This window comes from Aeromonas intestinalis (assembly GCF_054052485.1).
The window spans coordinates 171,533-256,497 of sequence record NZ_JBSTYK010000007.1 but is presented as its reverse complement, the minus strand read 5'-3'; the positions used below and the strand labels follow the sequence as shown (position 1 = coordinate 256,497).

Genomic DNA, 84,965 nt, shown 5'->3' with positions numbered 1-84,965 from the left:
AACAATTCGGACGCGGGGTGGAGCAGCTCGGTAGCTCGTCGGGCTCATAACCCGAAGGTCGTCGGTTCAAATCCGGCCCCCGCAACCAACTCTTTGCCGGCATGGCAGGGGCGCAAGTCTCTGGGATGCTGCAACGACATCCACTGCTACTGCTCGGCAGTGTGATGGTGAAAACGTCTGGCAACGGACAACAATTCGGACGCGGGGTGGAGCAGCTCGGTAGCTCGTCGGGCTCATAACCCGAAGGTCGTCGGTTCAAATCCGGCCCCCGCAACCAACTTTCTATCTTCTCTTTCCCCCTTATCATTTCCCCTGACTATCCCCCTGATCTTGAACATTAATCTTCAAGAGACTGGTCGTTTCTGCCGTTTGTTCGGTATCATCCTGACTTCTGTCCATGGATGAGGCTTCCCCTTATGTTGCAACCCTTTCGTTATCTCCCTCCCAAGATAGAGCTGCAAGAGACCACCCTGCCCGAGGTGATGGCGAGTCAGGCCCCCATCAAGCTGCTGCTGATCGCCGAACCCGAGCGGGCGCGCCTGCTGGCCGAGCCTGCCTTTGCCGCGGTGGCGGCCCAGATCAGCCTGGGTCAGAAGGCGCCCTATCGCCTGACTGATCAAGCCGGCTTGCAACTGGTGATCTTCCTCGATGCCGCCCCGCCGCGGGATCATCGTCTCTACAAGCAGGTGCGCGACTGGGTGGCACCTCTGGCAAGTCTCAACACCGATCAACTGGCGCTGCACCTTGCCGGTTTTGACGATGAACATCGGGCACAACTGGCGGAGCTGGTGATCGCCGCCCTGCTCGCGGCCAATGTGGCACTGCCGACCCACAAGCAGCAAACCCATGCCCCGGTGAGTTACCAGCAACTGCTGGTATCGCCCGGCTGCGCCCTGGATCTGGCACGGATCCTGGCAGAGGCCGAGGGCAACGCGCTGGCGCGCCACCTCGCCGTGCTGCCCGCCTCGGACTTGACCCCCAAACACTATCGCGCCCTGGCCCGGGAGCTCGCCAAGGCAGAAGGCTGGCAGTGGCAGGAATATGATGAAGCGGAGCTGACTCGCCTCGGTGCCGGCGCCTTCCTGGCGGTGGCCAGGGGCTCGGCAGATGGCCAGGCTGCCATCGTGAAGCTCATCTACTGCCCGGCCAGTGCCGAGCGCCGCCTCGCCCTGGTGGGCAAGGGGATCTGCCATGATTCCGGCGGCTATAACCTGAAAGTCGGCGGCAGCATGTATGGCATGCACCTGGACATGGGGGGCAGCGCGGTGGCGCTCGGCACCCTGCTTGCCATCAGCCGTGCCAGGCTGCCCTATGAGGTGCATTGCTGGCTCGCCATCAGTGAAAACCATATAGGCCCGCTGGCCTACAAGCCTGGCGAAGTCGTCACTGCCATCGATGGAACCACCATCGAGGTGGTGGACACCGATGCCGAGGGGCGCATGGTGCTGGCCGATACCCTGGCCATGGCGGTTGGGGACAAGCCGGACTTGCTCATCGACTACGCCACCCTGACCGGTGCCTGCAAGCGGGCCCTTGGCAGCCATTACAGCGGTGCTTTTACCAATCGCCCCGCCTGGCTTGGCGAACTGATCAGCCTGGGTCAGCAAAGTGGCGAGCGGATCTGGCCCTTCCCGCTGGATGAGGATTATGACGACAACCTCGAGAGTGAATGGGCGGATCTGTTGCAGTGCGCCCCCGGTAGCTCGCCGGATCATATCGATGCCGCCCGCTTCCTCAGCCGTTTTGTAGGGGCACAGACGCCCTGGCTGCATCTGGACTTGAGCGGTTTTCGCAGCAAGGGGGGCAATGGCGTGGTCAGCAGCGAGGTGACGGGGTTCGGTGTCCGGCTGACTCTGGATCTGCTCGCGAGCCCGCTGCGTTGATCAACATGGGATGCGGGGGCGCCGTGCCCCCTTTGGATACAAGCAAAGAGCCAAGCATTGAGGACAAGCGTGAAACAACCAAGTTATGACTGGGTATTGTTCGATCTGGACGAAACCCTGCTGGATTTCCCGGTGACCGAAGCCCTGGAGCGGACCCTGCAGATCTACGGAGTGGTGCCCAGCCCCGCCAAGATGGCGGAATATCAGGGGCTGAACCACAGACTCTGGCAGCAGTACAACAGTGGCGAGATAGACGCGACCCACCTGCAGCAGACCCGTTTCGCCCTGTTTGCCGAACAGGTGAATGTGGCCCCCATGGCCATGAACGAGACCTTCCTGCAGCAGATCATCGCTCTCAGCATCCCCCTCGACGGGGTGACGGAGACCCTGGCGACGCTGCAGGGACGGGTACGGATGGGGATCATCACCAATGGCTTCAGCCTGCCCCAGCGGGGTCGTCTCGACAAGCTTGGGTGGGGCGACAGGTTCGAGACATTGGTCATCTCCGATGAGGTGAAGGTGACCAAACCGGCTCCCGCCATCTTCCAGCTCGCTCTCGAGCGGATGGGGCGACCGAATCCTGCCCGAGTACTGATGGTGGGGGACAACCCCAAGACCGATATCGCCGGTGCCGCGGCCCAGGGGCTCGCCACCTGCTGGTATAACCCCGCGCGTCAGGATGCCTCCTGTGAGCCGACCCATGAAATCCATCACTTCGCTCACCTCGGTGCCATCGTATTGGGGCAGTGAGGCGGCGAGTGTATGAGAAAAGGTGCCATGATGGCGCTGGTATAAAAAAGGCAGCCCGAAGGCTGCCTTTTTGCATGAATGAGCGGCCCTAGCGAGCCAGACGGCCCAGCAGCCAGGCCTCCAGCAGGGCCACCCCTGGGGCCAGCACGGATTCGTCGAAGTCAAAGGCCGGATGGTGGTGGGGGGCTGCCAGGTTGGCACCGAGGATGAGGTAGGCCGCCTGTCCGCCATTGCGTTGCACCCGTTCGATGAGAAAACCCGCATCTTCACTCGCCCCGAAACGGCGGCTGTGGATGGTCTTGAACGACAAGGCGTTGGCCAGCGGGACTATCTCCTCGAGCAGGGCGGGGCTGTTCTCGATGCCGATGGCTTCGCCCTGCTTGCGAATGAGGTAGGTGGTTCCCTGCATGGCGGCGGCGCCCGCCACGATCTGCTGCACCTGGCTGAACATGTAGTCATTGAGCGCAGGTGTCGCGCCGCGGGTTTCTCCCTGCAACAGGGCGTGGCCCGGGATCACGTTGCGACCGCTGCCGGCGTGGAGCTGGCCGATGTTGATGCGGGTCATGCCATCGCGATGGCGGGGAATGCCGAGCATGGCCGTGGTGGCCATGCAGGCCGCCGCCAGCGCATTGCAGCCGGCGTTGGGCTCAAGCCCCGCGTGGGCGGCGCGCCCCATCAGCTCCACATCGAACTTGGTGGAGCAGAGGAAATCGGTGGGATTGACCACCAGTTCGCCACTCTCGGCATGAATGCCGATGTGCAGGGCCAGCAGGGCATCCACATCATCGAGCTGCCCACCGGCGGCCAGGGCCTTTCCACCGCGGCACCCCTCCTCGGCGGGCTGGAAGAACAGCTTGATCCGGCCATTGAGTGTCTCGGCCAGGCTTTTTATCCGCTCGGCCAGCACCAGACCGATGGCGGTGTGGCCGTCGTGGGCACAGGCGTGCATCCAGCCCGGGTTGCACGATTGCCACTCCCCCTGGCTCGGGCCATGACCGGGATCCTGCTGCTCCTCCACTTCCACGGCATCGATGTCGAAGCGAAACCCCAGGGTGGGGCCGGGTCGGCCGCTGTCCCAGAGTCCCATCACCCCGGTGATCTCCTCGATACGAGCCAGCCAGTCGGGGTCGGCACCCTGACGAAGGGCTCGCGCCTTCTGGGCGGGTACGTCGATTTCCCGGCCCATGATGAGGTTGCTGGCCAGCAGCTGGTCGCCCAGCATGACGGAAAAACCGAGTTCAGAGAGGTGACGGGCGATGAGAGAGCTGGTTCGAAATTCACACCAGGCCGCTTCGGGCAAACGATGAAGGTCACGGCGCCAGCGGCGCAGAGCATCCTGAGTCATGGTACATCCTGCATGTCGAGTCCAGTGGACATTGTGAAGGGCAGGAGGGGCGGAGTAAATCCCGGTGACGGAATGCAACGAGGGGAGCCTGTGGCTCCCCTCGTGGGTAGTCTGGATGCTTGTGATTGAAAAATGGACGGCGATTGTCGATAAACATCGACTCCCATTCATATTTCACTCCAGATCATCAAAAGTGCAATCTTCTGTTCAACTAACCAGCACCCCGGAGATGCTGGTTCGCAACAGCAGGTCTGCGCTGGCTGATTGACCGACTCAGAGCTGACCCAGGGAGGGCAGAGAGACGGCAACCAGAGTGAAAAATACGGTAAAAACGGCGGTAACAACGAACTCAGTCATCATTTGTCTCCCTTGGTTGATGAGTAGTGGGACCAAGATACCATATCGGGGCGATAAAACAATGAAGATTGTGTTTTTTGCGGTCTTTTTGTGTCGCACAGGCTGAGGTTGGTATTTTTATGTTTTTATGGGTTTTTTTTGAACCGCTGGTCTCTTGCTGGAGTGAGATATGGCTGTGTAATTTTATTTATCCAATAAAAACAATTGATTGTGTGTTTTTGTCGTAATTTTTATCAAGGGTTTTCGTGGGGCTCATTTGGTTTTCATCAAGTTTTCATCGGCAATATTGCCACTGGCTGAGCCATAAACTGTCATCCAGGTGATGTTGAGGTGTCTGGGCCACCTTTTTCTACCCATCAGCAAGTTATCTGTCAGAGAATGTCATAACGCCTGTCAGGAGAAGGGGATTACCCCGGTTGAGGGAGAGGCATCTTTCAATTTGGCGGGTGATTTACCCTGAAGGGGGCGGATCTGGCGTGCGTACATGCCTGTAATGATGCTTTGACATGGCATTACCGCGTCATCTCCGGGCTTGTCAGTGGATCCTGTTGCCTGATGAGCAGATCGTCATGGTGTCCAGGCTGGCAACAGGGAGAGCAAGGGGTGAAGGCGCCAAGGCGCTAGTCAGTTCCCGCCATGGCCAGCAGCTGCTTATTGACCCAGGCGGTGGCGTTCAGATAGAGGTAACTGACCTTCTCCTCGCTCAAGCCAAGGCGGGCCGTGCTGGCCATGATCCGCTGCCAGTCCGCATTCTCGTAATCCTCGCAAAAGCTGAGATAAAACCCCAGGTCTCCCTGGCGAGCCAGCAGGGCGGCGCGGACTGCATCGGTGAGGGGGATGGAGGCAATCAGCTGTTCCAGTGGTTGTCCCATGAGCACATCCTGCAAGGAGAGCAGGCCGGTGAGAAAGGCCTGCTGCGCCTGCAGGGCGGGTGCATGGGTATGGGCGAGCAATTCACAGAAGCGGGCCCGGATCAGAGACATCTGATAGAGCTCGGCGCTCTTGTCATGACCCGCACTGGTGGCGGCGACCAGGGTCACGAAGCGTTTTAGCTGGGCGTGGCCGAGGTGGCTGGCCGCCTGGCGAAAGGAGGTCACGGGGGGGGTGGCCTCAGGATTCAGGTTGTTGACGTAATGGAGCAGTTTGAGTGAGAGAGAGGCATCCTGGTCGAGCAGCTGTTCTATGTGGTTCAGATCCGGGCTGCTCTGGTTGACCTCTTGCAGCAATTGCACCACGACCAGCTGATCCGGCGGCAGCGTGGCCTGCTGTACCAGTTGCGGGCGGCTGAAGAAGAACCCCTGAAACAGGGCGACGCCCAGCGCCTTCATCCGTTCGAACTCTTCCTCGTCTTCCACCTTCTCGGCGAGATAGGTGAGGGGCATGTGGCGATGGGATTCTATGAACGACGCTATCGTCGCCAGTGGCGTGGCGCGCAAGTCGAACTTGATGATGTGGACATAGGGCAGGAAGCGCTCCCAGGCCGGCGAGAGGGTGAAGTCATCGAGCGCCAGCCGATAGCCCAGTTGATGCAACTGAACCACCTTGGCCAGCAGGGCATCATCGGGAATGGCATCTTCCAGGATCTCGATCACCACCTTGCCCTGGGGCAGGCACTCGGCCAGCCCATCCAGCAACAAGGAGTGGGGGAAGTTGATAAAACAGGGGTGGCCGCCGAGCAACTGATCGATGTTCTGGTGCAGAAACTGCTCGACGACCAGTCTGGCCGTCGCCTGCTGGGACGAAATATGGGGAAACACATTATCCAGGCTGTCGCGAAACAGCAGCTCATAGGCGTGGGTATTGAGATCACGGTCCAGAATGGGCTGCCTTGCAACATAGGAATACATATTTCTCTCCAGCATGGGCTCTGGCTAGATTCTATGGGCAAGCGGATCACTATGCCAGCGCCAAGCCGTGCCAAGGGACAGCAACTGGCAGAGTGATCGGCGAAAAACTCCTTGTCAGAAGAGATAGTTGAGTTGCAGACCGGCCAGCCAGGCATCCCCTTCCGAGGTGCCCTGGAAGGTGGAGGTCGTCTGGGGCACGCCGGGTTTGAGCTGCATGGTCTCGCTGACATCGACCTTCTTGCCATCGAGCAGGGTCAGGCCGAGATCCAGAGAGAGGTTTTTGTCGAGCTGATACCCGACGCCCGCGCTGTACCAGATCCGGTCAGAATCGGGAATGGAGATGGTGCGTCGATCGGCGGGCACCGGGCTGCGGTCATAGGCGATGCCGGAGCGCAGCTGCCACTTGGGATCCAGTCGATAGGTGAGGCCCAGGGCATAGCGCCAGCTGTCTTGCCAGTGCTCGTCCTTGATGTGCATGGTGCCATAGTGATCGAGCCCGGCCTCCAGTGACACGAACTTGCTCCAGTTGGTCCAGTTGATGCTTGAATGCAGCGCCAGTGCGGGGGTCAACTGATGGAACAGGGCCAGCTCGGCAGTGGCGGGCAGGGGCAGGTCCAGGCTGCCGGTATCGGTGAAGGTGCGCCCTTGCAGATCGGTGCCGACGGCGTCACCGGAGAGGGTCAGGTTGACGTCGTGACGGTAGGAGAGGCCGACACGGGTCGAGGACGAGAGCTCGAGCAGTGTCCCCAGATTCCAGCCCATGGCCCAGCCATCGCCCTTGAGGTGCTTGGCAATCTTGTTGTTCGATGGGAAGGTGCCGCCCACTTCCCCTTCGCCATGAATGGCGGAGAGCCCCGCGCCGACAGACCAGATCGGGTTGATGCGATAGGCCAGAGACGCCCCCAGATCCACCGTCTTGATATCGGAAACATTGCCGAAATGGCCGGCGTTGTAGCTGTCCGGCATCTGGACGCCGAGGCCGTAATAGGAGGTGGCCGCCAGCCCCAGCCGCCATTGATCGTTCAGGGGAATGATGAGGTAGGCATTGGGTACCCAGGCGTCCCCAGCGATGTCATGGGCTCCCGCGTCCAGGTTCACCGGTCCCGTGGCGGTCGGCACCCGGGTGGTGCCCTCGATGTTGACGTCGGGATGGATGTAGATGACGCCGCCGGAGAAGGCGGTGCGATCGAAGCGGGTCATGGCAGCTGCGTTGCGCGACAGCACGCTGGCGTTGTCGGCGATGGCGGCTTCACCGGCAAAGGCGCGGCCCATCCCGGTGGCAGACTGCTCTGCCAGCTGGAAACCGGCGGCCTGGACCTGGGCTGATGCCATCAGCAGGGCGAGAAGAGAGAGCTTCATGTTCGGGTGCATTGCTAGTCCTTGGGTGAACTTGGTGTTCATTCTGTTTTTTGGTTGGGGGCAGGATTTTATATGGTATGACCAGCAAGGCAACGGGGATGGAGGGCGTGGCGGCAAAACGGGATTAAATGCTGAGGGAACGGGGGGTAACAGCTTGATAAAAAACGAAAAGCGTACAGCTGTTTGCTACAGCTGTACGCTCAATCGTGATCCCGGTACAAAAAAAGAGCGCCCGCAGGCGCTCTTCTGGAAATCCTGAAATCAGAATTTCATGTTGAACTGGGCAGAGGCCAGGAAGGCGTTGCCGTGGGAGGTTCCCTGCCAGCGCAGTGTGTCGGCGTGAGTACGCATCCCTTCGTTCACGTCCACTTCCTTGCCATCCAGATAAGCCATGCCGAAGTCGATGCTCATGTCTTGATCGATGTGGTAGGTGGCACCGGCGCTGTACCAGACGCGATCAGAGTCAGGAATGCTCAGGCTGCGGTATTCCGGCTCGATAGGGCTGTTGTCGTAGGCAAAGCCGATACGGGCTTCCCAGGCCGGGTTGACGTACCAGGTGCCGCCGATGGCGTAACGCATGGCGTCCTTGAACTTCTCGTCTTTTTGCAGGCAGACACCGCCAGCACAGGCGTTGCTGGTCGCCTTGAGCTCCTGGAAGGCGCTCCAGTCGGTCCAGTTGACGGAGTAGTGCACCGCGAATTGCTGGTTCAGACGGTGGTAGCCGGCGAATTCAGCCTGGGCTGGCAGATCCAGCTTCAGGTTGCCATCGACCACACGGTTGCCGGAGGTGGCACCCTGGAAGTCGCCATCAAAGCTCAGGTCTACCTGGGAGCGGTAGGTCAGCGCCAGACGGTTGCTGTCGTTGATCTCGTACAGGGTACCGACGTTCCAGCCAAAGCCCCAGGTATCACCCTTGAGGTGGGCCAGGCGGGTGTCAGCCTTGGCGCCAGGAATGGCGGCGGCCAGCGCACCGGCGTAGCGGTTCAGCTCGGCTTCTGCATAGACGGCGTTGATACCGGCACCGATGCTGAAGTTGGAGTTGATGCGATAGGCGATGTTGGGGTTGATGTTGAAGGTCAACAGTTCGGTATCACCGGCACCGGCACCCGCGGCATAGGTCTTGGAGTATTCGGTGGAGAGACCGTAGTTGGAGAACATGCCAATCCCCCAGGCCCACTGGTCATTCAGGGGCTGGATGAAGTAGGCCGCCGGTACGAAAGCATCCGGCGCGATATCGCTCTCGCTGGCCGGTACGGCACCGGCAAGTTTGCCGTCGACATCCACATCGGGCTTGATATAGGTGCCGGATACGGACACTGCCATCTTGTCGAAGGTGGTCATGGCGGCCGGGTTGCGGGCCAGTACGGATGCGTTATCCGCAACGGCTGCTTCCCCGGCGTAGGCGCGACCCAGACCGGAGGCCGAGTGCTCGTTCAGCTGGAAGGCAGCCGCAAAGGTCTGGGTGCTGGCCAGGGTGACGGCCGCGGCGATCAGGCTTTTCTTGAAAAAGGCAGTAGTCATAGTGTTCTCTCTTGTAAGCAGATTTTATGTCGATATCACGGCTCTTTGTCCGCTATAAACGACAAGATCTGTTGTTATTTAAGCTTCTTCCCATTCACTTCTGGCGTGATTCTATGGATCTGGTAGGAGGTAAGAAATCAGACCAGTGACAGCAGAATACATAAAAGTTTCCATTGTGTTAATCATTTGTTTTAACTCGGCGTTTTATTAGTCAGATTTATCCATTATTGGGTAATAAATGGCCAATGCGGTTTCGTTTGTATCACTCAAATAAATTCGTGGTTTTGTGACTTCACGCGGGAAATGGGCGGGGAATTGCGGTGATGTGGAGAGGAACAGGCAGACAAAGGGCTTGTCTGCCTGTGGAGCTGACATCCCCAGGGGGGCGTCAGTCTGGGTTAAGTTCTGTTAAATCGACCAGTGCAGCCGGGACTCCAGTTGCTTGGCGACCGGGGCCAGGGGTTCCTGCATGTCGCCTATCAGCACCATGTTGGCGCCCTTGAGAGGCATGATCTCCCCTTTGAGCTGACCATCCTCAAAGTCAGGCTGGAGGCTGAGGGGTACATGTTTGGGCACCAGGAACAGGGTGACAGGCCCCATCTTGCCCTGGATCACCATGTGCAGCGCCGGCCCCTGGTAAAAGGCGCAGTGATTCACATAGGTCACCTTCATCCCTTGCATGTCCATCAGGGTGGCGCCGTATTTCTCCATCTTGGCGTTGATGGTCTGCAGGCTGACCTTCTCATCCACGCCCTTGATGAAGGGTTCTTCCCCGTAGACATGGGCCATGGCCACCTGTGCGAGGGAGAGTTCGGCCGGGGCCGGGGTGGGCCAGCTCAGCCAGCGGGTGCTCATGCCAAGCAGGAATGCCACTGAGGCCGCCATGGCGAGACTGCGCCACTGAGGGCGTGCCACGGGTTGCGGCAGGGGAACCACGATTTCATCATCGGCTTCCATCGCCTGGCGTAGCAGGATGCGCTCGGCCAGGCCGGGCGGTACCTCCACCTCGAGGGCACGATGCAGATGCCGATCCAGCTGCTTCATCTCATCCAGGTGTTTGCGATTGGCCGGGGAGCCCTGGGCCGCGGCGAGGAACACAGGATCGGTGTCCGTCGGATGGGCAGTGGCCCGGCGGCGAAACTCAAGCTCATCCATTGTTGTGTCCTCTCTGTTGTGCTGCTGACTCCATGGCCTCTTTTATCTGGTTGCGAGCCCGAAACAGCCGGGTCATGACGGTGTTCTTGTTCAGGCCCAGCTGCTCGGCGATCTCCTCGCCGCTGAACCCCCCCAGCACCTGCAATAGCAGGGGCTCCTGATATTCGGCGGGCAGCCGGGCGATATGACGCCTGAGCCACTCGTTTTCCATCTCCTGCTCGTTGTGCAGGTTGCCCGGATCGCTCTGGGGATGATCGTCGAGATCCACCAGATCGAACTGCTTGCGCTCAAAGCGCCTGGCGTTTTCCCGCCGCAATATGGTGATGAGCCAGGCCTTGGCGGCCTTGTCGTCGATCAGGGTGTCGATCGCCTTCCAGGCGCGCAGGAAGGTCTCTTGCACCAGGTCTTCGGCGACCTGCGGATCCCGGCACAGCCAGTAGGCATAGCGGTAGATGTCTGCGTGCAGGGCATGGACCAGAGCTTCATATTTGGTTTGTTTATCTGCCATACCTCCATAGACCGGTGTGGTCGAGGGATCCTTTCCTGCCCCCGCACTTTTTTTTCTGAAAAAACCAAACGCCATTGCTGGACTTCCTTTTATCTGAGGTGGCTTGCTGTGCATTCACTCATGAATACACGCCAGTTTCCTGAGGAGATAGGCTATCGCAAAAGTTTCTCTGGTGCACAATCCCTTGGCGAGCGCGGACCAGTGCAGCTGGACCGGCGTGCGGGAAACATCGGCAAAACAGGCCCTGTCCAGTGCATCGAGCAAGGGACCGATGACGGGATCCCGATGACAGGGCAGGCTGGACAGATGCAGGAACTCTTTTCCCCAACGCAGTTCCCCCCAACCGAGCAGTGCCCACCTGGCCGAGTCCGGCTCTTGCCGGGCCAGCGCCCTTTGCAGGCGCCAGAACGCCAGCCAGCGCGTCCCATGCTGGCACAAGCCGCGCAGCAGCAGCGCCCCCAGTACCCAGAGCAGGCTCTCCCCAGCAGGCGTGAGGGGGAGGCTTGCTTCCTCATCCATCGAGCCTTCGAATATCAGCGTCCTGGGCGGCAGGCTTGCATGGTCGATGCGTCCGCTCAGGGTATTGAACCAGGGCAGCTCCACGGCGGGCAGCACATAGCGGCCGGGCGCCTCGGCAATCAGAGCCTGGCGCCATTGATGCTCACTGCGCAGGGCCCCCTTGGCAAGGAAGCGCTCCTGCTGTTGCTCCCCATCTGGCCTCATCGTGAGGCCTGCTGGCAAGGGGGCCTGAGGCGGCAGCCTCATGCGGCTGCCATCCCCGCCCTCCATGACCAGAGTCAGGGTGCGGATCACCGGCTCGCCGGTCCGGGCGCCCGCTGCCGGAGTGAACTGCTCGGTCAGCACCAGGCTGCTGGCCACCGGTTCCACCGGCGCCTTGTCGATCTTGATGAGGCGGGTGGCGGCCCTGGCGGAGAGGGCTTCGCTGCCACCGTATGACTGGGGCAGGCGTCCCTGGAAGCGGGGAGACTCGACAGGGTGCAGTCCCGCCTCTTTGGCCTGCAGCAGCCACTTGCGGGTCAGTCTGCCTGGCATGCCCGGGCTGGCGGGAGATTCCCACTGATCGTTGCCGAGGCGGCGAATGATGAAGTCCTCACCGACCGGTTCGCCGAGATTGGGGGCCTCCAGGTTGGCAGGCAGCCAGAGGCTGAGCTCATAGATGAAGGGCTGGCCGGGGTAGAGCGGCCCCTGGTGCGGGACGCTGGCGATCAGTTCAATGGGGGAGGTGGCGGGCCTCGCCTGTGAGTCCGGCGGCGGGCGACTGGTGAGCGGCAATGCGGGGGTTTGCTCGGCCCCCACCGTCAGAGGCGGGATCTGGTTTGCGTCACTCGCGACCCGGTGCAGGGGGATCTGCCAGCGGGTCAGGCGGGTGACCGGGGTGCTGACGCGGCTGATGCTGACCCGGCCCACGGCGAACTGGCGCAGCAGCGGGGTGAGCTTGAGCTCATCACTGCCCCGCTCGCCATCGGCCTCGATGACAAGCAGCCAGCTCCCCTCGCTCTGCCCTGGCAGCAACTGTGCCCGGGGAGGGGCGGCCTGCACCGGCATGGCGAATAAAACGAGCAACGTGGCGAGTCGCAAGAAGGGGGACAGGGGCCCGATGCCGGGTCTGAGCCATGAGAGGCGGGAGGCTGGCGTTGTCACCAGGGCTCCTCCACCTTGAGCAGGGGACGGCGCTGCGCCTCCTTTCGAAGCCGCTGCTCCAGCAAGATAACGGGGGGCGCAGGGGGGCGGGGGCGCTCCGGAGTGGCATCCTGCTCCCTGGTTTGCTCGGGAGTGCCGGCCTGGGAACGGGAAGCCGCCTGGGAGGATTGGGGGCGCAGCAGGGCCAGATTATGGATCGCGTCCTCATTGCGGGGATCCAGCGCCAGGGCGGCCAGGTAGGCCTGTTCGGCGCCGCTAAGGTTGCCCAGCTGCACCAGGGCATTGCCCCGGTTGTAGTGGGCTGTGGCACTGCTGGCACGGCCATAGGCCTTCGCCGCGCGCTCATAGTCCCCCGCTCTGTACCAGGCATTGCCCTGCCAGATGGGATCCTCGAAGGTACGGGCGGCAGTCAGATAATCCCCGTGCTGATAAGCCTGCCAGGCTTCCCCCTCCTGCATCGACAGCGGCGGGGAGGCGGCGGGGAGCGCTGGTTTGGCGTACAGCGAGGGGGGGCTGGTCAGACCCAGCCCCAGGCCCAGCAAGAGCAGCCAGGCCGAACCGACGCGGGCCAGCAGCGCCAGCGGCAGCAGGGGGATCAGCAGCCAGGGGCCGAGATCCCGGGATTGTCCCTCACTCGGGGTCTGGGTCATGGGCAGGGGCGTAAAGCGCGGGGTGCCTGCCTGCAACCACTGCAGCGAGCCGCCGAGCTGGCTGGCAAGCCGGGTCATGGCATCCACATCGGGGGGAGGGAGGACGCGCCCGAGACGCAGGTTCAGCCCGGGTTCGCTGGCCGGAGGCAAGGGAGTGGCCTGGCCCCCGTTGGCCAGCAGGATATCGAGGCGGGGGCTGGCAGAGTCATGGCAGAAGAGACTGCCCTGGCAGGGCCACTGGGCGGCGATGTGATCCATTTGGCGGGGAGATAGCCCGTCGGTGATGAGCAGGAGCCGCGCCTGCTGGCCGGCGGGGATCTGGGCGAGCGCCAGGGCGACGGCCCGCTCAGGGGCGCTGCCTTGCAGCGGCATGATGGACGGGCGAAGGTCCGGCAGCAACAGAGCGATGGCGTCATGGTCACGGCTCGGGGGCATGGCGAGGTAGGCATCGGCGGCATACAGAATGAGGGCGACCGGGTGCTGTCCACTCTGGGCCAGCATCTCTTGCAGCATCAACCTCACCCGGGTCGCCCGATCCGGCGCCAGATCCTGGGCCAGCATGGAATCGGAGAGATCCAGCAGCCAGATGTCGGTGGCAGGCTGGGTAACCGGTTGGCTCTGTTGGCGCAGGGCGGGGCCGGCGAGGGCCAGGATCAACGGCAGACAGGCCAGCCAGAGCCAGGGGCGAGAGCGGCCTTGCCGCGGCAGCAGATAGGCCGCCATGGCGGGGGCGAGCAGCGCGGCCTGATGGCGACGCCGCCAACCCTGCCAGAGCCAGGGCAGCAGTGCCAGCAGCCAGAGCGGGCGCAGCAGGATCAGCTCCATCACGGCACTCCTTTCATCTGGCTAGTCATGGGCGGCTCTCCGTGATTGTCGTGAGGGCCAGCGAAGGCGAGCGGGCCACATCAGCATCAACAGGGCCAGCGCCAGCGGCCAGGGGTAGAGCTCCTGGCTCGGGCGATAGAGAAGACGGGGGCGGGCGATGGGCTCCAGGCTGTCGATGGCCTGGTTGATGTCCGAAAGATCGCTCTGGGAGCGGGCCCGAAAATAGCGGCCATGGCCGAGTTCGGCCAACTGCCTCAGCAGGGGCTCATCCAGCTCGGCGCTGGGATCCTGGCTCCCCGGGGACTGGACATCGGCGAAGGTGCCGGGATCGGCCCCCACCCCAAGGGTGTAGAAGCGAATGTTTGCGGCGCTGGCGTGCTTGGCCTCGGTCAGGGGATCCGCATTGCCTGCGGTGTTGCGGCCATCGGTCACCAGTATGAGGGCGGTGGATCGACCGGGCTCGGCATGCTGGCGGGCCAGCTGTATGGCCTCCCCGAGGGCGGTGGTACGCCCCACCAGATCAAAGTCGAGCTCCCGGGAGAGGGTCAGCAGAGCCTGGGTATCCTGGGTCAGGGGGGAGAGCAGATAAGCGTGATCCGCAAACACCACCAGGGCGATGCGATCCCCTTCCCGGCTGCGGATGAGGGCCTGGATCTGCGTTTTCACGGCACTGAGCCTATCGCGCTGCTCACCGTCGTCGAGCATGTCCTGGGTGCGCATGCTGTCCGAGAGATCCACCGCCAGGATGAGATCCCGGCTGGTCTGGTAATGGATGAGGGGCTCCTCCTGCCACTGGGGGCGGCACAGGGCCAGCACCAGGGCGCACCAGCACAGGGTCATGCGCCAGAGGGGTTGTCCCGCCTGGGGTTGCAGCAGGGGAAAACCGTCGTGGGAAAGGCCGCGCCGGCCGGGGAGCAGCGGCGGCAACCCGAAGCGCACCAGCAAGGGCAGCACCAGGGCGAGGGCGAACCAGGGCCAGGCGAGGATCATGGGGCTGGCCTGCGAGGGGCGCGCGCCAGGAAGGGGATCCGGGGCGCACTGACGCAGCGCCGACCCCAGCGCAGGTAAGCGCGGCGCAGTTGGGCACGCTGCTCTGCGTCGGGCTCCCCCTGACCATAGAGCCACAGTGGCCACTCCCTGGCGAAGGCATGGAAGTGACTGCCTCCCCGCTCATCCAGCCAGCGGAGCCAGGCGTCTCCCTGCAATGTACGTGCCTCGGGCCAGCGGGCCAGGGCTGCCGCTCGCAGGGTGGTTTGCAGGCGGGGAACAAGGTCCGGGCCCTGCCACGCCAGCTGGCGAGCCCAGCGGCGCTGGCGCCAGCTCGTCTTGCCAAGTAGCGTGATCAGGCAGATGGCCAGCAGGATGATCACCAACCAGCCGAGCGCCGGCAGGCGGGGATCCGCAGGGCTGGTCAGGGCGGCCCCGGGATGGATGTCCCGCAGCTGGGCCTGGATCTCGGCGAGTCGCTCCGTGGGCGCGCTGGAGGGGGAACCCTCGGGGACAATCAGATCAGACGGCATCCACCCTCCTGCCACTGGTGCTGCAGGGGTTTGCCGTTGTCGAGACGATAGAGGCGCTGCACCAGAGGTAGCAACTGCTGTTGCTCTGACTCTGCGATACCTTCTGCTGCCGCTTGGTATTTCAACCTGAAAGATGCGCTATTTCCATCGAGCCAGCCGCTATGTCTGCCTGTCTGCACCGCCAACCGTCCCGCCTCTGGCAGGGTCGCCTCCAGGGGATCCCGGATCTGCCAGTAGTGAATGTCATGTCTTTGGCCAAGGCGCTGCAACTGCTGGCGCAGGGCGGGATCGCAGGGTTGGTGATCCCCGATGAGGGTGAGTCTGGCCCCCTGGGGCAGGGCTTGTCTGGCGAGGATCTGGGCGAGGGACTGGGGGCAGGGCGCGCGATCCAGCCCCAGCGCGTACTGGTGGCAGAGGGTTTGCAGCAAGGGTAGGAGCGAGCCGCGCTGGACGGTGATCTGGCTCTGCGCACCCTGGCAGATCAGGGTGTTGGCCTGTTTTTCCCCCTGCCAGAGCAGGGCGGCGGCGAGCTCGCAACCCAGGCGGGCCTTGAGCTGTGGCCCCGAGCCGAAATACATGGCTGGGGAGAGATCCAGCAGCAGCCAGTGAGCCTGCTCCTGCTCCTCCCCATAGAGACGGGTATAGGGGCGGCCGAGGCGAGCGGTCACCCGCCAGTCGATGTGGCGCACCTCGTCCCCCGCTTGATAGGCGCGCAGTTCGCGAAAACTCAAACCCGGCATCCGCCCGAGCCGGCCCTGCTTCGCCTGATGGACACGGGCCCGGGGGCCTGTTCTTGCCCAGAGCCGGATGGCCAGCAAGCGATCCAGCGGCAGGGCGATATCCGGATGCTGGCGGGGATCGGTATCGGCGATCAGGGACATGCGTGCCCCCCTTGTCGATGCTCCGGTGTGAGAGCGGGGCTCAGGGGCACGGTATGGTGTCCAGCAGGAGTGCGATCAGCGCCTCGTTGTCGAGGTTGTCGGCCAGCGCCTGATAACTCGGGATGAGGCGATGGCGCAGCACGGCGGGGGCGAGCTGCTGGATATCCTCCGGCAGCACGAAGTCGCGCCCGGCGAGCCAGGCCCGTGCCCGGGCCGCCCGAGCGAGACCAATGCTGGCCCTGGGGCTGGCGCCGACCGTGATGAGGGGCGCGAGCTCGGGGCAGAGTCCGCTGCCTGGGCGGGTGGCGCAGACCAGCTGCACCAGGTAGTGCTCGAGGCGCCCCTGCATCTGAACATTCAACACCTCGGTGCGGGCGCGTTGCAGATCGGCCTGGCTCAGGGTCAGGGGCGGGGAGGCGACCTGCTCGCCCCTGGCATTGAGCTGCAGGATGGCGAGCTCCACGGCGGGGCTCGGGTACTCCACCATGAGTTTGAGCAGGAAGCGATCGAGCTGGGCCTCCGGCAGGGGATAGGTCCCTTCCTGTTCTATGGGGTTCTGGGTCGCGGCCACCGTAAAGAGTGGCGGCAGGCGCCAGCTCTTCTTGCCGACCGTGATCTGGTGCTCTGCCATGGCCTCCAGCAGGGCGGATTGTACCTTGGCGGGCGCCCGGTTGATCTCGTCTGCCAGCACCAGATGGTTGAACAGGGGGCCGGGCTGGAACACGAAGCTCGCATCCTGGGGGTGAAACACCTCGCTGCCGGTGAGATCGGCGGGCAACAAGTCCGGGGTGAACTGGATGCGGGCAAAGCGTCCCTCCACGGCGCCGGCCAGCGCCTTGACGGCCCGGGTCTTGGCAAGGCCAGGGGCGCCTTCGATCAACACATGTCCTTCACATAACAGGGCGATCAGGAGCCCCTCGATGAGGGGGCCCTGACCCAGGATCTGGCTGCCAAGATAGTCGCTTAGTTGTCTGAACCCGGTCGCTGTCATGAGATGAAGCCGTTGTTTTAATAGAAGTTGCTCTTTTTATACCCCAGATGCCCGACGAGGGCGAGGGAGGGGGCCGAGATGGCGACAATTTAGTTTCAATCAGGCGTATGAAAGTTGTGATTGGATTGTTAAGATGTGGCGCAATGAGGTCAGACCTCTACCCTTCAACCCAAGGAGCCAGGATGAAACAGCCATTGAAACTGACGACGCGCCAGGGCGAACGGATTGCCGTCGTGGCGGGTCTGCGCACCCCCTTTGCCAAGCAGGCAACCGCCTTTCACGGGGTGCCTGCGGTGGATCTCGGCAAGCTGGTGGTGAGCGAGCTGCTCGCCCGTACCGACCTCGATCCCATGCTCATCGATCAGCTGGTATTCGGCCAGGTGGTGCAGATGCCGGAGGCGCCGAACATCGCCCGCGAGATCGTGCTCGGCACCGGCATGAGCGTCAGTACCGATGCCTATAGCGTGTCGCGCGCCTGCGCCACCAGTTTCCAGGCGGTGGCCAACGTGGCCGAGTCCATCGTAGCTGGCAGCGTCGACATCGCCATCGCCGGCGGTGCCGACTCCTCCTCCGTGCTGCCCATCGGGGTGAGCAAGACCCTGGCACGGGCCCTGGTGGATTTGAACAAGGCCCGAAACCTCCAGCAGCGTTTTAACATCCTGCGCAGGCTGCGTATCAAGGATCTGATGCCGGTGCCGCCGGCGGTGGCCGAGTATTCCACCGGTCTCTCCATGGGCCAGACTGCCGAGCAGATGGCCAAGAGCCACGGCATCAGCCGCGAGGCCCAGGACGCCCTGGCGCACCGCTCCCATACCCTGGCGGCGCAGGCGTGGGCCGAGGGCAAATTGAGCGACGAGGTGTTCACCGCCCACGTGCCCCCCTACAAATCGCCCCTTGAGCGGGACAACAACATCCGCGAGAGCTCTGACCTGGCAAGCTACGCCAAGCTCAAACCCGTGTTCGACCGGCTGCATGGCTCCGTCACCGCCGCCAACGCCACCCCGCTCACCGATGGCGCCGCCGCCGTGCTTCTGATGCGCGAGGGACGGGCGAAGGAGCTGGGGCTGGAGCCGCTCGGTTATATCCGCAGCTTCGCCTTCTCCGCCATCGATGTGTGGCAGGACATGCTGATGGGCCCCTCCTACGCCACCCCGCTGGCACTGGACCGCGCCGGCATCACCCTCGGCGATCTGACCCTGATCGACATGCACGAGGCGTTCGCCGCCCAGACCCTGGCCAACCTCAAGATGTTTGCCAGCGCCGAATTCGCCCGGGACAAGCTGGGTCGTGACAGCGCCATCGGCGAGGTGGACATGGACAAGTTCAACGTGCTCGGCGGCTCCCTGGCCTATGGCCATCCCTTCGCCGCGACCGGGGCACGCATGATCACCCAGACCCTCAACGAACTGCGTCGTCGGGGTGGGGGCCTTGCCCTCAACACCGCCTGCGCCGCGGGCGGACTGGGGGCAGCCATGGTGCTGGAGGTGGAATAATGGAGACGAACAAGATGAGTACCAATACCTTCGCGCTGGCCGTTCGCAAGGACGGCATCGGCATCCTGACCATGGATGTGCCCGGCGAGAGCATGAATACCCTCAAGGCCTCATTTGCGGGCGAGATCCGGGACTTGTTGGCCGAGGTGAAGGCGAACAAGGATCTGATCGGCCTGGTGGTGGTCTCCGGCAAGAAGGACTCCTTCATCGCGGGGGCCGACATCAGCATGCTGGCGGCCTGCACCAGCGCCAGCGACGCCCAGCAGCTGGCCCGGGAAGGGCAGCAGGTGTTCGCCGAGATCGAGGCCCTCGGCATCCCGGTGATCGCCGCCATTCACGGCCCCTGCCTCGGCGGCGGGCTGGAGCTGGCCCTGGCCTGCCACGGCCGGGTCATCACGGATCACGGCAAGACGGTGCTGGGCCTGCCGGAAGTGCAGCTCGGCCTGCTGCCGGGCTCCGGCGGTACCCAGCGCCTGCCACGCCTCATCGGGGTGGCCAAGGCACTGGATCTCATCCTGACCGGTAAGCAGGTGCGCGCCAAGCAGGCCAAGAAGCTCGGCCTGGTGGATGATGTGGTGCCCCCTTCCATCCTGCTGGAGGCCGCCGTCAAACTGGCCAAGAAGGGCAAGCCGCGCCATGCCCTCAAACGGGATCTGCAGGGCAAGTTGCTGGAAACCAACGCCCTGGGTCGCAAGGTGTTGTTCGATCAGGCCCGCAAGGGGGTGATGAGCAAGACCCGTGGCAACTACCCGGCGCCCGAGCGGATCCTCGAGGTGGTGCGCATCGGCGTGGAGGAGGGGATGCAGGCCGGCCTCACCGCTGAGGCTCGCCACTTCGGCGAGCTGGTGATGACGCCTGAATCTGCCTCTTTGCGCTCCCTTTTCTTCGCCACCACCGAGATGAAGAAGGAGGTGGCCTACCAGGGGGCTGCACCGCGCAAGGTCAGCCAGGCTGCCGTGCTTGGTGGAGGCCTGATGGGGGGTGGTATCGCGTTTGTTACCGCCACCAAGGCCGGGGTGCCGGTGCGGATCAAGGACGTGAATAGTGCAGGCATCGGCAATGCCATGCGTTACAGCTACGATCTGCTGTCCAAGAAGCTAAAACGTCGTCAGATCTTGCGTAGCGATCTGGAAAAGCAGATGAATATGCTGTCCGGCACCCTAGATTATTCGGGCTTCCACCGGGTCGACATGGTGGTGGAGGCGGTGTTTGAAGATCTCGCCTTGAAGCACCAGATGGTGCAGGACGTGGAGCGGGAGTGCGGCGAACAGACCGTGTTTGCCTCGAACACTTCTTCCCTGCCCATCCACCAGATTGCGGCCAACGCCGCCCATCCGGAGCGTGTGGTGGGCCTGCACTACTTCAGCCCGGTGGACAAGATGCCGCTGGCCGAGATCATCCCCCACGCCGGTACCAGCCCGGAGACGGTGGCTACTACCCTGGCCTTCGCCCGCGCCCAGGGCAAGACGCCCATCGTGGTCAAGGACGAGGCCGGTTTCTACGTGAACCGCATCCTCGCGCCCTACATGAACGAGGCGGCCCGGCTGGTGCTGGAAGGGGAACCGGTGGAGGTGCTGGACGGCGCCCTGCTTGACTTCGGCTTCCCGGTCGGCCCCATCCAGCTGTTGGATGAGGTGGGCATCGACGTGGGGGCCAAGATCTCCCCCATCCTCGAAAAAGAGCTCGGCGGCGAGCAGTTCCAGGCGCCGGCGGCGTTTGACAAGCTGCTGCAAAACGAGCGCAAGGGGCGCAAGAACGGCAAGGGCTTCTACCTCTATGGCAAGGCCGCGCCGCGCAACAAGCTCACCGGCAAGGAGGGCAAGAAGACGGTGGATGACAGCGTCTACGCCGTGCTCGGAGTGTCGGTCTCTCCCAAGCTGGCCCGCCAGGAAATGGCAGAGCGCTGCGTGCTGATGATGCTCAACGAAGCGGCCATGGCCCTGGATGCCGGCGTGGTGGCCTCGGCCCGTGACGGCGACATCGGCGCCATCTTCGGCATCGGCTTCCCGCCGTTCCTGGGCGGCCCCTTCCGCTACATGGATAGCCTCGGCATCCCTCATCTGGTGGAGCGTCTCGAGCACTATCAGAAGCGCCACGGGGATCGCTTCGCCCCCTGCGCACGCCTCAAGGCGATGGTGGCGGAGCAGCAGAGCTTCTATTGATGTGAAGGCACTGCATTTGTCATGAGCAAGAGGCGGCCCCAGGGCCGCCTCTTTCATCTGGTGCTATCCCGCCGGCGTCGGCTATGGTTCAGCGAGGGGCCATTGCGGATGGAAAAGGGGGTAAATTATTGATCTGGCGCAAACCAGCCCCCTATTTATTACTTTGGTGGCATAGGCGTTGGGGGCCGCTTGAGTTCAAATAGTCCCATCGGAGCGGGAACATACCCGCAACCAAGAGGGACACCCATTTTCACTGGATGAAGGACACATTATGAGTCTGCTTGAACAAACCATCTGGAACATATTGGGATACGGGGCCATGCCTTTTATCTTCCTGAGCGGATTTGTAGCCGTCGCCGTGACCTGCTGCGTGCTGCTCAACCTCTTCGGGGTCAAGTCCGCCGAGAAATGATCCAGTCCGGTTCATACCGCCAAATGCCAGCCTTCGGGCTGGCATTTGTTTTTCTCATCTTTTAAGCACTTATCTGCGCCCTCCTGGGCAAATCTTCGGCCTGGCGGTCGAACCCTGCGCCAATATTGAGTACACTGGCGCGCAGTTTTTCGGCGCGTATTCCACTTCAAGGTATTCAAGGTTTCTATGGCTCTCAAGGCAACCGTATTCAAGGCGCAACTCAGTCTGTCCGACATGGACCGCCATCAGTATCAGGATTTCTCCCTCACCCTGGCCCGTCACCCCTCCGAGACCGACGAGCGCATGATGATCCGCCTGGCGGCCTTCGCCTGGCACGCCGCCGAGCGGCTGGAGTTCACCAAGGGGTTGTCGGCGGACGACGAGCCAGAACTCTGGCTGAAGAACTATTCCGATGAGATTGAACTCTGGATCGAGCTGGGCCAGCCCGATGAGAAACGGCTCAAGAAAGCCTGCAATCGCTCCCGCCAGGTGGTGCTCTACCTCTACGGTGGCCGTGGTACCAGCGTCTGGTGGAAGCAGAATCAGGGCAAGCTCAGCCAGCATGACAACCTGAGCATCATCGAACTCTCCGACAGCCAGACCCTGCCGCTCACCGCCATGGTGGAGCGCACCATGGCGCTGACCTGCACCATCTCGGACGGTCAGCTCTGGGTGAGCAACGGCCAGCAGGAAGTGACCCTCGACCCCATTGTGCTGATGGGCAAACCCGCCCGGGAGATCTAGGCCGTTCCATGTTCGCGACCCTGCTCGATATCGTCATTCCGGTGTTTGCCGTGGTGGGCCTCGGAGCCCTCTATGGCCGGTTGCGTGGGGGAGCCGAGCTCGGCTACATCAATCGCGCCAACATCGAACTCTTCTCCCCGGCGCTGGTGTTCTCGGCGCTGGTGAAATACCCCCTGGCGCTCGGGGATCATCTGCCCCTCATCGCCGCCGGCAGCCTGGTGATCCTGCTGCCCGGCCTGCTGCTCTCCCTGCTGAGGCCCAGGGAGATGGAGCGGGCGGCGCTGATCCTGCCCGCCATGTTCCGCAACACGGGCAATCTCGGCATCCCTCTGATGGTGCTGGCGTTTGGCGAGCAACAGCTCGGCGCCATCGTGATCCTGTTCGTGCTCTCCAACCTGCTGCACTTCTCGGTGGGGATCTTCCTGCTCTCGGCCAACGTCTCTCGCTGGCTCTGGCTGCGCAGCCCCATGCTGTGGGCGGCGCTGGCGGGATTGCTGGTGGCCAATCTGCAGATCTCGCTGCCGGCCTATGTGGTGACCAGCGCCTCCCTGCTGGGGCAGCTGTCGGTGCCGCTGATGCTGTTTGCCCTCGGCATCCGGTTGCTGGAAGGGGAACTTGAACACCTGGGACTGGCGCTCAAATGCAACCTGCTCTATCTGCTGGCCGGGGGCCTGTCGCTCTGGTTCGTGGTCTGGCTGTTGCCGCTGGATCCGGCGTGGATCCCGTTGTTGACCCTGTCGGTGGCGCTGCCCCCTGCGGTGCTCAACTACATGCTGTGCGAGCAGTACCAGTGTCAGCCCGAGAAGGTGGCCAGCATAGTGCTCGGCGGCAACGCGCTCTCGGTGCTGGTGATCCCGCTGGCGGTCTGGCTGGCGCTGCATCTGGGTGGCTGACGCCCAATTCTGAGAGCATCGAAAATGGAAAAGGCCCACCATCCGGTGGGCCTTTTTCATGGCCGGGCGCTCCTAACGGAGTATCAACCCTGCACGTTGCTCAGTACCAGCTTGCCATCCTTGACCGGAATGGTGTTGCCGGGTTTTTGTTCCATCCGCACCACCCCTTCCTGGCCGGCGAGACGATAGGTCACGTCGTAACCCAGGGTGCGGGTGCTGCTGTCTTGTACTGTCTTGCAGCGCTGCTCGGTGGTGGTGTAGGTATCACCGGCCTGCATGTTGCCCTGCACCTGGTTGCCTGCGTAGCCACCGGCCACGGCTCCCGCTGCGGTGGCGACCTTCTTGCCGCTGCCGCCACCGAACTGGTGGCCGACGACGCCACCCAGGGCTGCACCGACCACGGTCCCCAGGATCTTGTGCTCATCCTGCACCGGCTTGCGGTGGGTGACGGTGACGTTGCGGCACTCCTGACGCGGGGTCTTGATGGTTTCGGTCACCGGCTTGCTGGCCAGCACCTCTGCAAACTGGGGCTCGGATGAGAAGAGGGATCCGCTGGCTGCCGCCGACAATGCCAACGCAGCGGCAATCCCGATCCCGACACCTGCCAACATGGATTTGTTCATCTCTTTACTCCTGTCTACTGTGATTGCCCGCTCTCTGGGCTTGTGGACATTCTTGTCATTTTGTCTCTCCCGCTCAAGCAAAGGAGCCCCTGTCTGCGACAGGGGCTGACTGCGCAAAAAATGACCGCATCAAAAAGGCGTCTGTGTTTGGCGACAAAACGGGGCAGGGCCTTCGCCGAAGGCAACCTACTACGTTTTGCTAATATCTGGGACCCGGCCCCCTTGATACCCTTTGCCAAGAACCGCAACGTCGCCACCGGCATGAGGCCAGGGCGCGTTCCCGGCACGGCTTTGTACCCGACAAGGAAGGATCCGATGACGAGCCAGAACATCTATGAGACAGGTCTTGATAAAAATGGCGCCAACTTCGAGGCGCTCACCCCTTTAAGCTTCCTCGGGCGGGCGGCGCGGGTCTATCCCGACTACCCGGCGCTGATCCATGGCGCATTGCGCCAGAGCTGGGGAGAGACCGAACGGCGCTGTCGCCGTCTCGCCTCGGCCTTGCGCCAGCGTGGCATCGGCGAGGGGGACACGGTATCCATCGTCGCTCCCAATGTGCCCGCCATGTTCGAGGCCCACTTCGGGGTGCCCATGAGCGGCGCCGTGCTCAATACCATCAATACCCGCCTCGATGCCGAGTCCATCGCCTTCATCCTCCAGCATGCCCAGAGCAAGGTGGTGCTGGTGGATAGAGAGTTTGGCGCCCTGGTCCGCCAGGCACTGACCCTGGTTGAACACAAGCCACTGGTCATCGCCATCGACGATCCCCTCTATCGGGACGGGGAGCTGACAGGGGATCTCGACTACGAGGCCCTGCTCGCCAGCGGTGATGAACAGGCGCCCGGTTGGCTGCCCAGCGACGAGTGGCAGGCCATCTCCCTCAACTACACCTCCGGCACCACCGGCAACCCCAAGGGGGTGGTCTATCACCACCGTGGCGCCCACCTCAACGCCGTCAACAACGTGCTCTCCTGGGAGCTGCCCAAGCATCCCGTCTACCTGTGGACCCTGCCCATGTTCCACTGCAACGGCTGGTGCTTCCCCTGGACCCTGGCGGCCACCGCCGGGGTGAGCGTCTGCCTGCGCCACGTGCAGGCCAAACCTATCTTCGAGGCCATGCACGAGCACAAGGTGAGCCACTTCTGCGGCGCGCCCATCGTGCTGAACATGCTCAACAACGCGGATCCGGCCCTCAAGGTGGGGCTCACCCATCCCATCAAGGCGATGACTGCCGGGGCGGCACCACCGGCCACCGTGATTGCCGGCATGGAGGCCATGGGCATTGCCGTCACCCACGTTTACGGGCTGACCGAGACCTATGGCCCCTGCGTGGTGTGCGAGCCCCAGCGACATTGGGAGGGAATGGATGCAACGGCCCTCTCTCGTCTCAAGGCGCGTCAGGGGGTGACCTCACCCCTGCAGGGGGAGATGATCGTGGCCAACCCCGTCAGTGGCGAGCCTGTGCCCCAGGATGGCAAGGCCCTGGGGGAGATCTTCCTGCGCGGCAACGTGGTGATGCGGGGCTATCTCAAGAATGCGGCCGCCAGCGAGGAGGCGATGGCACAGGGGTGGTTCCGAAGCGGGGATCTCGCGGTCTGGCACCCGGATGGCTATGTGGAGATCAAGGACAGATCCAAGGACATCATCATCTCGGGTGGGGAGAACATCTCCAGCCTGGAGGTGGAGGATGTGCTCTATCGCCACCCGGACGTGGAGGAGGCGGCGGTGATCGCCATGCCGGACGAGAAGTGGGGGGAGGTGCCCTGTGCCTTCGTCAAACTCAAAGAGGGCAGGGAGCTCAGCCAGGCGGAGTTGATTGCGTTCTGCCGCGAGCAGATGGCTCATTTCAAGGCGCCCAAGCGGATCATCTTCACCCCGATCCCCAAGACCTCCACCGGCAAGGTGCAAAAATTCATGCTGCGCAAGCAACTGGTGTGATGGGCAATGCTGGCAATAAAAAAACGGGCGCTGGCCCGTTTTTTTATTGGTTTAACGCAGGGAAACGCGCGGCAACCCTCAGCGTGGGTGACTCGTTCCCTTCAGCCGTTTGCCGATGGACTCGGCAATCCCGGTGAGGAAGTAATAGAGCCCCCCTTCCTCCGTGGCCTTGGTGTACTCGGTGATGGGCTCAATCATGCCGCTTCTGAACTTGGCGATGGCCTCTTCATCGTCTGCCGCGTCGATATAATCTCCCACTACCTCGAAGCCCTGTTCGAGCAGTTGCTCCTTCTCGGACAAGAAGGAAGGGGAGGACATCAGCAGGAAGGTGACGCTGGCCGCATCCTGCTCCTGGCGAAAGAACTGGTATTTGCTCATAGGACCTATGGCGCTGGGGGGATGGCGCCATTATCGAGGTCGCATGGCCTGCTGGGCACCCCCCATCTGCGGCGTCAAAAGACACTGTTGTGCAGGCCGGTTTCAGCTAGCGCTTGGTGGCTCCCTTCTTGCCAAACAGCCTGGGAGCGTGAAGCAATATGGTCTTGAAGAGGCCTATGGTGCCCGGCCCGCCATAGGGGCGGCTGGGGTCGGCGAGGTTGAGCCGATGCTCGTGGGCCGCGGTGTTGGCATCCTGGGCCAATATGGGTTCGCCTATGACCTCGAAGCCCTGATCGAGCAAGGAGGCCTTCTCCACAAGGAAGTTGTCCGCCCCCATGTCGAGCAGGGCAAAGGCGGCGGGGGCATCCGGGGTGGCAAACACCTGAAATTTGCTCATACGGTCCTGCAAAAAATGAGGGAATGTGGGCCATTATCGCGACGCATCCCGCGGGAGGCGACTCCCTGAACGGGGGCTTGGCTGTGTTGGATTATGCCGAGGAAGGGTGGCGCCGAGGGCTTGCTGCTGTGAGCGGAACTGCGCTGATTCGTAATGGGGTGGACTGCTATCTGACGTAGTTTTGGTGGAATGAATCGCTATCTATTTCACTTTTTATGGCGCATTAGAAAAGCAACGGGCCATTAGGCCCGTTGCTTATGTTCTGGCGTGTTATTTGTTGTGCCGCTCATAGAGCCGCTGCACCACGTCCTTGAGCCCCAGTCCCTCGTTTTGCAGCAAGACGGCCAGGTGGTAGAGCAGATCTGCGGACTCGTTGATTAGCTCTTCCCTGTCCTTGGCCATGGCAGCCAGCGCCACCTCGACCCCTTCTTCACCCACCTTCTGGGCGATGCGCTTGGTGCCCCGGCCATAGAGGCTGGCGGTGTAGCTGGTGGCGGGATCGGCGCCTTTGCGCGCCGCCAGGATCTGCTCGAGTTCGGCGAGGAAGCCGAGCGGCGGCACCGGGTGGGCGTCGAAACAGGAGGGGGTACCCAGGTGGCAGGTGGGGCCGACCGGCTCGGCGGCGACCAGCAGGGAGTCCTGATCGCAGTCGGTGCTGATGGCGACGAGTCTGAGCACGTGACCCGAACTCTCGCCCTTGGTCCAGAGGCGTTGCTTGCTGCGACTAAAAAAAGTGACCTGACCGGTTTCCTGGGTCTTGGCCAGGGCTTCCTTGGTCATGAAGCCCTGCATCAGTACCTGACCGCTTGCGGCGTGCTGGACGATGGCGGGGATCATGCCCTCGCACTTGGCCCAGTCCAGGCGTTCGATCAGCGGGATATCGTTGTTTACGGCTTGATTATTCACGGATGGCGACTCCTTCGTTTTTCAGCCAGCGTTTCAATTCGGGAATGGGGATAAGACCCTTGTGGAACACGGACGCCGCCAGGGCGCCATCCACGTCGGCCAGGGTGAAGGCATCGCGAAAGTGTTTCATGGTGCCGGCGCCGCCGGAGGCAATCAGCGGCACCTTGCACAGGGCCCGCACCAGTTTGAGCTGCTCGAGATCATAGCCCTGGCGCATGCCATCCTGATTCATCACGTTCAGCACTATCTCGCCTGCGCCGCGCTTTTGCACCTCCCTGACCCACTCCATGGTGGTCCAGGGGGTGGTACGGGTGCGACTCTCGTCGCCGGTGAACTGCTTGACCTGATACTCACCGGTTTCGGCGTCGAAGTAGGAGTCGATGCCCACCACCACGCATTGCACGCCGAAGCGCTCCGCCAGCGCCGTGATGAGGGTCGGATCCGCCAGGGCCGGGGAGTTGATGGAGACCTTGTCGGCGCCAAACTCCAGGATCTGGCGGGCGTCCTCCACGCTCTTGATGCCGCCGGCGACACAGAAGGGGATGTCGATGACCTCCGCCACCCGGCTCACCCAGCTCTTGTCCACCACGCGGGCATCGCTCGAGGCGGTGATGTCATAGAACACCAGCTCGTCGGCCCCTTGTTCGGCGTAACGGCGGGCCAACTCGACGATGCCCCCCATTACCTCGTGATTGCGAAACTGTACGCCCTTGACCACGACACCATCTTTGACGTCGAGACAGGGAATAATGCGTCTTGCCAGCATCAGTTGTCCCCTCTTGTCGTCTCGGATGCCGCTTGCGGCTGATCTGCCCAGCAGGCGATGGCGCCCGCCACATCGAACTTGCCCTCAAGCAGTGCGCGGCCGAGGATGATGCCCTTGACGCCCAAGCCTTTGAGGGCCTCGATATCAGCAAGACCGCCGATGCCGCCGGAGGCCTGGAAGGCCACGGTGGGGAAACGGGCGCACAAGTCCCGATAGAGCTCGACGTTGCTGCCGGACAGGGTCCCGTCACGGCTGATGTCGGTGCAGAGCACGTGCCTGAGGCCCGCGGGGAGGAAGCGCTCGATGAGCGCCTCTATGGTGACGCCGCTGTTCTCCTGCCAGCCCGCTACCGCTATCTGGCGCTGGCCGTCGCTGTCTATGTTCACGTCCAGCGCCAGCACGATGCGCTCCGGACCGTATTTTTCCATCCAGCTCGCTACCAGCTCCGGGGACTTGACCGCGGTGGAGCCGATCACCACCCGGTTGGCACCGGCGGCCAGCAAGTCTGCCACGTCCTGTTCGCTGCGCACCCCGCCGCCCACCTGCACCGGGGCGCCGGTGGCGGCGAGCAACCGGGTGATGAGGGCAAGTTGGCGCGCCTTGGCGTCCTTGGCGCCGTCCAGATCCACCAGGTGCAACTGCGCCGCCCCCTGGGCCACATAGTCATCAAAGCGTGCCTGGGGCGCGTCGCTGTACGCCGTCTTCTGGCCGTAGTCCCCCTGATAGAGGCGCACTACCTGACCGTTAATCAAATCAATGGCTGGAATAATCATTCGCGGTTCCTTGCCTTATAAGTCCAGAAAGTTTTGCAGCAGGCGGGCACCGGCCGGGCCGGAGCGCTCCGGATGGAATTGGGCGCCAAAGAAGTTGTCCCGCCCCACGATGGCGGTGAAGGGACTGCCGTAGTCGCAGGTAGCGAGCGTGGCATCCGTCACCTCCAGGGCGTAGGAGTGGACGAAGTAGAAGTAGCTGCCGCTCGGGATGCCCTTGAGCAGCGGGTGCGTCTCGTCGTGCGCTATCTGGTTCCAGCCCATGTGGGGCAGGCGCAGATTGCCCACCTCCATCAGCCGGATCCTGCCGGGGACTATGCCAAGGCCCTCGATAAGCGCACTACTGTTGTCATCCTCGCCGGTCATGGTCTCCTCGGAGGCCTCGGCCAGCATCTGCATGCCGAGGCAAAAGCCGAGCAGCGGCTGCTTGGCATTGCGAATCAGCGGCACCAGACCCCGTTCGTTGAGGTTCTTCATGGCGGCGACGGCGGTGCCGACGCCGGGCAGGATCAGCTTGTCGGCCTGCTCGATGTCGGCGGCTTCGCGGGAGACCTGCGGCTGCACGCCGAGGCGCTCGAATGCCATCCGCACCGACGCCAGGTTGGCGCAGCCGGTGTCGATAATGACAAGGTTCTGTGCGCTCATCACAACACCCCCTTGTTGCCGACAAAGATGGGCAGTTCGCCCAAGACAAGATTTTGCTTGGCCATCACAACACTCCCTTGCTGGAGGGGAGTTCGCTCCCCTCGACCCGGATGGCCTGGCGCAGGGCGCGGCCGAAGCCCTTGAACAGGGCTTCCACCTGGTGGTGGGTGTTGCCGCTGCCGACCTTCATCTGCAAGGTGATGGCCATGGCGTCCGACAAGGATCGGAAGAAGTGGGGCACCATCTCGGTGGCCATCTCGCCGACGCTGTCGCGGCCAAAGCCGCTCGGGCAGTCGAACACGAAGTAGGGGCGGCCGCTCAAATCCAGCGCCGTGGCCACGTCCAGTTCGGTGAGGGAGGGCGCCGCGTCGCTCTGGCGCGGACGGCCGTCGATCACCGCCTGCACCTCGTCCATGGCGAGCACGAAGCCGAAGCGGCCGATGCCGCGCTTGTCACCGAGCGCCTGGCGCAGGGCCTGACCCAGGGCCAGCCCCACGTCTTCCACCGTGTGGTGATCGTCGATGTGCAGATCGCCGCTGACTTTCAGCTTCAACCTGAAACCGGCGTGGGTCGCTATCTGATCCAGCATGTGATCGAAGAAACCGATGCCGGTGACGATCTGGTTGCCACCGCTCTTGTCGAGATCCACCGCCACCTGGATGCGGGTCTCCTTGGTGTAGCGCTCCACCTCGGCGATGCGTCCCCGGGAGAGCAGCTGATCACGGATGGCGAGCCAGCCGTGATCTTGCGGGTGATAGCGAATGCCGCGGATGCCCATGTTCTCGGCGAGCTGGAGATCGGTCTGGCGATCCCCAATCACGAAGGAGTTGGCAAAGTCGACGCGACCGGAGGCGAGGTACTCCTTCACCAGGCCGAGGTGAGGCTTGCGGCAGCTGCAACCGTCGGTGGGGAAGTGGGGACAGATCAGCACCTGTTCCCACTGCACGCCCTGGGATTCGAACAGGTGCATCATCAGGTCGTGGGGGGGCTGGAAGTTCTCAAGGGGCAGGCTGGCAGTGCCGAGCCCATCCTGGTTGGTAACCATCACCAGCACGTAGCCGGCGGCCTGCAATTCGCGCAGCACAGGGATCACCATGGGCTCGAAGCGCAGCTTGGCGAGGCTGTCCACCTGCTTGTCGGTCACCGGCTCTTCGATCAGGGTGCCGTCACGGTCGATAAACAAAAACGGGGTCTTCATCTGTTACGTCCTTATACGTTGGCGGCGGGCTGGTTGCTGGCCGTCAGGCTGGCGTCCTTTGGCAGGGTGCGCAGCACGGCCAGTACGGCGTCCATCTCTCCCTGATAACCGATGGTGATGCGAATGCTGTTGTCGAGCCCGGGTTTGCTGGAAAAATCCCGCAGGATGATGCCGGCGGCCTTCATGGCGGCAAAGACGGCGGCGCCATCCTTGAAACGCACCAGCACGAAGTTGCCCTTGTCCTCGAAGATCTCCTGCACGCAGGGCAGGCGGCCGAGCTCGGCCTTGATGAGGGCTTTTTGCCTGTTGAGCTCCAGTACCCGCTCGTGCATCAGTTCCAGCCCGATGGAGGAAAGCGCCTGGCTCGCTATCTGGGCGATGGGGTCGGGAATGGGGTAGGGGGCGATCACCTTGGCCAGCATGGCGATGACTTCCGGATTGCCGAGGGTGAAGCCGCAGCGGATCCCGGCGAGCGCAAAGGCCTTGGAGAGGGTGCGGGTCACCACCAGATTCGGGAAGCGGGCGAGGAGGTCCACCACCGAAGCCTCGGGGCAGAATTCGATATAGGCCTCGTCCACCACTATGATGGCGCGATCCTGGGCCTTCTCCAGCAGCTTGACGAGTCCCTTGCGGCCCACCAGATCCCCGGTGGGGTTGTTGGGGGAGCAGAGGAACACCAGTTTCACGTCAGAGAGGCGATCCTGGATGGCGGGCCAGTCCGGCTGGCGGCTGGCGGTCAGGGGTTGCTCGACGATGCCGACCCCGCAGGTCTCGGCGCTGATGGCGTACATGCCGTAGGTGGGCGGGCAGATGAGGATCTGATCTTCACCGGCCTCGCAGAAGGTACGAATGAGCAGCTCGATGGCCTCGTCGGCGCCGCGGCTCACCAGTACCTGATCCGGATTGACCCCCGCATAGGCGGCATAGCTGTTGACGACCTCCGCGGGCTGACACTCGGGGTAGCGATTGAGGCGGCTGCCCTCGATGGTGAAGGGATAGGCCAGGGGCGCCTCGTTGGCGTTGAGCCAGACGTGGCCCTTGCCGCCGATGCGGCGGGCAGACTGATAAGGGGTGAGGGCCCGCACCACGCGGCGAGCCAGATTGGCGATGCTCATGACAAATCCTTCTGCAGTGCTGTGAGTCTCAGGGTGACGGTGCTGTCTGGGCGGGCAGCGAGGCCCGCTGGGGCTGTCATCTTCATGACTGCCCCTGCTGCAGGGCCTTCAGCCTCAGGGTAACGGCATTCTTGTGGGCATCGAGCCCTTCCGCCTCGGCGATGCGCTCGACGATGGGGCCGAGCCCCTTGATCCCCTCCGCGCTCAGCTCCTGCACCGTGTAGCGGCGCTGGTAGTCGGCGAGCCCCAGGCTCGAGCAGGTGCGGGCATAGCCGTAGGTGGGCAGGGTGTGGTTGGTGCCGCTGGCGTAATCTCCCACGGATTCCGGCGTCCATTGGCCGAGGAAGATGGAGCCGGCATTTTCCAGCCTGTCCAGAAGATCCCGCGGCGCCTCGGTCTGTACGATGAGGTGCTCGGGGGCATAGGCGTTGGAGATGGTGCAGGCCTCGTCCACATCGTCGCACAGGATCACCAGGCTGGCGCCGAGGGCCTTGGCCGCGATGTCGCGGCGGCTGAGCCTGGCCAGCTGGGCCTTGATCTCGCCGCTGATGGCATCGGCCAGACGGGGCGAGGTGGTGACCAGCACCACCTGGCTGTCCGGGCCGTGCTCGGCCTGGGAGAGCAGGTCGGAGGCCACGAAGGCGGGGTTGGCGCTGTCGTCGGCGATGACCAGCACCTCGGAGGGGCCGGCCGGCATGTCGATGGCGGCACCGCGCCAGTCCCGGGAGACCTGGCCCTTGGCCTCGGTGACATAGGCGTTGCCCGGGCCGAAGATCTTGTCCACTTTCGGGATGGATTCGGTGCCATAGGCCATGGCGGCGATGGCCTGGGCACCGCCGATGGCAAACACCTGCTTGACGCCGCAGGCGCGGGCGGCGAACAGGATCTCGTCGCTGGCGGGAGACGGGGTGCAGAGCACCACGTCCCGGCAACCGGCTATCGCAGCCGGAATGGCCAGCATCATCACGGTGGAGGGGAGCGGCGCACTGCCCCCCGGCACATAGAGGCCGACCCGGCCGATGGGCTGGCTGCGCAGCTCACAGACGACGCCGGGCTGGGTCTCTACCCGCACAATCTGCTGCTTCTGGGCGCTGTGGAAGGTACGAATGTTGTTGATGGCAGCGTTGATGGCATCTTTGATGTCAGCGCCGAGGCGCGCGCAGGCGGCATCCGTCTCGGCCTCGCTCACTCGCAACTGCTCGCGGGGCGCACGTTCGAAACGCTGGCTGAGTTCACGCAGGGCGGCATCTCCCCGGCTGCGGACGGAGGCGATGATGTCTTGCACCACGGCACCGATATCCGCCTCGTCGCCAAGGGCGGGCCGGGTCAGTACGTCGGCTTGCTGGGCGGGGGAGAGGGTCTTCCAGATCAGGGTCTGCATGGCGCTCTCCTTATTCCATCATCTTCTCGATGGGCAGCACCAGGATGGAGCTGGCACCCAGGGCCTTGAGCTGTTCCATGGTTTCCCAGAACAGGGTTTCGCTGGAGACGACGTGCAGGGCCACCTGGTTGGTGTCACCGGCGAGCTGCATGATGGTAGGGCGCTCGGCGCCGGGCAGCAGGGAGGTGATGGCATCGAGTTTCTCTTTCGGGGCGTGCAGCATGATGTACTTGCTTTCGCGCGCCTGCTGCATGCCCTGGATGCGGGGCAGCAGCTTGTCGATGATCTTCTGCTTGGCCTCGTTCAAGGGATTGGGGGCCTGCACCAGCACCGCCTTGGAGCGGTAGATGACTTCCACTTCACGCAGACCGTTGGCCTCCAGGGTCGCGCCGGTGGAGACCAGATCGCAGATGGCGTCAGCCAATCCTGCGCGGGGGGCGACTTCCACCGAGCCTCCCAGCATCACGCTCTTGAAGCCAAGGCCCTGCTCGTCGAAGAAGCGTTTGAGCAGGCCGGGGTAGGAGGTGGCGATGCGCTTGCCGGCAAGGCTCGCCGGGCCCTGATATTCCACGTCATCGGGGACGGCCAGCGACAGGCGGCAGCCGCCGAAATCGAGCTGTTTGAGCACCTTGACTGCCGAGGGCTGGCCCTGGGCGGCGCGGATGAGCTGCACCTCTTCCAGCACGTTCTCGCCGATGATGCCAAGGTCGACCACCCCTTCCATCACCAACCCGGGGATGTCGTCATCGCGCACCCGCAGGATGTCGATGGGCATGTTCTCGACATGGGCGATGAGGCGCTGTTCCCGCAGGTTGATCTTGAGGCCGCAGCTCTTGAAGAGGGCCTGGGAGTCCTGGCTCAGGCGACCGGACTTTTGCATGGCGATGCGCAGACGTTGTGTTTCCATTGCTCGATTTCCTTCTAGTCAAAAACGAAAAAACCCTCGGAAGTGTGTGCTTCCGAGGGTTTATGAATCTTGCGGTCCTTTTGGAAGTCACCAGTTAAGTGTCTTCCAGCAGTCAACCTCCTGAAAGACTATTCGGGATGATGATGGTGGTGATGAGTCTTCAGTTGGCTGAACTTCATGTATTGAATCCTTTACAAAAAAGATGTCGTAAATGACGCCCGATTTACATTACCGACCTTGACGGAAATTGCAACCCGAGAATGTGACTTGATGAATTAAAATCAAGAAAGTGATTTATCGGTCGATATCCAATCAATCAACCCAGTCGGAGTCGTCCCATGCCAAGCCAGGATCTGCTGTTCCCCATCTTGCCGCGCGCACCGGCGGCCCCGAGCCCCGATGACATCAAGCGGGAGGTGACCGAGATAAGCCAGAAACACAAGCTGCGCAAGACCAGCGCCGATGGAGGGGCGGGCGGTGACAGCCGCTCGGAGCAGGCTCCCCATTCCCAGGGAAGTCGTAATCAGAAGGCATCGAAAGATGACGATCACAAGCCCGATCCCGAGCACAAGATTGATATCTTCGTCTGATCCTGTTACGCCGACCGCAGGCCCGGGTTGGTGGTGTAGAGGGGCGGGGCCAGATTTAGCGATCCCGCTTTGCCTTCAGGTTTGGCATAATGCCCGCTTTTGCGCGGGACTCCCCTTTGACCATACAGACCCTGTTCAAGCCTGACGGCCCGTTGGCCCGTCATATCGATGGCTTCAAGGCCCGTGCGCCCCAGCTGGAGATGGCACAAGCGGTGGCCAGTGCCATCGACAGTGGCGGCCGTCTGCTGGTGGAGGCGGGAACGGGGACCGGCAAGACTTACGCCTACCTGGTGCCGGCGCTGGAATCCGGCAAGCGGGTGGTGATCAGCACCGGCTCCAAGAACCTGCAGGAGCAGCTGTTCTACCGGGATCTGCCCACCATCACCGAGGCGCTCGCCTATACCCCGCCGGTGGCCCTGCTCAAGGGACGCAGCAATTATCTCTGCATCGAGCGGATGAACCGCCTGCTCAGCGAATCCCACCTGCAAAAGCCTGAAGTATTGAGCGATCTGGTCAAGGTGAAATCCTGGTCTACCGCCACCCTGACTGGCGATGTGGGGGATATTCCGGAGCTGCAGGAGAACGCCGAGATCCTCCCCCAGGTCACCAGTACCAACGACAACTGCCTCGGCCGTGACTGCCCCTATTATGACGACTGCCACCTGGTGGTGGCCCGCCGTAGGGCCATGGAAGCCCAGGTGGTGGTGATCAACCATCACCTCTTCTTCGCCGATATGGCGGTGAAAGACACAGGATTCGGCGAGCTGGTGCCAGAGGCCCAGGTCTATGTGTTCGACGAGGCGCACCAGTTGCCCGAGATCGCCACCAACTACTTCGGCAAGTCGGTGGGCAGTCGTACCATCCAGGATCTGGCTCAAGACATCCAGCTGGCCTATCGAGCCGAGGCCCATGACATGGCCCAGCTTGGCAAGGCGGCGGACCGGCTTGCCATCGCAAGCCAGGACTTGCGTCTGGCCTTCGGGGTGGACGGGGGACGCGGCAATACCCGCGACATGCTGCGCCTGCCACTGTGGGCCCAGGCGCTGGCCCGCCTCAACGATGCATTGGGTTTGTGTTACGAGGTGCTCAAACTTGCCCTCGGGCGGGGCGAGCAGCTCGATCACTGCTTCGAGCGCATCAGCGAGCTGCGCACTCGCTTGGGCGAGGTGCTGGCCGTCAACCAGAGCGGTTTCTCCTACTGGTATGAGTGCTCGCGCCTGCACTTTACCTTGAGCCTCACCCCGCTGTCGGTGGCCGAGCGCTTCGGTGCCGAGGTGCTGCGACCCGAGGTGGCCTGGGTCTTTACCTCTGCCACCCTGACGGTGGATATGCGCTTCGATCACTTCAAGACCGAGCTGGGGCTGGCCGGCAGCGCCGAGCTGATCCTCGACAGCCCGTTTGACTATGGCGAGCAGGCACGCCTTTGCGTGCCCCGCTATCTGCCCGAGCCCAATGCCTTCGGGCGGGGTGAGCAGCTGGCGACTTTGATGATCCCGCTCATCAACAAGACCCCGGGAGGCTGTTTCTTCCTCTGTACCAGCCACCAGGTGATGCGCCAGGTGGCGGAGGTGCTGCGTCGGGAGATAGGCCGCACCGTCTTGCTGCAGGGAGAAGACAACAAGCAGCGACTGCTCAAGACGTTCGTCGAGAACGGACGCGCCGTGCTGGTGGCCACCAGCAGTTTCTGGGAGGGGATAGACGTGCGAGGGGCCGCCTTGTCCTGTGTTATCATCGACAAGCTGCCTTTTGCGAGCCCTGATGACCCCCTGCTCAAGGCGCGGGTCGACGACTGCAAGTTGAAGGGGGGCGATCCCTTTGCCGATATCCAGCTGCCCAAGGCGGTGATCGCCTTGAAACAGGGGGTGGGACGGCTCATCCGTGATCGCAGTGATCACGGCGTGCTGGTCATCTGTGATCCACGCATGGTCAACAAGCCCTATGGCGCTACCTTTATCAAGAGCCTGCCCGTCATTCCGCGTACCCGCGATCTCAACGGGGTAGGGGCGTTCTTCCAGCGCGGCTGACGCTTGAACGGGGCGAACTCGCCGCTCTGGCGTGTTGCAGAAACGTGTTGCAGAAAAGAGGGGCGAGGGCGGATCTGTTGGTGACAGATCTCCGGATTGGCGCGAGGGGCCTGGCGCCTCGCCGAACATGAACAGGGCAGGTGAGACCTGCCGATGACTTAACTGACTGATGTGAAGAGCATAAAAAGAATGGATGAGTTGAAGATCCTGGCCGTTGATACCGCCACCGAAGCCTGCTCCGCCGCCCTGCTGGTGGGGGACAAGGTGTTCTCCCGCTGGGAAGAGGCGCCGCGGGATCACACCCGCAAAATTCTGCCCATGGTTCAGGCTGTGTTAGAGGAGGCCGGTTTATCGTTGGATCAGCTCGATGCCATCGCCTTCGGCCGGGGCCCCGGCTCTTTCACCGGGGTGCGGATCGGGATCAGCGTGGCTCAGGGGCTGGCCTTTGGGGCCGGTGTGCCGCTTATCGGTATTTCCACCCTGGCGGCCATGGCCCAGGGCGTGCATCGCCTGGAGGGGGTGGACAAGGTGCTCAGCGCCATCGATGCCCGGATGAACGAGGTTTACTTCGGCCGCTTTGATCTGCAAGAAGATTGCATGGTACTGGTGGGGGACGAGGTGGTGAGCGAACCCCTGGCGCTGGCGGGTGAGTTGACGGCAAGCGGGGCGCTCGCGGGCAACTGGTTTGCGGTCGGCACCGGCTTTGAAACCTATGGCGAGGCTCTGGGAACCCTGGCGCAGACACAGGTATCGAGTCAGCAGGTTCGTTTCCCGGCGGCCCTCGACATGTTGCCGCTGGCACGCCGGGCCTGGCTGGCGGGTGAAGCGGTGCCGGTGGAGCAGGCGACCCCTGTCTACCTGCGTGACAAGGTCACCTGGAAGAAGCTGCCCGGTCGCGAGTGATGAATGGGCCTCGCCCAGAGGCACGACATCTATTGCGGCAAGGGGGATTGCCACCTCGGGCATGAAGAGTCAATTCGGGCATGGCCCGGCATGAAGGAGAGCGAATGATGAAACGCATGATAGTGCTGGGTCTGATGGGGCTGCTGCTCAGTGCCTGCAGCTCCGTGCCCAAGGAGCTGGCCTATGAACCCGAGAGTGCCCTGGTGGCCTATCAGCCCGCCCTGGAGGGGATGAACGGCAAGCCCGCCCGCTGGAGCGGGGTGATCGCCGCGGTACACAACGAGCAGGATCAGAGCATCATCGAGGTGGTCTACCTGCCGCTGAAAAGCAACGGGGTACCCACCCAGACCGAGAAAAGCCCTGGGCGCTTCCTCGCCATCATGAAGGGCTTTGCGGATCCCGGCCTTTATGCCAAGGGCCGCAGTCTGACGGTGCTCGGCACCCTGGAGTCACCGGAGGAGAGCGAGATAGGCAAGCACAAGTACCGTTTCTCCGTGCTCAAGGTGAACGCCAGCAAGCTGTGGCCACCGGTCAAAGAGGTGGAGATCCGCTACGCGGATCCGTACTTCTACGACCCCTTCTATGATCCCTTCTGGCCGAGACGGCCCTACCACCGTTACTGGTGATGAGCCAGGCGCAGCTGCAAGCGCGCAGCCTCACCCTGGCAAATGGCCGCCGGGTTGCCCTGCTGGATAATGGTCGGCAGGGCAAGCCTGCAGATCGCCCTGCACGGCTGGCTCGACAACGCCGCCTCCTTCCTGCCCCTTGCCCCTCATCTCGAGGGGTTTCACCTGATCTGCATCGACTTGCCGGGACACGGCCATTCGGATCACAAGCCGACCCCCTATGTGTTCGTCGACTGGCTGGACGATCTTCATCAGATTGTCCAGGCGGCTGGCTGGCCGCCGTTCATGCTGCTGGGCCACTCGCTGGGGGCACTCATCGCCTGCGCCTATGCCGGTGTCTTCCCGGATCAGGTGAGCCGGCTCATCCTGCTGGAAGGGATCGGGCCACTCAGCCAGCCGGACGACGAGGTGCCGGATCAACTGCGCCGGGCCATCCTCAACCGCGGTCGCACCCGGGAGCGGGCTGCGGCCGGCTTTGCTTCCGTCGAGGAGGCGGTGGCGGCTCGCTGCAAGGTGGCGGATATCGGCGTGGATGCCGCACGCCTCATCTGCGAGCGCCAGCTCGTGGTGCGGGAGGGGCGCTGGCACTGGCGCAGTGATCCGCGCCTGCGGGATCTCTCGCCCCTGCGCATGAGCGAGGGGCAGGCCAGGGCGCTGATCCGCGCCATCCGCTCTCCCGTGCTCTTCATCCGCGGCGAGCAGGGATTTGCTGCCTTGCAGACACAGTGGCAACAGCGGGCCGGGGCATTCAGGCAGATAGAAATGGCGGTAGTGGCAGGAAATCATCATTTTCATATGGATAATTCAGCGCAAACCGCCGTTTGTATCGAAAGTTTCTGCCAGATCCGGTAGGATCGGCGGCTTTGAATCCTTTCAGGTTTGCTTTCTCCCTCACACTTTCTCGTTGTTAATATGCTGTTAATCGATGTTGCCTTGTGTAACTATGGCGACGTTAGAGCTTGAGCTTAAAACAACTGATTGAAAAGATGTGGAACAGGGACGGAGGCAACACAGTGAGTGCACAGGTGCGAGTTATGCAGGAGAAGTTCGTGGAAAAAGTCTGGCTGAAGCGTTATCCAAACGGGGTTCCCGCCGAGATCAATCCAGACCAATACGGCTCTCTGGTCGAGATGTTTGAAGAGTCGGTGACCCAGTTCGCCGATCAGCCCGCCTTCGTCAACATGGGGCAGACCATCACCTATCGCCGGCTGGAAGAGCAGTCCCGCGCCTTTGCCGCCTACCTGCAAAACGAGCTGAAACTGGCCAGAGGGGACAGGGTTGCGGTGATGATGCCGAACCTGCTCCAGTATCCCATCGCCGTGTTCGGCATCCTGCGCGCCGGCATGACGGTGGTGAACGTCAATCCGCTCTACACCCCGCGCGAGCTGGAACATCAGCTCAACGACTCCGGCGCCCGTGCCATCATCATCGTCTCCAACTTCGCCCATACCCTGGAGAAGGTGGTCTACAACACACCGGTCAAGCACGTGATCTTGACCCGGATGGGGGACAACCTGGGACTGGCCAAGGGGACCCTGGTCAACTTCGTGGTGAAATACGTCAAGAAGCTGGTCCCCAAATACAACCTGCCCCACGCCAGCACCATGCGCCAGGCCCTCGCCAAGGGGCGCTACCTGCAGTACATCAAGCCGGAGATCAGCAACCAGGACATCGCCTTCCTGCAATACACCGGTGGCACCACGGGCCTCTCCAAGGGGGCCATGCTGACTCACCGCAACATGATTGCCAACGTCGAGCAGTGCCTCGGCGTCTACGGCCCCGTGCTGGAGCGTGGCAAGGAGTTCGTGGTGACCGCGCTGCCGCTCTACCACGTGTTCGCCCTGACCGTGAACTGCCTGCTGTTCATGCGCCTCGGGGGTTACAACCTGCTCATCAGCAACCCCCGCGACATCCCGGGCTTTGTCAAAGAGATCAAGAAATACCCCTTCACCTGCATCACCGGGGTCAACACCCTGTTCAACGCCCTGGTCAACAACGACGAGTTTCGGACCATGGACTTCTCTCGCCTCAAGCTCACCATTGGCGGCGGCATGGCGGTGCAGCGGGCGGTGGCCGAGCAGTGGAAGGGGCTGACCAAGACCCCGCTGCTGGAAGGCTATGGCCTGACCGAGTGCTCACCCCTGGTGAGCGTCTGCCCCTACGATCTGGTGGACTACAACGGTTCCATCGGTCTGCCGGTCTGCTCCACCGACATTCGCCTGGTGGACGATGATGGCCAGGTGATCCACGAACTCGGCAAGCCGGGGGAGATGCAGGTACGCGGACCCCAGGTGATGACCGGTTACTGGCAGCGCCCGGAGGCCACCGCCGAGGTGATGCAGGATGGCTGGCTCTGCACCGGTGACATCGCGGTGTGCGACGATCAGGGCTTCTTCAAGATCGTGGATCGCAAGAAGGACATGATCCTGGTCTCCGGTTTCAATGTCTATCCGAACGAGATTGAAGACGTGGTGGCCCTCAATCCCAAGGTGCTGGAAGTGGCGGCGGTGGGCGTGCCCCACAAGGTATCCGGCGAACTGGTGAAGATCTTCGTGGTCAAGAAAGACGCAAGCCTGCGGGAGGATGAGATTATTGCCCACTGCCGCAAACATCTGACTGCCTATAAGGTACCGAAACTGGTAGAATTTCGTGACGAACTTCCCAAGACCAATGTGGGCAAGATCCTGCGCCGCGTGTTGCGCGACGAGGAGATTGCGAAGCAGTAACGGGCAAGACACGATATCGTGCAAAACCGTGGGTCAACCCACGGTTTTTTCTTTTTGGGGCTCCGGACTTCGACCCTTATCTTCGACCAAGGTGCAGGTAAAGATGCAATATCAACTCATTTCACAGCAAGCCGAACTGGAACAGTATCTCGCCGCCCTGGCAGACGTTCCGCTGGCCATCGATACCGAATTCGTTCGCACCCGTACCTACTACCCCCAGCTCGGTCTGTTCCAGATCTACGACGGTCATCAACTGGCCCTGCTGGATCCCCTGACCCTGGATTTGTCCGGCCTCTGGCAACGTCTGGGCCAGGCAGGGCAGGTCGCCATCCTGCACGCCTCCGGTGAGGATCTGGAACTCATCCAGCATCAGGCGGGGCATCTGCCGAACCTGATGCATGACACCCAGCTGGCGGCGGCCTTCCTCGGCCATGGCGTCTCCGTGGGCTTCGGCGCCCTGGTGAAGGAGTTCCTCGGGGTGGAGCTTGAAAAGGATCAGGCGCGCACCGACTGGCTGGCCCGCCCATTGACCGCCCGTCAGCTCGAATACGCGGCCGCCGACGTCTTCTATCTTCTGCCCCTCTACGACAAGGTGATGGCCCAGTTGCGAGAGAGCGGCAAGCAGGCCTGGTTCGAACAGGAGTGCCAGAACCACTGCGCCCGCAAGACCCAGAGCAGCGATCCCCGTCAGGCTTATCTCGAGATTATCAACGCCTGGCAGCTGGGGCGCCGGGAACTCGCCATCCTGCGGGAACTGGCCGCCTGGCGCCAGCAGGAGGCGGTGCGCCGGGATCTGGCCCTGAACTTCGTGGTCAAGGAGCTGCACCTGTTCAAGGTGGCGGAGCGCAAACCCGCTTCGCTGCGGGATCTCAACGAGCTGGGGCTGGCCCCCATCGAGATCAAGATCCACGGCAAGCGGATGCTGGATATCGTCGCCAATGCCCAGCAGAGCGCGCCGGAGAGCTGGCCCGAGCCCATTCGCCGACTGGTGGATTACCCCCAGTACAAGGCTGAGCTCAAGCGCATCAAGGGCATGGTGGAAGAGAAGGCCAAGGCCAGCAATGTTCCCCCCGAGCTGGTGGCGAGCAAGAAGATCATTCACCAGTACTTCACCTGGAGCTGGCGCATGAGCGACGAGGAGCGGGCCCGGGCCGACAAGCCCATGCTGCTGCAGGGCTGGCGCCATGAACTGGTGGGCCACCTGCTGGCCCAGTGATGCCGGGCCGCTGACACAGTCGAGATGACAAGAGGGGAAGCCGATGGCTTCCCTTTTCTATGGTGGCGAGTCTGCCGGGTAGAGAAAGATGCTGCCACGGTAAAAACAGGCAGACAGGGATGCTACCCCATGAGGGGCGATGGCGTTATCGGGAAGAGGCGGGGAGGGCTAGGCAAACAGAGAGGGGCACAGGGCGTCCCCCCTTCATAGTTCGTGCGCGTGGAACCCTTTGCGGTAGCGGGTTTCGCAGGACGGGCAGCGTTGCAGGCTGGGATCTTGCGCCAGCTGGGCGAGGGTCAGTGGCTCCTCGCAATCGGAGCATAAACCATAGAGGTCGAGATCCATCTGGCAGAGGGCGGCATCGATGCGCTTGAGGCGGGCGATCAGCAAGTCCACCTTGGGTAGCCGCAGGCGAGTGATGAGATCCACCAGCTGGTCGCGTTCACAACCCTCGATCTGCTCTGCCCAGTCGCTGCGCCGGTTGGCCTTCAGTTCGGCAATCAGCTCTTCTCTCACTTGCGCCCAGTCTGCCTGCAAGCGCTCACGCCACTCGGCCAGCTGGGCTGGTGTCATGTCACACACACTCGCCCCCTTAGATACGGTTTATAAAACTCGGCCAGTATAGGGAGACGTGTGGATTGTCGAGATGACATGAGTCAAGTAAAAGTCGGTTAGCTCACAGTTTTTGCGGCTTGCAGCAAGGCTTCCCGAATAGGTCCCGTTTCCTTGTGCAGACGAATATCCCGGAAAAGGTCGTCAGCCTCAGGATATTCGCGTTTTAGGTAACTGAACCACTGCTTGATCCGGCTGGGATAGTAATCCGCCTTCTCGCTCGCCAGATCCTGCTCGGTGTAGCTCACCATCAGTTGCAGCACCTCGGCCCAGCTCATGTGGGCGCAGCCGGTTTTCATCACGTTGGCGAGGTTGGGCAGGGAGATGGCCCCGCGCCCCACCATGAGGGACTCGCAGCCGGAGACCTGGGCGCAGCTGAGCGCATCGGCACGATCCCAGATCTCCCCGTTGGCGGTCACCGGAATGGGCAGGGCGCGGCGGATGGCGTCCACGTACTCCCAGTGGGCCGGCGCCTTGTAGCCTTCCTGCTTGGTACGGGCATGGACCGCCAGCTCGCAGGCCCCGGCCTGATAGACCGCCTGGGCGTTGTCCAGATAGAGGGCCTTGTCATCGTAACCGAGGCGTATCTTGGCGCTGACCGGCAGATGGGCGGGCACCGCTTCACGCACCGCCTTGACGATCCGATAGATGGTCTCGGGCTCCTTGAGCAGCACGGCCCCTCCCTTGCTCTTGTTGACCGTGGGGGCGGGGCAGCCGAAGTTGAGATCCACCCCGGGGGAGCCAAGTTCGATGGCGCGCAGCGCGTTCTCGGCCAGCCACTCGGGGTGTTGTCCCAGCAGTTGTACCCGTACCGGGGTGCCGGCGCGGGTCTTGCCGTCCTGGCGCAGCTCGGGACAGAGGCGATGGAATACCTTGGCGGGCAGCAACTGATCGACGACGCGGATGAATTCGCTGACACAGAGGTCGTAATCGTTGACAGAGGTGAGTACCTCCCGCATCAGGTGGTCCAGCACCCCCTGCATGGGGGCCAAAATAACGCGCATAACAGCTTCCGCCAGGGTGAAGGAGTCAAAAAGAGGGCAGATTGTAGAGGTATTGGGGGGCGCTGTCAGCGTCGTTTCGCAAGTAAAATGGGGCGATGCCGGGAGGCGCTCAGATAACGGGCGGACAGACGCCGGGCCGCTCGCGGCGCTGTCGGTGCCTTGGGCAAGTCTGCTAGGCTAGGGAAAGATGTATTGAATCGGAGTCTGAATGAAGCGTTGGTGTTTGATGGCCCTTGGCTGGTTGGCCTTTGCCACGGGGATTGTCGGGATCGTTCTGCCCCTGCTGCCGACCACCCCCTTCATGTTGCTGGCGGCGGCGCTGTTTGCCCGCTCATCCCCCCGTTTTCACGCCTGGTTGCTGGCGCACCCCTGGTTTGGCCCCCCCATTGCCGATTGGCAGCAATATCGCGGCATTCGTCGCCATGCCAGACGTCGGGCCATCATCTTCATCCTGATCTCCTTCGGGGTATCGCTCTGGGTGGTCCCCATGCCCTGGGTTCGGCTCTTGCTGGTTGCCATTATGGTGATCCTGCTCACCTGGTTAATGCGTCTGCCGGTGCTGGCGCCAGTTGCAATGGAGAAGTGAAATCCCTAAGCTATTGCAGCAATAATGCTATGGAGTCGGCCCGTCATTTTTGCGTGACGGGCCTTTTTATTGCCCCAGGCGGCATTCACACAAACCGCCACAGCAGGGCTCAAAAAATAAGCGGTCAAATAATGAATCCGGATACCCTGAAGTTTATCGAAGCGAGCATCAAGACCATTCCCGACTACCCGAAGCCGGGCATCCTGTTTCGCGACATCACCAGCCTGATCGAGAACGCAGAGGCCTTCAAGGCCACCATTGATCTGCTGGCCAATCACTATCGTGATCAAGGGATCACCAAGATCGTCGGCACCGAGGCTCGCGGCTTCATCTTCGGCGCCCCCGTCGCCTTCGCCATGGGTCTGGGCTTCGTGCCGGTGCGCAAGCCAGGCAAACTGCCCCGCGCCGTCATCGAGGAGTCCTATGCTCTCGAATACGGTACCGATACCCTGCAACTGCACACCGATGCCATCGTCCCCGGTGACAAGGTGCTGGTCGTTGACGATCTGCTGGCCACCGGCGGCACCGTCGATGCCACCGTCAAGCTCATCCGCCGCGCCGGTGGTGAAGTGGCCGATGCGGCCTTCATCATCTCCCTGCCGTCCCTGGGGGGCGATGCCCGCCTGACCGCAGCAGGCGTCAAGGTGGTCTCCCTGGTCGAACTCGCCGGGGAATAAGCCGCCGATGTGACCGACAGGCAGGCCTCATCAGCCTGCCTGTTTGCGTTTTGGCCCATGCTGTCCCGGCATCGGTTTGAAAATGAAGCGATCCCTTCCCGGGCGCCTCATCCCCCATACAGCCAGCCCCGCATTTGTGTTAGCATCCGGCTCAATGCCTCGTTTTCCAGCATCGAGATCTATGAGCTATCAGGTTCTGGCGCGTAAATGGCGCCCCCATACGTTTGAACAAGTGGTTGGCCAGCAGCATGTGCTGACCGCCTTGACCAATGCCCTGGATCAGGGACGGCTGCATCACGCCTATCTGTTGAGCGGCACCCGCGGGGTCGGCAAGACCACCATTGCCCGCATCCTGGCCAAGAGTCTCAACTGCGAGCAGGGGATCAGCAGCCACCCGTGTGGCGTCTGCGATACCTGCCGGGAGATCGATCAGGGCAACTTCGTCGATCTGCTGGAGATCGACGCGGCGTCCCGCACCAAGGTGGAAGATACCCGGGAGCTGCTGGACAACGTCCAGTACAGACCCGCCCGTGGCCGCTTCAAGGTCTACCTCATCGATGAGGTACACATGTTGTCGCGTCACAGTTTCAACGCCTTGCTCAAAACCCTGGAAGAGCCGCCTCCCTATGTGAAGTTCCTGCTGGCCACCACGGATCCGCAGAAGCTGCCCATCACCATCCTCTCCCGTTGCCTTCAGTTCCACCTGAAGAGCCTGGATCAGAGCCAGATCGCCAAACAGCTGGAGTGGGTATTGGATCAGGAGGGGCAGCCATTTGAACCCCGCGCTCTGCTGGCGCTCGCCAAGGCGGCGGATGGCAGCATGCGCGATGCCCTGAGCCTCACGGATCAGGCCCTGGCCCACGGCAATGGCAGCGTGCGGCTGGGCGACGTGCTCACCATGCTGGGGACGCTCGATCACCATCACCTGCATCAGCTGCTGGAAGCCATCTTGCGCCAGGACGCCCCGGCGACCATGGCCAAGATCACCGAGATTGCCACCCTGGGACCGGATTTCGATCAATTGCATGCCGAGCTGGAAGCCTTGCTGCACCGGGTCGCCATGGCGCAGCTGCTCCCTGCCAGTGTGCAGGAGCAGGGGGCGGATGCCGATGCCCTGCTGCAGCTTGCCCAGGCGATGAGCCCGGAAGAGGTGCAGCTTTGCTATCAAATCGTGCTGGGGGGGCGCAAAGACCTGCCCTGGGCACCGGACGGACGCACCGCACTGGAGATGACCTGCCTGCGCATGCTGGCCTTCTCCCCGCGCCGCGATGCCCTGCATCCCGCAAGCTTGAGCGCCGTCCCTGTTTCCATGCAGGCCATGCCGGTGGCCGGGGGGGCGGCACCCGCCACCCTGGGAAAGCCCCGCGGGGCTGAGCCAGCCCCCGTCGCATCGGTCGATCCCGAGCCGGCAACGGCCATCTCAGAGTCGGCAACAGCAAACGTCCGCCCGCATGGGAATGCCGAGAGGACGTCAGACACGTCGGCTGAAGCGGGAACCGGCCAAGATGTCGATGGGGATGACACGCTGACGCCGCTCTTTGCCGAGCAGGAGGAGCTGCTGCAAGCCGCTCACCAGATGGGCTATGCGCAGCCGGAAACTGTGTCTCCCCCAGCTGCCGAGGCGGATCTGCCCGTGGTCGCCCAGACCGGTGCCATGGCACCTGAACCGGTTGATACCATCGCCACGCCAGAGGCGATACCCGCCGAGCAAGCCGAGCAAGCCGAGCCATCCGCCGCGTCCAGCATGCAGAGCTTGCTTGGCAAGCGCAACTTGCTGCGAAGCCGTCTGCGCAGCGACGCCGCCACCCCGGCGGCAGCGCAAAGAACGGCGCCGAACAAGCCGGTCGCGGCGGCACAATCTGTGGCGCCCCAATCTGTGGCGCCCCAATCTGCGGCGGCTCAGCCGGCTGCGGTGCAAGCCCAGGCACTCTCACAGGTGCCGGCAACCGCCCCCCGTGCGATGGGTGCCCCGGTTCAGCCAGCGACCAGCTATGACGATCTGCCCCCCCTCGATGCCTACGAGGAGAGCGGCAGCGATTATGAGGAGTATCTGAGTCAGGGCTTTGGCGATACCCTTGCCAGTGCCCCCGCACCGCAAGCCACTGCGGCCCCTCGCGCTACCGCGCCGACCCCCGCCATGGCACGACCCGCGCCGGACGATCTGCCGCCCTGGGATCTGGACGGGGTAGCGCCTGCGGTGGCCCAGGTACCTGCAGCCACGGCCCCGTCTGCGGCGCCCATGCCTGCCCCCGTGCAAGATGACGTGCCGCCGGTTCCCCTGATGGAGACCATCGACTGGGATGAACTGGAAGGCGAGAGCCAGCCGGAAGAGGAGGGGGAAGTGCCAAGGCTCGTTCCCTCTTCCTTGCTGGTCAACTGTGGTGACCCTTGGGCCGAGCTGATTGCCCGCACCGGTGTGGGCGGGCGCCTGCGGCAGCTCGCCATCAACTCGGTGATGAGCCAGCAGGGAGACAGGGTGCTGCTCACCCTCAAGCCCGAGCAGCGCCACCTGGTGAGCGATCGGGCCCGCGCCGATCTGGCCGAGATCATCGGCCCCGAACTGGGGGGGACGGTGCAGGTGGAGGTGACCCTTGGCACGGATCCCGCCCGGGAAACCCCCCTTGAGATAGAGCACCGCCTCTACCTCGGGGTCCGTGAGCAGGTGAGCCGGGACTTGGCCGAGGATCCCCATGTACAATTTCTGCAGCAGCGCTTTGGCGCCGTGCTCCATCCCGAGAGCATCGAGCCCTTGAGCCGTTGAGAGTGACTGATGAATGGAGACCGGGAGCTGCTCCCGGTTGAAAAACCCGTTGGCTGCCCCCATCTGGGGTAGAACGAGCCCACAGCCCGGCGCGCATGCCGGATTTCAAGACGAGAGACGACCTATGTTTGGTAAAGGTGGAATGGGTAACCTGATGAAACAGGCCCAACAGATGCAAGAGCGCATGCAGAAGATGCAAGAGCAGCTTGCCCAGATGGAAGTAGTCGGTGAAGCCGGTGCTGGCATGGTCAAGGTCACCATGGCCGGCAGCCACAGCGTGCGCCGCATCGAGATCGATCCCAGCCTGATGGACGATGACAAAGAGATGATCGAGGATCTGGTTGCGGCTGCCGTCAATGACGCCGTGCGCCGGGTTGAAGAGCAGAACAAGGCCAAGATGGGCGAGCTGACCGGTGGCATGCAACTGCCCCCGGGCATGAAGCTGCCGTTCTAAGGCATGAGACGGGCACCCGGGTGCCCGCTTCTGAAAAGGCCGGAGCCCTGCTTCGGCCTTTTTGTTTCCGGTTTTTCTAGCGAGCCGACGCTCGGCGGGTGCCCTGCCAGCGGCAGGCACGGGGCAGGGCGCCGAGTCATGGGGCCGTCCCGGCTCACGACTTCGCCATGGGGGCGAACCCCAGGGCGAGGTGATCGATCAGGGCCCGCACCGAAGGCAGCAGGCCTCGCCGGCTGGGGAAGACCGCGTGGATCACCTCCTGGTGCGGCGCCCAGCCGGGCAGCAGATGCCGCAAGCTGCCATTGTCGAGCGCCTCCTGCACCATCATGACGGGAAGCTGGACGACGCCTAGCCCCTCGATGGCCGCCTGCCGCAACCCCTGCATGTCGGTCGTGACGAAGCGGGGGCTGTGATGCTGTCGTACCTCGGCCCCCTCCGGTCCCAGCAGTTGCCAGCGATGCCCCTCCATGGTGCTGCCATGACCAAGGCTTGGCCAACCCAGCAGATCCGCCGGTCCCCCGGGCTCGCCATGGCGGGCCAGCAGGGCGGGGCTCGCGAGCAGGCACTGGTTCGCATACCCCAGCACCCGCATGGCCAGCTCGCTGTCCTCCAGCGGGAGGGGTCTCACCCTGATGGCGACATCCAGCCCCTCGCTCACCAGATCCACCGCCCGGTTCACTCCGACAAGCTGCACGCTGATCCTGGGGTATTGGAGGGCGAAGGCCACCAGTAGCTTGCTCACCTTGGTATGGAGCAGATCGATGGGGCAGGAGAGGCGCACCACGCCGCAAGGTTCGGTGCGGGTCGAGTCGATGAGAGACTGGGCGGCCTCGGCCTCCACCAGCATGGCCCGGCAGCGGGCCAGATAGGCCAGCCCCAGCTCGGTGACCTGAAAACTGCGGCTGGAGCGCTGGATGAGACGTACCCCCAGCCGCTCCTCCAGCAGGGCGATGCGGCGGCTGAGTTTGGATTTGGGGATGCCAAGGGCCCGACCTGCCTGGGCAAAGCCGCCGTTGTCCACCACCTGGACGTAGTAATAGAGGTCGTTGAGATCGGGAGTCATGACTTCATCGTTCACCATATAGGACGCTGAGGCCTGATCTTACGCCTACCGCCGTGGTCGTTCCATCCACATAATGATCCCAAGCATCATCATCGTATTGGAGTGGACCATGAAAAGCGTCATCGGTATCTACAGTGCACCGCGTCCCCACTGGGTTGGCGACGGCTTCCCGGTGCGTTCCCTGTTCTCCTACCAGAGCCATGGCAAGGCCATGAGCCCCTTCCTGTTGCTCGACAGGGCGGGCCCCATGGAGTTTGCCCCGTCCCCGTCACCACGGGGGGTGGGTGAACATCCGCATCGGGGCTTCGAGACGGTCACCATCGTCTACAAGGGGGAGGTGGCCCACCGCGATTCCACCGGGCAGGGCGGGATCATCGGCCCCGGGGATGTGCAGTGGATGACGGCGGCGTCCGGCATCATGCACGACGAGTTCCACGCCGAGGGGTTCAGCCAGCAGGGGGGCATCCTCGACATGGTGCAGCTCTGGGTCAATCTGCCCGCCAGAGAGAAGATGTCGTCCCCCGGCTATCAGGCCATCGGCAGCGACAGCATACCGGTGCATTCCCTCGCAGACGAGGCCGGGGTGGTGCGCATCATCGCCGGCGAGCTGGCAGGGCAGACGGGGCCGGCACGTACCTTTACCCCCATGAATGTCTGGGATCTGCGATTGAACGGCGGTGCCAGTACCCTGCTGCCGTTGGTGGATGGCTGGAACAGCGCCCTGGTCGTGCTCAAGGGGCGGGTGCGGTTCAATGGCCTGGAGGAGGCGGGGGAGGCGCAGCTGGTGCTGCTGGAGCCCAGTGGCAACCAGGTGCAGATAGAGGCCAGTGAGGACGCCGTACTGTTGCTGCTGAGCGGTGAACCCATCGATGAGCCCATCGTCGGCTATGGCCCCTTCGTGATGAACACCGAGGCCGAGATCGTGCAGGCCATCGATGACTTCAACAGCGGGCGATTCGCCCAGATCCCCCAGTAATCCCCGACCATCTCTCACCCTTTCGCAACCCGGTACCTCAGGTACCGGGTTGGTCATCGCTCTCCCTGTGCCATGAAACGCCGCTTTTTCACCCAGCCCCCGCCATGGACGCCGAGTCGATAGGTGAACCCCGGGCAAGTTTGGGAAACATCGGCATTTTCTGCGGATCCGGGATGTGACAAAATAGCCCTCTTTTTTCCCGGCATCCCCTTGCGTGCGCCCAGCTGGCGAGCCAACGGCAGGGTGGCAGAAGACGAGTGCTCTCTTGAAGCAAGATCAGAGTTTCGACGGGCGGGCCGACAAGTTCGCCCGCAACATTTATGACTCCACCAAGGGGCGCATCCGCACCACTGTGGTGTGGAGCGACATCGAGGCCTGTCTGGCCCGGCTTGGCAACCGACCCCTGCGCATCCTGGATGCGGGCGGCGGGTTTGGCTACTTCGCCCAGAAGCTGGCGGCCATGGGCCATCGGGTGGAGCTGTGCGATCTTTCGGCCGAGATGCTGGATCTGGCCCGGACCCAGATCGCCCTGCAGGGGCTGGAAGACAGAATTCGTCTCATCCATTGCCCCATCCAGGAGCTCAAGTCCCATGTGAGCGGCACCTTTGATCTCGTGCTCTGCCACGCCGTGCTGGAGTGGCTCGCCGAGCCGCGCCAGACCCTGCTCGGTCTGTTCCCTTTCGTCAATGCAGGGGGCATACTGTCGCTGCTTTTCTATAACCGCCACGGCTTGCTGTTCCAGAGCCTGGTGGTGGGCAACTTTGACTATGTGCGCCAGGGGCTGAACAAGAAGCGCCAGACCGCACTGACCCCCACCAATCCGCAGCTGCCCGAACAGGTATATGACTGGATCGGACGAGGGGGGCTCAAGATCATCGGCAAGACCGGGGTGCGCGTCATCCACGACTACATGCGCCACAAGCAGGATCAGCACGAGAAGTTCGATGATCTGCTGGCCATGGAGCAGCACTATTGTCGACAGGAACCCTTTGTCTCCCTTGGGCGCTACATCCATGTGATGGCCCAGAAACCGGCTGGCTGAATACGGCGTCACCGGCACTCTTTTTGCGGGATATTATCGCCGGGGCACAGTGACCCCGGTCTGTACCACCACGGCGGACGTGACGCGCACATGAGGTGTGCGTCGGCCCGCCAGCCATAACAACGAGATGATAACGTCATGATGAGTACATCCCGTACCCTGCCCGAGACGGTAGGATGGGTCAGACAGGAGGGTCTGGCCTTGAACCTGCCCACCGATCGGCTGGCCTTTCTGATTGCGATCAAGACCCTCTCCGAAGAGGAGTCCGATCTCTCGGAGGCCGCGCTGCACGACGCCTTCGGTTATGTCAGCAGCGCCTTTGGCCAGATGGACGAGACCCTGAGCGGTCGCGCCAACAACGCCATCAACGACCTCATTCGCCAGCAGCTGCTGTCGCGCTTCACCACCGACATGGTGGCGGGGGAGAGTCTCTATCGCCTGTCGCGCCTCGGCGTCGGCATCGTCGATTTCTTCCTGGAGAGCCGTCAGGTCGATTCCATCAAGCTCTCCATCCTGCTGGAGCACCTGGCCGCCGAGCTCGACACCGCCCGCAAGGCGGCGCTGGAGCTGGACACCCGGGAGCAGTGGGACGCCGAAGTGCTACCCCGCCTCAGTTTCTCCCTGGAAGAGACGCTTGGGCGCATCGATCTCACCCAGCGCGCCATGGATGAGCAGCAAAACCAGGTCAAGAGCGAGATTGCGGCCCTGCTGACCCAGAACTGGGTCGATGCCATCCACAGCTGTGAGAAGCTGCTCCACGAAACCGGCCAGACCCTGCGCGAGCTGCAAGATACCCTGGACGCTGCCGGCCATCGCCTGCAGGCCGGGCTGCTCAACATTCAGGAGGCGGCGCAGGGCCGTGACGATCTGTTCCACGTCGAGGAGCTGACCCATGCCCTGCAGGGGCGTCTGGATGTCATCACCTCCTGGGGGCAGCAGTGCATCGAGCTCTGGTCCCGGTATGATCGGCACGTCCACAAGTTCATCCGCAACGCCATCGACATGGACAAGAACCGCGCCTTCAGCCAGCGGCTGCGCGAGTCCATCCGCAACTTCGAGCAGCACAACTGGCTGCTCAGGGTGGCCGAAGAGCCCCGTCTGCTGGAGCTGCGCGATGAAACCATCGCCATCCATGACGAGGAGGTGACCGGCGAGGTGCCCCTCGAGATGGAGTATCTGGAGATGGTGGACATCAACCAGGAGCTGGCGGAGCGCATCGAGCGCTACCTCGCCCGCTATCCCGAGAGCGAGTCCCAGCTGGATTTGGCCGACGTGTTGCGCGAATACCTGCTGGACTACCCGGCCCATGCCCACTTCGATGTGGCGCGCCTCCTGATCGATCAGGCGGTGCGTCTCGGCCATGCCAGCGGTGAGCGCGAGCTGCACCGTCAACCCGCATGGAAACCCATCAACCAAGCAGGATCCAAGGTTCAGGCCTATGTCATCGATCAATACTGAGTTTCCTCTGCCGCTGCGCCTCGCCGAGGCCATCGCCAACCCCTTGTTTCCGCGCATCGACACCGCCCTGCGCGCCGGCCGCCACATCAGTGCCGACGATTTCGAACCCCACTCTGCGCTGGTGGAGTATCACGGCGAGCTGGAGATCTTCTACGGCCGTTATCAGGTCGAGCTCATCAAGGCGCCGGAAGGCTTCTTCTACCTGCGTCCGCGCCCGAGCGCCGACATCGGCACCACAGTTTTGTCCGAGCTCGACATGCTGGTGGGCAAGGTACTTTGCTACCTCTACCTGAGCCCGGACCGGCTCGCCTCGGAAGGGGTGTTTGCCACCAGCGAGCTGCAAGAAGAGGTACTGAGCCTTGCCGACGAGAAGCAGCTGCTGCGCATGGTCAACAGCCGCTCCGGCGGCACGGATCTGGACAAGAAGAAGCTCTTGGAGAAGATCCGCACCTCCATGCGCCGCCTGCGGCGTTTGGGGATGATCACGGCCCTTGGCAACGGCGACAAGTTCCGGGTCAACGAGTCCGTGTTCCGCTTTGCCGCCGATGTGCGCTCCGACGAGGATCCCCGCGCCGTGCAACTGCGGATGATCCAGGAAGGGGAAGCCATCTTCCACGACGACGAGATGCCGAGCAGCGATTCCCTGTTCGAGGACATCGAATCGGATCTGGACGAAGAGCAGCTGGAGCTGGAGGTGGAAGATGATCTGCAACGTTAAATTTTTGGCCCCGACGGGGATGATGGCTGTGATGGAGAGTGCGGCGTGAGAGGCAAATTCAAATCCCTGACCATGGTCAACTGGAACGGCTTCTTCGCCCGCACCTTCGATCTCGACCAGCTGGTCACCACGCTGTCCGGCGGTAACGGGGCGGGCAAGTCCACCACCATGGCGGCCTTCATCGCGGCCCTGATCCCCGATCAGTCCCTGCTCCATTTCCGCAACACCACGGAGGCGGGCTCCAGCAGTGCGTCCCGTGACAAGGGGCTCTACGGCAAGCTGCAGCGCGGCCACTGCTACTCGGTGCTGGAGGTGATGAACAGCCGCGAGCAGCGGATCTGGGTCGGTGTTCACCTGGAGCAGGTGGCGAACCGGGACAACAAGGTCAACATCACCCCCTTCGCGCTGGTGGATGTGCCCCAGGAGCTGTCCCCCACGGATCTCCTGCTGGAAAAACTCGAAGGCGGCAAGGGGCGGGTGCGCGCCTTCACCGACCTGAAGGGGGCGGCCGCCGAACTTGGCGCCATGAAGCTCGCCAAGTTCAATACGGTGACCGATTATCACAACTTCATGTTCGAGTTCGGCATCACCCCCAAGAAGCTGCGTGATCAAAAAGATCGCGGCAAGTTCTACCGCTTGATCGAGGCTTCCCTCTACGGCGGCATCTCTTCGTCAATCAGCCGCTCCCTGCGCGAATACCTGCTGCCGGAAAACTCCGGGGTGCGCAAGGCGTTCCAGGACATGGAGGCGGCCATCTACGAGAACCGCCGTACCCTGGAGGCCATCAAGGAGACGCAAGGCCAGCGGGATCTGTTCAAGAACCTCATCACCGAAACCACCCATTACGTGGCGGCGGAGTATGTGCGGGGCAGTGCCGAGAAGAGCCGCCTCTCCGAGCTGGCCCTGAAGGCCCGGGCGGAGCTGGCGGGCAAGCGCCGTCTGCTTGCCGAAGAGAAGCAGCGTGCCATCTATCTCGCGGACGAGGTGGATCAGCTCACCGGCCGCGAGAAGCTTTTGACCGACGAGCTGGAGTCCGCCGCCGAACACCTGGCCAGGGTGCTGGCGGCGGTGGCCCTGCAGAAGAAGATCGCGCTCTATCGTGCCGATCTCGCCGAACTCAATGACAAGCTGGAGCAGCAGCAGGCGGTGGTGGAGGAGATCCACGTCCAGTTGCTGGAAGTGGAGGAGCGCCGGGAACTGGCGATCGCCGAGGTAGACAGCCTCAAGACCCAGCTTGCCGACTATCAGCAGGCGCTGGACATCCAGCAGACCCGCGCCATCCAGTACCGCCAGGCAGTGCAGGCCCTCGATGCTGCCCGCGAGCAGTGCGAGCTGCCGGGGTTGACCGCCGAGCAGGCGAGCGAGACCCTGCATCAACTGCGCAGCACCGAGCAGAGCCTCACCAGCCGGGTGCTGGGAGCCGAGCAGCAGCTCGCCCTGGCGAAGGCCGCGGTAGCCGAACACGAAGCGGCCCTGACGCTGCTCCTTGGCATCGCCCCCGAGACCGCTCGCGAGGCCGCCTGGCCCACCGCCCAGGCTCTGCTCAAGCGTCATATCGAAGACAAGGCTCGCGTCAATCAGGGGCAGGGGCTGCGCGCCACCCTGGCCCGCCTGGAAAAAGAGAGCGAGAGCCAGAAAACCCTGTTCAAGCTGCGGGATGAACTGACCGAGGCGTCAGGCCAGCAGATCGGCAGCAGCGACGAGCTGGAACTCTTCCTCGAAGCCCAGCGCACCCGCCAGGAAGAGCTGGCCGAGCAGCAGGCCGAGACAGCTCAGCGCCGTGCCAGCCTGGAGCACCAGGGTGCCCAGCTTGGCCGTGACATTGGCGAATTAACCAAACTGGCGCCGCGCTGGCTGAAATCCTTTGAAAAACTCGAGCAACTGCGCGAGCAGAGCGGCTTGCCGCTGGCCAGCGCCGAAGCGCTCTCCGCCGGCATGCAGACCGTGCTCGACAAGGAGCGGGAGTTCGAGCAGGAGAGCAACCGCATCCAGGCCCAGAAGCAGGCGCTGGAGCTGCAAATTCGCAACCTCCAGCTGGGGGCCGGAGAGGCGGATCCGCGCCTTGCCCGCATCGCCGAGCAGGTGGGGGGCGTGCTGCTCTCCGATGTCTATGACGACATCTCCATCGACGATGCCCCTTATTACTCCGCCCTCTACGGCCCGGCTCGCAGCGCCCTGGTGGTGCTCGACCTTGAAGGTGCCATCGAGCGGCTCAAGAAGCTGGAAGATTGCCCGGAGGATATCTACCTCATTCAGGGTAATCCTGACTCCTTTGATGAGGATCTGGTGGAGGCGGACGAGCTCGGCGACGCCGTGCTGGTGCGCAGCAGCAAACGCCAGGTGCGTTTCTCCCGCTACCCCGAATTGCCGCTCTTTGGCCGCGCCGCCCGCGAGAAGCGCATCGAGCAGCTCGATCTTGAGCGTGAAAACCTCATCGAAGGCTACGCCAAGGCCGCCTTCGAGCAGCAGAAGTATCACCGCCTCTATGGTCACTTCCGCGACTTCATCGGCCAGCATCTGGACATCGCATTCCGTCCGGATCCGGAAGCCGAAGTGGACGCCAAGCAGAGCGAGCTGCGCAAGTTGCAGGGAGCCATGGGGGAGTGCGACAAGCAGCTCGCCGAGGCCAAGGCCGCCGGTGCCCAGCTGACCCGCCACATCCAGCTGGTGCAGGCCATGCTGCCCTATGCCCATCTGTTTGAGGAAGGGGATCTGGCGGCGCGTCTCGAAGGTGCCCGCGCCGATGTGGAGAGCCTGAAACAGGCGGAGGCCTTCATCGCCAAGCACGGCAAGGCGCTGGAGACGCTCGAGGGCAAGGTGCAGGTATTGCGTCAGGATCCGCAGGATCTCGCCGCCCTGCAGGCCACCTACGACGAGGTGAACGGGTTGCTGGCGGAGCAGAAACGCCGTGTCTATGCCCTGGATCAGCTGGTGGCCCGCCTGCCGCATTTCGCCTATCAGGACGCACAAGACTTGCTCGGCAAGGCGTCCGAGATGAGTGAACGCCTGAAAGAGAAGCTCAAGGCAGCGGAATTGACTGCCAGAACCGAAGGTGAGCAGCACAAACAGATCGCCCAGCGCCACACAGAGGCGTTGCAACTGCGCACCGCGCTCGATTCCAGCGCGTCGGCCAAGGGGCAGACTCTGGCGGAGTTCGAGCAGGAGCTGGGGGCCATGGGGTTGACTCTTTCCGAAGACATGGAAGAGAAGTCCCGCGCCCACAAGAAAGAGATCGAAGAGCTGCTCATTCGCACCCGCTCCCGTCGCACCAGCGCCGAGGCCCAGTTGCAGGTGACCAAGCGGGAGATCGAATCCCTCGGCGGCCGTCTGAAGCTCGAAGGCAAAGACTACTTCGGTGCCCGCAAATCCCTGGTGGGCCACAAGGCGAGCTGGTCGCGAGTGGTGCGTCTGGCCCGCGACACCGACGTCGAGAAGCGCCTGAACAAGCGCGAGCTGGCGTATCTTGACAGCGACGAGCTGAGATCCATGTCGGACAAGGCTCTCGGCGCCCTTCGCGTCGCCGTGGCGCACGACGAGGCCCTGCGCGATGCGCTGCGTCTGTCCGAGGGCAACCGCAACACAGAGCAGAAGGTCGCCTTCTACGTGCAGGTGTATCGTTATTTGAAGGATCGCATTCGCAACGACATCATCCGCTCGGACGATCCGGTGGAGGCCATCGAGGAGATGGAGATCGAGCTGGCGCGCCTCGCCGATGAGCTCAAGCAGCGGGAGACTCACTTGTCGCTTTCCTCCCACGAGGTGGCGGCCAAGATCACCAACATCATCCGCCGGGAGCAGAACCGTATACGGGTGCTGAACCAGGGCCTGCAGAATATCGCCTTCGGTCTGGTGCGCGGGGTGCGCCTCAACGTCAATATCCGCGAGGCTCACACCCGATTGCTGACCGCGCTCGCGGATCAGACCGCCATGCACAACGATCTGTTCGCCGACAAGGAGCTCAGCTTCTCCGAGGCCATGGCCAAGTTGTTCCAGCGTCTCAACCCGCAGATTGAACAGGGGGAGCGCAGCTATCAGGTGATGGGAGACATCCTGCTGGACTATCGCAACTACCTGGAGCTGGAGATCGAGGTGCAGCGCGGGGCAGACGGCTGGCTGCGGGCGGAGAGCGGAGCGCTCTCCACCGGCGAGGCCATCGGTACCGGTCAGGCCATCTTGCTGATGGTGCTCATCAGCTGGGAGGAGGAGTCCCGCCGTCTGCGCGGCAAGGACATCGCCCCCTGTCGTTTGCTGTTCCTGGACGAAGCGGCGCGCCTTGATGGCAAGTCCATCGCCACCCTGTTCGAGCTGTGCGAGCGTCAGGACATGCAGCTGCTCATCGCGGCGCCGGAGAACATCAGCCCCGAGAAGGGCACCACCTACAAGCTCATCCGCAAGGTGCAGGGCAAGCACGAGCACGTGCACGTGGTGGGGCTGCGCGGCTTTGGTTTCGCCGATGACAAGCTCATTGCCTGATCCGGGTTCCCCTGACAGGGGCTGACGGAGCAATACGCAAAACGGGGGGCCAGGGCCTCCCGTTTTCCATGGCAAATGTGAGAGAGTAGGCCTCTGTTGGCAGGGGCCAGATTGGTGCAAAAAGTGGTGATGAGAGTGGCGATGGAAGAGCGCATGAGAGGCAGGGTACAAAAAGGGCTGCTGGTCTCCTTCAGCCTGCTGCTGGCGGCCTGCAGCAGCCAGCCGGAGGCGGACAAGGGGGGGGACTGGCGCGGTTATACCCAGACCGGGCTTGCCTCCTATTATGCGGACCGCTATCACAACCGGAAGACGGCGAGCGGCGAGCGGTACAATAACGGTGCCAACACCGCGGCCCACATGACACTGCCGTTCGGCTCCCTGGTGAAGGTGACCAACGTGGCGAACGGCAAGAGCGTGGTGGTGCGGGTCAACGACAGGGGCAACTTCCCCAGGGGGAGAGTGATCGATCTCTCCAAGGCCGCCTTCAGCAGCATCGGCAACCTCAGATCCGGCCTGGTCAGGGTCAATCTCGAAGTGGTCAACTAGTTCGCATGAGACAACACGCAGGCGGCTTGTCCTGTGGGTTCGGAAGGTGGCAGTTTTACTGGGAGGCTCCCCTTGGCATGCAGCCCGCCGGAGGGCGGGCTGCAACAGTGTCACCCTCTGTGGGTCGTGACGGATGTTCCCATCACCACATCATTTTTTTGGTTCACATCCAGGGTTGCCTGGTAGCTCTCCTTATAAAAGACCAGACCATTGTCGTCGTCCTGTTGCCATCCGGCACCCAGCAGAATTGTCACCGCCGCATCCAGCGGTTTGTTGCTGACAGCACGGTCAAGGATTTCGGCCACCTTGTTGGTGGAGAGGGTCGCAGGGGCCGATGGGTGCACCGCTGCCGCCGCGTGGTTTTGGGCGCGGGTCTTGTGGATGTCGCACCCATTGCCATCCGTCATCTGGGTACAACCGCTGCGCTCCAGCTTCTGCCGATAGGCGTCGCTGATCGCGTGGGCAGGGGCAATGGCGCCAAGGGTGATGCCGAGGAGGAGTGACAGGCTCAGGATCATCTGTTTGTGTTTCATGGTATCTATCCAGTTAATGAGAAATAAAAAGCCAAACCGGGTTTCTGGGAGATGAGTCTACGTCAGTGCTGGTCAGGGGGAGGGGAGATCAACACTGCCAATGTCCCTCGTAGTCGTAACATTGCTCGCGCTGGTCACTGTGATGTCGGTGGGCATGATAGGTATTTTCCTTGTGGCGGTTATCTTCATCCTTTTCATGTTTCGCCTTGTCGGCTTCATGTTTTTTGTGGATGCCGTATGCGATCCCGCCTGCCGCAGCGGCGGCACTGCCGACCAGCAAGGCTTTCTGGGTTGTCGTCATATTGTCCATGGCACAGCCGGTCAGACTGACCGTGACCACCAATATGCCGACGCATTGCCTGATGAATACCATTTTCATAGCAAACAACTTCCATATATTAATGTTGAACTGTTTCCAATGTGACCATAGCCGTAGTCTGTGGTCCGTTTTGTTGTTATGTTGCAAGCAAAAAAATAACAGGCAGTGAGATATTTCAGTCAGATGGATGGCTGTTATTTATTGTCAGAAAATAAATGTTAAACCTGTCGTTCGCTGCCAAATAAAAATAATGATTGTGTATATCGGTATGAGTGAATGACAGCGACTAATTGATCGTGACGCCGGCTATTCTGCCCGATGGCGACATATCAAACTCCACAATGACGCCGGACTTTCGCCAGCGGGTATGTTCGTCGTTCATGGCATGCCAACCGCTGCCTTCCATATAGTCCACGGCTTCTCCCTGATAATCACCCGCGATGTGTGAATCAAGATCTTGCAGGATCTCATGGGTGGCATCGCGATGGTCGCGGTATGACGCCACATCCTGTCCGTGTCGATACCGAGCGGGTTTGATTTCACAGGTGCCATTGGCCTCACTGACCTGGGTACAGCCGGATTGTTCCAATTGCGCGCGATAGGCTTCACTGATGGCAAAGGCCGGTTGGGCACAGACTCCTGTCATCGCGATCATCAATATCATGTTCCACTTTTTCATGGCGTTGACCCTCTCCTGTTAACGGTACCAGCAGCGTGAGCCATTATCGGCCTGGCTGGCATCCGGCAGCGTTTCGCAGTCCGGGAGTGCGATGCCATCTCGGGTGATCATATCGTTATCCTGGCGATATTGTTGGCTGCCAGAGGTGGTGACACAGCCAGCCAGAAATAGATTGGCTCCGATGATGATTAATGCCATCAAGGTGGTTCTCATATAATTACTCCTATGGATTGGTAAAACGTTTTCTGTTTTCGGGGACGACATCTGATAATTCAGATCCTGTTTTCCAATCGGTTAATGACATTGTTCCTCCTGGAATGTGATGAACATCATAGTTTTTCTAAATAGTAAAAATAAAGAGGTCAGACCTGGCATTTTATATTGTTTTATCTGTTTGATTTTAATGGATAAAAATAAAAATACCCCTTAAGTGTTAATTTTTGGTTGGGTATGGTGAGTGCAACTGTTGTTGAATATGTGAATAGGTATTGGTATTTGAGATGTCATAAATAAAATTGATTACAATTAATCACCTGGCGTTAAATGAAGCCAATAAATCCATTTATTTAATCGTCTGTTATTGCCACAGCGTCATATCACGCAGCAATAACGATTGATGGGATCATCCATAAGGGATCTCCCTGGGAAGTCATCGACGCGGCTCACCGATGAGCACGACATGGAGACATGAATAGCCGGCTCACCCAATGCCTGGGTGAGGTTGTGGCGCCGATCCGACACCGCAGCCTGATCTGCCCGATTTTTGCTGCTTGGCAGTGGGTTGGTCGGTCGATGTTTCTGCCAGATCCTTCCTTCATTTTTAAACATTGCGATGTTGATAAATAAAAAGTTGTTTAAAAATCCCGAGTCGGAGTGCTATCTTGTGGCCATCAGGTGCAACCCAAGGGTATGAGACCCATGACCATCGAACGTTATGCCACCAGCAAGCCTTTTCCGTTTGCCGATGCGGTGAAAGCGAACGGTTTTGTTTTTTTATCGGGCCAGGTATCCATGAGTACCACGGGTGAGCCTTTGCAGGGGTCGGTCACGGAGCAAACCAGGCGGATCATGCAATCTATCGCGGCGACGCTGGCCCGCACCGGGGTGGATCTCGACCATGTGGTCAGGGTGCAGGTGTGGCTGAGCGACATGAAGCACTTCGCCGAATTCAATACCGAATATCGCAACTGGTTTACGAGCGGCTTTCCGGCCCGTTCGGTGACCAGCAGCACCTTGGCATTTGGGTTGGATGTGGAGATCGAAGTCCAGGCAATAGCGGCAACGAGAGGGGCGGCATGAATCTGGATCGCGAGAGTCTGCTCACCGTGTTGATGGCATCCCTCGAAACCCTCAAGACCACCATCCCCGCCAATACCGAAGCCGTATTGCATGATCTGACCCGGCCTGAAGAGTCCGTCATCGGTATCGTCAATGGGCACGTGAGTGGCCGGTGCGAAGGGGATGCCCTCCTGTCCGGCCCGGATGATGACATGGGATTCTTGGGGCTGCTCGATGGGGCATCCGATACCCGATATCGCACCTTCAGCGGTTATGTGTCGAGAACGGCGACCGGGAAGCGCTTGAATAGCGCATCGACCATCTATTACGGCGAGGGTGGCGTACCTTTGGTTGCCTTCTGTCTCAACGTCGATATGGAAGCGGTCAATCAGCTGAAACGCGACCTGGATTATCTGTTCCAGCCCGCCAGCATGGAGGAGGAGACGGGTGGCAAATCGAGCACGATTTCCCTCCAGACGCTTGATGACGTGTTGCAGCGATACCGGCAGACCGGGGCTGAGAGCAAGATTGATTTCAGACGGCGTGTCGTGTCCGAGATTCATGGGCTGGGCTTTTTCAAGATAAAAGGCAGTGTCAATCATGTCGCCAGGGCGTTGGGGGTGACGCGATACACGATTTACAACTATCTGGAGAGATTTGATGAACAATAGTGGCTCGACAAGGATCCCCTTCTATCAAGTGGATGCCTTTACCTCCCAGCCCTTTGGTGGCAATCCGGCCGGGGTGTGTCCCCTGGAGACCTGGCTGGAAGATGAGGTGCTCCAGTCCATCGCCATTGAAAACAATCTGTCAGAGACGGCTTTCTTCATTCCGACGAATGATGGCTATCACCTGCGCTGGTTTACCCCCGGGGTTGAAGTGGATCTGTGTGGCCACGCGACCCTGGCAGCCGCCTGGGTACTGTTCAACAAACTGGGCCATGCCGATGAGCCGATCCGGTTTCACACCCGCAGCGGGCTGCTAACGGTGACTCGCTCGGGTCATGAGTTCTGCATGGATTTCCCGGCCAAGGTGGCAACACCGATAGAGACACCCGCCGGTCTGCTGACCGCTCTGGGTATTGATGGCGAGGTAGTCGGGGTATGGCGGTCCGATGACTTGATCGTGCTGGTGAATGACAAAGAAGTCATTGAAGGGCTGGCCCCGGATTTCAATACCCTGGTGCAGTTTGATACCCGTGGTGTCATCGTGACGGCGGCCGATGATCGCTTCGACTTTGTCTCCCGCTGGTTCGGGCCTCAGGTCGGCGTCAACGAGGATCCGGTGACCGGCTCTGCACACACCTTCCTCGCACCGTTCTGGGCCGCTCGCACAGGCAAGCGGGAGTTGATTGCCCAGCAAGGGGGGGCACGCAAGGGGACACTCCGCTGCCTGGTGCGTGATGATGGTCGCGTGGAGCTATATGGCGAGGCCCGCATGACCATTGAAGGTACCTTCCTGCTGTAATCCATCAGGCCGCACCAGATGTGCCTGCACCATCAAGCATGTATCAACCAGGGTGAGCACATGATTGGCGGCGCCATCAGCAGGACCTCGCCTTTGGGTCACCCTGCTAGCCGAGATGTCGGGAGCCGATACCCGCCTTGATACCCGCCAGGATCCGAAGAGGATCCGCAAGGAGCAATAGGAATAAGGAGCGATAGGAGTATGGAAAACAACGCCTGGCTGGTGATCAGCGCCCATCGCAGCGAATACCCGGAGCCCATCACCTTCATCAAGGGCACCCCGCTTATGGTGGGTGAGCGGTATGAAGGGGCAGAGGATTGGCAGGATTGGTTCTTCTGCCAGTGTGCGGGCCAGCAAGGGGGCTGGGTGCCGGCTCAGCTTATCGAGTGGCTGGACAAGGGCCAGGCCCGTGCCCGGGAGGACTGCACGGCCCGGGAGCTGAACGTGCAGCCGGGTGATCAGCTGATTGGCCATCGGATGATCAACGGCTGGATCTGGTGTGACAACGCCGAGGGAACGGCCTCTGGCTGGGTGCCACTGGCCAATCTACAAGCGCTGCGGGAGCCATAAACCCTTAGTGGCGCCACGGACGCTCTGCTGTGCTCCTTCGTCTGCTGTTCAATAGGATGAACAGTCTGTCCATATTGTCCGTCTATATCCATCAATAACCTGCTCTTACACTGCCTCTCATCTTGAAGGATGTGTCCATGGTCCGCTGGCAAGTCGCGGCGAGGGGCATCCTTGGTCCATGTGTCTCTTGATAGGGGAGTGTGATGATGAAAGCAGACAAGCTGGTGTCGATAGCGGTACTCAAGGCCAAAGCGGGCATGGGAGAGGCGCTGCGGCGCGAGTTGCAAAAGCTCGTCGCGCCGACCCGGCGCGAGCCGGGCAACCTTGATCACGTGTTGTTCGAGCTCAAGGATGAACCGGGCACCTTCTATATGCGGGAAGCCTTCGTCAGCCGGGCAGCGCTCGATGATCATTGTGCCACCGACTATTTCCAGGCCTTTGCCAGCCGGGCCGATGTGCTGCTGGCCGAACCCCTGCGTCTCATCTTCCTGGAGGAGGTGGGCCCCTTGGCCTGATGAACACACCGCTTTTGAGAGGCGATGTCCCGGCGATGCGGACCCTGGCTTCGCTATCCTTGCCAAGGGGATTGGCGATGTGAACAGAGACCCGAGCGGTGGATGGGTGAAACACCCGTCTGCCGTGCTGGGGAGGGAAGGCGATAAGCCTGGCTCATGGGAGGTGACATGAAGAGGACCCTGGTGCTGGTACGTCACGGCAAGTCCAGCTGGGATGAGGCAGATCTGCCGGATAGAGAGCGGCCACTGGCCGAGCGCGGCAAGCGCGACGCCCCCATGATGGGCAGGCGCCTGGCGCAGGAGGGGGTGATACCGGATCTGATCCTCTCAAGCCCCGCTTGTCGGGCACGGGAGACGGCGCGCCTGCTTGCCGATGCGCTTCAATATCCTGGGGAGATAGCCTTCGATGAGCGGATATACGAGGGAGAGGTTTGCACCCTGCTGGCGCTGATAGAGGAGCTTGCAGACGACAAGAAGTGCGTGATGCTGGTGGGGCATGATCCCGAGTTCACTGCGCTGGCTCACCGCTTCTCCCGGGGGATCACCCGGATGCCCACCTGCGCCATGGCCCGTTTTCTATTCGAGGGGGCGTCCTGGTCGGTCATCCCTGGCCTCGTTCCAGTTCGTGTCTGGTTTGATTGCCCCAAGCAGCCGTAAGCCCGTGTCATCGGGCGCCTCGCCTTCATGACAGCAGGGGCCTTCGCCCCTGCCTGTTTTTCCCGATTTCCCTAGCTCACCGTGAAGGAGAGCATCATGCCGGTATCCTCGTGCTCCAGCAGGTGGCAGTGGGCCATGTAGGCACGCTCTTTGGGGGCCGGGTGATCGAACTGAATGAGCACCTCGCTCTCACCCCCCTCGACCCTGACCATGTCCTTCCAGCCGCTGCGATGGGGCAGGGGCGTGAGGCCGTTCTCTTTCAGGATGCGAAAACGGGCGCCATGGATATGGAAGGGGTGCAGCATCATGTCCCCCTTGCCGGAGAGGGTCCAGTGTTCCAGTTTGCCCCGCTTGGCCTCAAAGGCCGGCACGCCCATCTCGAAGGCTTGATCGTTGATGCGATTTGCACTGAAGAGGCGCTCTCCCAGCGGCGTCATGCCTGCGTCCGCACCCTGGGACATCCCCGCCATGGCGCCGTGATCCATGCCTTTCATGTCCTTCATTCCTTTCATGGCTGGCATGGGCTTGTCGGCCGGGGCACCGTGCTCGGCCATGCTCATGCCGCTCATGGCCGCCGGTCCATATTGCTCCATCAGTCGTTGCATGCCGATCCTGTCGAGCGCCGGATCCATGGAGAGTTGGAAGTGACGACGAGTCCAGCTCCCATCCTCGGTGGGCAGGGGCGGGAGGCTTCTCAGCTGATCCGGCAGGCTCGATGTGATGCCCTGGGAGGCGGGAGTCAGGGTGAGCAGCGGCAGCGGCTGATCGAAGGGGGGCAAGGCCATACCCATCTGGCTGACGGGTAGGGCGAGCAACTCGACGCGCTTGTCCTGGAGTTCTACCAGCACTTCGAAGCGCTCCCCCATCAGCACCTCCAGTTCGGTGAGTTTGACGGGCTCGGGCAGGAAGCCGCCGTCCGAGGCGATCACATAGAAGGGTTGGTTGTCATCGAGGGCCAGGCGCAGGGAGCGGGCGTTGCAGCCATTGAGGATCCGCAGCCGCACCCAGCCGCGGGGTGCCTGATGCTGGGGGGCCAGGGCGCCGTTGACCAGGGGCAAGTCCCCGAACCAACCCACGGCGGCGCTCATCTCATCGAGCCGATAATCGATCTGTCCCTTGCCGTCGAGCCGCTTGTCCTGAATGACCACGGGCAGATCGTTGATGCCCCAGCGGGCGGGGAGCGGCCAGCGGGCGCTCTCCTCGTCATCGATGAGAATGAGGCCGGCGAGCCCCATGGCCACCTGACGTCCGGTCTTGCCGTGGGCATGGGGGTGGTACCAGCAAGTGGCGGCGGGTTGGGTCAGGGTGAAGCGGCTGGTGAGGGTCTCTCCCGGTCCTATCATGGCCTGGGGGCCGCCGTCGGCATCGCCCGGGATCTCCAGGCCGTGCAGATGCACTGTGGTGGTTTCCGGCAGCTGGTTCAGGGTATGGAGCTGGACGGCCTGGCCGGTGCGCAGTTTCAGGGTCGGGCCGAGCAGGGCACCGTTGTATCCCCAGGTCACCGCCTCCTTGCCGCGCCAGGCGGTGACACCCGCCTTGGCGGTCAGGGCGATATTGCCCTGGGCATCCGGGGAGAGCAGGGGCGGGATGGGCAGGCTGGGGGCTTCGGCGGCGGAGAGAAAACGGGTGTAGGAGAGGGGCAGTGCACCGGCGAGGCCGAGCAGGGCGCTTCGGATCAAAAAGTCACGTCTGTTCATCGCATTCATCTCCTGGGAAATCATGGTCAAGGCAACCTTGGCTCTTCCCCCTGATGGAAGGTCAAGCCGACCACAGGTACCCGGGTACCCTGTTCGTTCATCGAGGGTCAGGGTTCATCTGCTGGCTCATGGTGTCGATGAAGTCGCGAAGCACAGGCGCGATGGGCTTCCCGGCCTCCTCGGGGGCATAGAGTACGCAGACATCGGCCGGGATCGGCTGCTCTAGGCGCACGAAACGCACGTGCGGCCATTTTTGGTGAGCATAGCTGGCAGGCGCCAGGGCTACCTGCTGACTGGTGGCGACCACGGCCATCAGGGTATTGGGTTCAACCACCTCCTGATTGAGCTGGGGATAGAAGCCCTCCATCAGGCAGGCGTTGATGATGAGATCGGTGGAGGCCGAGTTGGCCCGGCTCATCAGTACGAAGCGCTCGCCCGTCAGCTCGGTGAGGGAGACCCGCTTGCGATCCCGCAGCGGGTGTTCATCCGATACCGCCAGCATCATGGACTCGGGATAGACGCTCTCGGCCTGCAGGGGGTGGATGTTGAAGGTGTCGGCAAAGCGGGCAAGGCCCAGGTCTATCTCCTTGTTGGCCAGCGCCAGCTTCTGTTTCTCCGGCGACAACTCGGTAAAGGTGATCTCGTACTCGGGATGCAGCCGATGACACTGCCTGATCACCTCGCCAAAACCGGCCCAGAAGATGGAGCTGACCAGCCCGATGCGGATCTGGTTGTGCTCCATCCGTCCCGCTTGCACCACCTTGTTGAGGCCGCTTTCCAGGACATCGAACAGCAGGGTGCACTCCTCCATCAGCCGTCGCCCCGTGGGGGTGAGGCTGACCTGGCGGGTGTGGCGCTCGAACAGGGTCAGCCCGAGCACGGTTTCCAGCTCCTTGATCTGGGCACTCAGCGGTGACTTGGAGACGTTCAGTTGCTCGGCGGCCCGGCTGAAGTGACCGCTGCGCGCCACCTCGTGGAAGTAGCGTAGCATCTTGAGGGTGACGCGCTCGCGCCAGTGACTGTCCAGGGACAAGATAACCTCCGGTGGATTGATGAGGCGGGGTGAGATCCCCGTCAAACATTGGGCATTCGCCGCCACGGGCAGGCCCCTGCCTGCGGGGGGCGCAGGGGATCCGGTTCACACTTTGACCTCCGCTCGTGGGGCCCGCTTACCCCTCATGCTCTCTTCATGGCAACAAAATGGCGTCAATTGGCGTCATTTTTGCCGGTTTTCCCTCCCGGCTCGCCATGCTGATGGGTTTATTGTGCCGAAAATCAGGATAAAAGAACCGATTTTAATGATTTTTTTAGCTATGTGTCTTCCCTAGAGTGAGCCCATCAGTCATCACTCACGAGGTTCATCCCATGCAACAAGATCCCGTTCTGAATGCCGTCGCCACCATTTTGTCCCGCAAGCCGGGCTTCTCCCCCCGGGCCGCCATGATCCTGGGATCGGGTCTCGGGGTGTTGGCCGATGCGCTGGAAGAGAGAGTCAGCATCCCCTACGAAGAGCTGGACGGCTTCCCGGTCAGTACCGTGGCCGGTCACAGCGGCGAGCTGGTGCTCGGCAAACTGCATGGCGTCGACGTCATCTGCATGAAGGGGCGTGGTCACTACTATGAGCACGAAACCATGAAGGTGATGACCACCCCGGTGCGCACCTTCAAGCGCCTGGGTTGCGAGTTGCTGCTGGTGACCAATGCGGCCGGCTCATTGCGCCCCGAGCGGATCGGGGTCGGCTCCCTGGTCATCTTCAACGATCACATCAACACCATGCCGGGCACCCCCATGACGGGCGCCAACGACGAGGCCTACGGCCCGCGCTTCTTCAGCCTGGCCAACGCCTATGACAAGACATTGCGGCAAGAGGCGCAGGCGATTGCCGACGCAGAGGGGATCGCCGTCAATCAGGGGGTCTTCGTCTCCTACAGCGGCCCCTGCTTCGAGACTGCCGCCGAGATCCGCATGATGCAGATCATCGGCGGTGACGTGGTGGGCATGTCGGTGGTGCCCGAGGTGATCAGCGCCGCCCATTGCGGTCTGCCGGTGCTGGCTATCTGCGCCATCACCAACATGGCCGAGGGGCTGGGTGACGTGCAGCTCTCCCACGAGCAGACCCTCAAGTGTGCCAAGTTGGCGGAAGCGGACTTCATCTGCCTCATCAACGCCTTCGTGCAGCGCCACTTCCAGTAACGGCTGACCAGGAGGTCATATGTTTGCAGCAGGATTTCTCGGCATGGCGGCCCTCGTGCTCATCGCCGTGCTCGCCTCGACCAATCGCAGGGCCATTCGCCTGCGCACCGTCGGGCTGGCGCTGGCCTTGCAAGTGGCCATCGGCGCGCTGGTGCTCTACGTGCCGCTGGGACGGCGCGCACTGGAGGGGATGGCCCACGGGGTGGACGCCGTGCTGGCGAGCGGCAAGGCGGGTATCCACTTCCTGTTTGGCAACCTGGTCAACTTCTCGGTGGACGGCATCGGTTTCGTGTTCGCCCTCAACGTGTTGCCGCTGGTGGTTTTCTTCTCGGCGCTGATCGCCGTGCTCTACTACCTCGGCATCATGCAGGCGGTGATCCGTGTCATCGGGGGTGGTATGGCCAGGCTGCTCGGCACCTCCCAGACCGAGTCCATGTCGGCGGTGGCCAACGTCTTCGTCGGCCAGAGCGAGGCCCCCCTGGTGGTCAAGCCCTATATGTCGAAGATGAGCGACTCCGAGTTCTTCGCCGTCATGTGTGGCGGCATGGCGTCGGTCTCCGGCACCGTGCTCGCGGGCTACGCCATGATGGGGGTGGACATGCAATACCTGCTGGCGGCCTCCTTCATGGCAGCGCCAGGGGGCATACTGTTTGCCAAGCTGATCATCCCCGAAACCAGTCAGCCGGACTATGTGTTCGACAACAGCATCCAGTTCGATGGCAAGAAACCGGAAAACGTGCTGGCTGCCGCCGGAGAGGGGGCCAGCAGTGGCCTCAAGCTGGCCGCCGCCATCGGTGCCATGTTGATCGCCATGATAGGGCTGGTTACGCTCGTCAATACATTGCTCGGCGGGGTGGGGGAGATGGTCGGCATGCCCCTCTCTCTTGAGCTCATCCTGGGTTGGATCTTCTCGCCGCTCGCCTTCCTGCTGGGGGTGCCGCTCGCGGATATCGGTGTTGCCGGTGCCATGATCGGCAAGAAGCTGGTGGTGAATGAATTCGTCGCCTACAGCGATCTCGCTCCCTACCTGAAAGACGCGAGCACCGTGAGCGCGGCCGGTCTGCAGGTGCTGGAGGAAAAATCCAAGGTGATCATCAGCTTCGCGTTGTGCGGCTTTGCGAACCTGGCCTCCATGGGGATCCTGATCGGCGGCCTCGGTACCCTCTGCCCCTCACGGACCGATTTCATCGCCCGCCATGGTCTGCGCACCGTGCTGGCGGCCACCTGTTCCAACCTGATGAGTGCTGCCATCGCCGGGATCTTCTTCTCCCTGGCGCTCTGACGCTCACCTCTCTGTGCGGGGCGCTGCGGCGCCCCTTTTTATGACCCTGATTTCAACCTTGTCGGAGCTTCTTATGTCCCCAGCCAATCCTCTGGATATCAAACAGGCCGCCCGCCTGGCCATCAGCCTGATGGATCTCACCAGCCTCAACGACGACGACACCGATGCTCGCATCCTGGCGCTCTGCCAACAGGCGGCGACCCCGCATGGCCACACGGCCGCGGTCTGTGTCTATCCCCGTTTTGTCGCCCTGGCGCGCCAGGCCCTCGCTGCCCAGCACACCTCGGCGATCAAGGTCGCGACCGTGGTGAACTTCCCCGGTGGGGATCAGGAGCCGGACGCCGTGCTGGCCGAGACTCGCGCAGCGCTGGCTGACGGCGCGGACGAGATCGATCTGGTGATCCCCTGGCGCGCCCTGATGGCCGGGGACGAGGCGCCTGCCCGGGCACTGGTACGCCGCTGCAAAGCACTCTGCGGTGATAGGGTGCTCAAGGTGATCATCGAGTCCGGCGAGTTGAAGACGCCCGCACTCATTCGTGCCGCTTCTCTGCTCGCCATCGAGGAGGGCGCCGATTTTATCAAGACCTCCACCGGTAAAGTGCCGGTCAATGCCACCCCGGAAGCCGCCCGCATCATGCTGGCAGCCATCGCCGACTCGGGAGCCCGGCAGCGGGTCGGTTTCAAGGCGGCGGGCGGGGTGCGCAGTGCACAAGAGGCCGCCGATTATCTGGGCATGGCGCAGGAGCTGCTTGGCGAGCGTTGGCCGGATGAGGCCCATTTTCGCTTCGGCGCCTCCAGCCTGCTCACGCAGTTGCTGGCGGTGTTGAATGAAGAGGAAGAGGGGGTGGCGTCCGCATCCGCCTATTGAGTCCCGGCAATCCCATGGCGCCTCCCGGGGCCTTCATCAGAGATCCATTCCATGTTCCATCATCGTTTCCCTGTCGCCCTGGCCCACGGCAAGGTGCTGCTGTTCACCCTGCTCATCAGCCTCTCTTTCCCCATCGGCAGCGCCCTGACGGCGGCGCTGGATCCCCTGGTGGTCACCTGGGTACGCTACCTGCTGGCGGCGCTCTGCTTCGTGGTGTTGCTGACGGGTCAGCGCAAGCTGGTACTGCCCTCATGGCGGGATCTGGGGCGCTATACCCTGATCTGCTTGCCGGCGCTTTGTTACTTCGTCGCGATGTTCGTGGCCTTGCAGGAGACCAGCGCCCTGGATGCCAGTGCGCTCTATACCACAGTGCCGTTGATCAGCGCGCTGGCCGGCATGGTGATCATGAGAAGACCCATCGGCCTGTGGACGGGGCTGGCCCTGATGGGAGGCATGGTCGCCGCGGCCCTCATCATCTTTCGGGGCGATCTCGGCCAGCTGGCATCGCTGAAGCTGACCGCCAGCAACCGCCTCTATCTGCTCGGCTGCGTGGCCATGGCCCTCAACCCCATCGTGGTCAAGCGCTGCTATCGGGGGGAATCCTTCGTTCATCTCACCTGCTGGACCCTGATCTGCGCCAGCGTCCTGCTCACGCTGGTGACGGCCCCCCGTTTGCTGGCCGCAGACTGGCAGGCCGTCACCCTGCCGCTCTGGCTGGGCATGGGGTATCTGGCGCTCTTCGCCACGGCCCTGAGTTTCTTCCTGTTCCAGCAAGGTAGCGTGGTGCTGCGGCCGGAGCAGGTATCGGCCTACACCTTCCTCATTCCGGTGCTGGTGCTGCTCTGCGATCGGTGGCTGGGCAGTGCCATTCCCTGGCAACAGGTGGGTGGGGGAATAGCCGGGGTTCTGGTCGCCATGGGGATGATGGTGTGGGCGCCAGCCCGCGGTGCCGTCCGCACTCAGGCCGGCGCTGGCTGACATCGCTGTTGCCGGCGGGCCTTGTCAGCTCTGGGGTATCCTCACCCCCTTGTCGAGATAGAGGCTGCTGTAGTGGGCACGGTGGGTGACCAGCATCACCTGATGGCGACTGCCGTCGGAGAGGATGATGAAATCCCCGGCCTGGGCGGGGCTTTGCAGGGCGATTTCGTGCTCGGGGGCCGTCAGTTTGTCGGCTTCTTCGCGAAAGCTGAGGGTGTAAGAAAACATATGGTGCTCCACGACAGGCACATATACAGACACGTATTCACAACTTTAGCCGTCAGTGCCGGGATCCGCGGCGCCCGAGCGGCACCGATGGCGCAGATAGTTCATCAAAGGAGGAGAGGCTGGGAGTTCAGGGCCGCCCGCTCAGCAGGATGGCGCCGCCCAGGGTGATAAAGAGCCCGCCAGTGATGCGACCAAACAGACGCTGGCTGCGCCCGGTATGGAAGTAGCGACCGGCGCGCTTTGCCAGGGCAACGTAGCAAAGGTGCACCAGGCTGACGATGATGCAGATGGTGAGATACATGGTGATGAACTGCAGGGGCAGTGGGCTCTGGTGATCGAGAAACTGGGGCAGCAGGGCACAGAGGAAGATGATGGTCTTGGGATTGCTGGCCGAGACTAAAAAGGCCTCCCGCAAGAAAGAGAGGGTCGTCCTGGTGCGCTGCTGGCCGGTTGAGGGGCGCGTACCCGGTGCGTTTTCCCTGGCCGCCCGCAGCGCCTTGTATCCGAGATAGACCAGATAGCCACCCCCTGCCAGCTTGAGGGCGATGAAGAGGGGGGGCAGGGTTTGCAGCAGGGCACCCACCCCCATGGCGACCAGGGTAATGAGCATGGCCTGGCAGCAAAGATTACCGAGAATGCTGATGATGGCGGCACGCCAGCCGTACTGAAGACCGTTTTTCACCACCAGCAGCACGTTGGGGCCCGGGGTCAGCGTCGCCAGCAGATAGGCCAGCAGGAACAACATCCATGTGTGCGGATCCATGAGCACTTCCTTGATGCCAAAGCAGCATGATGCCAGCGAATTTGACGCCCCGTCCAGCGGCTTGTCGGTTCCTTTTCGGGCAGCGTGCAGCCGCCATATCGGGATAGCACAGCCTGCTGCTTATGAGATTACTGGTAGCCAGAGATATAAAAAAACCGCCATTAGGCGGTTTTTATTGCTGTCACGCCCTATTTCAGGGCTTTCTTCAGCTTCTTGATCTTGCTCTCCTGCTTGGCGATCTTCGCTTCGCGGGATTTGATCTGCTTCTTGATCTCTTTTTTGGACGCTTTGGCCATGGTATTTCTCCTTGTTTGAAGGGCGGCGCGTTGCCCTTGAGGGTCTTTCCATCGACATCGCACTGATGGTTGGGTGAATGGTGCTGTGGCCCGATGCGCCTTGTCCCGAGTTGTGGCTCTGGCGTCCGGCCGAGGGAGGAACGGACTCATTCTGCCTGTTTCCCCCGTCACCAGCGTCTCTACAACCTAGTGTTATTTGTCCACAAAGCAAGCAAAAAATCCGCATCAAGAGTCAAGTGATGACGCTTTTGATGGGAAAACCCTGGCCCAGGAAGGCGAAGAAAACAGATTTTGCATCAATGGTTTGGCAATAAAAAAGCGCCCGGTGGGCGCTTTGATGGCAATGCCGTCAGGGGGGATCAGGCCTTCTTGAGGTAGGCGGCGACCAGCACGATCTGCACGCCATTGACCTTGCCTTCGATGTGAAGAGGGTTGTTGGTCAGGCGGATCCCTTTGACCAGGGTGCCGCGCTTGGCGGTGAAACCGCCGCCCTTGACCTCCAGATCCTTGATCAGGGTGACCGAGTCTCCTTCCACCAGAACGGCGCCGTTGGAGTCGACGGTGGGGACGCTGTCGTCATCATCGGTTGCCATGCCCGCTTCGGCCCAGGCCTTGGTCTCTTCCTCCATGTACATCATGTCCAGCATGTCCTGCGCCCAGATCTCGCCACGAGCAGCCAGGGCCTTGAGCTGACGCCATGCCATCACCTGTACCGCAGGGACCTGGCTCCACATGCTATCACCCAGGCAACGCCAGTGGTTGACCACTGTGGTGTCCGGCTGCTCCAGCTGACCACGGCAGGTGGCACAGAGCGCCACGCTATGATCGTCGTCGCTGGCGGGGGAGTGGGGCACCGGGAAGGCAGTCAGGACGTGCTCTGCTCCACAGAGTTCACACTTGGCGCCCGCGCGCGCTTGCAGGATGGCATTGATGGTCATGTTTCGATTCCGTTTATAGGGGGAAAACGGCCCGCCAGAGCGTGCCGTGCTAACAAGGGGGCGGAATATAGCACAAATCCACGTTGTTTGTCAGGCTACCCGGGGCATTGGGGTTGCGTGGCTACCAGACAAGGGACCTTGGTGAGCGGCGTCGCATCTTTGCCGGAGTGGCCGATGCAGGCTGGACGGTGGCCGTGTATCGAGGTGGGCAAGGGATGCATTTTGGCGGCAGATCGCTAGAATGAGCCTCCTTTTTATTGCAGGACAAGCTTGCCTTGCTCGCTCATCGCTTTCAACAACTGGACGGCTTGCTGACGCAGACCCGGCGCTGGTGGCAATACCAGCCCTATCACCACCTGAGCCTCGCCTTCGCCGAGGAGACACCCGCCCTGGCCGATTGCCTCAATGCACTCGGTCTGGATGAGGTCATGGCGCTCGACGCCGACATGGGGGCGCTGTGCGACCTGCTCGCCCCCTGGATCCCGCAAGGGGCCGAGCTGCATGCCCTGAGTGAGCTTGATCCCTTCATCCCCGAGCCCATCACCTGCGGCAAGGGGATGGCGATGTATATGCCGGGACGCAAGCAGGCCCAGATTGAGGCCTTCGTCGGTACTCTGCCAGCCCATCAGGGGCCCTACTTGGAGTGGTGTGCCGGCAAGGGACACCTTGGGCGCCTGGTCTCCCTGCATCGGGGGGCGGAGGTGACCAGCCTGGAGTTGCAGGGTCAGCTGTGCGAGGAGGGGCGCGCGCTGGCGACCCGGGACGGCGCCAGGATGCAGTTTGTGAAGGCCGACGCCTTCGCCCCCGAGTCGGGAGCCCTCATCGGCGCGGAGCACCACGCCATGGCCCTGCACGCCTGTGGCGAGCTGCATACCCATCTGCTGGAGCGGGTCGCCGAACGGGGGGCGAGGGGAGTGACGCTTTCCCCCTGCTGCTATCACCTTATTCGCGACGACCACTATCGGCCCCTATCCGAGGCGGCGAAGGCCAGCCGTTTGCACCTTGGCAAGAGCGATCTCAAGTTGCCGCTGCAGGAGACGGTGACCGGCGGTGCCCGCATCGCCCGTCTGCGCGAACAAGAGGTGGTGTGGCGCCTGGCGTTTGATTGCCTGCAGCGGGCGGTGCGCGGGGTGGATGCCTATATGCCGGTACCCAATATGCAAAAGAGTCTGCTCACCGACGGCTTCGAGGCATTCTGTGGCTGGGCCGCCGAGCGCAAGGGACTGGTGCTGCCTGCCGGGTTCGACTATGCCGCCTTCCTGGCAAAGGGAGAGCAGCGCTACGGGGATGTCGCCCGCATGGAGCTGGTACGCCACCTGTTTCGCCGCCCGCTGGAGATCTGGCTCATGCTCGATCGCGCTCTCTTCCTGCAAGAGCAGGGCTATCGGGTGGAGGTGGGGGTGTTTTGCGACAAACCGGTGACACCGCGCAACATTCTTATCCGGGCGGTACTCCCCTGATCGCCAGCCCTATTGCGGCCCGGCAGCGCAAGCCATATCAGGCCGCTGGTCTCAACCTTGGCCGTATCAGCGGATATTGAGGGGAAAGCAGGCCTGGCTCATGGGACCGGGCAACCTATTTTTGCCAGCGCACCGTCGTTAAATGTTTATATCCCTCTCATCGATGCTGGAATATCGCCGCAGGCAATAATCCAGGGGGCGCGTTATCACAAAGTGAAATAGCTCACAGAATCATCAGATTCTTAATTCTCGTCGTGAATTTAGTAATTCAAACGCCTATGCTCGGCCTGTCCATTATTTCACGACAAGGATTGCCATCATGTTTCAACCCAAGTTCTGCGCCTGGCTGGTAACGGCGCTGTGCGCCTCCTCGGCGCAGGCCGCCATGAATATTCAGCCCGATCCACAAAATAGCGGTGGCTATGTGATTGCCGCTGCCGATATAACGGCCGTTGAAAAATCCAAGACGGCCAATCCCATGTATGGTGTCTGGTCAAAGGCCTTGGCCACGCGCCCCAATGTCATCGTGGATGCCATAGTGCCGCGCCTTGCCAGCAATCCGGAAAACGTGAAACGGGTCGAGCGGGTATTTACGGAATCGGATTGGGACTTTCTCACCCAGATGGCCGCGCCTGAATATACCTATGAGCGCTTCTTGCGCGCCGTCGGTAAATTCCCCGCCTTCTGTGGTGAATATACCGATGGTCGCAATGCGGATGCCATCTGCAAGAAATCCATCGTGACCGCCTTTGCCCATTTCGCCCAGGAGACCGGTGGTCACATCGCCAAGAATAACAGTTCGGATAATCCCCTCGGCCTGGAAGAGTGGCAGCAGGCGCTGGTACATGTGCGGGAGATGGGGTGGTCGGAAGGGCAGACTGGCTATACCACGGGTTGTGGCCAGAATGACTGGCAAAACAAGAAATGGCCTTGTGCCAACGGCCAGGGCTATTTTGGCCGCGGGGCCAAGCAGCTCTCCTATCACTTCAACTACGGCGCCTTCTCCGAGGCGATGTTCGATGGGGATGCCAGCGTGCTGCTCAACGATCCCGGCCGGGTTGCCGACTCCTGGCTGAACCTGGCCTCGGCCATCTGGTTCTTCCTGACCCCGCAGGCCCCCAAGCCCGCCATGCTGCATGTGATTGATCGTACCTGGGTTCCCTCCCAGCGCGAGATTGCCGCCGGAATTGGCTATGGTTTTGGCACCACCATCAACGTCATCAATGGCGGTATCGAATGTGGCGAGCAGAATAAAGACAAGGGGCAACCGGTCAACCGCATTCGTTATTGGGAAGGGCTGGCAGCCCATTACGGGATCCCCCTGCTGGCAGATGAAAAAAATACCTGCTGGCAGCAGACCCCTTACGGCAGTCTGAATTTGAACGGCGCCACCGATGTGCTTTATACCAACTGGGATGGCAACTGGAAATATTACGCCGACAGACCTGGTGGTTATTCCTTCGAGTGCGAGCTGGTGGGCTTTCAGACCGCTTATTCGGCACTGGTGCCGGGGGATTATGAGAAGTGTGTGACCAATGCCTATGGCTCTCATGCCAGTTGGCCCAAGGTCAGAATTGTCGCCAAGCTGGATCCCGCCCCGGTCGATCCTTCCAATCCGCCCGTTGGCGATATTCCAGCCTGGGTGGCCAGCAAGGTATATACGGCTGGCAACAAAGTGAGCCATCAAGGCGTCATTTATCAGGCCAAGTGGTGGACGCAAGGGGACGATCCCACCAAGGGTGGCCCCTGGGCACCGGCGCCTGATCAATAATCAGGTTCTCATGTGCAAAGCCTGATCAACAATAAAAATGCCGGGTCTATTCCCGGCATTTTTATTCATGAGGGAGGCGCCAAGATATCGTTGGTGCGGGTACCGCCATCATATGGGGAGTTGATTTGAAATCATGGCTGCTTTATTGATAGCGGCTCCTTTTCATTTCGAGTCCAATATGATCTTCTCTTCAGTGCGACTCTGCCCGGTTTGCCAGCAGCGACTATTTCCATTCAAGGCGACGCTGATCAGCCCCAAACTTAAATTCAATTGCAAGCACTGTGATACCCGGCTTGAGATGTACGAGGTACGCCGCCGTCCGCTTGTTAATGGGTTGCTGATGAGCGGCTTTCTCATGGTTGCGTTACGGGAAAGCGATGACCTGTTGAGCCTGGCGTTTGGCATCAAGGCGGCACCCATCTTGCTGCTGATGACCTGTGTGTCGTTGAAAACCAGTGCCCTGAGAGTGCGGCAAGGGGCCCCCGGATCGGCACCGTAGGTCGCGTCTTGGGGCACCCCCACTCATTGCACAGATGAAAAGCGGCCATGGCAGCATCAGCTGGCGGCCATCAACAGGAGGAGTCGGTCATGAATATCGCCATCCATTTCGAGATCCCGGTACGGGATCTCGCGCGGGCCATCCGTTTCTACGAACGGGTGTTTGGACTCGAACTCGAGCGAGTCAATATCGATGGCAACGACATGGCCCTGTTCCCTCTGGACGACGCGGCCCCCGGTTGCTCGGGAGCTCTGGCCATGGGGGAGAGTTATGTGCCAAGCCTCGATGGCACCCGCATCTATCTGAGGGTGGCAGATATCGAACTGGCCATGGGCCGCGCCCTCGCGGCGGGGGCTCTGGTGCTCTACCCTGTCACTCGGGTGAGCGAGACTATCCGGGTGGCGGAGTGTCGGGACTCCGAGGGCAATCGCATCGCCCTGCAGGAGATGACGGCGGGCTGAGCCTTCACTATCAATCGACAAGGCCAAGGGGCCGGAACCCATATGATGACGATACGTATTGCCACCCCGGCGGATGTGGCCGGGATGTTCGAGGTGCGCACCCAGGTACGCGAGAACCATCTGTCCCTCGCCGAGCTGGCAGAGCTTGGGATCACCCCACAGAGCCTGCCCGCCATGCTGTGCGGTAGCGGGTGCGGCTGGGTTGCCTGCGATGAGGGCAGGGTGGTGGCTTTTGCCATGGCGGATGCCGGTGAGGCGACTCTGTTTGCCCTGTTCGTGCGTCAGAGCCATGAAGGCAAGGGGCTGGGACGCCAGCTGATGCAGGCGGCCGAGCACTGGCTGGCGGCACAGGGTTGCCGCGAGGTATGGCTGCTGACGGATGCCGACAGGGCCGTCAGGGCGAATGGGTTTTATCGTCATCTCGGCTGGCGGGATGACGGCATTCAGGACGATGGGCAGGTCCGCTTCACGAAGCCCTTGCCGGAAGTCGTCTGACGAAGCGGAACGGGCGGAGCCCGCTTATGTGAGAGGGAACAGGCCGAGGCATCGGCCTTATTTTTCTTCAGGAGGCGTTATGGAAGGTCATTGTCTGTGTGGCGGGATCGTCGTCTCGAGCGGCGATCACAAGGAAATCAACCTGTGTCACTGTGCCATGTGTCGGCGCTGGTCCGGTGGGCCCATGTTCGCGGTGCATGGTGGTACCCAGGTCAGCTTCAAGGGACTCACTCCGGTGGCCTACCGCTCATCCGAGTGGGCGGAGCGCGGCTTCTGCCCGACCTGCGGCACCCATCTCTTCTACCACCTGCTGCCGACGGATGAATACATCCTCTCTGCTGGCCTGTTCCAGGGGGAGGCGTTCGAGCTGGCGAGCCAGATCTTCATCGACGAGAAGCCGGACTTTTATGCGCTCGAGAACGACACTCCGACCCTGACCGGGCAGCAGGTGTTCGAGCAGTTTGCCCCCAAGCCTTAAGCAACCCATAGGTTCATGCCGTGTCACCAGCACGGGAGCCGTGGCCCAAGGAGACCGTCATGGATGAACAGCCCAAGGTGAAGGGACCCGCCTCTTATTTTCCCTTCATCGAACAGAAATATGGCCAGCCCATCGCGCATTGGCTGGGGCTGCTGGCAAGCCGGGAAGAGCGAAAGCACATGGCACTGGTGGCCTGGTTGAAAGAGGAGCACGGCATGGGCCACGGCCATGCCAACGCCCTGGTGGCTTACTTCCTGGCGCAGGGGTAGCGCGTTTTGCTTGCCACTCGAAGAGAAGCGTCGAGGGCAGCGCCTCTCACTGGTGCCTGCGAGTGAATGTCATAGCGGCGGCAAGCTGATTGGAGGGGCGCTAGCCTCTAAGGCGAGCGAGGTAACGAGAGGAGAAGCAGGATGAAGATAAGCGTCAGCGTCTGGGTGAAGCGCCCCCTCGCCACCGTGTGGCAGGGCTGGAACACCCCCGCCAGCATCATGGCGTGGAACGCCGCCTCCGAGGATTGGCACACCGACAGCAGCCGGGTGGATCTGCGCGTCGGTGGGCGTTTCTGCCACCATATGGCGGCCCGGGATGGCAGCATCGGCTTCGACTTCGAGGGGACCTTCACCGCCGTGGATCCGCCCGGGCTGCTGGATTACGTCATGGACGATGGTCGTGAGGTCCAGGTGCGGTTCAGGGAGGGGGCGGGGGGAACCCGGGTGGAGGAGGTGTTCGACGCCGAATCCGAGCATAGCGAAGGGATGCAACGAGCCGGCTGGCAGAGCATCCTCAACAACTTCAAGCGGTATATGGAAAGCGCGCCCTGAGGCGCGCTTTTTCTGTTTGCCGTTCGGTATGCTTACTCTTCCACGTCCAGCAGCACCAGGATGGCGCTGTCGCCCCCCCACTCACGGGGGGCCTGGTGAAAGGCGCGCACATTGGGGTGCTGGGCCAGCCAGCTGGGAATACGCTGCTTGAGGATGTGTTTGCCGATGCCGTGCATCACCGAGGCAACGTGGATGTTCTCTTTTTGACACAGGGTCAGCAGGGCGGCCAGCTCCTGTTTCGCCTGGTGCTGGTTCATGCCGTGCAGATCGAGGTAAATTTCCGGCGGATAGCTGCCCCGCTTGAGCTTTTTCAGCTCGAAGGCCGACACATCTTCACGCACGAAACGGGTCGGGCCATCCTCCTCCAGATGGGGCTGGTATTCATCGCTGAAAAAGTGGTCAACCCCAAGCTTTTCGCGGCTCTCACGCAGTTCGCGTTTCTGCTTGACCGGGCGCAAGTCGGCCCTTATGGTATCTTGCTTTATTTTCCGGGTACCTTTGACCGCATCGCGAAACAGCAGGCTTTCCTCGTCTGTGGGTGAGGGCGTTTTTTTCATCAGGTACTCGTCTTGCTCGCTATATAAGAATGCTCGGGCCGGATATTACTCGACTTGGAGGTGGATTTGGACAAGATATTTATCGACGAGGTGGTTGCCGAGATGCACACCATCCAGGACATGTTGCGCTGGGCCATGAGTCGTTTCAACGACGCCGGGATCTTCTACGGACATGGAACCGACAACGCCTGGGATGAGGCCGTGCAACTGGTGCTGCCCGCGTTACATCTGCCGCCGGACGTGGATCCCGGCATGCGCCACTCCCGCCTGACCACCAGCGAGCGCCACCGCATCGCCGAGCTCATCATCCGCCGGGTGCAGGAGCGCGTGCCCGCCGCCTACCTGACCAACAAGGCCTGGTACGCCGGTTGGGAGTTCTATGTGGACGAGCGGGTGCTCATTCCGCGCTCTCCCATCGCCGAGCTGGTGGCGAACCGCTTCGCGCCCTTCCTCAAAGAGGAGCCGACCCGGATCATGGATCTTTGCACCGGCTCCGGCTGCATCGCCATCATCATGGCCCATGAATTCCCCCATGCGGAAGTGGATGCCATCGACATCAGCGTCGATGCCCTGAACGTCGCCGAGCGCAACATCAACGATCACGGCCTTGAGCAGCAGGTGATCCCCATCCGCTCCGACCTGTTCCGCGACCTGCCAGCCGGTGACAAGTACGATCTCATCGTCTCCAATCCGCCCTACGTGGACTCCGAGGACATGTCGGATCTGCCGGACGAGTTCCGCCACGAGCCGGAACTGGCATTGGCCTCCGGCTCCGATGGCCTCAAGCTGACCAAGCGTCTGCTGGCCAACGCTGCCGATTTCCTCAAAGAGGACGGCGTACTGGTGGTCGAGGTGGGCAACAGCATGATCCACCTGGAAGAGCAGTTCCCCGAGGTGCCCTTCACCTGGGTCGAGTTCGAGAATGGCGGTCACGGTGTCTTCGTGATGACTCGTGCAGAACTCGAGCAATACCAGTCTCATTTCGCGATTTACAAGAGCTAAGCAGGAGCACGCATGGCAGGGAACAGTTTTGGCCAACTCTTTCGGGTCACCACCTTCGGCGAGAGCCATGGTCTCGCCCTTGGCGCCGTGGTCGACGGCTGCCCGCCGGGGCTGGAGATAAGCGAAGCGGATCTGCAAATCGATCTGGACCGCCGCAAGCCCGGCACCTCCCGCTATACCACCCAGCGCCGCGAGGATGACGAGGTGAAGATCCTGGCAGGGGTGTTCGAGGGCAAGACTACCGGTACTTCCATCGGCCTCTTGATCGAGAACCAGGATCAGCGCTCCAAGGATTACTCCGACATCAAGGACTTGTTCCGTCCGGGCCACGCCGATTACACCTATCACCAGAAGTACGGCCAGCGCGACTATCGTGGCGGTGGTCGTTCCTCTGCGCGGGAAACCGCCATGCGGGTAGCGGCAGGGGCCATCGCCAAGAAGTACCTCAAGCAGATGCACGGCATCGAGATCGTGGGGTTCCTCTCCCAGCTCGGCCCCATCAAGGCCGAGGCGTTCGATGCATCCCAGATTGAGCAGAACCCCTTCTTCTTCCCGGATGCGGGCAAGCTGGAGGCCCTCGACGAGTACATGCGGGCGCTCAAGAAAGAGGGCAACAGCATCGGTGCCAAGGTGCAGGTCATTGCCCGCAATGTGCCGGTCGGCCTCGGCGAGCCGGTGTTTGACAGGCTGGATGCGGATATCGCCCACGCCATGATGGGGATCAACGCGGTGAAAGGGGTGGAGATCGGAGACGGTTTCGCCGTGGTGGAGCAAAAGGGCTCGGCGCATCGTGACGAGATGACCCCGACCGGCTTTGCCAGCAACCACGCGGGCGGCATTTTGGGGGGCATCTCTTCTGGTCAGGAGATCGTGGTGAGCATGGCGCTCAAGCCGACTTCCAGCATCACGGTACCGGGCAAGACCATCACCACCAGCGGTGAGGCCACCGAGATGATCACCAAGGGTCGTCACGATCCTTGCGTCGGCATTCGCGCCGTGCCCATCGCCGAGGCCATGCTGGCCCTGGTGTTGATGGATCACCTGTTGCGCCACCGTGCCCAGAATCAGGGCGTGCTGACCCAGACCCCCCAGCTGCGTTGAGCGTCCCGCCGGCGTACCGGCTGATCGTTGCAGTGAAAGAAAGAAGGCGGCCCCAGGGCCGCCTTCTTGTTGTTGCATCATATCTTGCAAAGGATCAGACATCCGAGTCGGGGAAACGGGTATTGTCGAAGCGGCAACGAGGGGCGCTCAGGGTGGGGACAAGATGGCGCTGCGTGTTGATGGCCATATCGATGCGGGCCAGGGCTGCTGTGCTGAGGGCCCCTTTGGCGATGATCAGGCTGACCGGTTGCCGATGCAGCAGCAACTGGCACTGGATCTGCTCCTGTACCCCCAGCTGGGTCAACCGGTGCTGGGCGTGCTGCCACTCCATGATGACCCCATCGAGGCGCCGGGCCAGCAGCAGCTCGAGGAGTTTGTCATCCGAATTGTATTCCCGCGCCAGTTTGAGTGAGGGACATGCCTCGGTCAGCGGGGTAGGGCGGGTGCCACGCAGCTTGCCAAGGCGCAGCCTCGTCTGTTGGCAGAGATCGGCGAAACGGGCAATTCCCTGCCAGCGATCGGGGGCTTCCTGTGTCCCCTGATGGCTCAGCAGCACGAAGCTGGCATGCCGATAAGGGGCGGAAAAGTGGGCAAACTGGCGCCGCTCCGGGGTATCCATCGCCCCCATGGCCATATCCAGTTGCTGGCGTTCGATCAGGTGCAAGGCCCGCGCCCAGGGGATGTCACGAAACTCGGGAGAGAGGCCCGCCTCCTGCAGGATCTGGCGAGTCAGCCGAATGTCCACGCCATCGAGATGTCCATCGGCCTCGCGCTGACTGAAGGGAGGCCAGTGGCTCCATGCCACCGACAGCGTCTCCTGGGCGGAAAGGGGCAAACTCAGGCCTAGCCATATCAGCGTCGACACCAGTGCCCGTGGCATGGCGCGCCTTGTATTGATGCCAGTCAACCAGAACCTCCTGTTCCGTTGGATGTCGAGACCCTTGTCAGCGAGGCAGGTGTCAGACCTGGCTCACACGGGTAACTGCGTCGTCATTCTGCCCGTGGCCACGGGCTTTTTCCAGTCGTGCTGGGAGGGGGGTCACATTTTTCTCGTGTAACTGTGACAACTCCGTTAAACTGCGCCTCTATTCTTTCCCCTTTGCTCTGCTCCCCGGGGAAATCGTGTTTTCTTCATAGGCCCGGACCCTGTGAGATGGCATCGGCTCAGCAGAGGAGCCCCACCACAACTTCCCGGCGCCACTATCCCTAGCAGGTAATTATGAGTTTTACTTCCCTCGGTCTGGCCGAACCCTTGTTGCGTGCCGTTGCCGAGCAAGGCTATGACACTCCTTCTCCCATCCAGCAGCAAGCGATCCCCGCCGTATTGGCCGGTCGTGACCTGATGGCCGCCGCCCAGACCGGGACCGGCAAGACAGCGGGCTTCACCCTGCCCATGCTGCAGCGTTTGACCGAGAGCAAGCGCAAGGTTTCCCCGAACCGCATCCGTGCCCTGGTGCTGACACCGACCCGCGAGCTGGCCGCCCAGGTGGGCGAGAGCGTGCGCAACTACGGCAAGCACCTGCCAATTCGCAGCCATGTCGTCTTTGGCGGCGTGAGCATCAACCCGCAGATGATGGCGACCCGCCGTGGTCTGGACGTACTGGTGGCCTGCCCGGGTCGCCTGATGGATCTTTACAACCAGAACGCCGTGAAGTTCGACGAAGTCGAGATCCTGGTGCTGGACGAAGCGGATCGCATGCTCGACATGGGCTTTATCCGCGACATCCGCCGCATCCTGGCCCTGCTGCCGAAGAAGCGTCAGAACCTGCTGTTCTCCGCCACCTTCGCCGACGAGATCCGCGAGCTGGCTACCGGCCTCTTGGACAACCCGGCGGTGATCGAAGTGACCCCGCGCAACAGCACCGCCGAGCGTATCGAGCAGCTGGTACACCCCTGCGACAAGGCCAACAAGATTGCACTGCTGAGCCACCTGGTCACCAGCAACAACTGGCAGCAGGTGCTGGTGTTCACCCGCACCAAACACATGGCCAACCGGGTAGCCGAGACCTTGGACAAGAACGGCGTCAGCGCCGCCGCCATCCATGGCAACAAGAGCCAGGGTGCCCGTACCCGCGCACTTGCCGGTTTCAAGGATGGCAGCGTCAAGGTGCTGGTGGCGACCGACATCGCCGCTCGTGGTCTTGACATCGACAAGTTGCCACAAGTGGTCAACTTCGAGCTGCCGAACGTGGCGGAAGACTATGTGCACCGCATCGGCCGTACCGGTCGTGCTGGCGCCGCCGGTCACGCCATCTCTCTGGTGGCGGCCGATGAGGGCAAACTCATCAAGGCCATCGAGCGCCTGACCAAGCAGAACATCCCCTGCGAGCAGGTGGCGGGTTTTGAAGCGTCCCGCGAGACCCTGGACAACATCGCCCGTGGCATCGGTGCGCCTCTTCGCAAAGAGCCCCGCGATCCGAGTGAGCAGCGCCGTGCGCCGCGCCCGCAGGGTCAAGGCCAGCGCCAGGGTGCCGGCCGTTCCGGCAATGGTGGCAACGGCGGCGGTGCCCGCTCCGGTAACGGTGGCAAGCCCAAGCCCCAGGGCGACCAGCGCCCGGCTGACGGTGCCGCCAAACCGGCTCAGGCCCGTCGCCCTCGTCGCGCCAGCCACAACCAGTAAGA

General features: G+C 62.1%; 83 protein-coding genes, 2 tRNA genes, 1 pseudogene and 1 other annotated feature. Of the genes and pseudogenes, 49 read left to right on the top strand and 37 right to left on the bottom strand.

All coding sequences use genetic code 11. The features are described 5' to 3' along the window. Positions 1-11 precede the first annotated feature (11 nt). The 4 genes from ACW5W7_RS11505 (at position 12) to yjjG (ending at position 2,633) form a co-directional block, all read left to right on the top strand. Positions 12-88, top strand: a tRNA-Met gene (locus ACW5W7_RS11505). Between the two features lie 112 nt (positions 89-200). After that, a tRNA-Met gene (locus tag ACW5W7_RS11500) sits at positions 201-277 on the top strand. A 139-nt stretch (positions 278-416) separates the two neighbouring features. Further along, entirely contained in the window at positions 417-1,883 is a 1,467-nt protein-coding gene (locus ACW5W7_RS11495; protein WP_456501789.1) for a M17 family metallopeptidase, read from the top strand. Positions 1,884-1,952: 69 nt separating this feature from the next. Further along, positions 1,953-2,633: a pyrimidine 5'-nucleotidase gene (yjjG, locus tag ACW5W7_RS11490; RefSeq protein ID WP_456501788.1), complete on the top strand. Its 681-nt coding sequence runs from the start codon at positions 1,953-1,955 to the stop codon at positions 2,631-2,633. Between the two features lie 88 nt (positions 2,634-2,721). Here yjjG and ACW5W7_RS11485 read toward each other — a convergent pair whose 3' ends face one another. From ACW5W7_RS11485 to ACW5W7_RS11475, 3 genes are all read right to left on the bottom strand, one after another. Next, a complete protein-coding gene (locus ACW5W7_RS11485; RefSeq protein ID WP_434662417.1) occupies positions 2,722-3,978 on the bottom strand; it encodes an amidohydrolase in 1,257 nt (418 codons plus the stop codon). A gap of 977 nt (positions 3,979-4,955) precedes the next feature. Then, positions 4,956-6,182 (bottom strand): EAL and HDOD domain-containing protein, encoded by a 1,227-nt coding sequence (locus ACW5W7_RS11480; protein WP_456501787.1) that lies wholly within the window; start codon positions 6,180-6,182, stop codon positions 4,956-4,958. Positions 6,183-6,296: 114 nt separating this feature from the next. Next, on the bottom strand, positions 6,297-7,553 hold the full coding sequence (locus ACW5W7_RS11475) for an outer membrane protein transport protein (RefSeq protein WP_456501786.1): 1,257 nt from the start codon (positions 7,551-7,553) through the stop codon (positions 6,297-6,299). Between the two features lie 22 nt (positions 7,554-7,575). Between ACW5W7_RS11475 and ACW5W7_RS11470 the strand changes: the two genes are divergently transcribed. Next, complete coding sequence (locus ACW5W7_RS11470) at positions 7,576-7,800, top strand: hypothetical protein (protein ID WP_456501785.1); 225 nt, start codon at positions 7,576-7,578, stop codon at positions 7,798-7,800. A gap of 2 nt (positions 7,801-7,802) precedes the next feature. On the opposite strand, the gene ACW5W7_RS11465 is transcribed toward ACW5W7_RS11470, so the two are convergent. From ACW5W7_RS11465 to ACW5W7_RS11425, 9 genes are all read right to left on the bottom strand, one after another. Then, positions 7,803-9,062, bottom strand: a complete 1,260-nt coding sequence (locus tag ACW5W7_RS11465; protein ID WP_456501784.1) for an outer membrane protein transport protein — start codon at positions 9,060-9,062, stop codon at positions 7,803-7,805. Positions 9,063-9,470: 408 nt separating this feature from the next. Then, positions 9,471-10,217: a DUF3379 domain-containing protein gene (locus ACW5W7_RS11460; RefSeq protein WP_456501783.1), complete on the bottom strand. Its 747-nt coding sequence runs from the start codon at positions 10,215-10,217 to the stop codon at positions 9,471-9,473. Beyond that, positions 10,210-10,800, bottom strand: a complete 591-nt coding sequence (locus ACW5W7_RS11455; protein ID WP_349917788.1) for a sigma-70 family RNA polymerase sigma factor — start codon at positions 10,798-10,800, stop codon at positions 10,210-10,212. The genes ACW5W7_RS11460 and ACW5W7_RS11455 overlap by 8 nt, the downstream gene beginning before the upstream one ends. Positions 10,801-10,839: 39 nt before the next feature. Continuing rightward, the gene (locus tag ACW5W7_RS11450) at positions 10,840-12,291 is read right to left on the bottom strand and encodes a hypothetical protein (protein ID WP_456501798.1); all 1,452 of its coding nucleotides are present in this window, start codon (positions 12,289-12,291) and stop codon (positions 10,840-10,842) included. A gap of 92 nt (positions 12,292-12,383) precedes the next feature. Continuing rightward, positions 12,384-13,862: a vWA domain-containing protein gene (locus tag ACW5W7_RS11445; RefSeq protein ID WP_456501797.1), complete on the bottom strand. Its 1,479-nt coding sequence runs from the start codon at positions 13,860-13,862 to the stop codon at positions 12,384-12,386. Positions 13,863-13,883: 21 nt separating this feature from the next. Next, positions 13,884-14,852, bottom strand: a complete 969-nt coding sequence (locus ACW5W7_RS11440) for a VWA domain-containing protein (protein WP_456501782.1) — start codon at positions 14,850-14,852, stop codon at positions 13,884-13,886. Then, positions 14,849-15,382: a DUF4381 domain-containing protein gene (locus ACW5W7_RS11435; RefSeq protein WP_456501781.1), complete on the bottom strand. Its 534-nt coding sequence runs from the start codon at positions 15,380-15,382 to the stop codon at positions 14,849-14,851. The genes ACW5W7_RS11440 and ACW5W7_RS11435 overlap by 4 nt, the downstream gene beginning before the upstream one ends. Beyond that, positions 15,367-16,263 (bottom strand): DUF58 domain-containing protein, encoded by an 897-nt coding sequence (locus ACW5W7_RS11430; protein WP_456501780.1) that lies wholly within the window; start codon positions 16,261-16,263, stop codon positions 15,367-15,369. Before ACW5W7_RS11430 ends, ACW5W7_RS11435 begins: the two co-directional genes overlap by 16 nt. A gap of 40 nt (positions 16,264-16,303) precedes the next feature. Continuing rightward, the gene (locus ACW5W7_RS11425; protein WP_456501779.1) at positions 16,304-17,254 is read right to left on the bottom strand and encodes an AAA family ATPase; all 951 of its coding nucleotides are present in this window, start codon (positions 17,252-17,254) and stop codon (positions 16,304-16,306) included. A 182-nt stretch (positions 17,255-17,436) separates the two neighbouring features. Here ACW5W7_RS11425 and fadI point away from each other — a divergent pair, with 182 nt between their 5' ends. From fadI to ACW5W7_RS11400, 5 genes are all read left to right on the top strand, one after another. After that, complete coding sequence (gene fadI, locus ACW5W7_RS11420) at positions 17,437-18,747, top strand: acetyl-CoA C-acyltransferase FadI (protein WP_456501778.1); 1,311 nt, start codon at positions 17,437-17,439, stop codon at positions 18,745-18,747. 14 nt (positions 18,748-18,761) lie between these two features. Continuing rightward, entirely contained in the window at positions 18,762-20,909 is a 2,148-nt protein-coding gene (fadJ, locus tag ACW5W7_RS11415; RefSeq protein ID WP_456501777.1) for a fatty acid oxidation complex subunit alpha FadJ, read from the top strand. A 271-nt stretch (positions 20,910-21,180) separates the two neighbouring features. After that, positions 21,181-21,321, top strand: coding sequence for a TIGR02808 family protein (locus ACW5W7_RS11410; protein ID WP_083443334.1), 141 nt, complete (start codon positions 21,181-21,183; stop codon positions 21,319-21,321). A 186-nt stretch (positions 21,322-21,507) separates the two neighbouring features. Then, on the top strand, positions 21,508-22,065 hold the full coding sequence (locus tag ACW5W7_RS11405) for a YaeQ family protein (protein ID WP_349917774.1): 558 nt from the start codon (positions 21,508-21,510) through the stop codon (positions 22,063-22,065). Positions 22,066-22,073: 8 nt separating this feature from the next. Then, positions 22,074-22,958, top strand: coding sequence for an AEC family transporter (locus ACW5W7_RS11400; RefSeq protein WP_456501776.1), 885 nt, complete (start codon positions 22,074-22,076; stop codon positions 22,956-22,958). An 83-nt stretch (positions 22,959-23,041) separates the two neighbouring features. Here the strand turns inward: ACW5W7_RS11400 and ACW5W7_RS11395 are convergent, their stop codons facing one another. Further along, positions 23,042-23,581 carry a glycine zipper 2TM domain-containing protein gene (locus ACW5W7_RS11395; RefSeq protein WP_349917689.1) on the bottom strand — a complete coding sequence of 180 codons (540 nt, stop codon included), beginning with the start codon at positions 23,579-23,581 and terminating at the stop codon, positions 23,042-23,044. 315 nt (positions 23,582-23,896) lie between these two features. Here ACW5W7_RS11395 and ACW5W7_RS11390 point away from each other — a divergent pair, with 315 nt between their 5' ends. Further along, the gene (locus tag ACW5W7_RS11390) at positions 23,897-25,519 is read left to right on the top strand and encodes an acyl-CoA synthetase (RefSeq protein WP_456501775.1); all 1,623 of its coding nucleotides are present in this window, start codon (positions 23,897-23,899) and stop codon (positions 25,517-25,519) included. Between the two features lie 78 nt (positions 25,520-25,597). On the opposite strand, the gene ACW5W7_RS11385 is transcribed toward ACW5W7_RS11390, so the two are convergent. From ACW5W7_RS11385 to hisG, 10 genes are all read right to left on the bottom strand, one after another. Further along, complete coding sequence (locus ACW5W7_RS11385) at positions 25,598-25,897, bottom strand: hypothetical protein (RefSeq protein ID WP_456501774.1); 300 nt, start codon at positions 25,895-25,897, stop codon at positions 25,598-25,600. Positions 25,898-26,003: 106 nt separating this feature from the next. Next, positions 26,004-26,294 (bottom strand): hypothetical protein, encoded by a 291-nt coding sequence (locus tag ACW5W7_RS11380; RefSeq protein ID WP_456501773.1) that lies wholly within the window; start codon positions 26,292-26,294, stop codon positions 26,004-26,006. Positions 26,295-26,564: 270 nt separating this feature from the next. After that, positions 26,565-27,200, bottom strand: a complete 636-nt coding sequence (hisIE, locus tag ACW5W7_RS11375) for a bifunctional phosphoribosyl-AMP cyclohydrolase/phosphoribosyl-ATP diphosphatase HisIE (RefSeq protein ID WP_456501772.1) — start codon at positions 27,198-27,200, stop codon at positions 26,565-26,567. Further along, entirely contained in the window at positions 27,193-27,966 is a 774-nt protein-coding gene (gene hisF / locus ACW5W7_RS11370) for an imidazole glycerol phosphate synthase subunit HisF (RefSeq protein ID WP_456501771.1), read from the bottom strand. Before hisF ends, hisIE begins: the two co-directional genes overlap by 8 nt. Then, positions 27,966-28,739 carry a 1-(5-phosphoribosyl)-5-[(5-phosphoribosylamino)methylideneamino]imidazole-4-carboxamide isomerase gene (gene hisA / locus ACW5W7_RS11365; protein WP_456501770.1) on the bottom strand — a complete coding sequence of 258 codons (774 nt, stop codon included), beginning with the start codon at positions 28,737-28,739 and terminating at the stop codon, positions 27,966-27,968. Before hisA ends, hisF begins: the two co-directional genes overlap by 1 nt. A 15-nt stretch (positions 28,740-28,754) precedes the next feature. Beyond that, on the bottom strand, positions 28,755-29,381 hold the full coding sequence (gene hisH, locus ACW5W7_RS11360; RefSeq protein WP_349917675.1) for an imidazole glycerol phosphate synthase subunit HisH: 627 nt from the start codon (positions 29,379-29,381) through the stop codon (positions 28,755-28,757). Between the two features lie 64 nt (positions 29,382-29,445). Beyond that, positions 29,446-30,579, bottom strand: coding sequence for a bifunctional histidinol-phosphatase/imidazoleglycerol-phosphate dehydratase HisB (hisB, locus tag ACW5W7_RS11355; RefSeq protein ID WP_456501769.1), 1,134 nt, complete (start codon positions 30,577-30,579; stop codon positions 29,446-29,448). 11 nt (positions 30,580-30,590) lie between these two features. Continuing rightward, the gene (gene hisC / locus ACW5W7_RS11350; protein ID WP_456501768.1) at positions 30,591-31,694 is read right to left on the bottom strand and encodes a histidinol-phosphate transaminase; all 1,104 of its coding nucleotides are present in this window, start codon (positions 31,692-31,694) and stop codon (positions 30,591-30,593) included. 82 nt (positions 31,695-31,776) lie between these two features. Continuing rightward, on the bottom strand, positions 31,777-33,075 hold the full coding sequence (gene hisD / locus ACW5W7_RS11345; RefSeq protein WP_456501767.1) for a histidinol dehydrogenase: 1,299 nt from the start codon (positions 33,073-33,075) through the stop codon (positions 31,777-31,779). A gap of 10 nt (positions 33,076-33,085) precedes the next feature. Then, entirely contained in the window at positions 33,086-33,982 is an 897-nt protein-coding gene (gene hisG / locus ACW5W7_RS11340; RefSeq protein WP_349917667.1) for an ATP phosphoribosyltransferase, read from the bottom strand. A 24-nt stretch (positions 33,983-34,006) separates the two neighbouring features. Then, positions 34,007-34,135 (bottom strand) — a sequence feature (His leader region). 185 nt (positions 34,136-34,320) lie between these two features. Between hisG and ACW5W7_RS11335 the strand changes: the two genes are divergently transcribed. The 7 genes and pseudogenes from ACW5W7_RS11335 (at position 34,321) to rnd (ending at position 42,067) form a co-directional block, all read left to right on the top strand. Continuing rightward, complete coding sequence (locus tag ACW5W7_RS11335; RefSeq protein ID WP_456501766.1) at positions 34,321-34,572, top strand: hypothetical protein; 252 nt, start codon at positions 34,321-34,323, stop codon at positions 34,570-34,572. A gap of 116 nt (positions 34,573-34,688) precedes the next feature. Continuing rightward, positions 34,689-36,596: an ATP-dependent DNA helicase gene (locus ACW5W7_RS11330; protein ID WP_456501765.1), complete on the top strand. Its 1,908-nt coding sequence runs from the start codon at positions 34,689-34,691 to the stop codon at positions 36,594-36,596. 189 nt (positions 36,597-36,785) lie between these two features. Further along, the gene (gene tsaB / locus ACW5W7_RS11325; protein WP_456501764.1) at positions 36,786-37,499 is read left to right on the top strand and encodes a tRNA (adenosine(37)-N6)-threonylcarbamoyltransferase complex dimerization subunit type 1 TsaB; all 714 of its coding nucleotides are present in this window, start codon (positions 36,786-36,788) and stop codon (positions 37,497-37,499) included. A 104-nt stretch (positions 37,500-37,603) separates the two neighbouring features. After that, positions 37,604-38,125: a Slp family lipoprotein gene (locus tag ACW5W7_RS11320; RefSeq protein ID WP_349917660.1), complete on the top strand. Its 522-nt coding sequence runs from the start codon at positions 37,604-37,606 to the stop codon at positions 38,123-38,125. Continuing rightward, positions 38,125-38,977 (top strand): annotated as a pseudogene (locus ACW5W7_RS11315) (alpha/beta fold hydrolase). Before ACW5W7_RS11320 ends, ACW5W7_RS11315 begins: the two are co-directional and overlap by 1 nt. A 197-nt stretch (positions 38,978-39,174) precedes the next feature. Then, a complete protein-coding gene (fadD, locus tag ACW5W7_RS11310) occupies positions 39,175-40,851 on the top strand; it encodes a long-chain-fatty-acid--CoA ligase FadD (RefSeq protein WP_349922463.1) in 1,677 nt (558 codons plus the stop codon). A gap of 103 nt (positions 40,852-40,954) precedes the next feature. After that, positions 40,955-42,067, top strand: a complete 1,113-nt coding sequence (gene rnd / locus ACW5W7_RS11305) for a ribonuclease D (protein ID WP_456501763.1) — start codon at positions 40,955-40,957, stop codon at positions 42,065-42,067. A 204-nt stretch (positions 42,068-42,271) separates the two neighbouring features. On the opposite strand, the gene ACW5W7_RS11300 is transcribed toward rnd, so the two are convergent. Continuing rightward, positions 42,272-42,640 carry a TraR/DksA family transcriptional regulator gene (locus ACW5W7_RS11300; RefSeq protein ID WP_456501762.1) on the bottom strand — a complete coding sequence of 123 codons (369 nt, stop codon included), beginning with the start codon at positions 42,638-42,640 and terminating at the stop codon, positions 42,272-42,274. A 98-nt stretch (positions 42,641-42,738) separates the two neighbouring features. Next, positions 42,739-43,683, bottom strand: a complete 945-nt coding sequence (gene dusC / locus ACW5W7_RS11295) for a tRNA dihydrouridine(16) synthase DusC (protein ID WP_456501761.1) — start codon at positions 43,681-43,683, stop codon at positions 42,739-42,741. A 208-nt stretch (positions 43,684-43,891) separates the two neighbouring features. Here dusC and ACW5W7_RS11290 point away from each other — a divergent pair, with 208 nt between their 5' ends. From ACW5W7_RS11290 to ACW5W7_RS11275, 4 genes are all read left to right on the top strand, one after another. Next, complete coding sequence (locus tag ACW5W7_RS11290; protein WP_349917650.1) at positions 43,892-44,269, top strand: YbaN family protein; 378 nt, start codon at positions 43,892-43,894, stop codon at positions 44,267-44,269. A gap of 131 nt (positions 44,270-44,400) precedes the next feature. After that, entirely contained in the window at positions 44,401-44,946 is a 546-nt protein-coding gene (gene apt / locus ACW5W7_RS11285; RefSeq protein ID WP_434662368.1) for an adenine phosphoribosyltransferase, read from the top strand. Between the two features lie 181 nt (positions 44,947-45,127). Beyond that, entirely contained in the window at positions 45,128-47,707 is a 2,580-nt protein-coding gene (gene dnaX / locus ACW5W7_RS11280) for a DNA polymerase III subunit gamma/tau (RefSeq protein ID WP_456501760.1), read from the top strand. Positions 47,708-47,831: 124 nt separating this feature from the next. Beyond that, positions 47,832-48,161 (top strand): YbaB/EbfC family nucleoid-associated protein, encoded by a 330-nt coding sequence (locus ACW5W7_RS11275; protein ID WP_349917646.1) that lies wholly within the window; start codon positions 47,832-47,834, stop codon positions 48,159-48,161. 154 nt (positions 48,162-48,315) lie between these two features. Here ACW5W7_RS11275 and ACW5W7_RS11270 read toward each other — a convergent pair whose 3' ends face one another. After that, entirely contained in the window at positions 48,316-49,224 is a 909-nt protein-coding gene (locus ACW5W7_RS11270; RefSeq protein ID WP_456501759.1) for a LysR family transcriptional regulator, read from the bottom strand. 109 nt (positions 49,225-49,333) lie between these two features. On the opposite strand from ACW5W7_RS11270, the gene ACW5W7_RS11265 reads away from it, so the two are divergent. The 6 genes from ACW5W7_RS11265 to ACW5W7_RS11240 all read left to right on the top strand — a co-directional run bounded on the left by ACW5W7_RS11265 (position 49,334) and on the right by ACW5W7_RS11240 (position 58,437). Then, positions 49,334-50,200, top strand: a complete 867-nt coding sequence (locus ACW5W7_RS11265) for a pirin family protein (RefSeq protein ID WP_456501758.1) — start codon at positions 49,334-49,336, stop codon at positions 50,198-50,200. 265 nt (positions 50,201-50,465) lie between these two features. Beyond that, a complete protein-coding gene (gene cmoM / locus ACW5W7_RS11260; protein ID WP_456501757.1) occupies positions 50,466-51,242 on the top strand; it encodes a tRNA uridine 5-oxyacetic acid(34) methyltransferase CmoM in 777 nt (258 codons plus the stop codon). A gap of 138 nt (positions 51,243-51,380) precedes the next feature. Continuing rightward, positions 51,381-52,700, top strand: a complete 1,320-nt coding sequence (mukF, locus tag ACW5W7_RS11255; RefSeq protein ID WP_349917640.1) for a chromosome partition protein MukF — start codon at positions 51,381-51,383, stop codon at positions 52,698-52,700. Continuing rightward, positions 52,681-53,418 (top strand): chromosome partition protein MukE, encoded by a 738-nt coding sequence (gene mukE, locus ACW5W7_RS11250; RefSeq protein WP_349917639.1) that lies wholly within the window; start codon positions 52,681-52,683, stop codon positions 53,416-53,418. Before mukF ends, mukE begins: the two co-directional genes overlap by 20 nt. 45 nt (positions 53,419-53,463) lie before the next feature. Further along, entirely contained in the window at positions 53,464-57,891 is a 4,428-nt protein-coding gene (mukB, locus tag ACW5W7_RS11245; protein ID WP_456501756.1) for a chromosome partition protein MukB, read from the top strand. A gap of 153 nt (positions 57,892-58,044) precedes the next feature. Then, entirely contained in the window at positions 58,045-58,437 is a 393-nt protein-coding gene (locus ACW5W7_RS11240; RefSeq protein WP_456501755.1) for a septal ring lytic transglycosylase RlpA family protein, read from the top strand. A 110-nt stretch (positions 58,438-58,547) separates the two neighbouring features. Here the strand turns inward: ACW5W7_RS11240 and ACW5W7_RS11235 are convergent, their stop codons facing one another. The 4 genes from ACW5W7_RS11235 to ACW5W7_RS11220 all read right to left on the bottom strand — a co-directional run bounded on the left by ACW5W7_RS11235 (position 58,548) and on the right by ACW5W7_RS11220 (position 60,181). Continuing rightward, positions 58,548-58,970, bottom strand: a complete 423-nt coding sequence (locus ACW5W7_RS11235) for a hypothetical protein (RefSeq protein WP_456501754.1) — start codon at positions 58,968-58,970, stop codon at positions 58,548-58,550. Positions 58,971-59,058: 88 nt separating this feature from the next. After that, positions 59,059-59,349 (bottom strand): hypothetical protein, encoded by a 291-nt coding sequence (locus ACW5W7_RS11230; protein WP_349917630.1) that lies wholly within the window; start codon positions 59,347-59,349, stop codon positions 59,059-59,061. Between the two features lie 226 nt (positions 59,350-59,575). Further along, positions 59,576-59,968: a hypothetical protein gene (locus tag ACW5W7_RS11225; protein WP_456501753.1), complete on the bottom strand. Its 393-nt coding sequence runs from the start codon at positions 59,966-59,968 to the stop codon at positions 59,576-59,578. An 18-nt stretch (positions 59,969-59,986) separates the two neighbouring features. Beyond that, on the bottom strand, positions 59,987-60,181 hold the full coding sequence (locus ACW5W7_RS11220) for a hypothetical protein (protein WP_349917628.1): 195 nt from the start codon (positions 60,179-60,181) through the stop codon (positions 59,987-59,989). Between the two features lie 705 nt (positions 60,182-60,886). Here ACW5W7_RS11220 and ACW5W7_RS11215 point away from each other — a divergent pair. The 6 genes from ACW5W7_RS11215 (at position 60,887) to ACW5W7_RS11190 (ending at position 64,455) form a co-directional block, all read left to right on the top strand. Next, the gene (locus ACW5W7_RS11215; RefSeq protein ID WP_456501752.1) at positions 60,887-61,267 is read left to right on the top strand and encodes a RidA family protein; all 381 of its coding nucleotides are present in this window, start codon (positions 60,887-60,889) and stop codon (positions 61,265-61,267) included. Beyond that, on the top strand, positions 61,264-61,917 hold the full coding sequence (locus ACW5W7_RS11210; protein ID WP_456501751.1) for a helix-turn-helix transcriptional regulator: 654 nt from the start codon (positions 61,264-61,266) through the stop codon (positions 61,915-61,917). Before ACW5W7_RS11215 ends, ACW5W7_RS11210 begins: the two co-directional genes overlap by 4 nt. After that, positions 61,907-62,713: a PhzF family phenazine biosynthesis protein gene (locus ACW5W7_RS11205; protein WP_456501750.1), complete on the top strand. Its 807-nt coding sequence runs from the start codon at positions 61,907-61,909 to the stop codon at positions 62,711-62,713. Before ACW5W7_RS11210 ends, ACW5W7_RS11205 begins: the two co-directional genes overlap by 11 nt. A 201-nt stretch (positions 62,714-62,914) precedes the next feature. Continuing rightward, positions 62,915-63,283, top strand: a complete 369-nt coding sequence (locus ACW5W7_RS11200; protein ID WP_456501749.1) for an SH3 domain-containing protein — start codon at positions 62,915-62,917, stop codon at positions 63,281-63,283. 206 nt (positions 63,284-63,489) lie between these two features. After that, the gene (locus ACW5W7_RS11195) at positions 63,490-63,798 is read left to right on the top strand and encodes a putative quinol monooxygenase (RefSeq protein ID WP_456501796.1); all 309 of its coding nucleotides are present in this window, start codon (positions 63,490-63,492) and stop codon (positions 63,796-63,798) included. A 168-nt stretch (positions 63,799-63,966) separates the two neighbouring features. After that, a complete protein-coding gene (locus ACW5W7_RS11190) occupies positions 63,967-64,455 on the top strand; it encodes a SixA phosphatase family protein (RefSeq protein WP_456501748.1) in 489 nt (162 codons plus the stop codon). A 71-nt stretch (positions 64,456-64,526) separates the two neighbouring features. Here the strand turns inward: ACW5W7_RS11190 and cueO are convergent, their stop codons facing one another. Further along, on the bottom strand, positions 64,527-66,152 hold the full coding sequence (gene cueO, locus ACW5W7_RS11185) for a multicopper oxidase CueO (protein ID WP_456501747.1): 1,626 nt from the start codon (positions 66,150-66,152) through the stop codon (positions 64,527-64,529). Between the two features lie 97 nt (positions 66,153-66,249). Next, on the bottom strand, positions 66,250-67,185 hold the full coding sequence (locus ACW5W7_RS11180) for a LysR family transcriptional regulator (protein WP_456501746.1): 936 nt from the start codon (positions 67,183-67,185) through the stop codon (positions 66,250-66,252). Positions 67,186-67,517: 332 nt separating this feature from the next. On the opposite strand from ACW5W7_RS11180, the gene xapA reads away from it, so the two are divergent. The 4 genes from xapA (at position 67,518) to ACW5W7_RS11160 (ending at position 71,473) form a co-directional block, all read left to right on the top strand. Continuing rightward, positions 67,518-68,345, top strand: a complete 828-nt coding sequence (gene xapA, locus ACW5W7_RS11175; RefSeq protein ID WP_456501745.1) for a xanthosine phosphorylase — start codon at positions 67,518-67,520, stop codon at positions 68,343-68,345. A 19-nt stretch (positions 68,346-68,364) separates the two neighbouring features. Further along, complete coding sequence (locus tag ACW5W7_RS11170) at positions 68,365-69,627, top strand: NupC/NupG family nucleoside CNT transporter (RefSeq protein ID WP_456501744.1); 1,263 nt, start codon at positions 68,365-68,367, stop codon at positions 69,625-69,627. A 73-nt stretch (positions 69,628-69,700) separates the two neighbouring features. After that, positions 69,701-70,495, top strand: a complete 795-nt coding sequence (gene deoC, locus ACW5W7_RS11165; RefSeq protein WP_456501743.1) for a deoxyribose-phosphate aldolase — start codon at positions 69,701-69,703, stop codon at positions 70,493-70,495. 51 nt (positions 70,496-70,546) lie between these two features. Continuing rightward, positions 70,547-71,473: a DMT family transporter gene (locus ACW5W7_RS11160; protein WP_456501742.1), complete on the top strand. Its 927-nt coding sequence runs from the start codon at positions 70,547-70,549 to the stop codon at positions 71,471-71,473. Positions 71,474-71,497: 24 nt separating this feature from the next. Here the strand turns inward: ACW5W7_RS11160 and ACW5W7_RS11155 are convergent, their stop codons facing one another. The 3 genes from ACW5W7_RS11155 to ACW5W7_RS11145 form a co-directional block, all read right to left on the bottom strand. Then, positions 71,498-71,701 (bottom strand): hypothetical protein, encoded by a 204-nt coding sequence (locus tag ACW5W7_RS11155; RefSeq protein ID WP_349917601.1) that lies wholly within the window; start codon positions 71,699-71,701, stop codon positions 71,498-71,500. Positions 71,702-71,828: 127 nt separating this feature from the next. Continuing rightward, a complete protein-coding gene (locus ACW5W7_RS11150; RefSeq protein WP_456501741.1) occupies positions 71,829-72,464 on the bottom strand; it encodes a LysE family translocator in 636 nt (211 codons plus the stop codon). A gap of 655 nt (positions 72,465-73,119) precedes the next feature. Further along, entirely contained in the window at positions 73,120-73,698 is a 579-nt protein-coding gene (locus tag ACW5W7_RS11145; protein ID WP_456501740.1) for a PhnA domain-containing protein, read from the bottom strand. A gap of 257 nt (positions 73,699-73,955) precedes the next feature. On the opposite strand from ACW5W7_RS11145, the gene ACW5W7_RS11140 reads away from it, so the two are divergent. The 8 genes from ACW5W7_RS11140 (at position 73,956) to ACW5W7_RS11105 (ending at position 79,683) form a co-directional block, all read left to right on the top strand. Then, positions 73,956-75,158 carry a methyltransferase gene (locus ACW5W7_RS11140; protein ID WP_456501739.1) on the top strand — a complete coding sequence of 401 codons (1,203 nt, stop codon included), beginning with the start codon at positions 73,956-73,958 and terminating at the stop codon, positions 75,156-75,158. A gap of 319 nt (positions 75,159-75,477) precedes the next feature. After that, complete coding sequence (locus ACW5W7_RS11135) at positions 75,478-76,929, top strand: chitinase (protein ID WP_456501738.1); 1,452 nt, start codon at positions 75,478-75,480, stop codon at positions 76,927-76,929. 133 nt (positions 76,930-77,062) lie between these two features. Continuing rightward, positions 77,063-77,428: a hypothetical protein gene (locus ACW5W7_RS11130; RefSeq protein WP_456501737.1), complete on the top strand. Its 366-nt coding sequence runs from the start codon at positions 77,063-77,065 to the stop codon at positions 77,426-77,428. Between the two features lie 89 nt (positions 77,429-77,517). Then, a complete protein-coding gene (locus ACW5W7_RS11125) occupies positions 77,518-77,889 on the top strand; it encodes a VOC family protein (protein ID WP_456501736.1) in 372 nt (123 codons plus the stop codon). Between the two features lie 42 nt (positions 77,890-77,931). Beyond that, complete coding sequence (locus ACW5W7_RS11120) at positions 77,932-78,384, top strand: GNAT family N-acetyltransferase (protein WP_349917591.1); 453 nt, start codon at positions 77,932-77,934, stop codon at positions 78,382-78,384. A 79-nt stretch (positions 78,385-78,463) separates the two neighbouring features. Beyond that, positions 78,464-78,862: a GFA family protein gene (locus ACW5W7_RS11115; RefSeq protein WP_456501735.1), complete on the top strand. Its 399-nt coding sequence runs from the start codon at positions 78,464-78,466 to the stop codon at positions 78,860-78,862. Between the two features lie 59 nt (positions 78,863-78,921). Then, a complete protein-coding gene (locus tag ACW5W7_RS11110) occupies positions 78,922-79,131 on the top strand; it encodes a DUF4287 domain-containing protein (RefSeq protein WP_456501734.1) in 210 nt (69 codons plus the stop codon). Positions 79,132-79,272: 141 nt separating this feature from the next. After that, positions 79,273-79,683: an SRPBCC domain-containing protein gene (locus tag ACW5W7_RS11105; RefSeq protein ID WP_456501733.1), complete on the top strand. Its 411-nt coding sequence runs from the start codon at positions 79,273-79,275 to the stop codon at positions 79,681-79,683. Between the two features lie 32 nt (positions 79,684-79,715). On the opposite strand, the gene smrB is transcribed toward ACW5W7_RS11105, so the two are convergent. Further along, positions 79,716-80,240 (bottom strand): endonuclease SmrB, encoded by a 525-nt coding sequence (gene smrB, locus ACW5W7_RS11100; RefSeq protein WP_349917585.1) that lies wholly within the window; start codon positions 80,238-80,240, stop codon positions 79,716-79,718. A 66-nt stretch (positions 80,241-80,306) separates the two neighbouring features. Between smrB and prmB the strand changes: the two genes are divergently transcribed. Then, on the top strand, positions 80,307-81,242 hold the full coding sequence (gene prmB / locus ACW5W7_RS11095) for a 50S ribosomal protein L3 N(5)-glutamine methyltransferase (protein ID WP_456501732.1): 936 nt from the start codon (positions 80,307-80,309) through the stop codon (positions 81,240-81,242). Positions 81,243-81,254: 12 nt separating this feature from the next. After that, the gene (gene aroC, locus ACW5W7_RS11090) at positions 81,255-82,343 is read left to right on the top strand and encodes a chorismate synthase (protein WP_456501731.1); all 1,089 of its coding nucleotides are present in this window, start codon (positions 81,255-81,257) and stop codon (positions 82,341-82,343) included. A 94-nt stretch (positions 82,344-82,437) separates the two neighbouring features. Here aroC and ACW5W7_RS11085 read toward each other — a convergent pair whose 3' ends face one another. Beyond that, the gene (locus ACW5W7_RS11085; RefSeq protein WP_456501795.1) at positions 82,438-83,223 is read right to left on the bottom strand and encodes a substrate-binding periplasmic protein; all 786 of its coding nucleotides are present in this window, start codon (positions 83,221-83,223) and stop codon (positions 82,438-82,440) included. A 339-nt stretch (positions 83,224-83,562) separates the two neighbouring features. Between ACW5W7_RS11085 and ACW5W7_RS11080 the strand changes: the two genes are divergently transcribed. Further along, positions 83,563-84,963, top strand: coding sequence for a DEAD/DEAH box helicase (locus tag ACW5W7_RS11080; protein ID WP_456501730.1), 1,401 nt, complete (start codon positions 83,563-83,565; stop codon positions 84,961-84,963). Positions 84,964-84,965 lie beyond the last annotated feature (2 nt).

Coding starts and splice junctions, on each gene's coding strand:
- ACW5W7_RS11495 (WP_456501789.1), top strand. CDS start 417: ATGTTGCAACCCTTTCGTTATCTCCCTCCCAAGATAGAGCTGCAAGAG.
- ACW5W7_RS11485 (WP_434662417.1), bottom strand. CDS start 3,978: ATGACTCAGGATGCTCTGCGCCGCTGGCGCCGTGACCTTCATCGTTTG.
- ACW5W7_RS11480 (WP_456501787.1), bottom strand. CDS start 6,182: ATGTATTCCTATGTTGCAAGGCAGCCCATTCTGGACCGTGATCTCAAT.
- ACW5W7_RS11475 (WP_456501786.1), bottom strand. CDS start 7,553: ATGCACCCGAACATGAAGCTCTCTCTTCTCGCCCTGCTGATGGCATCA.
- ACW5W7_RS11465 (WP_456501784.1), bottom strand. CDS start 9,062: ATGACTACTGCCTTTTTCAAGAAAAGCCTGATCGCCGCGGCCGTCACC.
- ACW5W7_RS11460 (WP_456501783.1), bottom strand. CDS start 10,217: ATGGATGAGCTTGAGTTTCGCCGCCGGGCCACTGCCCATCCGACGGAC.
- ACW5W7_RS11455 (WP_349917788.1), bottom strand. CDS start 10,800: ATGGCGTTTGGTTTTTTCAGAAAAAAAAGTGCGGGGGCAGGAAAGGAT.
- ACW5W7_RS11450 (WP_456501798.1), bottom strand. CDS start 12,291: ATGCCGGTGCAGGCCGCCCCTCCCCGGGCACAGTTGCTGCCAGGGCAG.
- ACW5W7_RS11445 (WP_456501797.1), bottom strand. CDS start 13,862: ATGGAGCTGATCCTGCTGCGCCCGCTCTGGCTGCTGGCACTGCTGCCC.
- ACW5W7_RS11440 (WP_456501782.1), bottom strand. CDS start 14,852: ATGATCCTCGCCTGGCCCTGGTTCGCCCTCGCCCTGGTGCTGCCCTTG.
- ACW5W7_RS11435 (WP_456501781.1), bottom strand. CDS start 15,382: ATGCCGTCTGATCTGATTGTCCCCGAGGGTTCCCCCTCCAGCGCGCCC.
- ACW5W7_RS11430 (WP_456501780.1), bottom strand. CDS start 16,263: ATGTCCCTGATCGCCGATACCGATCCCCGCCAGCATCCGGATATCGCC.
- ACW5W7_RS11425 (WP_456501779.1), bottom strand. CDS start 17,254: ATGACAGCGACCGGGTTCAGACAACTAAGCGACTATCTTGGCAGCCAG.
- fadI (WP_456501778.1), top strand. CDS start 17,437: ATGAAACAGCCATTGAAACTGACGACGCGCCAGGGCGAACGGATTGCC.
- fadJ (WP_456501777.1), top strand. CDS start 18,762: ATGAGTACCAATACCTTCGCGCTGGCCGTTCGCAAGGACGGCATCGGC.
- ACW5W7_RS11410 (WP_083443334.1), top strand. CDS start 21,181: ATGAGTCTGCTTGAACAAACCATCTGGAACATATTGGGATACGGGGCC.
- ACW5W7_RS11405 (WP_349917774.1), top strand. CDS start 21,508: ATGGCTCTCAAGGCAACCGTATTCAAGGCGCAACTCAGTCTGTCCGAC.
- ACW5W7_RS11400 (WP_456501776.1), top strand. CDS start 22,074: ATGTTCGCGACCCTGCTCGATATCGTCATTCCGGTGTTTGCCGTGGTG.
- ACW5W7_RS11395 (WP_349917689.1), bottom strand. CDS start 23,581: ATGAACAAATCCATGTTGGCAGGTGTCGGGATCGGGATTGCCGCTGCG.
- ACW5W7_RS11390 (WP_456501775.1), top strand. CDS start 23,897: ATGACGAGCCAGAACATCTATGAGACAGGTCTTGATAAAAATGGCGCC.
- ACW5W7_RS11385 (WP_456501774.1), bottom strand. CDS start 25,897: ATGAGCAAATACCAGTTCTTTCGCCAGGAGCAGGATGCGGCCAGCGTC.
- ACW5W7_RS11380 (WP_456501773.1), bottom strand. CDS start 26,294: ATGAGCAAATTTCAGGTGTTTGCCACCCCGGATGCCCCCGCCGCCTTT.
- hisF (WP_456501771.1), bottom strand. CDS start 27,966: ATGCTGGCAAGACGCATTATTCCCTGTCTCGACGTCAAAGATGGTGTC.
- hisA (WP_456501770.1), bottom strand. CDS start 28,739: ATGATTATTCCAGCCATTGATTTGATTAACGGTCAGGTAGTGCGCCTC.
- hisH (WP_349917675.1), bottom strand. CDS start 29,381: ATGAGCGCACAGAACCTTGTCATTATCGACACCGGCTGCGCCAACCTG.
- hisB (WP_456501769.1), bottom strand. CDS start 30,579: ATGAAGACCCCGTTTTTGTTTATCGACCGTGACGGCACCCTGATCGAA.
- hisC (WP_456501768.1), bottom strand. CDS start 31,694: ATGAGCATCGCCAATCTGGCTCGCCGCGTGGTGCGGGCCCTCACCCCT.
- hisD (WP_456501767.1), bottom strand. CDS start 33,075: ATGCAGACCCTGATCTGGAAGACCCTCTCCCCCGCCCAGCAAGCCGAC.
- hisG (WP_349917667.1), bottom strand. CDS start 33,982: ATGGAAACACAACGTCTGCGCATCGCCATGCAAAAGTCCGGTCGCCTG.
- ACW5W7_RS11335 (WP_456501766.1), top strand. CDS start 34,321: ATGCCAAGCCAGGATCTGCTGTTCCCCATCTTGCCGCGCGCACCGGCG.
- tsaB (WP_456501764.1), top strand. CDS start 36,786: ATGGATGAGTTGAAGATCCTGGCCGTTGATACCGCCACCGAAGCCTGC.
- ACW5W7_RS11320 (WP_349917660.1), top strand. CDS start 37,604: ATGATGAAACGCATGATAGTGCTGGGTCTGATGGGGCTGCTGCTCAGT.
- rnd (WP_456501763.1), top strand. CDS start 40,955: ATGCAATATCAACTCATTTCACAGCAAGCCGAACTGGAACAGTATCTC.
- ACW5W7_RS11300 (WP_456501762.1), bottom strand. CDS start 42,640: ATGACACCAGCCCAGCTGGCCGAGTGGCGTGAGCGCTTGCAGGCAGAC.
- dusC (WP_456501761.1), bottom strand. CDS start 43,683: ATGCGCGTTATTTTGGCCCCCATGCAGGGGGTGCTGGACCACCTGATG.
- ACW5W7_RS11290 (WP_349917650.1), top strand. CDS start 43,892: ATGAAGCGTTGGTGTTTGATGGCCCTTGGCTGGTTGGCCTTTGCCACG.
- apt (WP_434662368.1), top strand. CDS start 44,401: ATGAATCCGGATACCCTGAAGTTTATCGAAGCGAGCATCAAGACCATT.
- dnaX (WP_456501760.1), top strand. CDS start 45,128: ATGAGCTATCAGGTTCTGGCGCGTAAATGGCGCCCCCATACGTTTGAA.
- ACW5W7_RS11275 (WP_349917646.1), top strand. CDS start 47,832: ATGTTTGGTAAAGGTGGAATGGGTAACCTGATGAAACAGGCCCAACAG.
- ACW5W7_RS11270 (WP_456501759.1), bottom strand. CDS start 49,224: ATGACTCCCGATCTCAACGACCTCTATTACTACGTCCAGGTGGTGGAC.
- ACW5W7_RS11265 (WP_456501758.1), top strand. CDS start 49,334: ATGAAAAGCGTCATCGGTATCTACAGTGCACCGCGTCCCCACTGGGTT.
- mukF (WP_349917640.1), top strand. CDS start 51,381: ATGATGAGTACATCCCGTACCCTGCCCGAGACGGTAGGATGGGTCAGA.
- mukE (WP_349917639.1), top strand. CDS start 52,681: ATGTCATCGATCAATACTGAGTTTCCTCTGCCGCTGCGCCTCGCCGAG.
- ACW5W7_RS11240 (WP_456501755.1), top strand. CDS start 58,045: ATGAGAGGCAGGGTACAAAAAGGGCTGCTGGTCTCCTTCAGCCTGCTG.
- ACW5W7_RS11235 (WP_456501754.1), bottom strand. CDS start 58,970: ATGAAACACAAACAGATGATCCTGAGCCTGTCACTCCTCCTCGGCATC.
- ACW5W7_RS11230 (WP_349917630.1), bottom strand. CDS start 59,349: ATGAAAATGGTATTCATCAGGCAATGCGTCGGCATATTGGTGGTCACG.
- ACW5W7_RS11225 (WP_456501753.1), bottom strand. CDS start 59,968: ATGAAAAAGTGGAACATGATATTGATGATCGCGATGACAGGAGTCTGT.
- ACW5W7_RS11220 (WP_349917628.1), bottom strand. CDS start 60,181: ATGAGAACCACCTTGATGGCATTAATCATCATCGGAGCCAATCTATTT.
- ACW5W7_RS11215 (WP_456501752.1), top strand. CDS start 60,887: ATGACCATCGAACGTTATGCCACCAGCAAGCCTTTTCCGTTTGCCGAT.
- ACW5W7_RS11210 (WP_456501751.1), top strand. CDS start 61,264: ATGAATCTGGATCGCGAGAGTCTGCTCACCGTGTTGATGGCATCCCTC.
- ACW5W7_RS11205 (WP_456501750.1), top strand. CDS start 61,907: ATGAACAATAGTGGCTCGACAAGGATCCCCTTCTATCAAGTGGATGCC.
- ACW5W7_RS11200 (WP_456501749.1), top strand. CDS start 62,915: ATGGAAAACAACGCCTGGCTGGTGATCAGCGCCCATCGCAGCGAATAC.
- ACW5W7_RS11195 (WP_456501796.1), top strand. CDS start 63,490: ATGAAAGCAGACAAGCTGGTGTCGATAGCGGTACTCAAGGCCAAAGCG.
- ACW5W7_RS11190 (WP_456501748.1), top strand. CDS start 63,967: ATGAAGAGGACCCTGGTGCTGGTACGTCACGGCAAGTCCAGCTGGGAT.
- cueO (WP_456501747.1), bottom strand. CDS start 66,152: ATGAACAGACGTGACTTTTTGATCCGAAGCGCCCTGCTCGGCCTCGCC.
- xapA (WP_456501745.1), top strand. CDS start 67,518: ATGCAACAAGATCCCGTTCTGAATGCCGTCGCCACCATTTTGTCCCGC.
- ACW5W7_RS11170 (WP_456501744.1), top strand. CDS start 68,365: ATGTTTGCAGCAGGATTTCTCGGCATGGCGGCCCTCGTGCTCATCGCC.
- deoC (WP_456501743.1), top strand. CDS start 69,701: ATGTCCCCAGCCAATCCTCTGGATATCAAACAGGCCGCCCGCCTGGCC.
- ACW5W7_RS11160 (WP_456501742.1), top strand. CDS start 70,547: ATGTTCCATCATCGTTTCCCTGTCGCCCTGGCCCACGGCAAGGTGCTG.
- ACW5W7_RS11155 (WP_349917601.1), bottom strand. CDS start 71,701: ATGTTTTCTTACACCCTCAGCTTTCGCGAAGAAGCCGACAAACTGACG.
- ACW5W7_RS11150 (WP_456501741.1), bottom strand. CDS start 72,464: ATGGATCCGCACACATGGATGTTGTTCCTGCTGGCCTATCTGCTGGCG.
- ACW5W7_RS11145 (WP_456501740.1), bottom strand. CDS start 73,698: ATGACCATCAATGCCATCCTGCAAGCGCGCGCGGGCGCCAAGTGTGAA.
- ACW5W7_RS11135 (WP_456501738.1), top strand. CDS start 75,478: ATGTTTCAACCCAAGTTCTGCGCCTGGCTGGTAACGGCGCTGTGCGCC.
- ACW5W7_RS11130 (WP_456501737.1), top strand. CDS start 77,063: ATGGCTGCTTTATTGATAGCGGCTCCTTTTCATTTCGAGTCCAATATG.
- ACW5W7_RS11125 (WP_456501736.1), top strand. CDS start 77,518: ATGAATATCGCCATCCATTTCGAGATCCCGGTACGGGATCTCGCGCGG.
- ACW5W7_RS11120 (WP_349917591.1), top strand. CDS start 77,932: ATGATGACGATACGTATTGCCACCCCGGCGGATGTGGCCGGGATGTTC.
- ACW5W7_RS11115 (WP_456501735.1), top strand. CDS start 78,464: ATGGAAGGTCATTGTCTGTGTGGCGGGATCGTCGTCTCGAGCGGCGAT.
- ACW5W7_RS11110 (WP_456501734.1), top strand. CDS start 78,922: ATGGATGAACAGCCCAAGGTGAAGGGACCCGCCTCTTATTTTCCCTTC.
- ACW5W7_RS11105 (WP_456501733.1), top strand. CDS start 79,273: ATGAAGATAAGCGTCAGCGTCTGGGTGAAGCGCCCCCTCGCCACCGTG.
- smrB (WP_349917585.1), bottom strand. CDS start 80,240: ATGAAAAAAACGCCCTCACCCACAGACGAGGAAAGCCTGCTGTTTCGC.
- aroC (WP_456501731.1), top strand. CDS start 81,255: ATGGCAGGGAACAGTTTTGGCCAACTCTTTCGGGTCACCACCTTCGGC.
- ACW5W7_RS11085 (WP_456501795.1), bottom strand. CDS start 83,223: ATGCCACGGGCACTGGTGTCGACGCTGATATGGCTAGGCCTGAGTTTG.
- ACW5W7_RS11080 (WP_456501730.1), top strand. CDS start 83,563: ATGAGTTTTACTTCCCTCGGTCTGGCCGAACCCTTGTTGCGTGCCGTT.